Source organism: Spirochaetae bacterium HGW-Spirochaetae-1, from assembly GCA_002839375.1.
Lineage (GTDB): Bacteria > Spirochaetota > UBA4802 > UBA4802 > UBA5550 > PGXY01.
This window is the reverse complement of record PGXY01000003.1, coordinates 33,863-149,205: the sequence shown is the minus strand read 5'-3', so window position 1 is coordinate 149,205 and position 115,343 is coordinate 33,863. Positions and strand designations below refer to the sequence as shown.

General features: G+C 48.8%; 93 protein-coding genes and 1 tRNA gene (1 of these 94 cut by a window edge). 59 read left to right on the top strand and 35 right to left on the bottom strand.

What is annotated here, in order from left to right:
• Together CVV44_05305 and CVV44_05300 are read left to right on the top strand one after the other, a co-directional pair.
• On the top strand, positions 1-1,004 hold the final stretch of the coding sequence (locus tag CVV44_05305) for a hypothetical protein (protein PKL39639.1). The gene continues 2,833 nt to the left of window position 1, outside the view; 1,004 of the gene's 3,837 nt are visible here — the last part of the coding sequence; the start codon falls outside the window, past its left edge; the stop codon is at positions 1,002-1,004.
• 2 nt (positions 1,005-1,006) lie between these two features.
• Entirely contained in the window at positions 1,007-1,915 is a 909-nt protein-coding gene (locus CVV44_05300) for a peptidase M48 (protein ID PKL39638.1), read from the top strand.
• A gap of 69 nt (positions 1,916-1,984) precedes the next feature.
• On the opposite strand, the gene CVV44_05295 is transcribed toward CVV44_05300, so the two are convergent.
• From CVV44_05295 to CVV44_05285, 3 genes are all read right to left on the bottom strand, one after another.
• A complete protein-coding gene (locus tag CVV44_05295) occupies positions 1,985-2,941 on the bottom strand; it encodes a hypothetical protein (protein ID PKL39637.1) in 957 nt (318 codons plus the stop codon).
• Positions 2,938-3,426 (bottom strand): chemotaxis protein CheD, encoded by a 489-nt coding sequence (locus CVV44_05290; protein PKL39636.1) that lies wholly within the window; start codon positions 3,424-3,426, stop codon positions 2,938-2,940. The genes CVV44_05295 and CVV44_05290 overlap by 4 nt, the downstream gene beginning before the upstream one ends.
• Before the next feature lie 90 nt (positions 3,427-3,516).
• On the bottom strand, positions 3,517-4,203 hold the full coding sequence (locus CVV44_05285; protein PKL39635.1) for a hypothetical protein: 687 nt from the start codon (positions 4,201-4,203) through the stop codon (positions 3,517-3,519).
• A 273-nt stretch (positions 4,204-4,476) separates the two neighbouring features.
• Here CVV44_05285 and CVV44_05280 point away from each other — a divergent pair, with 273 nt between their 5' ends.
• Positions 4,477-5,505 (top strand): oxidoreductase, encoded by a 1,029-nt coding sequence (locus CVV44_05280; protein ID PKL39634.1) that lies wholly within the window; start codon positions 4,477-4,479, stop codon positions 5,503-5,505.
• Between the two features lie 4 nt (positions 5,506-5,509).
• On the opposite strand, the gene CVV44_05275 is transcribed toward CVV44_05280, so the two are convergent.
• Positions 5,510-6,085 carry a hypothetical protein gene (locus CVV44_05275; GenBank protein ID PKL39633.1) on the bottom strand — a complete coding sequence of 192 codons (576 nt, stop codon included), beginning with the start codon at positions 6,083-6,085 and terminating at the stop codon, positions 5,510-5,512.
• A gap of 204 nt (positions 6,086-6,289) precedes the next feature.
• On the opposite strand from CVV44_05275, the gene CVV44_05270 reads away from it, so the two are divergent.
• Complete coding sequence (locus CVV44_05270) at positions 6,290-7,183, top strand: hypothetical protein (GenBank protein ID PKL39632.1); 894 nt, start codon at positions 6,290-6,292, stop codon at positions 7,181-7,183.
• 195 nt (positions 7,184-7,378) lie between these two features.
• A complete protein-coding gene (locus CVV44_05265) occupies positions 7,379-8,551 on the top strand; it encodes a carnitine dehydratase (GenBank protein PKL39631.1) in 1,173 nt (390 codons plus the stop codon).
• Here the strand turns inward: CVV44_05265 and CVV44_05260 are convergent.
• Positions 8,546-8,788, bottom strand: coding sequence for a hypothetical protein (locus CVV44_05260; protein PKL39630.1), 243 nt, complete (start codon positions 8,786-8,788; stop codon positions 8,546-8,548). The two genes, CVV44_05265 and CVV44_05260, sit on opposite strands and share 6 nt — an antisense overlap.
• A gap of 319 nt (positions 8,789-9,107) precedes the next feature.
• The gene (locus tag CVV44_05255; protein PKL39629.1) at positions 9,108-13,022 is read right to left on the bottom strand and encodes a hypothetical protein; all 3,915 of its coding nucleotides are present in this window, start codon (positions 13,020-13,022) and stop codon (positions 9,108-9,110) included.
• Positions 13,023-13,490: 468 nt separating this feature from the next.
• Between CVV44_05255 and CVV44_05250 the strand changes: the two genes are divergently transcribed.
• From CVV44_05250 to CVV44_05195, 12 genes are all read left to right on the top strand, one after another.
• The gene (locus tag CVV44_05250; protein PKL39628.1) at positions 13,491-14,750 is read left to right on the top strand and encodes a hypothetical protein; all 1,260 of its coding nucleotides are present in this window, start codon (positions 13,491-13,493) and stop codon (positions 14,748-14,750) included.
• A gap of 483 nt (positions 14,751-15,233) precedes the next feature.
• Positions 15,234-15,728, top strand: a complete 495-nt coding sequence (locus CVV44_05245) for a hypothetical protein (protein ID PKL39627.1) — start codon at positions 15,234-15,236, stop codon at positions 15,726-15,728.
• Positions 15,725-17,194 (top strand): hypothetical protein, encoded by a 1,470-nt coding sequence (locus tag CVV44_05240; protein PKL39626.1) that lies wholly within the window; start codon positions 15,725-15,727, stop codon positions 17,192-17,194. Before CVV44_05245 ends, CVV44_05240 begins: the two co-directional genes overlap by 4 nt.
• Entirely contained in the window at positions 17,191-18,471 is a 1,281-nt protein-coding gene (locus CVV44_05235; protein PKL39625.1) for a (Fe-S)-binding protein, read from the top strand. The genes CVV44_05240 and CVV44_05235 overlap by 4 nt, the downstream gene beginning before the upstream one ends.
• 1 nt (position 18,472) lies before the next feature.
• Positions 18,473-20,122 (top strand): hypothetical protein, encoded by a 1,650-nt coding sequence (locus CVV44_05230; protein ID PKL39624.1) that lies wholly within the window; start codon positions 18,473-18,475, stop codon positions 20,120-20,122.
• Positions 20,010-21,125, top strand: coding sequence for an electron transfer flavoprotein subunit alpha (locus tag CVV44_05225; protein PKL39623.1), 1,116 nt, complete (start codon positions 20,010-20,012; stop codon positions 21,123-21,125). Before CVV44_05230 ends, CVV44_05225 begins: the two co-directional genes overlap by 113 nt.
• Positions 21,122-21,937, top strand: coding sequence for a hypothetical protein (locus tag CVV44_05220; GenBank protein PKL39622.1), 816 nt, complete (start codon positions 21,122-21,124; stop codon positions 21,935-21,937). Before CVV44_05225 ends, CVV44_05220 begins: the two co-directional genes overlap by 4 nt.
• An 84-nt stretch (positions 21,938-22,021) precedes the next feature.
• Positions 22,022-23,491, top strand: coding sequence for a hypothetical protein (locus CVV44_05215; GenBank protein ID PKL39621.1), 1,470 nt, complete (start codon positions 22,022-22,024; stop codon positions 23,489-23,491).
• A 16-nt stretch (positions 23,492-23,507) separates the two neighbouring features.
• The gene (locus tag CVV44_05210; protein ID PKL39620.1) at positions 23,508-23,789 is read left to right on the top strand and encodes a ferredoxin family protein; all 282 of its coding nucleotides are present in this window, start codon (positions 23,508-23,510) and stop codon (positions 23,787-23,789) included.
• A gap of 106 nt (positions 23,790-23,895) precedes the next feature.
• Positions 23,896-24,576, top strand: coding sequence for a hypothetical protein (locus CVV44_05205; protein ID PKL39619.1), 681 nt, complete (start codon positions 23,896-23,898; stop codon positions 24,574-24,576).
• A gap of 193 nt (positions 24,577-24,769) precedes the next feature.
• Positions 24,770-25,777, top strand: coding sequence for a hypothetical protein (locus CVV44_05200; protein PKL39618.1), 1,008 nt, complete (start codon positions 24,770-24,772; stop codon positions 25,775-25,777).
• A 174-nt stretch (positions 25,778-25,951) separates the two neighbouring features.
• Positions 25,952-26,791 carry a hypothetical protein gene (locus CVV44_05195; protein ID PKL39617.1) on the top strand — a complete coding sequence of 280 codons (840 nt, stop codon included), beginning with the start codon at positions 25,952-25,954 and terminating at the stop codon, positions 26,789-26,791.
• Positions 26,792-26,795: 4 nt separating this feature from the next.
• Here CVV44_05195 and CVV44_05190 read toward each other — a convergent pair whose 3' ends face one another.
• Complete coding sequence (locus CVV44_05190) at positions 26,796-27,842, bottom strand: two-component system response regulator (protein ID PKL39616.1); 1,047 nt, start codon at positions 27,840-27,842, stop codon at positions 26,796-26,798.
• A gap of 44 nt (positions 27,843-27,886) precedes the next feature.
• Here CVV44_05190 and CVV44_05185 point away from each other — a divergent pair, with 44 nt between their 5' ends.
• The 7 genes from CVV44_05185 (at position 27,887) to CVV44_05155 (ending at position 38,919) form a co-directional block, all read left to right on the top strand.
• Complete coding sequence (locus CVV44_05185; GenBank protein PKL39615.1) at positions 27,887-31,072, top strand: hypothetical protein; 3,186 nt, start codon at positions 27,887-27,889, stop codon at positions 31,070-31,072.
• A gap of 260 nt (positions 31,073-31,332) precedes the next feature.
• Entirely contained in the window at positions 31,333-32,505 is a 1,173-nt protein-coding gene (locus tag CVV44_05180; GenBank protein ID PKL39614.1) for a spermidine/putrescine ABC transporter ATP-binding protein, read from the top strand.
• Positions 32,506-32,508: 3 nt separating this feature from the next.
• Positions 32,509-33,387 (top strand): spermidine/putrescine ABC transporter permease, encoded by an 879-nt coding sequence (locus CVV44_05175; protein PKL39613.1) that lies wholly within the window; start codon positions 32,509-32,511, stop codon positions 33,385-33,387.
• A gap of 29 nt (positions 33,388-33,416) precedes the next feature.
• Complete coding sequence (locus CVV44_05170; protein ID PKL40123.1) at positions 33,417-34,151, top strand: spermidine/putrescine ABC transporter permease; 735 nt, start codon at positions 33,417-33,419, stop codon at positions 34,149-34,151.
• The gene (locus CVV44_05165) at positions 34,151-35,188 is read left to right on the top strand and encodes a spermidine/putrescine ABC transporter substrate-binding protein (protein ID PKL39612.1); all 1,038 of its coding nucleotides are present in this window, start codon (positions 34,151-34,153) and stop codon (positions 35,186-35,188) included. Before CVV44_05170 ends, CVV44_05165 begins: the two co-directional genes overlap by 1 nt.
• Before the next feature lie 181 nt (positions 35,189-35,369).
• Entirely contained in the window at positions 35,370-37,160 is a 1,791-nt protein-coding gene (locus CVV44_05160; GenBank protein PKL39611.1) for a hypothetical protein, read from the top strand.
• Positions 37,161-37,326: 166 nt separating this feature from the next.
• Positions 37,327-38,919, top strand: coding sequence for a hypothetical protein (locus tag CVV44_05155; protein PKL39610.1), 1,593 nt, complete (start codon positions 37,327-37,329; stop codon positions 38,917-38,919).
• A 15-nt stretch (positions 38,920-38,934) separates the two neighbouring features.
• On the opposite strand, the gene CVV44_05150 is transcribed toward CVV44_05155, so the two are convergent.
• A complete protein-coding gene (locus CVV44_05150) occupies positions 38,935-39,216 on the bottom strand; it encodes a hypothetical protein (protein ID PKL39609.1) in 282 nt (93 codons plus the stop codon).
• A 231-nt stretch (positions 39,217-39,447) separates the two neighbouring features.
• On the opposite strand from CVV44_05150, the gene CVV44_05145 reads away from it, so the two are divergent.
• The 5 genes from CVV44_05145 to CVV44_05125 are packed head-to-tail and all read left to right on the top strand — an operon-like array spanning position 39,448 to position 44,799.
• The gene (locus CVV44_05145) at positions 39,448-40,413 is read left to right on the top strand and encodes a hypothetical protein (GenBank protein ID PKL39608.1); all 966 of its coding nucleotides are present in this window, start codon (positions 39,448-39,450) and stop codon (positions 40,411-40,413) included.
• Positions 40,394-42,277, top strand: a complete 1,884-nt coding sequence (locus CVV44_05140; protein ID PKL39607.1) for a DUF885 domain-containing protein — start codon at positions 40,394-40,396, stop codon at positions 42,275-42,277. Before CVV44_05145 ends, CVV44_05140 begins: the two co-directional genes overlap by 20 nt.
• The gene (locus CVV44_05135) at positions 42,277-42,849 is read left to right on the top strand and encodes a flavodoxin family protein (protein PKL39606.1); all 573 of its coding nucleotides are present in this window, start codon (positions 42,277-42,279) and stop codon (positions 42,847-42,849) included. Before CVV44_05140 ends, CVV44_05135 begins: the two co-directional genes overlap by 1 nt.
• An 18-nt stretch (positions 42,850-42,867) precedes the next feature.
• The gene (locus CVV44_05130) at positions 42,868-43,488 is read left to right on the top strand and encodes a hypothetical protein (GenBank protein ID PKL39605.1); all 621 of its coding nucleotides are present in this window, start codon (positions 42,868-42,870) and stop codon (positions 43,486-43,488) included.
• Between the two features lie 33 nt (positions 43,489-43,521).
• Positions 43,522-44,799, top strand: coding sequence for a molybdopterin oxidoreductase (locus CVV44_05125; GenBank protein ID PKL39604.1), 1,278 nt, complete (start codon positions 43,522-43,524; stop codon positions 44,797-44,799).
• Between the two features lie 74 nt (positions 44,800-44,873).
• On the opposite strand, the gene CVV44_05120 is transcribed toward CVV44_05125, so the two are convergent.
• Positions 44,874-45,296 (bottom strand): hypothetical protein, encoded by a 423-nt coding sequence (locus CVV44_05120; GenBank protein PKL39603.1) that lies wholly within the window; start codon positions 45,294-45,296, stop codon positions 44,874-44,876.
• A gap of 425 nt (positions 45,297-45,721) precedes the next feature.
• Here CVV44_05120 and CVV44_05115 point away from each other — a divergent pair, with 425 nt between their 5' ends.
• Genes CVV44_05115 through CVV44_05105 form a run of 3 tightly spaced genes read left to right on the top strand, consistent with a single transcriptional unit; the run spans position 45,722 to position 48,513 of the window.
• Positions 45,722-47,194: an aspartate aminotransferase family protein gene (locus CVV44_05115; protein PKL40122.1), complete on the top strand. Its 1,473-nt coding sequence runs from the start codon at positions 45,722-45,724 to the stop codon at positions 47,192-47,194.
• A 14-nt stretch (positions 47,195-47,208) separates the two neighbouring features.
• Positions 47,209-47,853, top strand: coding sequence for a class II aldolase family protein (locus CVV44_05110; GenBank protein PKL39602.1), 645 nt, complete (start codon positions 47,209-47,211; stop codon positions 47,851-47,853).
• Positions 47,854-47,856: 3 nt separating this feature from the next.
• Positions 47,857-48,513, top strand: coding sequence for a hypothetical protein (locus CVV44_05105; protein ID PKL39601.1), 657 nt, complete (start codon positions 47,857-47,859; stop codon positions 48,511-48,513).
• A gap of 108 nt (positions 48,514-48,621) precedes the next feature.
• Here CVV44_05105 and CVV44_05100 read toward each other — a convergent pair whose 3' ends face one another.
• The 3 genes from CVV44_05100 to CVV44_05090 all read right to left on the bottom strand — a co-directional run bounded on the left by CVV44_05100 (position 48,622) and on the right by CVV44_05090 (position 52,516).
• The gene (locus CVV44_05100) at positions 48,622-49,308 is read right to left on the bottom strand and encodes a hypothetical protein (protein PKL39600.1); all 687 of its coding nucleotides are present in this window, start codon (positions 49,306-49,308) and stop codon (positions 48,622-48,624) included.
• 25 nt (positions 49,309-49,333) lie between these two features.
• The gene (locus tag CVV44_05095) at positions 49,334-50,329 is read right to left on the bottom strand and encodes a hypothetical protein (GenBank protein PKL39599.1); all 996 of its coding nucleotides are present in this window, start codon (positions 50,327-50,329) and stop codon (positions 49,334-49,336) included.
• 63 nt (positions 50,330-50,392) lie between these two features.
• Positions 50,393-52,516 (bottom strand): hypothetical protein, encoded by a 2,124-nt coding sequence (locus CVV44_05090; protein PKL39598.1) that lies wholly within the window; start codon positions 52,514-52,516, stop codon positions 50,393-50,395.
• A 129-nt stretch (positions 52,517-52,645) separates the two neighbouring features.
• Here CVV44_05090 and CVV44_05085 point away from each other — a divergent pair, with 129 nt between their 5' ends.
• The gene (locus tag CVV44_05085) at positions 52,646-54,313 is read left to right on the top strand and encodes a hypothetical protein (protein ID PKL39597.1); all 1,668 of its coding nucleotides are present in this window, start codon (positions 52,646-52,648) and stop codon (positions 54,311-54,313) included.
• Between the two features lie 39 nt (positions 54,314-54,352).
• Here CVV44_05085 and CVV44_05080 read toward each other — a convergent pair whose 3' ends face one another.
• The 3 genes from CVV44_05080 to CVV44_05070 all read right to left on the bottom strand — a co-directional run bounded on the left by CVV44_05080 (position 54,353) and on the right by CVV44_05070 (position 59,025).
• Complete coding sequence (locus tag CVV44_05080; GenBank protein PKL39596.1) at positions 54,353-56,437, bottom strand: hypothetical protein; 2,085 nt, start codon at positions 56,435-56,437, stop codon at positions 54,353-54,355.
• Positions 56,434-57,462, bottom strand: coding sequence for a hypothetical protein (locus CVV44_05075; GenBank protein PKL39595.1), 1,029 nt, complete (start codon positions 57,460-57,462; stop codon positions 56,434-56,436). Before CVV44_05075 ends, CVV44_05080 begins: the two co-directional genes overlap by 4 nt.
• Positions 57,463-57,672: 210 nt before the next feature.
• Complete coding sequence (locus tag CVV44_05070) at positions 57,673-59,025, bottom strand: hypothetical protein (protein ID PKL39594.1); 1,353 nt, start codon at positions 59,023-59,025, stop codon at positions 57,673-57,675.
• A gap of 292 nt (positions 59,026-59,317) precedes the next feature.
• Here CVV44_05070 and CVV44_05065 point away from each other — a divergent pair, with 292 nt between their 5' ends.
• Positions 59,318-59,644, top strand: a complete 327-nt coding sequence (locus tag CVV44_05065; GenBank protein PKL40121.1) for a hypothetical protein — start codon at positions 59,318-59,320, stop codon at positions 59,642-59,644.
• 98 nt (positions 59,645-59,742) lie between these two features.
• Here the strand turns inward: CVV44_05065 and CVV44_05060 are convergent, their stop codons facing one another.
• From CVV44_05060 to CVV44_05045, 4 genes are all read right to left on the bottom strand, one after another.
• Positions 59,743-61,449: an AMP-dependent synthetase gene (locus tag CVV44_05060; protein PKL39593.1), complete on the bottom strand. Its 1,707-nt coding sequence runs from the start codon at positions 61,447-61,449 to the stop codon at positions 59,743-59,745.
• A gap of 74 nt (positions 61,450-61,523) precedes the next feature.
• Positions 61,524-62,930, bottom strand: a complete 1,407-nt coding sequence (locus tag CVV44_05055) for a thiolase (GenBank protein ID PKL39592.1) — start codon at positions 62,928-62,930, stop codon at positions 61,524-61,526.
• Between the two features lie 189 nt (positions 62,931-63,119).
• Complete coding sequence (locus CVV44_05050; protein ID PKL39591.1) at positions 63,120-63,908, bottom strand: hypothetical protein; 789 nt, start codon at positions 63,906-63,908, stop codon at positions 63,120-63,122.
• The gene (locus CVV44_05045; protein PKL39590.1) at positions 63,889-64,749 is read right to left on the bottom strand and encodes a 2-hydroxyglutaryl-CoA dehydratase; all 861 of its coding nucleotides are present in this window, start codon (positions 64,747-64,749) and stop codon (positions 63,889-63,891) included. The genes CVV44_05050 and CVV44_05045 overlap by 20 nt, the downstream gene beginning before the upstream one ends.
• A 191-nt stretch (positions 64,750-64,940) precedes the next feature.
• Here CVV44_05045 and CVV44_05040 point away from each other — a divergent pair, with 191 nt between their 5' ends.
• The 9 genes from CVV44_05040 to CVV44_05000 all read left to right on the top strand — a co-directional run bounded on the left by CVV44_05040 (position 64,941) and on the right by CVV44_05000 (position 76,150).
• Positions 64,941-66,350: a hypothetical protein gene (locus tag CVV44_05040; GenBank protein ID PKL39589.1), complete on the top strand. Its 1,410-nt coding sequence runs from the start codon at positions 64,941-64,943 to the stop codon at positions 66,348-66,350.
• Positions 66,350-67,534: a 2-hydroxyacyl-CoA dehydratase gene (locus tag CVV44_05035; protein PKL40120.1), complete on the top strand. Its 1,185-nt coding sequence runs from the start codon at positions 66,350-66,352 to the stop codon at positions 67,532-67,534. The genes CVV44_05040 and CVV44_05035 overlap by 1 nt, the downstream gene beginning before the upstream one ends.
• 49 nt (positions 67,535-67,583) lie before the next feature.
• Positions 67,584-68,978 carry a hypothetical protein gene (locus CVV44_05030; protein ID PKL39588.1) on the top strand — a complete coding sequence of 465 codons (1,395 nt, stop codon included), beginning with the start codon at positions 67,584-67,586 and terminating at the stop codon, positions 68,976-68,978.
• Between the two features lie 15 nt (positions 68,979-68,993).
• A complete protein-coding gene (locus CVV44_05025; protein PKL39587.1) occupies positions 68,994-69,713 on the top strand; it encodes a nitroreductase in 720 nt (239 codons plus the stop codon).
• On the top strand, positions 69,667-70,065 hold the full coding sequence (locus tag CVV44_05020) for a hypothetical protein (GenBank protein ID PKL39586.1): 399 nt from the start codon (positions 69,667-69,669) through the stop codon (positions 70,063-70,065). The genes CVV44_05025 and CVV44_05020 overlap by 47 nt, the downstream gene beginning before the upstream one ends.
• Positions 70,066-70,228: 163 nt before the next feature.
• A complete protein-coding gene (locus CVV44_05015; protein ID PKL39585.1) occupies positions 70,229-71,386 on the top strand; it encodes a hypothetical protein in 1,158 nt (385 codons plus the stop codon).
• A gap of 262 nt (positions 71,387-71,648) precedes the next feature.
• Positions 71,649-74,114 carry a hypothetical protein gene (locus CVV44_05010; GenBank protein PKL39584.1) on the top strand — a complete coding sequence of 822 codons (2,466 nt, stop codon included), beginning with the start codon at positions 71,649-71,651 and terminating at the stop codon, positions 74,112-74,114.
• 22 nt (positions 74,115-74,136) lie between these two features.
• A complete protein-coding gene (locus tag CVV44_05005; protein ID PKL39583.1) occupies positions 74,137-75,228 on the top strand; it encodes a hypothetical protein in 1,092 nt (363 codons plus the stop codon).
• Positions 75,229-75,367: 139 nt separating this feature from the next.
• Positions 75,368-76,150: an oxidoreductase gene (locus CVV44_05000; GenBank protein PKL39582.1), complete on the top strand. Its 783-nt coding sequence runs from the start codon at positions 75,368-75,370 to the stop codon at positions 76,148-76,150.
• A gap of 41 nt (positions 76,151-76,191) precedes the next feature.
• Here CVV44_05000 and CVV44_04995 read toward each other — a convergent pair whose 3' ends face one another.
• Positions 76,192-77,865: a hypothetical protein gene (locus CVV44_04995; protein PKL39581.1), complete on the bottom strand. Its 1,674-nt coding sequence runs from the start codon at positions 77,863-77,865 to the stop codon at positions 76,192-76,194.
• A 214-nt stretch (positions 77,866-78,079) separates the two neighbouring features.
• On the opposite strand from CVV44_04995, the gene CVV44_04990 reads away from it, so the two are divergent.
• The 4 genes from CVV44_04990 (at position 78,080) to CVV44_04975 (ending at position 85,247) form a co-directional block, all read left to right on the top strand.
• Positions 78,080-78,877 carry a DUF72 domain-containing protein gene (locus tag CVV44_04990; GenBank protein PKL40119.1) on the top strand — a complete coding sequence of 266 codons (798 nt, stop codon included), beginning with the start codon at positions 78,080-78,082 and terminating at the stop codon, positions 78,875-78,877.
• A gap of 68 nt (positions 78,878-78,945) precedes the next feature.
• On the top strand, positions 78,946-80,124 hold the full coding sequence (locus tag CVV44_04985; protein ID PKL39580.1) for a hypothetical protein: 1,179 nt from the start codon (positions 78,946-78,948) through the stop codon (positions 80,122-80,124).
• Positions 80,114-83,044 carry a DNA polymerase III subunit alpha gene (locus CVV44_04980; protein PKL39579.1) on the top strand — a complete coding sequence of 977 codons (2,931 nt, stop codon included), beginning with the start codon at positions 80,114-80,116 and terminating at the stop codon, positions 83,042-83,044. Before CVV44_04985 ends, CVV44_04980 begins: the two co-directional genes overlap by 11 nt.
• Positions 83,045-83,444: 400 nt before the next feature.
• Complete coding sequence (locus CVV44_04975) at positions 83,445-85,247, top strand: phosphoenolpyruvate carboxykinase (GTP) (protein ID PKL39578.1); 1,803 nt, start codon at positions 83,445-83,447, stop codon at positions 85,245-85,247.
• 225 nt (positions 85,248-85,472) lie between these two features.
• Here CVV44_04975 and CVV44_04970 read toward each other — a convergent pair whose 3' ends face one another.
• Positions 85,473-86,198 carry a hypothetical protein gene (locus tag CVV44_04970; protein PKL39577.1) on the bottom strand — a complete coding sequence of 242 codons (726 nt, stop codon included), beginning with the start codon at positions 86,196-86,198 and terminating at the stop codon, positions 85,473-85,475.
• Between the two features lie 193 nt (positions 86,199-86,391).
• Here CVV44_04970 and CVV44_04965 point away from each other — a divergent pair, with 193 nt between their 5' ends.
• Positions 86,392-87,495 (top strand): hypothetical protein, encoded by a 1,104-nt coding sequence (locus tag CVV44_04965; protein PKL39576.1) that lies wholly within the window; start codon positions 86,392-86,394, stop codon positions 87,493-87,495.
• 42 nt (positions 87,496-87,537) lie between these two features.
• Here the strand turns inward: CVV44_04965 and CVV44_04960 are convergent, their stop codons facing one another.
• The 5 genes from CVV44_04960 to CVV44_04940 all read right to left on the bottom strand — a co-directional run bounded on the left by CVV44_04960 (position 87,538) and on the right by CVV44_04940 (position 91,100).
• A complete protein-coding gene (locus CVV44_04960; protein ID PKL39575.1) occupies positions 87,538-87,969 on the bottom strand; it encodes a hypothetical protein in 432 nt (143 codons plus the stop codon).
• Between the two features lie 20 nt (positions 87,970-87,989).
• Positions 87,990-88,700 carry an epoxyqueuosine reductase gene (locus CVV44_04955; protein PKL39574.1) on the bottom strand — a complete coding sequence of 237 codons (711 nt, stop codon included), beginning with the start codon at positions 88,698-88,700 and terminating at the stop codon, positions 87,990-87,992.
• 17 nt (positions 88,701-88,717) lie between these two features.
• On the bottom strand, positions 88,718-89,590 hold the full coding sequence (locus tag CVV44_04950) for a hypothetical protein (protein PKL39573.1): 873 nt from the start codon (positions 89,588-89,590) through the stop codon (positions 88,718-88,720).
• Between the two features lie 116 nt (positions 89,591-89,706).
• Complete coding sequence (locus CVV44_04945) at positions 89,707-90,399, bottom strand: aspartate racemase (protein PKL39572.1); 693 nt, start codon at positions 90,397-90,399, stop codon at positions 89,707-89,709.
• Between the two features lie 38 nt (positions 90,400-90,437).
• The gene (locus tag CVV44_04940; GenBank protein PKL39571.1) at positions 90,438-91,100 is read right to left on the bottom strand and encodes a hypothetical protein; all 663 of its coding nucleotides are present in this window, start codon (positions 91,098-91,100) and stop codon (positions 90,438-90,440) included.
• Between the two features lie 105 nt (positions 91,101-91,205).
• Here CVV44_04940 and CVV44_04935 point away from each other — a divergent pair, with 105 nt between their 5' ends.
• The 3 genes from CVV44_04935 (at position 91,206) to CVV44_04925 (ending at position 93,475) form a co-directional block, all read left to right on the top strand.
• On the top strand, positions 91,206-91,517 hold the full coding sequence (locus CVV44_04935; GenBank protein PKL39570.1) for a hypothetical protein: 312 nt from the start codon (positions 91,206-91,208) through the stop codon (positions 91,515-91,517).
• Between the two features lie 193 nt (positions 91,518-91,710).
• The gene (locus CVV44_04930) at positions 91,711-92,781 is read left to right on the top strand and encodes a hypothetical protein (protein ID PKL39569.1); all 1,071 of its coding nucleotides are present in this window, start codon (positions 91,711-91,713) and stop codon (positions 92,779-92,781) included.
• A gap of 151 nt (positions 92,782-92,932) precedes the next feature.
• A complete protein-coding gene (locus CVV44_04925) occupies positions 92,933-93,475 on the top strand; it encodes a cation-binding protein (GenBank protein PKL39568.1) in 543 nt (180 codons plus the stop codon).
• Positions 93,476-93,631: 156 nt separating this feature from the next.
• On the opposite strand, the gene CVV44_04920 is transcribed toward CVV44_04925, so the two are convergent.
• A tRNA-Asp gene (locus tag CVV44_04920) sits at positions 93,632-93,706 on the bottom strand.
• A gap of 11 nt (positions 93,707-93,717) precedes the next feature.
• Here CVV44_04920 and def point away from each other — a divergent pair.
• The 4 genes from def to CVV44_04900 all read left to right on the top strand — a co-directional run bounded on the left by def (position 93,718) and on the right by CVV44_04900 (position 98,253).
• Positions 93,718-94,410, top strand: a complete 693-nt coding sequence (def, locus tag CVV44_04915) for a peptide deformylase (protein PKL39567.1) — start codon at positions 93,718-93,720, stop codon at positions 94,408-94,410.
• Positions 94,410-95,348, top strand: a complete 939-nt coding sequence (locus tag CVV44_04910) for a methionyl-tRNA formyltransferase (GenBank protein PKL39566.1) — start codon at positions 94,410-94,412, stop codon at positions 95,346-95,348. Before def ends, CVV44_04910 begins: the two co-directional genes overlap by 1 nt.
• Before the next feature lie 90 nt (positions 95,349-95,438).
• The gene (locus CVV44_04905; protein PKL39565.1) at positions 95,439-95,786 is read left to right on the top strand and encodes an HNH endonuclease; all 348 of its coding nucleotides are present in this window, start codon (positions 95,439-95,441) and stop codon (positions 95,784-95,786) included.
• A 16-nt stretch (positions 95,787-95,802) separates the two neighbouring features.
• Positions 95,803-98,253 (top strand): hypothetical protein, encoded by a 2,451-nt coding sequence (locus CVV44_04900; protein PKL39564.1) that lies wholly within the window; start codon positions 95,803-95,805, stop codon positions 98,251-98,253.
• Positions 98,254-98,289: 36 nt separating this feature from the next.
• On the opposite strand, the gene CVV44_04895 is transcribed toward CVV44_04900, so the two are convergent.
• Both CVV44_04895 and CVV44_04890 read right to left on the bottom strand, forming a co-directional pair.
• Positions 98,290-99,315: a galactose-1-epimerase gene (locus CVV44_04895; GenBank protein ID PKL39563.1), complete on the bottom strand. Its 1,026-nt coding sequence runs from the start codon at positions 99,313-99,315 to the stop codon at positions 98,290-98,292.
• A 137-nt stretch (positions 99,316-99,452) separates the two neighbouring features.
• Positions 99,453-100,820, bottom strand: coding sequence for a hypothetical protein (locus CVV44_04890; protein ID PKL39562.1), 1,368 nt, complete (start codon positions 100,818-100,820; stop codon positions 99,453-99,455).
• A gap of 163 nt (positions 100,821-100,983) precedes the next feature.
• Here CVV44_04890 and CVV44_04885 point away from each other — a divergent pair, with 163 nt between their 5' ends.
• Positions 100,984-101,631 carry a hypothetical protein gene (locus CVV44_04885; protein ID PKL39561.1) on the top strand — a complete coding sequence of 216 codons (648 nt, stop codon included), beginning with the start codon at positions 100,984-100,986 and terminating at the stop codon, positions 101,629-101,631.
• Here the strand turns inward: CVV44_04885 and CVV44_04880 are convergent.
• Positions 101,621-102,667 (bottom strand): histidinol-phosphate transaminase, encoded by a 1,047-nt coding sequence (locus CVV44_04880; protein ID PKL39560.1) that lies wholly within the window; start codon positions 102,665-102,667, stop codon positions 101,621-101,623. The two genes, CVV44_04885 and CVV44_04880, sit on opposite strands and share 11 nt — an antisense overlap.
• Positions 102,668-102,916: 249 nt before the next feature.
• Positions 102,917-103,831: a dihydroorotate dehydrogenase gene (locus CVV44_04875; protein ID PKL40118.1), complete on the bottom strand. Its 915-nt coding sequence runs from the start codon at positions 103,829-103,831 to the stop codon at positions 102,917-102,919.
• Between the two features lie 163 nt (positions 103,832-103,994).
• Here CVV44_04875 and CVV44_04870 point away from each other — a divergent pair, with 163 nt between their 5' ends.
• Together CVV44_04870 and CVV44_04865 are read left to right on the top strand one after the other, a co-directional pair.
• Positions 103,995-104,690 (top strand): hypothetical protein, encoded by a 696-nt coding sequence (locus CVV44_04870; protein PKL39559.1) that lies wholly within the window; start codon positions 103,995-103,997, stop codon positions 104,688-104,690.
• A gap of 50 nt (positions 104,691-104,740) precedes the next feature.
• Positions 104,741-105,784: a hypothetical protein gene (locus tag CVV44_04865; protein PKL39558.1), complete on the top strand. Its 1,044-nt coding sequence runs from the start codon at positions 104,741-104,743 to the stop codon at positions 105,782-105,784.
• A 30-nt stretch (positions 105,785-105,814) separates the two neighbouring features.
• Here the strand turns inward: CVV44_04865 and CVV44_04860 are convergent, their stop codons facing one another.
• Positions 105,815-110,125: a hypothetical protein gene (locus tag CVV44_04860; protein ID PKL39557.1), complete on the bottom strand. Its 4,311-nt coding sequence runs from the start codon at positions 110,123-110,125 to the stop codon at positions 105,815-105,817.
• 819 nt (positions 110,126-110,944) lie between these two features.
• On the opposite strand from CVV44_04860, the gene CVV44_04855 reads away from it, so the two are divergent.
• Complete coding sequence (locus CVV44_04855) at positions 110,945-112,930, top strand: hypothetical protein (GenBank protein PKL39556.1); 1,986 nt, start codon at positions 110,945-110,947, stop codon at positions 112,928-112,930.
• A 262-nt stretch (positions 112,931-113,192) separates the two neighbouring features.
• Here CVV44_04855 and CVV44_04850 read toward each other — a convergent pair whose 3' ends face one another.
• From CVV44_04850 to CVV44_04840, 3 genes are all read right to left on the bottom strand, one after another.
• Positions 113,193-113,645 (bottom strand): HD family phosphohydrolase, encoded by a 453-nt coding sequence (locus CVV44_04850; protein ID PKL40117.1) that lies wholly within the window; start codon positions 113,643-113,645, stop codon positions 113,193-113,195.
• Between the two features lie 102 nt (positions 113,646-113,747).
• A complete protein-coding gene (locus CVV44_04845; protein PKL39555.1) occupies positions 113,748-114,482 on the bottom strand; it encodes a hypothetical protein in 735 nt (244 codons plus the stop codon).
• Positions 114,483-114,491: 9 nt separating this feature from the next.
• Positions 114,492-115,079: a hypothetical protein gene (locus CVV44_04840; protein ID PKL39554.1), complete on the bottom strand. Its 588-nt coding sequence runs from the start codon at positions 115,077-115,079 to the stop codon at positions 114,492-114,494.
• Positions 115,080-115,343: the final 264 nt, after the last annotated feature.

Genomic DNA, 115,343 nt, shown 5'->3' with positions numbered 1-115,343 from the left:
TCATTCCGGGCATACTGTGGCTCATATTTTCAGTTATGTTTCTTGAGCTTGCCCGGTGGATGGAAGCGAGGTACGGTGAGGCCCTCATGCAGGGTGATTATATCGACAACTGCCTTATCAATTCGGGATATGCATTCATTGCCGCCTTTCTCATAAGGCATTTTCTCGTTCACATTCAGTCTGAAATCCATGTGGGAGTCTTTCCGGTCAGATTGATGATTGAAATTTTCGCATTGGCGGTTTTCACCTATTGGGCCCTTACAAGGAAGCCGGAGCGGGAAAAGAATTATTTCGGATGGGATATTCTACATCCGCTTTTCTGGGAGCTTATCATACTATTTTCAATGACGGTACTTATCATGGAGATACCATCACGGTATCATCCTCTGTTATGGATATCGGCAGCCATAGTTCTGCTTCTATCGGGAAGGATATTCCAGGTGAAGGTTTCCCGCTTTCGTTTTTATTCTCTCATCTTTCACTGGATTGCCCTTTTTACCATAGCCTTTGTACTGGTATCACAGGCTGTTCCTTCAACGTATTTCCTGGACCAGGTATGGTTCTGGGGAAGCGCTGCCATTGCTCTCCAGTTTCTGTACATCATGCTTTTCCATCGTTTTGGCGAACTTGAATCCCTGGAGCTTCCCGTGGCAGTTGCTTTTATGAAGTCTCCCATATCACTGGTGTCGCGGCACAGGAACCTGATTATCTATTATCCTTTCTTTGTCAGCATTGCCCTTTTTATCCGGAAGTCCTTTGATGAAACGCTGCACACGCTGCTGTGGGTTGTGGAATCTTTTGCAATTTTTGTCGTGAGTGTTATTCTGAAGGAAAATCATTTCCGGTATCTTGCCATGGGAGTTCTCGCTCTCTGCCTGATCAGGCTTTTGATCTATGATCTTGCGAGATCGGGAACCGTGATTAAAGGCATTGTGTTTGTATGTGTAGGCCTGCTCATGCTGGCGATGAACATTATTTATAATAAATACAGGGACAGGTTCTGATTATGGGAAAAGGCAGGTGGATATTTTTCGTGTTGATCATCACCGCAGGTGCCGGGCTGGCTGCCCTGTTTTATCTGCATAAACCGCAACCGAAGCTGGATTCAACGCTCGCACCGGCATATATGCTTCTCGGTCATGCCACGCGGGGAATAAGCCGTGCGTTGACTGAAATAATAGCGGTCGATTCCCTGGATGAAAAGGAATATGGCGAGGCCATAAAGGCCCGGTGCGACGACCATAACGATTCAGGCGATAAAGATTATGTGTATGTGAACGCCGTCATGTCACAGATATCCCGGTTTGCCCGTAAACCATTTCCTTACCGCGTCTATATGCATGAAAGCTCGTCGCCAAATGCCTTCGCACTTCCAGGGGGTGTCATATTCGTTACCCGCGGGCTTATAAAAACACTGAAAAGTGAGGCAGAGCTCGCGGCAATTCTCTCACACGAGATGGGGCATATCGAGTTATCGCATTGTCTTGATGTCGTTCGTTTCCAGCTCCTCGCCGGGAAAACCGGCAATGAAACGCTTGGTAAAGTGGCCGATTTTGCCATGAACCTGCTTCTGCGTCATTCCTTCAGCAAGACGCAGGAGAATGATGCCGATAACTATGCGTTTGAACTTCTGATAAACAGCAAATATGATCCAGGGGCTGAAGGAAGGGCCTTCGCACGGTTTCTCCAGTACATGAAACAGAACGGGATGCGGGATGAAAGAGAGGCCAATATAATACGTGATTATTTCATGTCTCACCCGCCCATGGTCCTGCGCGAGGAAAAATTCAGCGAGAAGGCCGGGATATGGTGGAGAAAACACGATAAGGAAATTCGTTACGTGGGCACAAAAAATCTTAAAAAGAGGACCATAGAAGCGATTGACAGTGAGTATATCGGGCCGCCTCGGCTGTAATGTTGGAGGAGGGGTGCAGGGAGATAGGGCAAGAAAGGATTGTACCGGCGAAATGGTTCGCCCCTATTATTAATAGGGCGCAACATTTCTCAGCGTATACTCCATCTCCTTCCACTGTTCCTCGTAAATTTTCATATAAGCCAGGAGACTCACAATGATCACACGTTTTTTATTGCGGAAAGATACCACTATCATTTTATTTTCTTTTTTATCGCGGTCAAGAACCTCGCTTTCAAACCAGTAGCCGGCGGGAAGATATTTGATTCTTACGACGGTATGCTTCCTGGTCTCCAGTATCTTTTGAACAAAACGGTATCCTTCTTCCAGCGCCGGTGATCCTGTTTTAACGGCCATGACCTGTAGCGCGGCATCGTGCTCTGTAAGACCGGATACGTAGTAGGCGATCATGGTATCATACTGTCTTTTTTTATTAAATGACGAATACATGGGCAGGGTGATTTTTAACTGGGGGATATCTTCCTCGCGCCAGTCTTCGTCCTTTCCCGGTTTCGTCGTTGCGGGCAATTCGAGCTGGGCGTTGAAGCCCGATATGGCGGCGATATACCAGATGCCGTTATCGGTGCTTTTTTTAAATAGCAGGGTGCCCCGGGATTTTTCGTTTTTACGTGTATAGACAAGATCTGATATGGTGAGTATGGAACGATTGTCAAAAACCCTGTACATGCCCAGGGCGTTATTTTTTATACCGGTGTCAGCTTCGCAGTCATCAAAGGTGTATGCGCGGATATTGTCGAAGCGGATCTCCCCCCTTTCCCTGAGTGTTCCCATGAAATACAGGAATTTCGGCGATGACATCCATATCTGGCCGTCAAAGTTCATTTCCACAGGATCGATCATCTTCCTGATCTCATGGTACTTATTCTCATTGAAAGCCTGGAAGAAATGCAGTGTCATGGACTTTACCATTCGTTTGTCCTGGTATGTACAGGCGGACCACCGCGTTTCTTCAGCAGCGAAGAGTCCCGCTGACAGGACAATGATGGATAGGAAAAGAATATTTTTCATATAAACCATTTTCCTCTTTCCACGTTGGAGATCATGGTTCTGCCATCGGCGGTGAAGAGGGTGACGGTTCTGCTGATATCGCCCGCAGTATCCTCGCTCCTGATTTTTAGTCCCAGGGATCGGATCAGTTTTCTTGCCGTTTCAATATTCTTGCCGCCTATATCGAAAAAACGTTCATCCCTGATGACCCGGGCGCCTCCAATGAGTTTAACCTCCAGGCCCGACAGGTCCAGTGATCCCATTTTTTTTCGCATGGACGCTAATAGTTCAGGTATCCCCGTATCGGCGAAATATCCCGGTTTGATCCTGCTTTTCTCCTCGTTGATGTTGGAATCGGCCAGGGCAATATGGACCATGCCGCCTGTTTTGAATGCGGCATTGTAAAATACCACGGCAATACATGAACCCAGGGCATAGGTCTTGATGTTGACCCCGGGGTCATTTGAAACGCCCATGTCACCTATTCCCAGAACGAGATCAGGCATATATCCCCTCAGCAGTACAGGGTGTTGATGCCTCCCCTGTAATATTTATTTCTATCAAACTCATGTGGTTAGTTGTTCCTTGCATTATTTTTATATGCGGTTGTCGGCTTCACGGATTATTTTAGCTGCCAGATCCTGTACGTCTTTATCGTTCGGCAGGTTCTCCTTTAGCTGTTCCGCCAGGGGTATAATATTGGCAAGCGCTTCACGCTGCATGATGATAACTTTTTCCCAGTCTTTCTGTGTTTTGAAAAAGTGATCTATTTTCTGGTCCAGGGATTTGAGGATGGCATGTGTATCCTCGTCATCATTGATGCTGAGTCTTTCCATGAGTTTCAGGATTTCATTGTGGATGTTTTTATAGATATTGATAGCAGTCCCGGGGTTGAGGAAGGCCTTGTATCCCAGCAATCTCTTAATGCAGTCCAGAAGTTCATTCTGGGTGAAGGGTTTTATCAGGTAGTCAAAGGCCCCCAGTTTCATGGCCTCAATGGCCGTTTCAATGGAGGCAAAACCGGTCATCATTATAACTTCAGTGTTGGGCAGGTTTTTTTGAGCATACCTAAGAAGTTCCATGCCACCTTCATCGGTATTGTCGTATAGGCCCGGCATATTTTTATCGGTTATAATGATATCGTAATCGTTGCTTTTAAGTCTTTCAATGGCGGACTGGGCATGGTCCGCCAGGTGGATGGTATAATCAGTCTTTTTAAGGTATTTATCCACCTGTTTCAATGAAAGTTCGGAATCATCGACCACCAGAATTTTTGCTTTCATGGCATACCCCTTATAAGGATGATGGATTCATCACCCGTTTGAATCTTTGATAAAGCATAGGGGCAGGGAGTACATTAATCAAGCAAAATATCTCAATACAGGTTCTTTCTTCGTTGACCTTTTGCGGGTAATACCTATACATAGTATATGCATAAATTACGCTCCGATGTACAGTCATGGGGCACTGTGCAGAAATAATCAGAAAGCAATCAAAATAATATATAGAAATAATCCGACGGGAACCACAGCTGAAAAGCATCATGGGAGGTGATTATGGATAAAGAAACTTTTAAAGCAATGATTGTCAGGGAAAAATCCGACGGCACCTTTGAGCGGGAGATCGGCCGGGTAACGACGGACGATCTGCCTCCGGGAGACGTCCTGGTGCGCGTAGATTATTCATCGCTGAATTATAAGGACGCTCTTTCGTGCACGGGGAACCGGGGCGTGACGAGGAAATATCCCCATACTCCCGGCATCGACGCGGCCGGGATCGTGACGGAAAGCGGCAATGAAAGTTTCAAACCCGGTGACAAGGTCGTCGTTACGAGCTATGATCTGGGAATGAATACTTGGGGAGGCTTTTCTCAGTACATACGTGTTCCTGCGGGGTGGGTGGTTCCACTGCCGGGAGGGCTTACGCTGCGCGAGTCCATGGTGTATGGCACGGCCGGTTTTACCGCCGGACTTTCCGTATACCGTCTTATCGAGCACGGTAAAATTAGGCCCGGTGACGGGACGGTCCTTGTGACCGGGGCCATGGGAGGCGTGGGGAGCCATGCCGTGGCGATTCTCAGCCGTGCTGGATATCATGTAACGGCCGTGACCGGGATAATGAACGATCCGGGTAAGGAATTTGATCCGGATCAGGAATATCTGAAAAAACTTGGGGCCGCTGAAGTGCTTCCCAGGGAAAAAGTCGATGATACAACGGGTAAAGCAATGCTGCGGCCGCAATGGGCCGGTGTCATCGATACGGTGGGAGGAAATGTGCTTTCCACGGCCGTGAAGCAGACCGCGTACGGTGGGGCCGTTACCAGCTGCGGCAATGCCGGCGGCCAGGACCTGAGTCTCACCGTATTTCCCTTTATCCTGCGGGGAGTGGCCCTCCTGGGTATTGATTCGGCCGATTGTCCCAGGGAGCACCGGGTGGCCATATGGAAACGGCTGGCCGCTGAATGGAAGGATGCCGGTCTTGACAGCCGGGCATCGGACTGTTCCCTGGAGGAGCTCAGTGGTTTCGTGGATATAATTCTTCAGGGAAAGCTGAAAGGGCGGAAGGTCGTTAATCTTTCCCTGTAGCCGGTTAGTCAGCCTTTCTTATCCTTTCCAGTGATTCCTTCTTTTCCAGGGTGATTGCACTGAGCCGTTTTCTGTACTGGTCCAGAAGAAAGGCATGCTTTTCCCGGTCCTTTTCAGAAAGTGTATTGCCGTACCGGTCCAAGATAAACTCCAGCAGTTCCACCGTATCTGCCGTGATCTCTGACTGTTCATTGTAATACCGATGTACTTCATTTTCCGAGGCCCGATTCGATATAATTCTGCCATAAACCCGGTTCCGTCTTTCCCGATCCTCATTTTTCCTGGATTGCTCTTCAGAGTTCATTGCCGGCAGTGCCCTGTTGCGGGGGAATTCCCGGCGAAGAATATACGGATCGAGGCCATACATACCCTTCATGTCTTCTTCGTCTTTTACCTCGTCGTCATGAAAAGTATTTGCCCTTTCATATCCGGGCTTCGTGTCAGCAGAAATTATTATTTGGAAAAAACCTTTTTTTACGGAAGCGTCCGTATTCTGCCGGGGAATGAATATATAGAATAACACGGAGCATATAACAACGATGAGAAGTATGCCTGTCCTTATAGTACGACTCTTTTCCATAAAACACCTTTTCGAATAAAAATAATAATACATTTGTTGGGCAATTGTAATGAACCGGGAATAAAGTTGTCCATTAAAAAAAAAATACTTTTTTGAAACATGTATTGCTTTTTACATTATCCCGGTATAAAATAATTCCGGAGTCGGTTGCAATGGAAGTGAAGTCTCTTTGATGCTTTTAAATTTGGTTCTACCGGAGGTATTATGAAGCGAAAAGGAATTATACTATTTCTTTCGGCATTTCTTATGTGTGCGTCCATGTTGTATGCCCAGGATGATCCTGCCGCGGAAGGCGGTGGGAATGTCAATGTTCCGGGCTGGTATCTCAATACTAATTTTGGTTCATCAATTAATTATCTGGGCCTTGCGGTTAAAGGTGAAATTTATTACCGCATGCCGCTTATCAATGATTCCGGGATGCTCTGGAAATCGACAAAACTCGATCTTGGTGTCCAGGAATATCTGAGTCCCACCTACACAAGAACATCGGCCTTCGTGAAGATCGAACCCATCGCCTTTTTTGATCTTGCGGCCTATGCCGGTTATGATTATATGTATAAAATCGGCGACAGCGATCTCATCGCTACGGGTTTCATTCCCATGGCATCGCCATCTGCGGAATACGATTCCGATGCACGTAAACTTATTGAAGGTAAATCAAAGGGAGGTTTCCGGGGATCGGTTATCCCCACTCTGAAAATTGCACTGGGGCCCGTTGCCGCCCTCTATTCCTTTGAATTGGAATATCATGATTATAACTATAGTGGTTATTATTATGATCCCAGCACTTTCATAATCCACAAAGGAAGCGACATTCTTTACCGAAATGATGTAAAAGTCCTGTATAAACTGGGGCCCTATGGAACCATAGGAACATTCCGTGTGGGTGTTAACTGGAATGATTGCTGGATTGACAGTTCTGAGAAACACAGCATGAAACTGGCTGCCATGGCCCTGTACACACCGGCCTGGGCATCGCTGGATTCCACAACGCAGCCTTATTTTGTTCTCCTGGCGGGATCGCATCTCCAGGACAAATATAATGAAGGCAAACCCTACATTGCTCTCCTGGCTGGTGTAAATTTCAAACTTTTCTAAGGAAAAGGGGCGCAGGGAAAAGGATTTTTCAATACTTGAAAAATTACAAGACCGGGGTTTGCCCCGGTTTTTTTTGAATGTGGCTTGACGAAGAAGCAGTGATGATCTATGTACTATCAGTAAAATAATTGCAGTGCTTCCCGAAAAATCTTATAATCTCGGGAATCGTGCGGTAGAAGGATCGGGCAAGATACGATGAAAGCACCACTGGATACTCTTAAGATACTGGATTTTACGTACCTGCTGCCGGGCCCTTTCGGCTCCATGCTGCTGGCGGATCTGGGGGCGCAGATCATCAAGGTGGAAAATCTCCGGCAACCCGACCTCATGCGCTATGCTCCTCCCCTGGTTGACGGTGTGTCCGTTCTCTATGCCCATGTCAACCGGGGTAAAAAATCCCTGGCCCTTGACCTGAAACAGGAGGAGGCGCGCGGGATAGTGCTGAACCTGGTCAGGGAATACGATATCGTCATTGAGCAGTTCCGTCCCGGCGTCATGCAGCGCCTGGGCCTGGGATACGAAGATCTGAAAAAAGTAAATGATTCCATCATATATTGCTCGCTTACCGGGTATGGACAGACCGGCACTTACGCGGCTCGTGCCGGCCATGATATCAACTACCTGGCCCTCTCGGGCCTTGATTCCTTCTCGGGCCGAAGGGAATCGGGGCCGGGACTCTCGGGGATACAGATAGCCGATATAGCCGGAGGATCAAAGAATACGGCCATGGCCGTAATGGCTGCCGTAATCCGGAGAATGACCACGGGGAAGGGTGATCGCATCGACATATCCATTACCGACAGTGCCTTTTCCATGACGGTAATGAGCACGGCTCCCTTTCTTGAAGGGGGACCCGAGCCGGGACCGGAATCGGAGATGCTCAACGGCGGTCTGCTCTATGATTATTATCGGACTGCCGACGGCCGTTATCTCTCCGTTGGGCCCATCGAGGGAAAGTTTTTTGACGAGTTCTGTTCGGTCATAGGACACCCCGAACTGGCGGAAAGGGGAATCGGGAACCGTGAGGCAAAAGGGCTCATAGCCGGCATCATAGGCGGGGATGACCTGGAGCACTGGATTGCGAAGTTCGACGGCCGGGATGCCTGCGTGGAGCCGGTACGGCTTTTGTCTGAGGCTATTGTCTCGCCACCTATTGTCGAGCGTGATATGATTGTTTCCGTCAGGAATGAAAAAGGAAATACTTTGAGGCAGATGGGTAATCCCATCAAGTTCGGTTCCGGTCATTATTTCGGGCGTGCCGCCGGAACCTCTATGGGATATCATACGCGTGATATTCTGCGCGGCCTTGGATACAGCGAGATGGAGCTTGATACTATGCTGCAAAAAAACATTATCGGCGTTTCATAAATCGCCGGTCTGCAGTCGTTCCTCGATGGTATACACGTTGATGCGCTTGCCGTATCTTCCCAGCGCCATGAATTCCTTGTCGATCAGTTTTTTAATACAGTCGGGAATGTTCTGGTAGTTTCCCCAGATGTGTATTTCCTTTGTTATGAACTCTTCAAGCTCCACCCTCTTTTCCCTGTAGATGGCGTATTGCACCATGGATTCAGTGTTTTTATTTAGTACTGACTTTTTTATCATAGCAGACACCTGGATTAGAATATGCGGTCAATCCCACTGCACGCGGGATGACCAGTAAATACCGAGAAGAAAACATGTAATGCCGATCATTACCAGTGATATCGTCATGGTGTAACCTCCTGGTTTCCCCCTTTTGTTTATCGGCAGAAAGCCGTGAAATACCGCGATAAGGAGACATAAGCTGGAAAAAAAATTGATGGAAAAAACAAATTTTTTGAAAATACTATTTGTGCCCCATCCAGGGCATCTGGGGGTATTTTGATTTGAAAGGAAAAATCTGAAAATTTACTATTTGAGTGAGGTGCCCAAAAATAAAAGTTCAGTTTCTCTGAAAACCGTAGCGTTTATACAGCGCAGATAAATCCTCGGATGTCGGGGGATTCTTTACGATATCAGACAGATCATATAATAAATCGGACATATCCCGCCAGAGAAGGGCGTTTTCTCCATGAGTTATTTCGCAGGTTGAAAAATCATACAGGTCCTTAAATATCTGTTCACTGGAGTAGCTGGTATGCATACTCTTTACCGCGTAATGCAAAAGGCTCGAATCGTTTTCAAGGAGCAGGAGCATATTATCAATGAGGTTGACATAATTTTTGCCGCTGTCCGTGTCTCTTAATATCTCATGAATCACCGGTAGAAAAGATATCAATTTGTACATCGCATCGTAATCAGAATTTTCTCCGTGAAACTGCCATTCATTGCCGGTATATCGCCCGAACAATTTTCCTATTGTATACATAACGCCTTCAATCTCTGATTCGGATAATTGATTGCCCAGCACTGCTTCCATGATGTTGATAATGTTGGCGGTAATATCTTTTTCACCATTAAGAAACTCATGCAGCGTCTCAATTGATGAATCAAAATCTTCCCACCGCTGATCATCGGAAAATATTGGTCCATCATACTCCAGGATGTCATCAAGCAAGAGGTCTTCTTCCCGAGGCGTGAACATCCATGTATATGGAGTGGAGTCGATAAGGGAGAGGTTTTTCTCCGATATTTCACTTTTTGTGGTTCCAATCGATGTCATACATTGTTCAAGACCCAGGAATAAATTTTTCCGTGCGGCAGTCATCTGAGAATTTCCGCATTTCTGCAGGATGGAAATGATCCGGGACAGAAGGTTCGTTTCATCGGTGATAAGGGGGATCAATCCATCAGAACCCGAAGTAGTATTTCCCGAAAGGACGCTCAGTATGCTCCGAAGATTGTTATTGGGCAGAAAAAAATCCGCACTCGTTTTCTCTACTATATTGGGAGTGAAATAGGAGAAAACGCCAAGGCTTTCGTCCTCCACTCGCTGAATCCAGCGTTTGCCCCAATAGGCGTCATCTCCGGGAGAATGTTCCAGGTCTTCCATGTAGCGCAGATGAGGTTTTGTCAAAGGAAAGATTATTCCCTCCAGCAATTCCGATATGGGCAGTTTGTGTTTTTTAGAGTAATTGTAATTATAGCCCGATGCTGGTACATTGTATTGACTCATGTCACGAAGAGTTCCGGTTAACGCGACAATGATGGGGAGTAGCCTGTTTCTATTGTCCCATGTCGGGCTTGATAAATTGCCTATATCGGAAGAATCAGCTTCCACCATTTCTTCCTGAAGAAAGGCGAGACGAAGTACCGTCGGTATGCTGCAGGCAATTGCGCCAGGGAATGCGAATCCCTTTCCTATCAGATTATCAAACATTAAATCGGGGGTGAATATTCCGCCATACGGATTTTCCTGTGTGAGCAGGAGAATCAATCTGCCGTCGCCGGGTATATGCGATTCCATATAATCGGGGTTGTTTCCCGTGGGAATGTTGCCGATTCCGATATTTGAATTTGAATATTTAGCGATTGGAAAATCCGATTCATTGGAAAGCCAGTATGCGTTTTTCGGGCCTTTGCGGGAATTAACAAGACCCAAAAAGCCGTTTCCCTCGGTAAACATGAATCCTGCAATTTGTATTACTGACGACATATTGATATAGAGCGGAATGATGAAAGTCAATTTTTTGTCAAAACAGAGCCACTGGTAATTGCGGAATATTGCCTCTTCCTGGGATTTGCATTCCCTTATTGGATTATTCTGCTTTATTTTTTCTTCCAGAATAAAATTTGAAGCATTGCAGCTTGTTTGTCCTTTTAATATGAACTTGTTGCCGGATTTGACGAGACAGGATCCATCGGGATTAACCGGAGGTGCGGCATAATATGTTGTTCCCAACTGTTTATATTTGACCAGGTAGTAATCCGATTCAATCTTATCCCTGTATCTGTTTGAACGCTGGCCCGTATCATCGCTGATATCGTTACCCGATACGGGATAGTAATATTCCCATGTTTCCGCATTCGATGAGGGCTTGTATACATACGCGTATATTTCTTTATTCGGTTTGTAATATATTTTGACAGTACGTAATCCTTTACCGGGCCAGTTGAAAGAAGTTGTGCCTGTGCTGTCAGGCGCATGGTAAAACGGTCCTTCGCCATCCCAGCAGGCACGGGGAATTAATGAGAGAAGAAATTCGGCGGTATTTACCGCTCCGAGGCCGTCGGCAACTTTGGGGAAGTAGGTCCGGAAATCATTGTTTGAGATATTGTCTTTTGTTGAAATGGTCGTTGTGTTTGACGTCGGTGTTATGGATGTTTCGCCACCATTGGGAAGTCCGGCGTCTCCGGCGCAGAGTGATGGAACCAGAAGCGCTATCGGGTAATCGGCTCCCATGTAAAACTTATGCTGTGCCATTGCCGAATGCGAAAAGATTTTTGAACTTCTGGATATATTTTCCGCCTGGCCGATTCTATCGTCGAGCGCCATATCATATAAATTCAGACCCGGGCATAAAGCATTCGACGGCATATCCAGGGAGTAAATGATATCGTTGATCGTCAGTATGCCGTTTGTGGAAATACCGTGTCCATGATTGGAGTTTACAGAAGGCTCGCCATCACTGCTTTTGCGTGAAAGAAAACCGAACTTATATGCTGTTGAGATTGAATATAAAAAGTGGTCAAAATATGATAGCCTTGTTGTTCCGTAATCAGTTCTCCTTTTTCCCCATGCGTTATAGTCGATCATCCTGCGCAGTGAAGGTTCTAATTCGATTCGTGAATAATCAATCCCCGCCTGATTTAATTTATCAAGAGAACAGGTAAAGGCCTCGAGGGGAGATTGACCGGTTGCATTATAGGCAATGGAATAATCGGGAACTGCCGATGCCGTGTCGTCGGTGCGGATAAAGAGTTTGACCAATGAGGGAAACATTTCCCTGATCGTCTCTTTAAGCTCGGCGTTGACATACATGCCGCCACTGTCGCAGTAATAATCGCTTGTATTGTACCCATCTCCGTCCGCTGAAAAATAATATGCCAGATTATAAACGGTATTTTTAGCGACCTGGGTTATCACATCAGGCTTTATTAATGATTTAACATCTTCGCGAATTATATCATAAATAGTTTCCCGTAACGTTTGATCATTTGATGCGAGTCCATACAGACCGGTAAAAACTTTAATGGTGCCTTTGACTAAATTGCCCATATCGGTATTCGTATGATTAACCGGGTCAATTGATTTTCGGCTGGTTATAACGTTGCCTTCCGTATCAAGCCAGATGGGATAGTCATTGGTGATCAGGAATTTGCTCAGTTCTGTACTGAAATCTATGAAATCATTTTTGAAATCAGGATCGGATATATCCTCAATGAAATCTTCAATCGATTGTTCTATGTCGCCGGGGTTCTTCTCCCTGTTATATTTCAATACCTGTTCGATAATTTCCAATGCGTCATGACTAATATCGCTATTATCCAAAATTACATCTATGGCACGATAAAAATTCTTTTCGTGTTCGATGTCGCTGTTTGCGTAAAATCCCAGGTCGGAAGGATTGTTGTAATAGCAGATATCTTTTTCGATTATCATGCCGAGAATTTTTGCTATTTCTTCGGTAAAAGATACGGACTGATCGCTTAAGATGCTGCTGATATTAATACAGAACAAATCGAGTTCCGTTCCGTTCTGGATGAAATCGCCGAGCTTTTTATTGGCAGGGACGGAGTCTAAATTGTAAATGGCTTCATTTATGGCAGGGTAATTGTCAAATATATGCAAGAGATCATAAGGCGGGTCCGGATTGTTTTTCTGAAATGATCCGAGGTCGGTTCCGGAACATGAAAAGAAAATCAGACATAAAAATAGGATTGTGAAATATGAGATTTTGTAATAAAGAAACTTCATATCACTCCTCCTGCTATACTTTTCAAAACTTGAAAACACAAGTCCTATTTCAGTAACCGACCGGTCGGAAGCGTTATTAAAGTGTTAAAAATTTTTTGGAAAAATTACCCCTCTATGTGATTTACACTTTTTGTTAATTATGATTAGTTCAGGAACAAGAAGGCTTTAGAGTGCAATTCAATGAATATATAATATAAAATTGCCTGGAGAATTATCGGAATCTATGCTAGTTTATTGTACATGCCATCAGTAATAATGCAAGCATAATTCTCAACAAAGAGCATAAAATGTAAAAAAAATTGAAAAGACAGCCAATAAAAGTATATATAAGCACATAACGTATATAAAAATTAATAATAGGATCTTCGCAATATTGAACATTATGTCATTTAATTTCAATGCGGAAATATCCTCGTGCTATGCTTATTCGTTTGACACCGTACCCGTAATTCTATAATAATCGTTGAGATGAAAATGAAGAAAAAATCCTTGCAGGCACAGCCTCCAGCCCTGATGAAAGACGTACTGCTTGACGCGGCTGCTGCGGAATTTAATCAAAACGGATATTTCAATACGAGTGTTGACTCCATTACTAAAAGGGCCGGGGTAAGTCACGGTGCTTTCTATTTGTATTTTAAAAATAAGCAGAATATACTGGCCTATCTTATAGACCGGATTGCAGAAACACTCTCCTCGATTGTGCGTGATAAGAATGATGATGCGGGGTTTTTGAATCCGGAAGATTACCCGGCCTTTGAACGGGATATAAGGCTTATTGTTTCCGTTATGCTTGAATCATCGGGTTTGTTTAAAACCTTTGTTCAGGGGATGGTTCAGAATAAAGAGACATTTGACCTGTTTGCCGGAATATCATCGGATATCGGAAATATTTTTTCAGCAAGGATAAAGCAGAAACAGATTAAAGGAGTGGATTCCCGCATTGATGCCCTGATATTCTCCCAGATAATGTCGATATTGTTTTTTCTATCGATTTTTATTTTCTCACTCGGAATCATACGATGCGATCCTGATGTTCTCGCACGGCATATTTCCATTATACTCTATTCTGTTCTTAATTATGATGAGAAATTAACAAAAGTAAGGAAAAAGAAATCCGAAAACAGGAAAGCGGCTCTTTTAACGAAGAAGAAACTTCTCGATGTGGCGAAAGAAGAATTTTCGCAGCATGGTTATTTTGATACCAAAATACTGGATATTGCACAAAAGGCAGGTTATAGCAGGGGTACCTTCTATCAGCATTTTAACGATAAAGATGATTTAATCCAGGCCATCATGCTTGATATGTTTTATCAAAACCGGGATCAGACCAGTGTGATCGATCTCATGGTTTCTAGTCTGGATGCGACTTCCCTGGATGAATTGATCCGAATCAGTTCTATTGTGATAAACCTTTTTGATAAGTATTCATCTTTTAACTGGACCCTTCTGCAGGGCGCTTTTTACAGTGAAAAACTTGGCGGTTTTTACGGACAGATGTTTATTCAATTCAGCAAGCCCATCCAGGTTAAAATCAAGGAATTGCAGGATGACGGTGCCTGCCAGGAGCTGGATTCGTTGATTGCCGCGGAAATTATTATTACCACGATCAGTTATTCAATATTCATGTTTTTTGGTGGATTTATACATTGTTCCCGGGAAATTCTTGCCGAGAACCTTGGTATTTTCCTGCACAGTCTTCTTAACTATATGAATACACAGGAAAAATAAGCATTCTCTTTCTGCTGTGATTACTCCCCCGTCTTTTTAACATTTTTCCCTTCCTTGTCTTTTCCGGTGATTGATAATCAAGTTTTACCATCTTGTCTCTTTTGAGTGACGGTATGTATAATGAATAATTATGCTAAAATGACTTAAAAAGAGCAAAAATTGTATAAAAATAGAATAAATTCATTTTTTATGGGATAAATCCTTGACAATGTCGGCATAATGCGCTTATATAATAATTAATTACGATAATAAAATGACGGTATGTATAATTATTATCCGTGTTTATTGTTGCTGGATTCTTAAAAAGAACCCATTGACCCTGGCGATGAATACAATCCTGTAGATATATTTCTTGCGGTAATTATTTACTAAAAACTAAAGCGGTTCGTACGACATACGGCAGAAGACTCTGACATAATACTCATCCGGCCGGCATTGGATGATGTTGAGATGTCCTCTAATTTTAATATTAAGGATATGGTTATGGATCAGAATGCGTTGATAGTATGGAACTTTTTATTTCTCGCCTACAAAAACGGTTTACTGGAAAAAAATCTTCAGGTTCTCCAGGGCATACTGGACCCCCACATTGATTTAAGCCTCGTTCTGGGGTCGATGGAAGACAATCTCAGTGTGGCTGATCGCACGAACATAGATGTCGCTGTTCGGGACAAGGCCCTGCCGTTACTTCAGTTTTTTTCCGATGAAAATTTTATCCGTGGTGTCGGCCTTCTTTTAGATATCTTTCAGCCCGTCCTGGAGAAGTCCGTCAGGGAAGCCGGGTATGATCTCGGCAAGGTGATGGAAAAGGCAAACATTGCGATGCGATTTGCGTCCTCACTCAAGCCATTGACCGTATTTATGGCTCCGGTCATTATCGATTATGCCATTGCTCAAAAACCCTCCTGGACCACCCGACTTGTGCTTCGGCGGATGAAGAAAAAAATACTAAAAGCCAAGGGAGATATAATCTCATGATAACCCAGGATAATCTATTAACAACTATTGTCGGAGATAAAAACGTCATTGGCAATAATGATATCTGCGAAAGTTATTCCCGTGACAACGGCTTTTCTCTCGGCGAAAATCCATCACGCGTAGTGAAACCCCGGACAGCGGAACAGATCAGAGAAATAGTAAAGCTGGCCAACCGGGAGGGATTTCCCCTGGTGCCCGTTTCCTCCCGCGGGCCGCGTTTCCGGGGTGATACTGTGCCGGAACGAAAGGGGGCGGTCATTGTTGATATGAGCGATATGAAGTCCATCGTGCGAATCGACAGGAGAAGCAAGACGGCCCTTGTAGAGCCCGGGGTCACTTTCGATGAACTCATTGACGCGGCAGGGGCCAGCGGGCTTCGGGTCTCGGCGCCTCTTCTTCCGAGACAAACGAAGTCGGTGGTCGGGAGCCTCCTCGAACGGGAACCGACAACACTGCCGAAATATCACTGGGACATGCAGGATCCCCTCTGCTGCATTGAGGTAATATTCGGCTCGGGGGATCTCTTCCGGACCGGTTCAGCCGCAGGGCCGGGAAGTCTCGAGGCGCAATGGGCGTCGGGACAGGCCCAGAAAAGTCCCATGGGACCATCCCAGACCGACTGGGCAAAAATAATTCAAGGAGCTCAGGGAACTATGGGGATTGTTACCTGGGCCTCCATAAAACTGGAACTCATGCCGCGGGTTGAAAAAGCCTTTGTTATGAGCGCCTCCAATCTGAATGATCTCGTCGATATTACCTATGCTCTGACGGGGAAACGCTATGCCGATCATTGTTTTATTCTCAATAATGTAAATTTTTCTTCTATTGTGAATCATGCATCGGAAGGCGAGATTCCCCGATGGATATTGTTCTACACGATTTCTGGTTATGAACGTTTCCCCGAAGAACGGATTAGTTATATCGAAAAGGACATCGCCGATCTGGCTCTGAAAATGAATGTAAAGCCTTCAGCTAATACCGGCCCGGTGAACGCCGATGAGGTCCTTAAGCTTATTCGCCGGTCAAGCGCCGATCCATACTGGAAACTGAGGAAGACAGGTTCCTTTGAAGACATCATATTCCTCGGGACCCTGGACAAGTCTCCAGAATTTATCAATGAAATCAATCGTGAGATGAAAACACATGGAATCGACGGCGAAAAGCTTGGCGTGTATCTCCAGCCCGTACAACAGGGAAGGGTATGTCATTTTGAATTTTCTGTCATGTATGATGCCAGTGATAAAAATGAGTCCGAGAGAGTGCAGGCATTCTGTACAGGTGTTACGAAAAAGATCATGGAGATGGGTGGATTTTTCTCACGGCCCTACGGGAAGACCGCTCATATGGTTTACGATCGGTGCGCCGATACCGTGGCTGCTTTATTAAAGGTGAAGAGCATTCTTGATCCGAAAGGAGTCATGAATCCCGGTAAATTGTGTTTCAATAACAATCAAAAAACTAAATGACAGGTGTTATTATGAGTTTGCAGGAATTGAAAAGAGATATGGAAGGTTGTTCACGGTGTTCCAACTGTAAATGGGTTCCCCATCTGCAGATAAAGAGCTGGCGATTCGCAAAGGTCTGTCCTTCTGTCGACCGGTACAATTTTCATGCTTATTCCGGCGGCGGAAAAATGATCATGGCAAATTCGTTATTGGAGAATAGGACCGATATGACCGATGCGCTGTCGGAGATAGTATACCGCTGCCAGTTATGCGGTGCATGCCAGGTTTCCTGCCAGGCCTATCGTGATGATATTGATCTTTCCGATGTCCTTCTTGAGATGCGCTCTCACTGCGTTGAAGGAGGGTATGTGCAGGCGGAACATCTTGATATCATTGAAAGCATGAAGCGGGAAGACAACACCATGAATATGCTCAAGTCCGACAGGGGAAACTGGGCTGAGGGACTTGATATTCCCGATATCAATAAGCAGAAAGTGGATGTTCTGTTCCACGCCGGATGCAGGTATTCCTATGATGAAGATCTCCGGGACACCCTGCGGTTTTCCATCAGCCTTCTTCTGCAGAACGGGATTAAGGTGGGCATAGCGGGCCGTGATGAGTCATGCTGCGGCGGCAGGGCCTATGAAATTGGATACCAGGGGGAGATGAAAAATTACAGTGAGGATATGGCAAGCAGGGTGAAGGCCTCAGGAGCGAAAATACTGGTGACGCCATGTTCTGATTGTTATTATACGTTTAAATATCTCTATCCTAAAAATGGGAGAAAACTCGGGGTTGAGGTTCTCCATATAACGGAATATATAGATTCCCTGATAAAGAAAGGCGATATACGCCCCGGGAAGAAGGTTCCCATGAGGGTGACCTATCATGATCCCTGTCATCTTGGGCGTCGCGGAGAAATTTATAAAGAATGGCATGGTGATGATAAACTGATGCGGCCCGTGAAATATAAGCAAAGCGGTAAATATGGTATTTTCGACCCGCCCCGGGATATATTGAAATCGATACCGGGAGTGGACCTGGTAGAGATGGAACGTATCCGCGAGTACAGCTGGTGCTGCGGTTCGGGTGGCGGCGTCTATGAATTCGATCCCGATTTCGCGCGATGGACGGCCAACGACAGACTTGCGGAAGCCTTGGCAACAGGTGCGGAAGCCCTGGTGACGGCCTGTCCCTGGTGCGAGCGTCTTTTCAAAGACGCGGCCGCGGAAAGCAACAGTGATATTCTTGTTTATGACGTATGCGACCTTTTAGCTCAATCGTTAGGAGAGTTATGACATGCTGGAATGTAAAATAATTTCCGATCAGGCGTACCGTGAGATGGAAGAAGTCCTGGGGAAAGAGAATATTTCCCGGGAACCGGCCCTGCTGGATTCATACGCGTGGCAGCCGGCGATTAATCTTAACACCGAAGCCTGGATACCGAGACCCGCGGCAGTGGTGCTTCCAAAAACATCCGAAGAGGTTCAGCATATTGTCAGGACCTGCAATAAGCATGGAATAAAATTCAAGGCCCATTCAACGGGATGGGCTGCATGGGGCGGTCCCGGTGAAGAGGGAGTGGTGCAGATCGATCTGAGGCGGATGAACAGGATCATAGAGATCGATGAGAAGAATATGTTTGCAGTTATCGAGCCTTACGTCTGCTGCTCGCAGCTGCAGGCCGAAGCCATGAAGCGCGGTCTTAATTGCCATATTATCGGCGCCGGGCCCAACACGTCCCAGCTGGCCAGCGTCACGTCAGCCTGGGGATACGGCTGGACCGGTCTCTATACGGGGTTTGGCGGCAGGAATCCCCTGGGCGTCGAGTGGGTGCTTCCCGACGGAGAAATGTTGCATATCGGAACACCCGGATCTGGCGCGGGGTGGTTTTGTGGCGACGGGCCTGGACCGAGTCTGCGTGGTATCATGCGCGGATGGGGTGGAACAACCGGCGGTCTGGGCGTATTTACAAAGTGCGCGGTAAAACTTTACTCATGGCCCGATGGTCCGCGGGAGCCGCGTTTCAAAGGAGTACTCAGCGATATAATTCCGGAATTTGAATTGCCGAAAACGCACAAGGTCTTTTTTATATTTTCTCCCAGTTATGACGCATTTACGAATGTGGCATATGCTATCGGGGATTCCGAGATCGGCTACATTCACTGCAAGGGTTCCGTCGGGGCCTTGTTCGGATTGCTGGCACCCCGGGCCATGCGAATTCTTCTGGATACCCAGGGGCTGCGTTCCATCATGAAGACTTTTCAGTTCATGACACTTTTTGCCATCGCTGCCCAGAGCGAGGGGGAGGCCCAATACCAGGAAAAGGTGATCAAAGATATCGTCGGGGAAAACGACAGCATCATGATTGATACGAGTCATCTGCCATTTCACTCAAACTTCTGGTGGGGATTGCACCGGTCCATTTATCCAGCCATGGCATTCCGGCCCGGCGGCGCTTTTATCACCAGTATGGGAAGCAGCGAGATGTATGCGTGCTGCGTCAAACAGGCTAAAATAGGCGAGCGGATAAAAGAGAAATATATCGCCAACGGAACATTTATCGACGATATGGCCGATTGCACCTGGGGCGGCATATATGAAGGAACGAGCAACTGGGGCCACCTGGAAGAGATAGCCATGTTCGATCGCCGACAACCCCAAACGGAGAAGAATAGAATTGAATTTCTCTTTGCCACGACACACGCTACGATCAAGGAGACACTGGGATTCGGACTGTCGTCCATGGAGCATAAAATGTATAAATGGCTCGGCCCTATGATGAATGATTATCATCTCTGGCAGTCAAAGGTAAAGCAGGCCTTTGATCCCAACAATGTTTCAGACGGGTCGCACTACATTCCGCCTTTTGATGAGCTGCAAAAGGACATGGAGGATTACGTCCCGCCCGTCATGGAGGATGTCTTTGAGGGATTCAGTGAGAAATGAGGAGGCCGTCATGGACAGCAGGAATGATATCATTGTCTATGCCGAATATAATGAAAAAAAGGAAATTGACCGGCTGACCCTGGAGTGCCTCGGCGCAGGAAGAAGGCTCGCCGATGACTGGGGATGCGGTCTGGGAGCCGTTATAATCGGCGAAAATATGAGCGGCCCTGTCAATGAACTCATTAATTATTCCGTTGATCATGTTTACGTGGCCGATTCACCGGGTTTAAAGGAATTTCATCCCGAGCTGTATTGCGGTGTCATGGCAAGGCTCTGCCGGAAGATAGAACCGCGGGCCGTTCTTTTTGGCAATACATTGCCGGGGCTTGATCTCGCGCCGCGTGTTTCCTTCAGTCTCGATACCGGACTGGTGACGGATTGCGTCGCGATGTGGATTGAGGAGGGCCGTGTTGTTTTATCGAAACCGGTCTATAGCGGCAATGTTATTGCCGAGTACAATATCGAATCGAAACCGGCTGTTATAACCGTCAGAGCGAAGACGCAGGAAAAGGCACAGCGTTGCGATGCGTATAATGGAAAGATAATACCCATAGCGGAAATGATCGATGAAAAAGATGTAACTGTCCGGGTGATGGAGCGGGTACTGGAACTTGAGGAAGGCCCCCAGCTGGACGATGCGGATATCATTGTGGCCGGGGGACGCGGTATCGGAAGCAAGGAGGGGTTCGGCCTTCTTGCTGAACTGGCGAAGACCCTGGGAGCGGCCCTGGGAGCAAGCAGGCCGCCCTGCGACCTGGGATGGATCAATGCGAAGGCGCAGGTGGGGCAAACCGGAGAAATCGTCGGGCCCTCGGTTTATATCGCCGTGGGAATATCGGGATCCACACAGCACATCGTGGGTATGTATACCTCCCGAACCATTATCGCTATTAACAAAGACGCACAGGCCCCGATTTTCGATATAGCCGATTATGGTATCGTGGGGAATTACGAGGAGATCATCCCCTCGTTCAGTAACGCTCTCGTGGCAGAGTGTGTATGAGGATGGCGCTTATGAGGATAATTGTCTGCATTAAACAGGTTCCGGACCCGGAAGGTCCCCCGTCATCCTTTGTCGTCGATCCCATATTAAAGAGGGTCGAGCCCCGGGGCATACCGCCGGTGCTCAGTATTTTCGACGAAAATGCCCTTGAAGCGGCCCTGAGAATGAAAGATGAAATGAAAGGTGAGTGTACGGTTACCGTTCTTACCATGGGAAGAAAAATATCCGACGCGGTGATGTTGAAGTCATTGGCGGTTGGGGCAGATGAGCTTGTCAAAGTTGAAGACGAAGATCTGGATTCCGCGAATCTCGATAGCTTCCGCACGTCCGAGGCCCTCTCCTGTGCAATTAAGACAATAGGTCGTTATGACCTGATACTTGTGGGCCGACAGGCTGCGGATTGGAACGCCGGTCAGACCGGGATCGGTGTTGCAATGATGCTGGGAATACCCGTTATCACCATGGCCAGGAAAATTTCGAAACGGGACAATGAACTCTATGTGGAAAGGCTCATACCCGGGGGATACGAGGTTCTTAAATCACCGTTACCGGCTGTCGTAATGGTAAGCAATGAAATCGGCCAGCTGAGATATCCCACGGTCATACAGAGGAGGGAGGCGAAAAACAAACCGAACACCGCCCTCAATGCGGCAAAGATCAACTATAGCGTCAGTGGAGGCAATAAAGTTGTTATTAAAAAACTATACGCCCCTGATGTCAAAAAAAGAAATTGTACTATTATTGCCGGTACCACGTTCGAGGAAGCAGGGAAAAAACTTGCCGAGAGATTGAGAGCCGATAGTGTTTTATGAATAAATGATTGGGAAATAAACAGCATTCTTTGATCCTGTAAGGATGCACGCAACAGTTCAAAAAATTAGGTAGGGATAAAAACAATGGAAAAATTTGATGTTGCTATTGTAGGTGGGGGCCCGGGGGGATCATATGCCGCGAAAACAGCCGCGGAGAAAGGATTGAAAACGATATTTTTTGAAAGAGCGGAAGTACCCGGCAATAAGAATGCTTCAGGGTGCGGGCTGGGGCAGCGGTGGTGGAGAGATTTTCCCGAAATGATGGAGAAGATCACGCAGCTGCCGTCCTACCGTGAGATCAATCGCTGTTCCTTCATTATAACCGATGTTGACGATCGGCATATCACCACCATCCAGACGGGGAGAAATTCTCTCCCGGAGAAGAGGATCATGTACAAGGGACAGAATCGGGGATGGACTGGTGCCAGCATATACCGAAGTGATCTTGACAAACTGCTCGCCGATACGGCCTGTTCCGCCGGCGCCGAGCTGCGCACATCGACGCTCATAAAGGATCTTATCCAGGAGGACGGAAGGGTCAAGGGTGTGATAACCGACAGCGGGGAACGGATCAAGGCCGATGTGGTGATAGGGGCTGACGGCGCCCATTCGGCTGTCGCCATTAAATCGGGAATACGGAAACGGTGGAAGAAAAACGAGGTTACGCTGGTCCCGCAGATTGATTTTTCCTGTAATGAATCAAAAATGGATGATGTTATCGGCAACGCGGAATGGGTATGGTTTGGACCGTACTGCGGCGCGTACCAGGTAAACTTCAGGGATGGATTCCATCTTGGCGCGGGTCAGTGGCTCGATGTCTGGGACGGAAAGCCCGTAGATCTTTTGAAGCAGGTTATGAAAATACCCCTGTTTCAGTCCATGTGCCGATCTATCGACGCGAAGATACGCGAATTTCAGATACACCTGCTTCCATGGATGCCTGAACCTGGCAGCAAGACCTATGGAAACGGTGTACTGCTCATAGGCGATGCCGGAGGGTTCCCCTGTCCTCTCGAGGGGGAAGGAGTCTGGCATGCCTGCTGGACTGCACAGCTGGCCATCGAAACGGCTGCCAATGCCATAGGCAAAGGAGATGTTTCGGAAAAGTCGCTTTCGGTCTATGAAAAAATGTGGAAGGAGTCACCCGTAGGAAAGGAATTCGAGTATGGCCACGAGTACGTCAATTTCTGGCGCAACAGTGCGTTCAATCCCGAGTTTATGAAAAAGATTGTCGTTCTGCTTGGACAATTGCAGGCCTTTAACGGGCCGAGCCTGGTTTTTGACTGGAGCGACGATCACATGACCACCTTCAATGAGCACCTGGGATATTTACTCGATGTTCTCGCCGATCCGGAGATAAAAGAATTTGGAAGTAAGTACCTCGCTCCCATGGGAAGAGGAATAAGCAGGGAGAACATGGAAAAAATCGCCGATATGATTGTTCCCTCAATTGCATCAAAGATAAAGGTGCTGCCGCAGAGCCTCATCAAGAAAATATTTATGAAACAATACGGGAAAAATAAAGTGTCCCTTCAGGGCAGGCTTTCCAATTGATCAGGGAGGAAATACTATGGATGGTTTCGTAATACAGGATTATGTGCACAGGGCTAAAAACGTCGATACTGGGGAGTTTATAAAATTTAATGAAGAGAAATGCGATGGATGCGGTATGTGTAATTCAGTGTGCATGGCAAATCTCTGGGCTGTTCCGAAAAACAATAAAACCAGGTTGTCGCCAAAATATCGCGAACTTTGCCTGGAGTGTGCGGCATGTTATGCCGTATGCAATCATGATGCCATTGATTTCAACTATCCGAAGGGCGGCTCCGGTATCATTATTAAATACGGATGATACGGCCGGCAGTTTTCATGTATGTCCGATCGGCGGTGAACAGGAAATGTGTCGCGGTTTTATTTAAAAATGGTCTCCATTGTCGGGAGAAAGCTCATTAAAGTTCATGCAAGGGAGATCTTGCCACGGCGATAATTGTTTACAGAGTATAAGCAGCAGGTGGGGAGAGATGAATTTTAAAAGAAATCTGTTATTTCTATTATTGGCTGGATTATTTTTGCCTGTTTCACTTTCTCCCCATGCCGCATGGGAAGTGAAAAAAAATGAAAAGGGGATTAAGGTGGCAACCAGGAAAGCGGATGGCTATGCCGTTGAGGAGTTTAAGGCTGAAACGACTATTGATATCCCCCTGCCCGAAGCGGTAAAAATATTGAAGGATGTGCCTCGCTATAAGAAATGGATGTACAGATTGCTGAAGGCCGAAATAGTCAAAGAGCTTTCTCCCGATTCAAAAATTATTTATATGAAGATTGATCTGCCATGGCCTGCTGAAGACCGGGATATGTATATTCAAATGTCGGATAAAGTGGATCTGGAAAAAGGAATATACGAAAGTACTAATACCGGGATTGACGGCTATCCGAAAACAGACTGCATACGTATGACAAATGTAACATTCTCATGGATTCTTAAAAGTAGCGAGGCTGATAAAAACAAGACGCGGGTTATATATACGAGTAAAGGTGATCCTGCAGGTAAACTCCCCTCGTGGATTTGTAATCTGGGCAATGTTGAAAACCCTTATCAATGCCTGTATAATCTCAGGTTTAAATATAAGAAGAATTAATTTCATTTTATGCTCATTCCTTATTTTCCCGGATAATTAAAGCTTACATTTAAAATTAATTGCTATTATGCGACATAATACTATAAATTAATGCAAAAAAGCCCGCCTGTGCGGGCTTTTTTGCTTGACTTCATGGGCCATTTCATTACATTTGATTACAGATTGATAATGAAAAGAGAATGAGGTAATCATTATGAAATACAAAATAGTAACTTTAATGATCAGTGTGCTGACAATTTTTTATATTGGATGCTCCGGATCAGGAAAATCCCTTACTGTCGCTGACGCTGAAGAACAGGTTCTCAGCAGTGACACATCAGTGATTCCCTCTCTGGGAAGTATTGATGGTACAATAATCAGTGATATTCCCTTTGGAACAACACTGGATTCCTTTATAGAAGGCCTGAATGTTGCCGAAACTGCCCGGGTTGCCCTTCTTGAATCCGATGGCATTACCGAGGCCACGGACCTCCAGGACGGATACCAGCTTGTAGTGACTGCCGAGGACGGAACAACTGTCACCTATACCATTTCCGTTAATCCCGATCCGCGGCTTGTGGCATCGTGGAGTGATTTCGATCCCGAGTCGGGAGATTATGAGATTGTAGGTGCTACAGTGGTTGAAGGTATAACCGAAGGGAGTTCGGCACTGAAGTTTGACGGGGATCCATCGGTACTCAACTATGTGCTGGCTCCTGACAGTGATGCTCTGACCCTGCGCGACAAGGGGACTATTGAAGTGCTGATCAATGCTGAAAGTATTGTACCCTATGCCGGTATCGTTTCCAAGGGACAGAGCAAAACCTATTCCGACGAGGCCTATGGTATTCAGCTCTATAATTATGAAGGATCGGCTGCGCGCCTGTTGTTTTTCCTCTATAGCGATGACGGCAACTGGATAGGCGTACATGGTACATTTGATATCATACCCGGAACATGGTATCATATCATTGCAACCTGGAATGAAACGGAGATGAATCTCTATGTTAATGGCGAGATCGATGCGGCCGGTCAGAATACTACGGGCGGCGTACGTGATACGAGCGGCGGACTCACCATCGGTTCGCAGCTGGCCGAGAAGTACAACAGCACCTATGGCAGCTATGCCTGGGACGGGATAATAGACGGTGTGATCATTTTGAACGATTACATCGAAGAAGCGGAAGTGCTGGCAAGATATAATGCCGCTGTAAACCAGTAACAGACGGTTTCTCAAGGGCGGGATGAAATCCGCCCTTTCCGCCAATTATCGAAAGTCCCTCCGGGGACTTTTTTATTTCTTATCGTACGGAAAAGGCATGGGGAAAAGTAAGATAACACTGCATATGAAAAAAATTATTTGAAATAGTAACGAATGTAATATACTGTATGATACATGCACCCTGTGCAACGCCGGGTCACTATCATGCCGTTTATATATTTACGTCCCGGCCGGTTCATGCATGTGCTGCAGTATGGAGAGGCGATGAAAACAATCCTGGCCATTGACGATGATAAGACACAACTCGAGCTCATCAAGATGCAGCTCGTCAACATGGGCTATACGGCCTATACCGCTTCATCGGGAGCCATGGGAATTGAACTGGCCCAGACAGGTAATCCGGACCTTATCATCCTCGATATTTCCATGCCCGCCATGAATGGATTTGAGGTAATCAAAAAACTGAAAGACGATGAGATCACGGGAGAAATCCCCATCATCATGCTCACGGCCAAAAGGGATAAGGATGATGTCATCAGGGCCATGAGGTACAATGTCGTGGATTACATGCTGAAGCCATATAATGCGGCGACCCTGAAGAAAAAACTCGAGGTCGCCAGGGTGCAGATGAACCGAGCGGAAGAAAATACAAAGGAAAAGCGGCGCAGGGAAAACATGGTAATCCACCGCAGCGGCGGACAGACCGTCCTTGTACTGCGCGGGAGCCTGAAGGATGCCGCCATGAGGACCGAGACCGCCCGGTCGCTGGGATCCTCTTTCAGGAATATGATCAAAATGGATTATTTCATAGTGGATATCCGATCCCTTCCCGATTTCGATACTGCCGATGTACGGGTCCTGGAAACGCTGATTAAGGATTTCAATCATGATAAAACATTCGTCATCGCCGGTCAGTTTTATGGGGTCCTGGTGGGCGGGTGTGATTTCATCGTTACTGACCGGATTTTCCTTACTCCCGGGGACCTGGAGATTTTTATTGATAGCCTGCAATAATGAATCAGGGCTCTGAATCCCCGAAGCTGGTGAATATGTTCACGAAGGCGTCGATGTTTTTAATGAAATGATCCACCAGCATGGGATCGAAGTGAGTTGCCCTGCCGGTCTCAAAATATTCAATGACATGCTCGAGGCTCCAGGCGCTTTTGTAGGGGCGTTTTGTCATGAGGGCATCGAAGACGTCGCACATGGCGGTTATACGTCCCATGAGGGAAATATCAACACCCTTCAAACCGGCCGGATACCCGCTTCCGTCAAAGCGTTCATGGTGATGCAGGGAAATGACGGCTCCGCTGCGGAGATAGGAGCTGTCGGCCGACTTCAGTATGTTGTAACCGATGAGAGGGTGGGCCCGCATGAGGACCTGTTCTTCTTCCGACAGAGGGCCTTCCTTGCGGAGAATCGTGTCCGGTATGCCCACCTTCCCTATGTCGTGAAGGGGCGAGGCATTGAATATGACATCCCTGAATTCTTCCGTTTCACCGATTGAGACGGCCAGGATATTTGCGTAATGGGCAACCCGGGTGATATGGCTTCCCGTTTCCAGGTCATTGTAGTCGGCGACGCGGCCCAGGATTTCCAGGGTTTCGCGCTCGCGGCTTATTATTTTATCCGTCGCCTTCCTTACCTCTATCTTCAGGAGCATGGCCCTGTCCTTCAGAAGCATGTTCATCATGCGGAGATCCACCAGGTTGCTGACGCGCGCCCTGAATTCGGGCATGTTCAGGGGCTTGTTGAGAAACTCCGTGGCGCCGGCTTCGATGGCCCTGAGACGAAGGCTGTTGTCGGTATTCACGCTGGTGATCATGATGATGGGGGCCTCGGGATGCAGGTCCCGCATGTGGCGGATGAGGTCGATGCCGTTCATGCCGGGCATCTGGTAATCGATGAAGGCCAGGTCTATAGTATTCTCCTTCATGTACTGCAAAGATTCCAGGGGATCGGCGAAAGAGTGTATAGAAAGATCCATCTCTTTAGCCATGGCTTCAATGAGAAGGAGGTTGGATTCATCATCGTCCACTGATATGGTATGTATATGCTCGGTCATGACTGATCCCTTTATACTGCCTGTATTAAACGTATCATACTTTTATGAAAATGCAATACAATTGTTTCATCTGCGCATATATTTTTTTATTGATAATAGCGGGTTTCAGGCGTATAGTATATCATACAGAGTATGCAATTATGACGGAACAGGAACAGTATATCATACTACTGATAGGCCCAGTTGAAGACCGGGCGATATGGAAGCAGCTTCTGACGGGGAACCGGATCCGGTCCTTTATAATGAGGGAGGCCCATGATGCGGCCACGGCAATAGGATTATTTAAAGCTGGTGAAAGTGTATCGTGCATTATATCGCGTCCCGGACTTTACCCCGCTGTGGGAATCGACGATCCCGGCAGCTTCGATATCCCCCTCATCATGATCACGCGCCGGAGCGGCGATGCAACTTTAGAGCTGATTTCCATGGGAGCCGACGATATTCTTTACGACGACTGTCTTGACGAGGATGTTCTCGTGGAAGCGGTCATGAAGGCCTTGTTGCGTAAGACCCGCGGATACGGCACCAGTTGTGTCTCCGTCAGGGAGGATCTCACCGATCTTCAAAAGGTCACCGGCGAGCTTGTCCGGTCCGAGGAAAAGTTCCGGGCCATCTTTCAATCTATTGCCGACGGTGTGGCGCTCCTCGATCTCATCGGCGGGATCATCCAGGTTAACAGGGCCTTTCTCGATCTCCAGGCAGTCAGTGACGAGGATTCGCTTTATAACCATGCTGTGACTGATTTTATTTATGTTGATGACAGAGTCCTCTGGGAATCAACGCTTGCGCTTACATGGGAGTATGATCGGAGTCATGTATTTGAATACAGGAATATCACGGCCGATAACCGGATCATCGAAGTGGAAATGGAAGTGTCGCCCTTTATCCGCCGTGATGGAACTATTTCGGGATATGTGGCGGTGCTTGAGGACATCACGGAAAGAAAAAAAACGGAAAGTGAAATGCAAAAGAGCGAGGGCAGGAACAGGGCGCTCGTGGAAGCCGTACCCGACCTCATGTTCAGGCTCGATGATCGTGGTATGTACATAGACGACTATCTCAGGGACAAGATCAGAAAAGTATTTCCCGACAGTATCATGCCCGACATCATAAATGTTATCGGCAAGGCCTTTGCGACAAGAGAGATCCAGGTCTACGAATATCCCGTGTATCTCAGGGATGAGGTCCGTTATTATGAGGCGCGTATCATAATCAGCGGTCTTTCCGAGGTCCTGGTCATACTGCGTAATGTCACGGACCGGAAAACCGTTGAAGATGAAATGAAGAAGGCTCGGGACGAGGCTGAATCGGCCAACAGGGCGAAGAGCGAGTTCCTGGCTAATATGAGCCATGAAATCAGGACGCCCCTTCACAGCATACTGGGATTCATCGAGATACTGAAACAGACCGGCATGGACGTACTGCAGAAGGAATATCTGAATATTGTCAGTACCAGCGCCAGAAGCCTGTTGGGCATCATAAACGACATCCTGGATTTTTCAAAGATTGAAAGCAGAAAACTGGCAATCGACAGCGTTGCTTTCGATCCCAAGCGGGAATTTGAATCGGTGATAGATCTCTTCCATGTCAAGGCCGGAGAGAAGAAGATAGAACTTCTTCCCTTCATAGATCCGCTGCTTCCTGGCCTGGTCATGGGTGATCCTCTTCGAATAAAGCAGGTGCTCAGCAACCTGCTGAGTAATGCCGTCAAGTTCACGCCGGAACGGGGTATCATCATAATCACCGTTGAAAAAATCGGTGGGGATGCCGGCACCTGCCGGATTCTCTTCTCCGTGGCCGATACGGGCATTGGAATTCCCGACTACAAGAAAAAGCAGATATTCGAAGCCTTCCAGCAGCTTGATACGTCAATAACGCGGAAATACGGAGGTACGGGTCTTGGCCTTTCCATCAGCCTAAACCTCGTACGCCTCATGGGGAGCGATATTGATCTGGAGAGCGAGGCAGGGGAGGGAAGCACATTCAGATTCATCCTCAACCTGGAGGAGGCTGAATCGCCTGAGATGGGCGGGGCGATTCTGAAAGTAGGTGCGATAACGGCCAGGGCCGCTGTCTTTACTAATGAGACTACCGATTCTCTCCAGGAGGAACTGGTAATGCGTTATCTGCAATCCCTCCAGTGCCAGGTGACGGTGGTACTCGATTTCGAAGAGGAATATGAGCGCGATATAGATATACTTTTTTTCGTCTACTCGCCGAAAAAACGCGAGGCGCTCCGGTCGGTAATGATGAAAAAAAGCGGCATTCCCCTTGTCGTGGCCGCCCACGGTGATGAGCTTCCCGAGGTGCTGGATATTACCGGCAGGGACACCCATGTGATAACGCTGCCGGTGAATGGATCCAAGCTGTATAATGCCCTGGTAAATGTGCTGCATCCTGAATTGTTAAAAACGGTTTCGCTGGAACCCGATGGTGATGAAGGCCCCCGATCCTTCAGTGCACGGGTTCTCGTGGCCGAGGACAATGCCGTAAACAGGATGCTCATGAAGCTCATGCTGGGGCAGTACGGCATTGAAACCGTTATGGCCACAAATGGCCTGGAGGCCTTTGATCTTTTCCGGGAAAGCCGCTGTGACCTTATATTGATGGATGTCAATATGCCCGTATCGGACGGTATTGAAACAACGGAAATGATACTCAATTATGAGCGCGAGAAAAACCTGAAGCATACGCCTATTATCGCCCTGACTGCCAAGGCCATGAAGGGCGACCGGGAATACCTGCTTGCACGGGGTATGGACGATTATCTGCCCAAACCCCTGGAGGCCGCGGAACTGAGGAAAATGCTGTCACGGTACCTGGAACCCGTAGATTCCGTGACGGAGTCTTCCGGAACGACCGGTGAAAATGAAGCCGGCGTCAGACCCGGAGAGCCGGTGAATTATGATTTCAGGAAAGTGGCCGGCGAACTGGGAATTCCCATGCCGGCGCTGAAGACGCTGCTGGAGAATTTTATTAAAAATGCCGGCGAGTGCATAATAGCCCTGGAGAATTCCGTGGAGCGGGGGGATTTTGAAGGCATGTGCGGGAATGCTCATCGCCTGAAAGGAACCGCGGCAAATCTTCGTATCGAAGGTCTGGCTGCGCTCATGCTTGACATGGAGACAAGTGCCGGGAGCGAAGAGGAGAGGAACTATGATGACCTTCTGTGCGACATTAAAAAAGAGTACGAGAGGGTGACCGCATTCCTGAGGGCAAAAACCCGGTGAGAGCGGAACATATTTTTTTTAGAGGAGGTGCATCGGCAGAGCGGGAATTTGAACACTACTAGTCTGTATAGGCCTTCCCGTTTTCTCGATGATACCCCGGAAATAGTATGTTTTTTTTATGGGAAAAAACATTTTTGACTTGTCGTGCGCATCTGTTACAGTTAGTTGTTCTGTCTCTACCGTGCTGCCGTCAGGGGGCGTGCCGTATGCAGGTTCTCTGAATGTAACCGTTTATTTATACCTGCTTCTGAGGGACGCCCATGAACGAATTCCTGATCTTTGAGGGGATCTCAAAAAGTTTTGGAGACTTGAAGGTGCTGGATAATGTATCGCTCTCCATCGGAAAGGGGGAGATATTTTCCATCCTGGGTCCCAGCGGCTGCGGTAAAACAACGCTCCTGCGCATCTGTGCCGGATTTGAAACCCCCGATAGCGGCCGTGTCATCCTCAACGGAAAGGAAATCACCGATCAGGGTTCCAACAAGCGCCAGGTCAATACGGTATTTCAGAACTACGCCCTGTTCCCCCACATGACGGTCCGTGAAAATATATCATTCGGGCTCCAGATGGCAAAAGTCGCTAAAAACCAGATATCCCGTGAAGTGGACAAGTTTCTCGATCTTATCCAGATGACCGACCAGGCCGATAAAAAGGCCACGAAACTGAGCGGCGGTCAGATGCAGAGGGTGGCAATAGCCCGGGCTCTCATCAACAAGCCGCAGGTGCTGCTGCTTGATGAACCCCTGGCGGCCCTGGACCTTAAGCTGCGTCAGCGCATGCTCGTCGAGTTGGACTGGATTCATGACGAAGTGGGCATCACTTTTCTCTATGTGACGCATGACCAGGGCGAGGCCATGAGTATCAGCGATCACATCGCCATAATGAATATGGGTAAAATTGAACAGCACGGCACCCCTGCCGCCGTGTATGAAGCTCCCTCCAATAGTTTCGTGGCGGCCTTTATCGGCGATACGAATTTTTTTGAAACCGAGATCACCAAGAATGACGGCTCCTACAGCTATCTCCACATCGAGGAATTTACCGATATCATGGTCTACAATGACAAGAACTTTCACGAGGGAAGCAAGGTTTATCTCAGCATCCGCCCGGAAAAATTCAACATAACGCTGGACAAGCCCGAGGAGCACCGGCGTATCAACATGATCAGGGGCGTTGTCGAGGATATCATCTACCTGGGAACCCACACAACGTACTGGGTCAGGGCCAATGAGTACCTCATACAGATACGGAAGTCCCATGACCGTTTCCTTCTCGACCAGAAAATCATAGAACACGGCAATGACGTGTGGATATCATGGCATGCCGACAACTGTTACATGCTGGACAGGTATAACGTCAAGGATGAATCGCTGCTGACGCTTCCCGATGCTGACGCCATGGAAAGCGAATCTTCGGCCCCCGGTGAAGAATAGGAGATGAAGGAACGCATAAACAAACGTTTCGCGGAACTGCTGCTCACAATGCCCGCCATGGTGTGGCTCGTCATTTTCTTTGTTATTCCCACCATCGTCATATTCATTATCGCCTTCAAGGCAGGGGATAGTTTCGGCGGTATAGGCCGGGAGTGGACGTTGCGGAATTTTTCCGAGCTGGCAAATCCCTCATATCCCGTCATCATGTGGAGAACCATATGGCTGAGCCTCCTGACCACGGTCATCTGCCTGGTCCTTGCCGTTCCATCGGCATATTATCTGGCCAGGGCGGAAAAGAAATGGCGTGATATCCTTCTGCTGCTCATCATCGTCCCCTTCTGGAGCAATTTTCTCATCCGTATTTTCGCCTGGAAGGTTGTCCTGCATCCCGAAGGCCTGCTTAAACAGGTTCTTGTTTTTTTTCATCTCGCATCAGAAAATACTTTTCTTCTTTACCGCAGCGAGGCGGTGCTTCTGGTCCTGGTGTACACCTATCTCCCTTTCGCACTTCTCCCTATTTATGCGGCCGCGGAAAAATTTAACTTTTCCCTCATGGAAGCGGCCTATGACCTGGGCGCCGGAAGAATACAGGCTTTTATCCGCGTCTATCTTCCCGGCATTAAGCAGGGACTTATAACGGCAATAATGGTGGTCCTTATCCCGGCACTGGGGAGTTATGTCATTCCCGATATCGTTGGAGGTCCCGGCGGCGAAATGATAGGGAACAAGATCGCCCAGAGGACCTTTGTGGACAGGAACCTTCCCCAGGCCAGCGTTATCTCCACGCTTCTCATACTCATCGTCATGGTGCCACTCATAATACGCCTGGCAACCCGGGGCAGGAAGAACGATGAGGCCGATACGAGGGGAGGATTCATGTGAACAGGTCCAGAACTCCCTTCTACATAGTCATGGGTATCATCGTGTTTCTTTATGTTCCCCTGTTGATCGTTATAATTAATTCCTTCAATATGTCGCGCTTCGGCGGCGAATGGGGCGGATTCACTCTCAAGTGGTACGGCAAGCTTTTCAATGACAGGGACGTATGGCATGCCCTGAGCAACTCCCTCATCGTGGCCCTTTCTACAACATTCACCTCCATGGTCCTGGGTACTGTGGCCGCCATTGCCCTGTACCGCTTCAGGACTTTTCTGCAGTCGGTGAATAACGTATTCATCTACATGCCCCTTGTTGTTCCCGACATACTTATCGGCATAAGTCTCCTGCTCTTTTTTGTCGCGCTGAAGGTGCATCTGGGACTGTTCACCATATATCTCGCCCATGTGACCTTCTGCATCAGCTACGTTGCCATGGTGGTCATGGGCCGCCTCCAGGATTTCAACTACTCCGTGATGGAGGCCGCCATGGACCTGGGTGCGTCGTGGTTTACCGCCGTGCGCAGGATTATGATACCCATACTGGCGCCGGGTATCTTCGCCGGGGGCCTTTTAGCATTCACCCTTTCAATCGATGATTTCGTTATCACCTTTTTTGTTACCGGTCCGGGAGCGGCCACGCTCCCGCTTTACATATACAGCATGATGAAACACGGGTCTCCCATGGTGATAAACGCGTTGACGGGAATATTTTTAACGTTCACCTTTATAATTATTATTATCAGTAAAAAACTTCTGGAGGAGAAATAATGATGAAAAGAATCGTACTGTGTCTGCTGGCTGCACTGGTTGTTTTCGCGGGAACATCCTGCGGGAAAAAGGAAACGGAACTGCATGTATACAACTGGGCCGATTACGTGAATCCCGAAGTGATTACGCAGTTTGAAAAGGCGAACAATTGCCGTGTTATCATGGATTTTTTTGATTCCAACGAGGCTCTCTATGCAAAGGTTAAGGCCGGTGCCGTGGGCTATGATCTGTACATCTGCTCAAGTTATATGATAAACGTGATGCATCAACAGAACATGCTGAAATCCCTGGACCACGGGAAAATCGACAACCTGAGAAATGTGGATAAAGAATATCTCAAACTCGCCCTTGACAAAGACATGCAATACAGCGTCCCTTACATGATGAGCTTTGCCGGTATCGCGTATAACAAAGATAAAGTTAAAAACTTCAAGGCATCATGGTCCATGTTTGAAAGGGAGGACCTTAAGGGACGCATGACGCTTCTCAATGATGTACGGGAAACCGTGGGAGCCGCTCTGAAATACAATGGGTTCAGTTATAACACTCACAGCGAAACAGAACTGGCAAAAGCCGGGGATACGGTTATCAAGTGGAAGAAAAATATCGCCAAGTTTGAAGTGGACGAGGCAAAGCGCGGTCTTGATGCCGGGGAATTTTATCTTATCCATACCTATAATGGCGATGCCCTGCAGCTCATGGACCAGAACAAGAAACTGGCCTTTGCCGTTCCCGAGGAAGGCACCTCGCTGAGCTGTGATGACATGGTGATCCCGGAAACCGCCCAGAATATCAAACTTGCCTACGCCTTCATTAACTTCATGCTGGACCCGGCTGTGAGTGCGAAAAACATGGAGTACATAAACTACCTGGCACCCAATACGGCAGCACAGAAGCTCATGCCTGAAGATTTTCTGAAGAATCCGGCGGTAAACCTTCCCGCATCCATTGTAAAAAAATCCGATGTACTGAAGGATATGGGAGCGGAGAATGTTAAATACAGTAAAGTATGGGATGAAATAAAGATGGCTCAGTAATATACTATCAGCGGTAAAGAATAAACATTGAATGGCTCTGACACGCCTGTGTGGACAGAGCCGTTTTATTTATCAGGAAAAAATAAATTCCGGCTGGCCGGAAAAATGATTGCTAATGATGTAATTTCAGCCTATGATGACAGGAATATAAGGCATTGAAAAATCTTTTTCGGGAGGGTTTATGAAAAGATTTATTGAATGTACCGCTCTTATTCCTCTTTTTTTCATCATTGCTGTTATTATATTTCCCCGGTGCGACAATTCAACGGAAAACCCGGAACAGTCCTGTAATACCGGTGACCGGATTACCATGGGTTCCGGTTCTGTAGATACCGATGCTGACCTGGTGAAGCAGACCATGTACGGGGCAGTGCAGGGCTTTACCGATGTGGAGAATACCCTGGCATGGCTTGGCATTCCCTACGCGGAAACGCCCGCGGGCACTCTCCGCTGGAAGGCTCCCAGGCCGCCGCGCTCCTGGGAAGGCGTGCGTGAAGCCCGTGAATTCTGCGCCATGTGTCCCCAGGTGGGAAGCCTTCTGGGCTTCATGCTCGATGCCGACATATTCGGCGTTCCCATGGGCAGCGAGGATTGTCTGTCGCTTAATATATGGCGTCCCGCTGGAAGCCAGGACGGGCTTCCTGTGCTGGTGTGGATACATGGAGGCGGCAATACCACGGGGAATGCGGCTATCAGTATTTATAACGGGGCACATTTCGCTGCGAGGACCGGCACCGTGGTGGTGAGTATCAACTACCGCCTGGGGCTCATGGGATGGTTCCGGCACCCCTGCCTGGAAACCGGAGATCCCCTCGATGATTCGGGCAACTATGGAACTCTTGACATCATCATGGCATTGAAGTGGGTCCGGGATAATATCACGGCCTTCGGCGGTGATCCCGGAAATGTTACTATAGCCGGCGAGTCGGCCGGCGGTGCCAATGTCTATTCCATGCTGATTTCACCCAAGGCCGCGGGACTCTTCCACAGGGCCATATCGCAGAGCGGTTTTATCTCGACCAATACAGTTGCTTCGGGAGAGAGCGCCTCCGATGCTCTTATCGTGAGCCTGCTGGTGAAGGACGGGCTTGCCGAAACCCGTGAGGCGGCGGAGGCACTCATGGCGGAAAAGGGCAATGTCTGGCTGGCCGCCTACCTGCGGGCCAAAAGTCCTGGGGATCTTTACGGGATGCTGGCAGTCGGACCCGGGGGCCTTACCACGGGAGGTCCCGGGCAGATTTATGAGGACGGCGTGGTCATACCGAAAGGTGCCCTGGCCAGGCTGAAGTCGGGCCGGTATAACCGTGTTCCCTTTATTGCGGGCTGCAACCGCGAAGAGATGAAGATATTTTTGCCCCTGCTCATATCAAGGCTGACGGACCGGGAACTGGCAGAGCTCATTGCAACGATGGATCCCGATGATCCGGGATTGGAAGCCAGTGACATACTGTATCCCGCGCTGCTGCCCGTGTATGAGCCCCTGTCCCTGGCGGGGAGCGGGCTCTTCAGTATCATGGGCGTTGAGGTACCGGCCTTTGCCATGTCCCTGTACCAGGATGATGTGTATGCATACCGGTTTGACTGGGATAACGAGACAGGACCCATCGATTTTGTCATCGGTGCGTGTCACGGTCTGGAGATCAGTTTTCTTTTCGGCGTCTTTGACACGTCTCCAACAAGCCTTTTCCGTTTCGCCTGGAGCAGTAATACGGAGGCTGAACGGGAGTCCCTGTCCCGGACCATGATGGAGTACTGGTCGCAGTTTATGCGCAACGGCGATCCCAACAGCGGGGACCTGCCCCTGTGGGAACCTGTATCACTGCTGGAGGGAAAATATAAGAAAATGATTCTTGACGGGGATATTTCCCTGACGGAAACCGCTGCCGAAGATGCCGGTGAACTTGATGAGGTACATGTCTATGAGGATCTGTACCGTACGGTATTCACCATGATGGGAGTGTCGTATCAATAAGAGTCCACAGGTCATTTCCTGATTATCGGGAAAATGGTTTGATGTTTATCTTCATTTCTGATAGTTCTGATGAGAAACGGTTCCCTTGTCGCACCTGATGCGTCAGGGGATTTTCTCCGGGCGGCTGCCCATGGGGATAAGGAAGATTTTCTAAAGGAAGGGCTCCATGAACATAGTATCGCTGCCCGTGGCCTGCATGACGGCCGTATCATTCTATGTTGGATTATACTACTCCCTGTTCTATCTGCGGAGACAAACCGGGCGTGAAGACCTGTTCTTCGCCCTGACCTGCTTTTCAACGGCCCTGTATGATATCTTCTGTTTCATGCTCTACAATGCCGGCTCCGTGGAAGAGGGAATTGTATGGCAACGCCTGCAGTTCGCCAGCATTGCCCTTATGAGTATCTCCATAATATGGTTTATACGATATTATGCCAAGTATGAGAAAAAGCCCCTTTTTATTTTCTCGACGGTATGGTTCGGTGTTCTTTTCATCTTGGGACTCGTGGTTCGCAATGACCTGACCCTGTCGGCGGAAAACAGCATCAAGCGCTATGTGAAGCTGGGAAGCCTGACAAGCGTGACCTACTACGAGGCCAATCCTGGCCTCATTTATGTAGTGGAATATGCTTCTCTCCTGCTCGGTTTCGTATTTATCATTTATGTCATTGTCAGGCATTATGCCGGCGGGTTTCGTCGCCATGCCACGCCTCTTCTCGTGGCCATGGGACTTTTTTTCGCCGCAGCGGTTAACGACATCCTGGTGGGCATGGCACTTTATCCCTTCGTGTACCTGATCGAGTATGCTTTCATGCTTATTGTCCTGTCCATGGCCTATGTACTTCAGGGTGAATTCCTGGACCTGTATCACGAGGTTTCGGAACTCAACAGGGACCTGGAGAATAAAGTGAAGGCTCGCACCGAGGAACTGGAGAGCGCCATGGAAGAGCTGGAGTCAGTGAATGATCAGCTTATACATACGAATAAAAATATGGAAGAGGCGCAGCGCATAGCGAAAATAGACATGGACATGGCGGTCAATGTTCAGACCAGCATGCTTCCGCAGACGCCGCCGCTGCTTCCCGACTGGGATATAGCCCTGGCCTTTCTTCCCATGTCGGGAATATCGGGCGACTTTTATGACTTCTATATTAAGAATAATGTGCTCCACGGCCTGTCACTCTTCGATGTTTCGGGACACGGCATCGCTTCGGGCCTTATCACACTCCTTTCGAAATCCATACTGGTGCGGAATTTCTCCGCCTTCGAAGATGAAAAACTCGGAGCGCTCCTGGAAAAAGTAAATGCGGAGATAGAGGATGAGTTGGAAAATGTGGATAATTATCTCTGCGGCATCGTCCTCCGGTTTAGCGGGGGAACGGTGGAGTACGTCAATGCCGGGCATCCCGATCTCTTTGTCAGGCAGGAATCGTCGGGCAAGGTTGTGCGCGTTCGGCCCAATGACGGAGCCCTGCGGGGCATGCCCGTGGGAATAAAAGGATCAAAGCCAGTATATGATTCCATACGTTTCAACGTGAATCGGGGCGATATTCTGCTCCTCTTCACCGACGGCCTGCTGGAAGGTCTGAATGCCGATGGACAGGAGTTCGGCATGGACGGGATAAAAAATTCATTGAAGAACACGGCGGGCAATACGGCGCGGGAGATACTTGATGATATTATGCGCGATTTCAACAGGCATATACGGAACAGCGGCGCCGGAGATGACATCGCTGTCATGGTTCTCAGGAAAAAGTAATCCCTGCCCGCCTGATTACAGGCAGAGAATCTCATCGTCGGTGAGATCTTCAACGCGTACCGGGTCAATGCCCTTGATGCGCGCCACCAGTTCCCTGTTGGGCATCTCCGGCAGGGTCTGAACCATGCGGTATTTGTGATCCTGGAGCCAGACAAAAAACTTCCAAGCGTAGCAGCCCCCGCAGAGCTCTTTTTTCCGGTCCATGTAGGCATTGTCTTTCAGACCCTCCAGGGCCTTATGGTGTGCGCAGTTGATATCGATACAGAACATCCCCGATTGATAATCCTTTCTGCTCATAAAACTACCCCTTTTGTGTTGCAGTTGTCCTTATTACTGAACATTATTCAAGCTTTGTCCGGTAAATAATACTGCTTTTTTTTATGGCCTCATTATACGTCGGTACAGAAAAATTTCAAACATAATATTACCGGAGTGAATAATATTCATTGTAATAAACCATGATTATGATTGTGTCTTTATAGCGGAAATGAAGCAATCAATCCGTATTTGTTTTGACATACCGGCTGCATGTCATTAGGATACGATCGGCGTTTCGTGAAGATGCCGGGGCGCGGCTGGATTCATGGAGCCGATGACGGAAAATATAACCATATGCGGACGGGGATGATGGAAAAAGAAACGAAAGGAAAGACGCTGCTCGGCATTACGGGCTCATACAGGAAAAAGGGCAACAGTGAACTGGTGATCAGGGCCATGGCGCGGAGCCTGGGACGCGAGGACGATCTCGAACTCATCCGCCTTGCTTCACTGGACATACGTCCCTGCAAGGGATGCTATGCGTGCCTCCTTCCAGGCGTGTCCTGCAATATAAAAGATGATATGGAGTGGCTACTGGAACAGATGGCCCGGGCAGGGGCCCTCATTTTCGCCGTCCCCGATTATGTCCTGGGCCCCGTGGGAATTTTGAAGATGGCCGCTGACCGGGCGCTCCAGGCCGGACGCTATCACGCCGTCTTTAAAAAAATACCCGTTGTTGCGGCCCTGACGTTGGGGAGGGAGGACTACCGCGGCTATGCCGATACGGCCCTCATATCACAGGTGAGCGCCCTGGGTTTCAGGGTCTTGGGCCTGGGAATATTTCACGGAACACACCCCGGCGAGGCAGTCCTGGGTGACGGGTTTGCCGACAGGATCGAAGGGCTCGCGCGTCCTCTTGCCGACGGAATTGTAATGCCTCCGCAGCCGGGAAGATGTCCCCGGTGTCATTCGGACCTCTTTCGCGTCAGAAACGGGAAACTGGAGTGTGCCCTGTGCAAGGCCGAGGGAACCCTGGAGGGAGAGGATATTTCTTTCTCCCGGTTTCCCCGCGAGTTTTCACCCGAGGGCCTGATGGAACATATGAAGTGGCTCCTCATGAAAAAACAGGAATTTGCCGGCATGCGTGACAGGCTGCGAGCTGTGCAGGATGAATACGGTCCGGGACGCTGGCTGATGCCGGAGCGGGACTCGGTCGATGCGGATGCGGGCCGATGAAAAAGAAACGGATTTCATATGGGAGGTTCCTGTGAAAAAATATTTTATTGGCATGGCTCTGATCATAATTCTGGCTGTCGGCATATGGACGTATAAACTCTTTCTGGGCAGGCCCTGCAGTTTCAATCATGCCGTGGAGAGAATTACGCTGCAGAGTCTCATGGGGGACCCGGAGATGCTCACCTATCTGGGTTTTATCGACAACACCCTTCTGGATTTTCACAGCGGGAAACTCACCGATTCATCGCCTGCCCATGAAAGAGAGAGCCGTGAAATGGCGAAGAAGGGACTCGTGCTTTTACAGGGATATGACCGGTCCGGCCTGTCCCGTCAGGAACAGCTCACCGATGATATTTTCAGCCGGTACCTGCGGGATCAGGTTGAATCGGAAAGATTCCCTTACCACCTGAACAATGTCAACTGCCCGACACCCTATCCCGTCAATCAGCTTTTCGGCGTCCAGAGCGAGGTGCCGGCCTTTCTTGAATCCATGCACCGTATAACCGGAAAGAAGAGTGCCGACCGCTACATACAGCGTCTCCGGGCTTTCCGTGTTAAATTCGACCAGGTCCTGGAATCCCTGCGTATGCGTGAAGCGATGAAAGCCATACCGCCGCGTTTCGTCGTCACTAAAGTGATAAACCAGATGGAAAGTTTCATTGCCGCGCCGCCGTCGGAAAATATACTGTATACCTCCTTTGCTGCAAAGATTGATGCATGCAGGACCATTGACAGGGAAGAAAGGGAGAAATTAAAAAAGCAGGCCCTGCAGGATATATCTTCAACGGTATACCCGGCATACGGAAAACTCATCGCCTACATGAAGGATCTGAAGATGAAGACCGGAACCGATGACGGTGTCTGGAAGCTGCCCGATGGGGACGCTTACTACGCCTGGATTCTTCGCTGGCACATAACAACTGATATGACCCCTGAATCGGTCCACGAACTGGGCCTGGCCGAAGTGAAGCGCATAGAATCGGAAATGAGAGAAATACTTCAATCGCAGGGATATACCGGGGCTCCCGTGTCTGTGTTTATGAACAGACTCGCAAAAGAGAAAAGGTTTTTGTACCCCGATACAGCTCCGGGGAAAGAACAGGTTCTCCGGGACTACGAGGCCATTGTGCGCGAGATGGAGGCGGGAGTGAAAAGCTTTATTGCCACGGGTACGGACCGGAAGGTCGAGGTAAAACGGCTCCCCGTTTTCAAGGAGGCCACTTCGCCGACGGCATATTACAATCCGCCTTCCATGGACGGCGGCAGGCCCGGGATATTTTATGTTAACCTGAGAAATACCGGGGACCAGGTCAGGTTCGGCATGCGTACCCTGGCCTATCATGAAGCGGTCCCGGGCCATCATACGCAGCTGGCTATCGCCATGGACTTAAAGGGTGTGCCCATGTTCAGGAAGGTGTATCCCTTTACCGCCTATGTTGAGGGCTGGGCCCTCTATGCCGAAAGGCTCGCGTGGGAGCAGGGATATCAGGATGATCCTTTCAGCAACCTGGGCCGGCTCCAGGCCGAAATGTTCCGGGCCGTGAGACTCGTTGTTGATACGGGCATACACCGGAAAAAGTGGACCAGGGAGAGGGCCATAGCCTACATGCTGGAAAAAACCGGCATGTCCGTCACGGATGTAACGGCCGAGATCGAACGGTATATTGTCATGCCGGGACAGGCCTGTGCATATAAAATCGGTATGATTAAACTGCTGGAATACCGGGAAAGAATGAAAAGGGAGCTGGGAAGCCGTTTCGATATCAGGAAGTTTCATGATCTTATCCTCCTGAACGGGAGCATGCCACTGGACATCCTGGATCGTGTAATTTCCGGTTATATCGAAAAAGAAAAGGGGTTGTGATGAAAGTAGTTGCTTTTAACGGAAGTCCGCGTGCCGAAGGGAACACGAATATTCTCATCAATATTGTATTTGATGAGCTGAAGAAAGAAGGAATCGAATGTGAAACGGTCCACATAGGCCGAAGACTTATCAGGGGCTGTGCGGCCTGTTATAAATGTTTTGAGAAAAAGGACGGCCATTGCATATTCAATGATGATATAATCAACGAATGCATTGATAAAATGCGTGATGCCCAGGGGATCATTTTGGGATCACCCACCTATTTTTCCAATGTCACCACGGAGATGAAGGCCCTCATCGACCGGGCAGGCATGGTGGGCCGCGCCAATACCGATCTGTACCGGCGGAAGGTCGGGGCGTCCGTTGTGGCCGTCCGGCGGAGCGGGGCAAATCACGTGTTCAGTTCCCTTAATTATTTTTTTCTTATCGCCGAAATGATCATTCCCGGCTCGAATTACTGGAACAGCGGTGTTGGCAGGAATATCGGCGACGTCGAACAGGACGAGGAGGGGGTACAGGTGATGAGAACCCTGGGTCAGAATATGGCATGGCTGATGGAAAAGTTATATTAAGCGAATCAAAGGTTTTTAATGGATACCAGAGAACGTATAATCAAGACTTCGCTTGCTCTTTTTAACGAGCATGGATCACTGAATATAACGACGAACCATATAGCAAAGGAACTGTCAATCAGTCCCGGTAACCTCTATTACCACTTCAGAAATAAGGAGGAGATCATCCGTTTCATCTTTGACCGGTGGGTACTTTCCTTTGACCGATTATGGCAGAGAGAATCCTCCATTCCCGAACTGTCCGATCTCGTTGAGATAGTGGATAAATCGTGTCTTCTTTTTTATGATTACCGGTTTTTTTATCTGGACCTGCCCGCTCTTCTTTCCCGCGATAAGGTTCTCCGGGAGCGGTATGTGAAGAATAAAAATATCAGGTTCAGGGATGTGGCAAAAATAATTGATTTTATGAACAATGCCGGCCTTCTGGAACGGCCCCTGTCGGGCGTTGAAAGGGACGCCTTCATCAATGTGTTCTGGACCGGAACCGAGTTTCTCATCTCTTCCATGTACATCCACGGGGAAAAGATCACCGCCGGAAATATCCGCATCCGTCTTCTGCAGTTTCGTTTTCTTTTAAAGCCATATGTCAAGCCCGCTGTATGGACCGCCATAATGCAGCTTCTGGCAATTTCTGATTAAAATGAATTGACAAATAGAGTATATACTCTAGACATGTATTTGTGTAGAGTAATTACTCTAATAGTTGAAATTGTGAGGTTAGCCATGGAGAGAGTGACCGTGAAGGGATTGATTGGGAGGATCAATTCATATAATCTGAAGACGAGAGTAGTCATATATGCCGCACTGATTATTGAAGCCGGATTCGTCATTTCGGCAATTCAGGTTTTACTGGGTGGGCTCGGCTGCACAGGGATGAGCAATCATATGCCCTGGGCTTTGTGGATTGTGGGCGATCTGGGTCTCATTGCCCTGGGAGGAGGTGCATTTTTTACCGGTTTCATGTTTTACATTCTGCATATCGATGAATTAAAGCCCCTGGTGAATTCGGCCGTGCTAATTGGTCTCCTTTGTTATGTTTTTACGCCGGTTTTTATTATTTTCGATGTGGGCCAGCCTGTTCGGTCGTGGTTTCTCTATATCTATCCTAATTGGGGGAGAGGACTGATGCCTGTTTCCATGATGACCGAGGTGGCTTTCTGCGTCCTCATGTACCTGTGTATACTCTGCGTGGAATTTACACCGGTTGTTCTGAAAAACCGGATGCTGGCAAAATACCGGTTTCTGCGGGAGGCGGGACACTATCTCCATAAGATGATGTGGATAATGGCGGCAACGGGAACCTTTCTTTCCTTTTTCCACCAGGGATCCCTGGGAGGGCTTTTCGGCGTACTCTATGCGCGCCCGGCATGGTACGGACCCCATCTTTTTTTTCTGTCTATCATCGGGGCCATGGCGGCAGGATCATCTTTTACTGTTTTTGTCACACGCTTCTATGAAATAAAAGTCGGCAGGGAATCCATTCCGCGAGCCGCCTACGGGAAGCTTGCGGGAATATCAGGCAATGTCTTTTTAATATTTTTAATTTTGAGAATTGTGGATATCTGTATTCTGGCTTTCTATTATGTTCCGCTTGCAGATAGAAGCTTCCCGGAACTCTGGAGTGGTATCAATGGCATGTATCTGCTCGTGGTGGAGCTTGTTCTTCTGGCTGTTTCTGTCGTACTATTAAATGGTTTTAAAAAGAGGGATGTCTGCATGCTGGCAGGCGCCGCTTCAGGAGTGACGGCAATGATCATCAATAAACTGGTGCTTACCATAAGAGGATGCGCGGTTCCCTGCTTTCCCTGGCGCAGGTTTAATACATATATTCCTTCGGCGCAGGAAGTGTTTGTAACAGCGGGGATTTTTGTAAGCATGGTTTTTCTCTATATCCTTGCGGTAAAATATCTACCGGTTTTTCCCGAGAGAGATTTGAACGGGCCTCATTAAACGAATATATTAATCGGGGTGGATTCAGGCAACCGGCCCTTTTATTTTAATAATGAATGAAAGGGTTGCGGATATCAATCCTCTTCCGTCAGCCTGCGGTCCATGTCGCGGCGATCAATACTGCGGCGTTCATTGCTTCGTCGGTCGTGTTGTTTCCGCTCACAGAGGTTCATCGCCAGGCTGATGATGCTGGCTGTACTACGGCGATCGGAATATCGGCGCTGCTCCCCTCTCCTTTCAAGGCGGCGTCGGTCCTTTCCCTCCCGCCCGGTGATGTCGGCGGAAAAAGACCTTCCCCTGTTTTCAACACGCCGATCCGTGTCGCGCCGGTCATGAAGGCGCCGCTCCATCAGGCGGCGGTCGTTCGGGGAACGCTCTCTGAAGCTTCCTCTTCCGGCAATTCCCAGGTCTATACTCCTTCTACTCCGTGCTCTGCGCTCAGAATACCTTCGTTCTACCTGCCTTCTGGGATTGTTTCGCCGGTTGATAATTGTCATAATTGGAGTTCCGTGATATACATGGACGTTCTCAATAAAAGCATATATTATCAGGATAGCTACGATGGTAAAATATTTCAATAGACAGGCTGAATAAAAGAGGTAAAATATGACAGTAGGGATACTGCTTTTCCCGGAGTAAATTGTTTACAGATGGGGAATATCCCTGAAAATTGTTGCAACCTGGTTTGATTTCATGGTATCCAATTTATGATTAATCAGGTTGTGATAAGACAAGGGGCATTTTTATTGATACATACTATGTCAGGAAGAGCGGAATAACCGCACCCGTCGTCCATGAAACGGATATGACGGATAGGGGTAGTCACGGCACTTCATCATACTGTTAAAGTCCGGAAGACCGCCGATGAAAGGATTAGGAGGAACCAATGAAACAAACAAAGGGAAAAACAAAGAAAGAAACAATGCAAACCACGGGTTTTGCCATAAGTGAATACCCTGATACAAAAGAGGTTTACCGGCAGCTCTATAAACTGATCAGCAGTCCCATACGGACGCTGAAAAAGGAAACCCTGGAGTCCTATGAGCAGTGGTTTTACCGGGAATGTAAGAAGTCTAAAGCCATGATCGACGAGGCCGTGAAATATATCCCCGGGGGGGTGCAGCATAATCTGGCCTTCAACCACCCCTTTCCCCTTGTTTTTACAAAGGCAGATGGAGGATATCTCTACGACCTGGACGGGCATAAATACATCGATTTTCTCCAGGCAGGGGGACCTACGGTCCTGGGAAGCAACCCGAAAGTTGTCCGTGACAAGGTCATGGAGCTTCTGAAAACATGCGGTCCCGTTACCGGTCTTTTTCATGAGTACGAATACCTGCTGGCGAAAAAAGTAGCCGAACTCATGCCCGGTGTGGATATGCTCCGCATGCTGGGCAGCGGTACCGAGGCTGACATGGCCGCTATCCGCGTGGCCCGTTTGGCAACAAAGAAGAAATATATCATTAAGATGGGTGGTGCTTATCACGGCTGGAGCGATCAGCTGGCCTACGGCATCCGTTTACCGGGGACCATGCACCTGGAAGCCCACGGTGTTCCCCGAAACTGTTTCAAGTATACGCAGGAATTTTATCCCAATGACATCAAATCCCTCGAGCGGCGGCTGTGGCTGAACAAATTCCGTGGAGGCACGGCTGCCGTCATCATGGAACCCATCGGTCCTGAAAGCGGTACACGCCCACTCGATAAGGATTTCAACCAGCAGGTGCGCCAGCTTTGTGATAAATATGGGGCACTCCTCATTTTCGATGAAGTCGTCACGGCTTTCCGTATTGGTCTCAGCGGGGCACAGGGCTATTTCGGTGTGACACCGGACCTCACGGTTCTCGGCAAGGTCCTGGCTGGCGGCTATCCATCGGCTGGAGGACTCGCCGGCAAGAAAGAATACATGAAATTCCTTTCGGCCGGAATCGCCGGAGGCAAACAGAAGAAGGCCCTTGTGGGAGGAACCATGGCGGCCAATCCGCTCAGTTCGGCTGCGGGGTATTTCACCATCTGTGAAATGGAAAAGCAGAATGCAGCTGAAAAAGCAGGAAGGGCCGGGGACAGGCTGACCAGGGGGCTCCAGAGCCTCATCAATAAATACAATCTTCCCTTCGTGGCCTTCAATCAGGGATCCATCTGCCATCTGGAAACCGTAGGAACCATGCTCCTCGATGTGAACTGGAAAAAACCATGGACTATTTCCGCCACCATTAAGGGAGCCAAGGAGCGGAAAGTGATTATGGAACATATGGGCTGCGCCTATATGGCCGAGGGCGTGGTTACTCTGGCGGGGAGCCGTCTCTATACCAATGCCACGCAGAGTGATGCGGTCATCGATGACGCCCTGAAACGTTTCGAGCGCGTATTTAAAAATATCGAGGGCGTGAAATAACAGGGAGAGCGATCATGGATATACAACAGGCGAAAAAAACCGTGTGTGAAGCGGGCATTAAGCTTTTGAAGGAAGGACTCGTGGCCAGGACCTGGGGCAATATCAGCGTGCGGGTCGATGATGACAGTTTTGTCATAACCCCCAGCGGAAGGACCTATGAGGACCTCACGCCCGATGATATTGTTTTAGTGAAAATCGCTGATCTCAGCTATGACAGCCACATTAAGCCTTCATCGGAAAAGGGTCTCCATGCCGAGGTGTATAAACTGGACAGGGGTATCGGCGCTGTTGTTCATACGCACCAGATGAATGCCTCCACGGTGGCTGCGGCCCGGAAGGAGGTCCCGGCCATTGATGATGAGATGGCGCGCCTGGTCGGTTCTTCCGTCAGGGTGGCCCCCTATGCCCTGCCGGGAACGGGGAAACTTGCCCGGGGTACGGCAGCCGCGCTGCAGGGACGCAAGGCAGCTCTCATGGCAAACCACGGTGCCGTTTGCGCCGGGGCCGACATGAACGAGGCCTTCATGGTCTCAAAAAAACTTGAAGAGATGTGCGCGGCCTACATCGAGAAGCAGTACATGAAGGAAGCCGGAGAAAGCGGCGCCTTTGATGTGAAGCGCATGCATGAATATTATCTGAAAAAATATGCGAAGAGGTAATCCATGAATCTGGAAGAAACCAAAAAGCAGGTATGCCGGTGGATGGAAAAACTCGCCGAAGAGGGAGTTATCCAGGGAACCGGCTGCGTTATAAGCTGCCGATTCAGCGATTGTATGATCATCACACCGGAAAACGCCGACCCCGGTAAATGCCGCCCCGATGACATGGTTGCCGTGAGTCTCGAGGATTTCTCCTGGGGAGGCAAAACAAAGCCGTCGCCGGAGTATATTCTACATGCCGCTGTTTATCTGAAAAAGAAAAAAATGAATGCCCTGGTGCATGCGACGCAGCTTAACATAATGACGGCTTCAAAGGCGGGGCACGAGGTGCGGCCCATGCTCGATGACATGGCCCAGATAGTGGGCGCATCGGCTAAGGTGGCCGCATTCACTGTAACACCGGGTAAGAAAGAAATCCGGTCCGTCCTCAAGGGACTGCGCCGCCGCAGCGGCGTGCTCCTGGCAGATCACGGGGCCCTCTGCGGCGGCAGCAACTTCGATGAAGCCCATGCCGTGGCCCAGGTTATGGAAAAGGGATGCAAGTGTTTTATCGAATCGGCCTTTCTTGGCGGAGGTGTTATTATCAACGCCGTTGAAAGAAACCTTATGCGGTTCGTCTATGTTCTGAAATATTCAAAGGCTGCGGAAACGAATAAGTAAAGGCATTTTTTGAATTTAACGGTTTTGCGGCATGTAGCGAACGGTATTATGGTTAGTAGTGAACGGTTTCAAACCGTTCACTACTAACCGTGTCTGCACACCATGTTGTCATGCCAGAATCACCTTTTCAATCATCAGATAGAAGAAAGAGGCCGCTCCCAGGTACAGGAGCATGACGGCAAAGGCCGCCGGTATGATGGACCATCTGTTTTTTCCCTCCACGACCCTGTACATGAAATAGCCGAAGAGTCCCAGGAGCATTTCCGGAATGAGTATGTAAATAGCCGTGTGGCTCACCAGGGTGACATTTTTCGGGTACCACGATCCCAGTATCCACATGGTCTGCTCCGATCCGCCGAAGATGATGAGGGCCGCCAGGGCTGCTGTCAGGTATGATGCAGCATTGCCTTTACGGTTTTTTATTCTTTCAGCGGAATAGATCACCAAGAACATGGGAATGGTCCATAGGAAGGGCATGTATCCCGAGACCGTACCGATTTTAAAGAGCCCGTCCTCGGGAAATGCGAGAATATCCAGGGCCGCCGAAAGGAACCAGTCGGGGAAAACCTGGAACAGGCTCACGCAGAAGGAAAAGAGCCACGGCAGAAACCATTCTGTATGTCCCAGGCGCTTTGCCGCCAGGGGGAGGCTCAGGTTGTATAAAATTGTGAGTATCAGGAGCCGGGGCCCGACATTCAGATTAAAGGGTGCGGCGAGAATCATGATACTGAAAAGGGTGAATGTCAGGTGAAAAATCAGGGCATCCCGTTCGCCCTTTGTAAAAGTTAGTGTCATGCTTTGATTTCCTCCCTGGAAATTTTTAATACACCGCGCATACTGCAAAGGTGTCTGAGTCGGTAAAATGTGTGGTGATGGCATTTTTTTCGATATCAAAGATATACAGGCCGTTGTAGCCCGTATCTGCACTGTTTGCCGCGATAACCAGCCTGTTCCTGCCCAGGGGGGGCATGGTGAAGGACCCGCTCGTTCCCAGGGAGATAACCGTTATTATCGTATCAACGGCCGAAATCTGTCTTAATTCAAAGGCGCCGCCGGTATTGACGATTAAATAAATACCGCCCGCTTCGGTTACGGCTATGCTTGAAACACTGTTGCCGGACACAAAGGTCGGATTGAGAGAAGTGGCCACTCCGTTTTTAACGACGAATACGTTTTCAAGAGTGGTTATGGTGTTGCACAGATAAAAAGTATCCCCGTAACGGAATCCGGTCGTGAAAGATCCGGGCATGGTCGGGTAGGTATTGCTTGAAACAAGCGTGGAGCCGCTTTCGTATAGCCTGTAGATGTCGAGCGAGGTAGGAGCGTTGTTTACACAGAAATATGCTTCTTGTCCCTGACCCTGAAATATGTTCGTGATGGGAGAGCCCGCACCGGAAAAAGTATGTGCCAATGTCCAGGTGCCTGTGTCCATGTCGAATGTCATAAAGTCGGAATTGTCCGGTAATATGAAATTATCATTAAGACCAATCGGTGCTTCTAAGGGGGAGCCGGTCCACGAAGTCAGGCTGGAAAAACCGTCCTGGCTTACATAGGTGGTTGAGGCGTCCCATGCCATTATCTGACTGCGGCCGTTGACCGAAATGCCGCTCGGGGTGAAGGCTAAGGTTTGCTCAAAGGCGTAATGGCTCTCCTCGCTTGCTATATGGATGGTGAGGATGCCGCCGTCGGAGGAGAAGGCATAGACCAGGGGCACGCCTTTTGTTGCGTAGTCGTAGAATCCGGCACAGCCTGTAATTAAAAAAGCGCAGACCAGATAAACTATGCTGAATAAATTCCGCGCTCTTTTAAAAGGCATATATGCATCTCCCTGCTTTCTGACTCTGTGCTTGCCTCAAGGTACTGTCAATTTCGATTTCCGTCAACCGAAAAAGACACGGGCGTCCACAATGGAAAGGCCCTTTCCCGCGGGATGCACTATAACGGGGTTCAGATCCAGCTCGTGGATATCGCTCCGTGTATGGATGAGCCACGAGACGCGGCAGATGAGATCCGTCAGGGCATCCACATCCAGGGCGGGCCTGCCGCGTACACCCTTCAGGAGGGGCGCCATCTTCAGCTGGTTAAGCATCTCCCGCACCTCTAATTCCGTTACGGGAGCAATGCGGATGGCCCGGTCCTTCAGCACCTCGATAAATATGCCGCCGAATCCCGCCACCACAATGGGGCCGAACACGGGGTCCCGGCTGGCGCCCACAAAAAATTCCTCGCCCTTTGGCGCCATCTCCTGGACAAGAAATCCGTCCATGGCAGGGCTGCCTGGAAGTTTCGAAATGGAGGTTGTCATGTCCTTCACGGCCTTTTCAAGTTCTGCCGTCGAATTAATATCAAGCTGTACACCGCCCACGTCGCTTTTGTGTGAGGCGTCGCGCGAGAGGAGCTTTGCTGCAACGGGCCAGGTCAGGCTGCAGCCCCGTGCATCCTTTTCGTTTTGTATGACGCATTGCTTTACCGGTTCAATGCCGACGGCCCGGCATATCTCCAGGGCCTCGTTGGTAAGGGGAATCCGTTTCTCATGCAGACACAGTGACTTGATGGAATCGATCTGATTGTTTTTCACGGGATATTCCACTGGTTTGCCCCTGCCGTTCCGGTCCCTGAGGCGCGTGTAGTAGTAATACGAGCCCCAGAGTGACGTGGTGGCCTGCAGGGGTGTGGTGAAAGTGGGGAATGGATGATTTTTCTGGATGTCGAGAATTTCATCGGCATCGGAGATGAGGGTAACGGCCACGGGTTTCCCGTACTTCGCCGTCAGTTCCTGCACGCCGTTGAGAAAGGTGCGGGACATTTCGGCCTCGTAGCTTGACTGGTACACATGGTTGAATATAATACCGTCGACGTTGTCCAGTTTAAGGGTTTCCTCGAGAATCTTTATGAATATGGTGTAATCGAATATCTCGCCGAGATCCAGCGGGTTCTGGTGGGCGATGATATTTGTATCATATAACGTTTTTATTTTTTCAAGGTATTCGCCGGGAAAAGGGACGAGTTCGAAGCCGTACTTGTAGCAGGCATCCACGGTGATGACGGCATGGCCCCCTGACCGTGAAAGGACTGCGACACGTTTCCCTTTCATGAGGGGCAGGAGCAGAGTTTTTGCAGCGACGATAAGCTCTGATTCGTCCTTGACGCGTATAACGGCTGCCTGGTGCAGGGCCGATCCTACTACATCGTCAGCGGCCGAGAGGGCAGCGGTGTGTGATTGGGCGATGCCGGCACTCATGGCGGAGCGGTTGGACTTCTGCACCACGATGGGCTTTTCCGAGGTCATGGCCAGGTCGAAGAATTCACGGCCGCGGCTGAAACCCTCCAGGTACATGAAAATGGATTTTGTCTGCGGGTCCTGCATGAGGTAATCCAGGTAATCAACCTCGTCCAGGTCGAGCTTGTTTCCCGTGGCCACGAACTTGTTGAAGAAGACGTGATTCTCTATGGCTATGCGGAGATAGGTGTCTCCGACGCCGCCGCTCTGGGAGATGATGGATATGGGACCCGGATATATCATGCCCGATCCCTTGAAAATGGCAAAGGGCATGGCCAGGTGGTTTTCTATATTGATGGTCCCGATGCAGTTGGGCCCGATGATACGGATTCCGTAGCGGCGGGCTGCTTCCAGGACCTCCTGCTCAAGGCTGTGATCGCCGCGGGAATACTCACTGAAGCCTCCCGACTCGATGACAACATGTTTTATTCCCTTTTCACCGCACTGGGTCATGATGGCCGGTATGGTTTTGGCCGGGGTTATGATGATGGCCGCGTCGGGTATTTCAGGTATTTTCGACAGGTCATTATAAACCGGTACGCCGCTTACCTCTCCTTCATCCCTGCCGATGCCGTAAAGGCGTCCCGTATACCCGATGTTCTTATTGTTCATGACTATAATTTTACCCAGGTTGATGCGTTTCAGTGAAACACCTATAACGACAAGGCTTTCGGGATAGAAAAATTTGTGGAGATAATGCGGTGAGCCCGTTTGTGTGTTCATGGTATACTCACTCCCTGATGTTTATATATTTTCTTCAGTTTTTCATGAAAAAGGACCCCTGTCAATTAAATATTGACAGGTGGAAAAGCGCGCATTGAGAAATAACAATGATTGACAGGTTAGGAATGTATGCTAGATTTAAACAAATCCCATCGATGGAGTACTCATGTGAAGGGAACAGTGACATATCGAAATTATTACCTCCTGGGCGCGGTATCTTTTTTGATGCTCGTTCTCATGACTGCCTGCACAACCGAACATGATACAGGCATAAATGCGCTTAATCTGTCGGGATTATGGAAGATAATCATAACCGATTCACCGGAGTATGCCAGTCCGGATTTTGATGATAGCCGTTTCCCCGGCCAGGTTATACCGGGCGACTGGGGACGGACCATTGAAAAAAATGATGATTTGACCTCAACCATATGGCTGAGGAAAAAAGTTATCATCGGCAGTGAATGGCAGGGCAGGTTGCTTTCCCTGGTCATGGGCAGGATCGGTATAGCCGACGAGGCCTGGTTCAATGGCCAGCAAATAGGCGGCACCGGTGTTATTCCCGGGAAAGGCCTGGCCTATCACATGTCTTGGCAGAATCCCCGTGTGTATCATATTCCTTCATCCCTTATCCGGTACGGCGGGAATAACGTGGTGGCACTGAGAATATATTCCCATGTGCTGAACGGGATAAGCGGTTCCGTTGAACTTGCCGATGTTTCGTCAGACTATTTTTCTTATTACCTGAAGGCCTTCGGTCCCATGATTACCAATTTTGTATCTCTCTTTTTCAACATGCTTTTTTTTCTTGGTCTTCTCATACTGTATATGACCAGGAGGGAAAAAAGAGAATATCTTTATTTTTCTATTATTGTACTTTTAACCCTTCTCTGCAATCTTCTCACTCTTGAATCGCCTTTTTCCCTGGACGGCCTGGTCAGGTACAAGCTGTTCCTGTCCCTCTATGTCCTTGCTAACTTTTTTGTTTTTCTGGGCGTCGGTGAGTTTCTCAATTCGTGTAACAGGTATACCGTAACGATTTATTCCCTGCTGCTGGCGGTTGTAGAGGGACTGATCGCTTTTTCACCATCTACGGTAGTCCTGATCCGCTATGGCGGGTTTGCGGCCATTGTATTGATCAACATCTTCATATTCTCCTCGGCCTTTCTGTTCTTTAATTCGGCGAGAAAGGATCCCCGGGGCTACTGGTACTTTCTTTTCATAGCGATTCCCGTTCCAATCTCTGTTATGCGCAATTCCTGGTATCTAATATCATTCCGGTTCAACGAGCTTCCCCTGGTCATATTCATGCACGTGCCCCTGGTATTTACTCTTTTCAGCGTGTATTACATCTATGAATTCGAAAGGACGCGCAGGGAAAAGGATAATCTTTATTCGGCGCTGCTGAAGAAATCACAGCGTTTTCAGCGTATGATCAACGCCATGCAGAAAACCGACAGCAAACCTGAACCGCGTGACGTGATAAACGAGGTCATAGAATATCTCGACGACCATTACCGCGAAAGATATGACCGGAAGGAACTCTCGAAGAAGTTCGGCCTCAACGAGGACTACATGGGGCAGGTGTTCCGGAAGGTGGCGGGGACCAATATATCAAGCTATATCAATACCAGGAGAATCGAGGCGGCAAAGGACCTCCTCGCCGATACGGAGGCGAAGATAATTGACATCGCCTACCATGTGGGATTTGACAACCTGACTCACTTCCACCGCCAGTTCAAACGCCAGACGAACCTGACGCCCAGCGAGTACCGGGCGGTGATGAAGGAAGATGCATAATACCAGGTAGAGAATGATAGGTGGGGATACGATGTCCGGTCAATATTCTTCATGGGAAATTGTTTCTGCACTGTCATCGGTAAAAAAGCGCATAACTTCCCGCTTTAAGTCATTCATGCTGTATGGTTTTCTCAGATAAGCGTCGCACATACCTTTTATTTTATCCTCCTCAAGCGTCATGGCTGACGCTGTAACGGCAATGAGGGGAATCGATTTCAGGTTGTCATCATTCTTGATAATTTCCGCTGTTTTGTATCCATCCAGTCTGGGCATTTTCATGTCCAGAAGAATGAGGTCGGGATGGTGCCGGCGCGCCAGGTCTATCGTTTTATAACCGTCCTCCGCTTCAAGAAATGTAAAATTATAGGGATTAAGGAATTCCATTATGATTTCACGATTGATTTCAATATCATCGGCAATGAGAATTAATTTTTTTGACAGTATCCTATACTCAGGGTCGGTGCGGGCCGGTTTTTCATTCTGCACTGCGTCAACGGGAGCTGCTATTTCAACATTTTTTAACTCAATGGTGAATGTACTTCCTTTTCCTTCTTCGCTGGAAACCGTGATAGTTCCTCCCATCATTTCAATCAGCTTTTTTGAAATGGCAAGGCCCAGGCCTGCACCTCCCTGCTCCTTTGTCCGCTCAGTTCGGTGCTGTTCGAAGGACTCGAATATTTTTTTCAGCATATTTTCGGGTATTCCCGTACCCGTATCTTCAACGGAAATTGAAAGTCCGCATCTTTTTTCAACGGTCTCATCCGATGGCCGGCATAGGACTGTAAGTTTTATGTATCCCGACTCGGTGAATTTCAAAGCATTGCCCACGATATTGATCAGCACCTGGCGCAGGCGGATATTATCCAGCATGAGTGTGACAGGCGTATCGGGTGAAATTGTTCCTATAAACTGCAGTCCCGTGCCCTCAATTATTCCGCTGAAGAGCAGTTCTATTTCACCGATCAGGGATCTGATGTCGACTGCTTTAGGGAGGATTACAAGTTTTCCCGCTTCTACTTTTGAAAGATCGAGAATGTCATTTATGAGGTTGAGAAGCATGAGCCCGTTTGAATTAATGGACTCAAGGTGGCGGAGTGAATTGGCGTTTTCTTCATTATTTTTCAGAATTTCCGTGAGTCCAAGTATTGCGTTCATGGGTGTGCGTATTTCATGGGACATGTTGGCAAGAAATTCACTCTTTGCCTTGTTGGCGGTTTCCGCTCTGTCTCTGGCAGCAGCCAGATCCTGGTTGGCCTCATAGAGTTCCGATGTTCTTTTCATGACCACATCCTCCAGGTGATCGCGGTATTCCTTTAATTCTTCTTCTGTTTTTCGCCGTGTTCGTATTTCTTCCTGGAGGCTGTTAAAGGAGTCCTTTAACCGGTTGCTCATTCGATTAAAGGACTTTGCAAGTTCGCTGAGCTCATCATCGCCTATCAGAAGTGATTCCCCTTCGGTTATCACGATCGGGTCTCCCAGTTTTTCTTCCTGCATAGAATCTGTCCAGTTCATCAGGTGTTTCAGGGGATTTACGATCCCCTTTATAGTCATCAGGGAATTAAAAATTATAGTAATTATAACAATCAGTGAAACGATGATTATCGCCCTGTTGATGCCGGCCTGTATATTTTTTATAGTCATGTCAGTCTCTTTTTTCATTCGGAATACCGTCATGAGAATAGCCTGTGAATTTACCTGCATCTGATCCGAGAGCATGGTAATGGCGATATTTATTTTTTTTATTTCGAGCGGTTTTTCGTTTTTAGTTAAAAGCTTATCCCTCAAAGAATATTCGGAGATAAGCCTCTGAAAATATCCATGAAGGAGATTCATTTCATTGTTTATGGGGCTTAATGCAAATAATTCCCTGTTTTGCTCCAGTGTTTTATTTATGTTGTTATACACTATCTGCCATTGCTTGAGCGTTCTTTCATTATTATGCATCATGTAATCGTTGGTCAAAAGAATCAGGTTGGCTGATTCTTGAACCAGATTATTAGCAACTATGGATTTCTCCAGTTCTCTGTTCATGTTGTGAGAGGAATGGATGAGGAATATAAAAAAAGCGGAGATGAAAAGCAATGATAGTCCCGCGCTGATATTCAGCCGTGTGCTGATTTTCATTTTGCCTCCCTGAAAATAGTAACTGCCTCCGGTTTAACTTTCACAAGAGCGTCGTAATATATGAAATCCAGATAATTCGGTATCTGCTTATTGCTGTTTTCAATTTCCCACCGTGCTTCATTCTCCATTGTAATAATGAGGAGTTGATCGAGGGATATTTTAAAGCTGATGTCATTCCAGAAAATATCTATAGCATCCACATTCATGTCCAGAATCCGTCCCGCTGTTTCCTGTGCCTCGCGCCTGTTACTGTTAATAAATTGAATGGATCTCTCCAGAGCCCGGATCAATTTTTGGAGAATCTCGGGGTGTGTATTGATAAAATCGTTCATGGCCGCCAGGTTTATGGCAACGCGGTAAACCTTCGATGTGGGAATCTGAATTCCTATTCCGTGCAGCTTGGTGAGCGCTTGGTTCGCGTAAGGCTCCCATGTGGAAATAGCGTCAACGCGCCCCTTTGTCAGCGCCTCAATCATTTCCTGGGTGCTGGAATTGATGACCGTGACTTCATGAGGCAGGATTTTATGATACCCCAGTAGTGAATCGATAAGGATTTGCGAAATAGTTCCCCGGGTGAGGGCTATTTTTTTTCCTTTTAGATCTGAAGCTGTGGTTATTCCCCGGTCTTTCCGTGCGATTATCTTGATGCCTTCATAGGTAGTTGTATAGGTCACGAATATGGAATAATCATGTCGTTTAAAGCTGTTAAGGACCACCGGCGTCGTGGCCGGTGTGGAGATATCCGCCTCGCCTGCCAGCATGGCGTCAAAAGCCTGCTTGCCGCTTCTGTACCGGCCCGTGATGATCACGTTGAGCCCTTCATCCCTGAAAAAGCCTTTTTCATAGGCGATCAGGACGGGAGTGGTTATAACACCATAGGCCATGGCCAAACGCACAGTTTCATTGCTGCCTGTTCCATCACTCTCATGGTATTTAGCCGGAGAATAGTGCCATAACAACAGTACTGCCGTACACAGTAAGAGTATCGTTAGTAAAACCAGAATTATTTTTGTCATTTTTTTCATGCACTTGCCTGGATATGATATGGCTTGTTTACGGGCACCTCTAATAATGAGGTTCCCTTATTATATATGCGAAACGAGTCCAGGTAAAAGCATTTTTTGTGTATATTCAGGCTTTTTCTTATAACAGATAGAGCTCCGGCGTCCGGCAATCGCCGGACGCCGGAGCATACATTGGAAAGGCTCGGGAAGGTGAGTCTGTTGCTGCACTTCCTATCGGTTGCTCGATTTGAGTATCTCCACGATATAGGCGCGACCATAAAGAGAGAAGGGCTCCAGCATGTTTCCCATCATTGATTCGAGTTTTTTCACCGATGCGTCGCCCTTTTCTTTTGCGATTATATCCAGTAAAACATACTGCTCCCGGCTCGTTCCCAGTTCGAACTTCGGGTCCGAGACAAGGCGTTCCGGCATGTTGTCCTCAATAGCCTCATCCAGGTTCGCTGAAATGGCACTTGCCTTTGCTGCGATTATATTTCGGGGTACGGAATCATTATAGGCAGGAATGGGGCGATCGCCTCCCAGGATCTGAAACTGATAGTAGGCACTGTTATTCTCCCTGTAGGCCTTCTCAAGGATCAGACGTTCGAATTTTTCCATGGCGGTGTGGCGGTTTGAGACGATCTGGATCATTTTGTTTTTCGGGCCGTGAATTCCCATCATGTCAAGGAGATTGATGAAGATCATCCGCGTTGTTCCCACGCCGGGAAGAGCCTGGGCATGATAGGGCTGGGCCAGGTCCGTCAGGTAGTGAAGGCCCCAGCCCGTGAATCGCCATCCCCAGTAATCATGGCCGGTACGGAAGGCCAGCTCCGCCAGGGATTTGTAGAGATGAATACGGTATTCGGGATAGCTCTGTTTTAGAAACGGGGCGGCCTTGAATACAACTGATGATTCATGATAGAAGCCCATGTGAAAGGGGGCCTGGCTGCCGTATTCCAGGTTCGGGTTGCCGAAGGGCTGGACACCGAACCCGTATCGCCGTCCATATTCCGTTTTATTGTCGGTATAGAGTCCTACGTCGAGGCCCAGGTCTGGCTCATCGTTAGCCGATACCAGGACCTGCAGGGGAGTCACCGCTTCGCCCTCGCGGAGCGATACAAGGGTGACGCCTTTGAGCCATTCATTATCCTGAAATACGCTGACTGCTTCGGGCGCCAGGAGGGGTCTTCCGCCGGTGTTTTCGCCGGGTAAAAGTTCCAGGTACAGGCGCAGTTTTGCCAAGGGATTTATCCTGATCGCTTCAGTGAAGCGTCTTATGATGTCATCCCGGTTTCCTGTTTTTCTGAAGACAAGAGCCTCCGGAACGGGCGCATAATGGGCCATGTTTTTCCGCGCCCAGGCCTCTTCCTTCTCCAACGCAGCTTGCAGGTCTCCTTCCACGGCAGCGAGGAAACTTTCCAGGCTTTCAGCTTTTACCGCAGGCCGATTCGTCACTTCCTTCATGGAAGAGAACACGGGATATGAAATGAGGGTATGTAGGTCCCAGGCCCGGAGAAGTGAAAAAGGAATTATTATAAGTAAAAATACTATCAGGGTGATTGGAAGTTTTATTTTATTGCGCATATAGACTCCTCTCTAGTTCAAAATTCTACCATGCTATTCATGGCTTTTTGTGCCAAATTTCATTGTCAGGGCATGGGGCCGATTTCATTATGCCAGATTAAATCTGAATATAATAAAAATCAAGCTTTTGCGGAATTTCTGTCTGAATAATATCCAGGAGACAATACTCTCATTATATCGATAACAAAAATATTTTAACTTCAGGTATACCGCGTTCGTATCATTAATATAGCCATAATTCTTGACAAAAGGAGTAAATTTTCTTATGATTAACAAAGGTGGGGAAGAGAAGATGACGTTAAAAGAAGATGACCTGTTCCGGATCGGCGCATATGTGCAGCAGAACCTGCCTGATTGGCTTGCGAACATGAATTATACTAAGACCTTCTATGAGCGGGATATGGAGATACGGGAACGCCTGGTGCGTGTTGAAGAGGAACTGAAGAACCAGCGGGATCTTATGAAACAGGGATTTGAACTGATGGATAAGCGTTTTGAACAGGTAGATAAGCGTTTTGAATCTTTCGAAAAGCGTTTCACCAGGATAACAGCTCTAATAACCGTGGGTTTCACCATGGTTACCGTGCTTATTACCGTATTTAAATTCCTCAATCCCTGACATCTTTTGCTGACGTCAGTCGAGATTGTTCATCACAGTAAAAAAGCGGGTGTCCATGAGGACTCCCGCCGGTTTTTTGATTTTTGTGTTATAGCCCCTTACCGGAATGCATTCTGTTGAGAATCATAGGTGCCGGGAACTATGCCCATGGACTCGATCTCCTTCTTCTTAATCCTGAAGGTTTCGGTTTTAGCGAATTCATCAACAATCTTCACATAGCGCGGCACGGCAAATTTCGGCAGGTTATCCTTTATAAATTCAAGGATATCTCTCTCGGAAATCTTTTGGCCCTCAACGAGAGTTATGCTGGCCATAATGTCATCCTCGGCCAGTTCCGACGGCACGGCATAAACTGCAGCTTCCATGACATGGGGATGTTTTTGCAGGGCCTGCTCTACTTCAAAGGCTGAAACATTTTCTCCTTTTATGCGCATAGACTCCGTATTTCTGCCTACGAAATAGAGGTAGCCCTTTTCATCCTTTTTCATTATGTCGCCGGTAAAAATCCATTCGCTGTCTGATTTTTCACTGCTGGCCTTCTCGTTCTTGTAATATTCAACGGAGCTGCCTTTACCGGTGTTTTTAGGGGCGGCAAAGACCAGTTCACCCTCGGCTCCCAGGGGGACATCATTCATTCCGCTGTCCACAAGCCTGTGAATTACTTTCATGGGCGGTTTGCCGATGGAACCCACGGGTGCTGTCCCCAGGTTCAGGATTATCTTGCCGCCGCCATCCACTGCACCGTAGGCTTCATAGATGGTGAGGCCGAAGCGTTTCTCAAACTGTTCCCATAGGTTTGCAGGACATGCCGCAGATATGATGAAGCGGACATTGTTTTTTCTATCAAGGGGGGTTTCCGGCTGTTTCATGAGCATGGGAATCATGGCCCCGATTGTGTTGAAAGATGTAATTTTATATTTACGGATATCATCCCAGAAACGGCTGGCGGAAAATTTCCGTGACAGGACCACGGTGGAACCGGCACACATGGCACAGGTCGTGGTGACGAAGAGCGCGTTGCCATGGAAGAGTTTCATGGCGGTATAGAGAATATCCTTTTTCCTGAAGAGCATGTATGCCACCAGGGACAGGCTTTTGACTGGTGTTTTTTTATAGCGGTATACGACACCCTTGGGCAGACCCGTTGTTCCCGATGTATAGGTGATGAAGCAGATGTCTTCTTTGTTGTATCCGGTTTCCGGGTTAACCGATGACATGCCGTAGGCTTCCTGGAGTGAATAATATTTGCCAGAAGTCTCTTGAATATTATGAGATGTTTTATTGACGATGATGGTTTTTATGTTCTCAAACCTGTCTATTATTTTTAACAATAGGTCAAGATATATGTCGTCTATTACCAGGTACTGAGCGTCGCAGTGGTTCAGGATATACAACAGGCTGTCGCCCTTGAGTGATGTGTTCACGGGGACTGAATACATGCCGATTTTCTGAAGTCCAATGAAGACATCGAGGAAACGTGGTGAATTTTCCATGAACAGGGCTACGCCCTTTCCCTTTTCCCCTTTCAGCGAGAGGAAAAAATTGGCCATGCGATTGGCGTTTTTATCCATATCTTCATAGCTGTATGTCTCTTTTTCGAAAATGAGGAATGTCTTTTCTCCATATTTGCGGGCCTGCTCTTCTATCAGTTCACCCCAGGACATTTCCTCCTGAAGTTCCATTTTTTTAATGCCCCTGATGTTGGCCCTGAGAGTTCCTCTCCTGAATTCTTTTATGAGGAAGATGGTGATGGAACGCATCATGTTTTTCATCATCCTGATTTTACCGATTGTCAATCTGTTCATTGGTTACTCCCCTATTATCCTGTTCTCTACTTTTTTCTGATTGATTTGATAGAACGCTCCTGAGAGGGTGCCTGTTATTTTTTTGATTTGCCGGAAGGCGCTTCAAGTATATGTATGCACATGGCAGCCTCTTCAACACCCAGGGCACCTCCGCCATTTTCAGCGATGCCGAGTCGTGCTTTATTTACCTGGCGCTGTCCCGCCTTTCCGCGGAGCTGTGTCACGATTTCATGAACCTGCCCCAGACCGGAAGCACCGATGGGATGACCCCGGGACTCAAGGCCACCGCTGGTGTTGACGGGTATGCGTCCGCCAAGTTTAGTTGCACCGCTCAAAGCCAGATGCCCGCCTTCGCCCCTTTTGCAGAATCCCAGGTTTTCGGTCTGGTGCAGTTCACCGTAGGCCGTGGCATCATGCACCTCGGCCACGTTCATGTCTTTGGGGTCGGTACCTGAAATATCGTAGGCCCGTCGGGCCAGACGTTCGCCTATGTTGGGCTCATCCTCCAGGCGTGCCCTGCCGGAACCCATAACCGAGGCGCGTATTTTTACAGCCTGGCTCATGAGGCCCAGGCGTCGCACGGTTTTTTCGTCACAGAGAATGGCTGAGGAGGCCCCGTCGCCAATGGGGGCGCACATGGATCGGGTGAGGGGCCAGGTTACCAGCCTGTCACGCAGTACATCCTCGAAGGCCACATCGAACTGGTACTGAGCATTGGGATTCATAGTGGAATGAAAATGATTTTTTGAGGCAATGAAGGCCAGCTGCTCTATGGTTGTGCCGTATTTCCTCATGTGCTTCCGTGCTTCATGCCCGTACACATCCATGAAGGGCGAATGGTCGCCTGAACCCAGTTTTCGTAATTCCTTCAGCACATCATAACCCATGCTTTCGCCGATCCTGACGGCCACCACAAGATTATCGCGGATGTCTTTATATTTGTCCCGGAGGGATTTTGTCTTTTTACCGCCGCTTTTTACCGGCATGGGATATTTGACGCGGTGGTTCTTCATATCTGTCCTATCCTGTTCGGTCAGACTGTACTTGGTAAAATCCTGCATGATGCTGATAAGGTTGCCCACATCCATTCCCGTGAGAAACCCGGAGAACACAAGGGCCTGATTTTTATCATAAATTTTCTCAGCGCCCAGGGCCATGGTGATATCATGCACCCCGCCTGCAACAGCCATCCAGGCATGATGCAGGGCCGTGGAGCCGCCGGCGCAGGCGTTCTCCACATTTGTCATGGGAATGGTGTCGATGCCCATAGGCCGGAGAGCCACCTGGGCCCGGATGCAGGTCTGTCGTCGGTATTCCCCCCAGGCTGAATTGGCGAACCACAGCGCCTGAATATCCTGCTTGTTAAGACCGGCCTCTTTGAGGCAGGGCGTTACGGTCATTTCTGATAGTTCCGGGATGGTCTTTTCCAGGTACCGTCCGAAACGGATGGTGTGCGATGCGATGATATAAACATCTCTCATATTAAATCTCCCCATGGAATTCATTTTGTGTTGTACATACTTACAGAATAAGCATATACATTTATATTCTTCCTGTCTTGTACCATGTGAAGACGGGAATGATGGAACTTCATAAAGTGTTATGTTGGCAAATTCTGGTAAATATCATAGCGGTCGATATATTTTACCGCCTTTCCATGGCGGGGGTTGTCAATGCCGCCGGTTGAGCTCAATCCCCTGGGCCAGCAGCGCCGCTCCGTAGGAGGGCAGCACCTGGGGATCAATAGGGCAGTCGATGATTTCATGATCCAGGCGCTTTATGAGTTCGTCCCTGAAGTGACGTACTTTTGCCAGTCCTCCCGTGATGGCCACGGGACCTTCAGCTGACGCTCCCTGTACCAGTGTCACTGTTTTTGCTGCGATGGAGTTGATCACCCCGGCGATGATGTCTCCCCCATGGCGGCCCATGTTGATCTGGGTGATGATATCACTCTCGGCGAAAACCGCGCAGGTGCTCGTGGATACATAGGGATTCATGGAATCTGCGGCGAATCGTGAAATGTCGCTGAAAGGAATATCGATGGATTCCGCGATCATCTCCAGGAACCGTCCACTGCCGGCGGCGCATTTTTCGTTCTCATAGCTTTGTTCCAGAAAACCGCTTTCATCTATGGTGACAACCTTGATGAAGAGGCCCCCGGCATCGATTACGGTCTTTATTCTCCTGTCCTGAAGCCAGGCTCCCCGGGCGATGCAGGCCGAATCCTTGAGGGTATAAATAGCCTTTTTTACCAGATGCCCGCCGTATCCCGTAGCAATTATTTTTTTTATATTTCTTTTTTTGATGCCGGCGGCGGCAAGAGCCCTGTCAAAAGCGCCGACTGAGGTTTTTTTGAATGTACCCCTCATCTCCACGACGGCGGAACCGATGAGCACGGTGCCGTCTACAATGGATATCTTCAGGAAACGTGTCCCTACATCAATTCCTGCCGTTATCATGGATGTTCATGGCCTCCTTGTTGTCTTTCTTGTCTGTCAGTGCCCGCATGGCGAATATCGCAGCTCCCAGGGCGCCCATGAGTTGCGGATCAATGGAGAGGGATTTAAGCCTGATATCCATGAGTTTTTCGATTTGCCTGAGGACCCCCTGGTTTTTCGAAACACCGCCGGTTACACAGACCTGCGGTGTGATGACAAGGGATTTTGCCAGGCTCACGGCGCGCCGGGCAACGGCATCGGAAAGACCGCCGGCGATATCCCTGAGCTTTTTTCTTCTATATAATGCGTCGATTACTTCCAGTTCCATGAAGATACTGCACTTGTTGCTGATCATGAGGGGTCTGCGGGATTTTGCCGACAGGGGACCCAACTTTTCCAGAGGCACGCCGATGGTTCTGGCCAGCATTTCCAGGGAACGGCCCGTGCCGGCAGCACACTTATCGTTCATGATAAAATCCGTGACCATGCCGCGGTCGTCGATGTTGATGGCCTTGCAGTCCTGCCCGCCAATATCTATTATGGTGCGGATTGATGGTTCCGCCCAGTGGGCTCCCATGCCGTGACAGGAAATTTCGCTCATGTTCATGCCGGCAAAGGGAATTTCCAGCCTCCCGTACCCGGTGCTGCAGCAGAAATCAATATCCTCCATTCGCAGGCCCTGCGAAGAGAGAACCTCATGCATTACCGCGTCGGCCGACTGGCGTGCCGTGGGTTTGACCCGTATGATGGAAGATGCCAGCACTGTATTGCCGCGCAGGAGCACGGCCTTGGCCGTGAGGGACCCCACATCGCAACCGGCGGTGATACATGAATCATTGCCTGTTTCATTATTGATGCCCATGACTTTTTTGTCTATCCTCTTAATTCTGTCACATGATAGTGCATGAAATAGTAAAATTTGTCAAGGATTGATCACGGCACTATTTGAATATTGTAAATTATTACTTCATAAAGTACACGACAGCTTTAATGTAATGTGTATAATGTGTATCATAAGTATTGTCGCCTTTTATCAATTTCCGGGAGAGGGATATGGCTGCTGAAAACAGGGTGAAAAAACTGAAGCCTCTTAAAATGCTGAAACTGACCAGGATGCTTCTGTATCTCGTTTATTTTTTCTCCAAGGTGCCGCGTCTGGCAACAGTCCTGCTTTTCGTCCTGCGCCCTCTCTATGTGCCCTTGAGGGAAAACTTCCTTAACCGGAAACTGCGGTACGGACTGCTTACCGTGGGCGCCGGTCTTCTCTCGCCCGATGTTTTCAAGGCCTATGGGTATGGAGCAAAGGCCGTTATTGAAAATATAAACGACGTCATAAGGAGCGTGAAAAAGGGCAAGCCCGTGATATGGGTTGAGTGGATATTGAATCCCGAGATGCTTGAGGCCTTTGATGTGACCTCCTTTAACTCGGCGCTGCTCAATGTTTTTGGCAATGTGTACGGGGCCGCCGGCCCCTGGTCCCTTATTGAAGAGGCCGAGAGCTACGGTGTACCCGTGGAATACTGCTCGGCCATGAAACTCGATATGGGGGCTTATGTCCTGGGCCAGATCCCGAAACCGGCCATGACCATTGCCGGTTCCCATCCCTGCGACACCAATGTTTCTATCACCCAGTCTTTCGAATATCTGCTCGAGGTTCCTTCCTTTATTTTTGATGTGCCATACTGGCGTGATGAATATTCCTATGAATACTTTGAGAAGCAGGTATGGAAGCAGATAGAGTTCCTGGAAAAGCACCTGGACCGGAAGATAGACTGGGAAAAACTCACGGACATGCTGAACCGGCTGAATAAGTTCAATTATTATCTCTCGGAGATATGCGAGATGAACCGCGCCATTCCCTGTCCGGGTACGCATATCAACCTCCTCTTTGCCTGGGTCGTGCGTGAAATTAATGTCCGTTCCCCCTACGCACTGAAAATGGCCGAGGCCATGCACAAGGCCATTCACAGTAATTATATAAAAGGGAAGGGCGTTGTAAAGAAGGAGAAAATACGGATATTGCTCTGGTTTCCTCCCATTGCCTTTTTTACCTATCTCTTCAAATGGATGGAAGAAGAATACGGCGCCGTTGTGGTTGCCGATTTCATCGGCAATGTGTCAACTGTCGATATTGATACTTCATCAAAGGAAAGCATGATACGGGATTTTGCCAAGACACAGATGCACCTGGCCATGGGCCGGCAGTGCCATGGTCCCGTTGAGTTCATTACCGATGAAATGGAGGCGGCCATAGAGGCCTATAATGTGGACTGTATGATATTCACGGGTCACCAGGGATGCAAGCACGGATGGGCCGCGGTGAAGATCATTCAGGACATATGCCGTGAAAGAAAACTTCCCACGCTGTACCTGAGCATCGATATAATGGATCAACGGCATCTTGACGAAGCGGGAGTGCGCAACTCGGTTACGGAATTCTTCAGGAGTCACGGGTGGATATGATGGACATCTTTGAAAAAGTGAAGGAACTGGCCGCAAAGGATTACAACGAATTCCTTGATTCCGCAAAAAGGGAAGGAAAAAAGATAATCGGGTATTTCTGCTCCTACGTTCCTGAAGAAATTATACATGCTGCCGGATTCATCCCGTACCGCATGAGGGCCGTTGCCGGATCGGGTACGGCCAAGGGGGATATCTATTTTTCAGCCCTGAATTGCACTTTTGTGCGCAACTGCTTCAATAAAGTCATGGAGGGGGATTTCCATTTTCTCGACGGCATTGTATTTATGAACGGCTGTGATCATACGCGCAGGCTCTACGACAACTGGAGGCATGCCGATGTGGCGCCTGATTTCAGATATATGTTTGTCGCACCGCACCTGGTGAATGACCTGGCCATGGATCAGTTTACTGCTGAAATACATAAGTTTAAAGGCGCTGTTGAGAAACATTTCAGTGTAACTATCGAGGATGGGAATATCGCCGAATCCATACGGCTGTATAACAGAAAACGGAAACTTCTTGCCGATATTTATGAACTGCGAAAAGCGAAGAATGTTCCCGTAAAGGGAAGCGAAATTCTGGCACTGATGCTCTGCATAACGGCCATGCCTGTGGAGGACGCTATCGCGATGCTGGAGTCCTTCATTCAGGGTTGTCAGGAACGTGTTGTCTCCCGGCCCGATGATCTCCGCATATTTTTTTCATCGGGATGCATTGAAGAGATCGGGCACATGGAACTAATCGAGGACTGCGGCGCCGTTATTGTTGCCGATAATATTTGCCTTGGCAGCAGGCATTTCAATCTTGCCGTCGATGAATCAGGGGAACCTGTTCGGGCCCTGGCGGTGCGCTATCTATCGCATCTCTCGTGTCCCCGCATGATGAATGATTTTCGTAAGCGTCTTGCTTATATTGAGGATATTAAAAAAGAGTATGCCATTGACGCTATCATCGCCGAGAAACTGAAATTTTGCGATCTGTGGGGAGGGGAACTTTTTATTTATCGGAAGGACGCGGTGAAGAAAAATTTCCCCATCCTTGCCCTGGAGCGGGAGCTCTACGGCGGCGGGCAGGGACAGATACGGACCCGGGTCCAGGCCTTCTTTGAACAGGTGCGTAATAAAAAAGCCACGAGTGATGATCTTGTCCGGACTTCAGGGGACAATTACAAGGTATATCTGTAGCATGTATCAGATTCGATGAATGAAACTATTAAAATCCGAGAGGCATTAAATGAATCAGAAACAGTATGAATACATCGTAATAGGAACGGGGCCCGGCGGAGCGCCCGTGGCACTGGAGCTTGCCAGGGCCGGCAAGAAAGTGCTCATGCTGGAACGGGGGGCGTACCATAAACATTTTATCGGCTTCCCCCTGGGTATGCGTCTATCGGAAAGGTTTTTTATGTTCAACCGGTCCAAAGAAGGTGTCGTAATGGAACGGGGACTCACTGTGGGCGGTTCGTCCATGATATACCAGGGTAACGTTTTCGATCCCACGGAAAAATTTATAAAAAAGATGGGTATCGATTTCAGGACCGAGACCGATGAAATCAAAAAGGAAATCGGTGTTAAAACGCTTCCCCCGGAATTTTACAACCGTAATGGAAATACGGGTTTTCAAAGAATGATGAAGGCCGCTGAAGATATGGGTGCCCACTTCGAGGAACAGGAAAAATTTGTCGACCCCGAGAAGTGCAAACTGGGATGCGACTGGTGCATGCTGGGCTGTCCCCGGGACGCAAAGTGGACCACGAGGCGCTATGTGGATAAGGCCGTTGAGGAATATGGCGCTGAACTGCGGGTCTCTTCCCCGGTTCACCGGCTTGTTTTCGATGATACCGGGAAAAAGGTCCTGGGCGTGGAAATGAAAACCGGTGAAAAGATATTCGGCGATACCATTATTCTCGCTGCCGGCGGTATCGGAAGTCCGGGGATACTGCTGCGATCGGGCGTTAACTATGCAGGTAAGCGTTTTTTCATGGACCCCATGACCATACTCTTCGCCCTGAGCAAAGACCCCAAAGGCGGGCAATGGGGAGAACAAACTTTTTCACACGCCATTGAAACTTTTGCCGACAGCGACGGTTTTATGATAGGAAACAATGGTGCTTGGGGAACCTGGTGCGTCATGAACATGATCCGCCCCAAGGTCATGCGGGAAAACTGGTACAAGCTGCCCTGGGTTAAGCGGGGCATGGGCCTCTTCGTAAAACTGGCTGAGGACGACAAGGGAGAGATATACCCCAATGAGAGGACCAGTAAACCCATGACACCAAGCGATGAAAAACGCATGCAGAAGGGCGTTGATGTGGCCAGGGAAATCCTGATCCGCGCCAGGGCGAAGGAGAACAGTATCTCGGAACTCCGCTGGGCCGGCGGGCATCCCGGCGGGACCATTGAAATCGGCAAGTATGTACAGAGGGATTTCAGGAGTGAATTCGAAAACCTGTATGTATGCGACGCCAGTGTTTTTCCCGTTTCTCCCGGAGCCCCGCCCAGTCTCAGCATCATGGGCATGTCGCGGCTCCTGTCCAAGTTTTTGCTGGGAAAGGTGCAGCCCGAAGATCGGTTTGTCCGGGACAGCAATTTTAAAAAGAAAGGATTGCTGAAGCCCCTGAAAAAATGAGCGAGGTGTTTCTATATGAAAAATATTCGGGAAGGAAACGTGGAAAAACTTAAAAAAAATTATACGGAAACCGAGGAAGTGATCCTGAACCGGCGCAGCGTTCGCCTCTATAAAAAAGAACAGGTTCCGGAATTCATGATCAAACGCCTTCTCGAGGCGGCACGATTCGCTCCTTCGGCGGGCAATGCCCAGCCATGGAAGTTCATAGTGATCCGGGACCAGGAAGTGATCCGGGAGATGACGGAAACGGTGTCATGGTATCTTAGAATATTCAGGGCCATGATCGATTACCGCAGACCGGGATTCTACTGGCTGCGCCCCCTGACCAAGCTGATCATTCGTTTCAACCGTTTCGAGCTGCATCCCGTGCCTTTCGGTGCCGTTGATCTTATCGCCCGTGAAAGGCTGGGACTTTTCCACGGCGCCCCCACGGTGATCCTCGTATTCAAGGATGTACGCGGCGTGGGTAATCCTGACCTGGACTGCGGCATTGCCGGCCAGAATATCGTCCTCGCGGCCCACAGCATGGGGCTGGGAACCTGCTGGATAAGCTTTTCAAAACCGGCATTCAAGTACAGCCCCACGTGGAAGAGAAGACTGGGAATATCATATCCCTATAAATTTGTCACCAGTATCGCCGTTGGATGGCCCCGGGGTAACCCTGACGGGATGGTGCCCCGTGAGACCCATGCCGTGGACTGGTATGAGGATGGAAAAAAACAGGTTGTATATTAAGGAGACAGTTATGGCAAAAATGGGATTCTTCGAAAAAATATTCATGCCCGATTATAAAAACCTGAAACAGATATCGTGGGGAACAATCACTATCGATGAAAATAAATGCACGGGCTGCGGCATCTGCGCCGAGGCCTGCCCGGCCGATTCCATCTATATTGCAGATAAAAAAGCTCATATGCGACCCCGTGACGGCGTGCTGGGCAAGGATCCTGGCCTGGGCCAGTGCATCGCCTGCGGCGACTGCCGGGCCATATGCCACAAAGGAGCCATCGAACTCACGGGGACCTATTCCTGGAGCCGCTTTTTTAAAACTATCGACCGTGGGGATATGCATCCGCCGCGTCTTTAATAAGGATATGTCTTGACAAAAATTGTTTTTTGGTGTATCCTTTCCTGCTCTGAGCCTCCCTGATTATCCCATGATACGGAATCGGGACTCAGTATGTCCGCTCATACAGTGTGCATATATGCCTGCCCCGCGCGGGACAGATGTCGCAATCGGATGAACTGTCGTGTCGGAAATTATTACCATTATGATTATTGTTGCCATATCCCAGGGAATATTTCTGGGTATGGTCCTCCTGTTCAGAAAGAAGAACATTCTTTCAAATAAAATACTGGCCATGCTTTTCTTTGCCATTTCTCTGGGCATGTCCATGAATTATTTCAAGATTATGGGTAATCATACGGTTTTTTATTATCTGGTATATGTGAATATCTCTTTTTATCTTCTCTATGGGCCGCTCATGTATCTGTATACGCTGTCCATCACCGGCAGTATGGGAAAGCAGATATCCCGCTATGTGCCTCATTTTTTGCCCTTCACGGTTTTTATTTTATACATGATTATCCGCCATCGGATCATTGAATGGGATGGCACCATGGATTTGAGTCCTTTTCAGGACAATACAACGCTCTTCTCATATTCCAACGTGGTTAAACTGTTTCTTGTCTTAATACTGGTGTACATTTATCGTTCAATCTATATTGTGCGACAGTATAAGCAGCGGTTGAAATATTATTTCTCCGATGTGGAGAAAATCAGGCTAATCTGGCTGTCCTTTTTCCTTGCTGGTGCCTCAGTATTCGTGGTTTTATTGATTATCCTGCTGCTCCGGATTAAAGATCTCCGGGTCAATTATGTAAATAGCGGTCATGTCCTGGTTATATTAATCGTCTATCTGGCAACCATATATATATCCACCTTTTTAACCATCCGGTATCCCGAAATATTCTCCCGAAGTGAAAACAGCGATCTGCCGGAAGCGGGGGACAGAGCCCCCAAATATGAAAAATTAAGACTTGATGATGATATCCGGTTACAGTATATGGAAGAACTGATGCAATACATGAAAGTACATAAACCCTATCTCAGGGACTCACTGACCCTGCGGGAACTGGCCGACCTGGTGAAAATTCCCCATCATCATCTTTCCATTATCATAAATACGGGACTGAATCAGAATTTTTACATGTTCATTAATACCTACAGGGTCGATGAGGCCCGGAAGATGCTTGTCGATCCACAATACCGCGATGTTAATATACTCAATATCGCCTTCAATTCAGGTTTCAATTCAAAAACTACCTTTAATACAGTGTTCAAACAGGTGACTGGAATGACCCCCACAGAATTCCGGAAAGACAAACTTGTCGATGGAAAATCATAAAACACTCTTCACTGCCGTCCTTTCCCTTCATGTAATGAACTAAAACAGGTATAAAATTAAAAAAATGACAATTTTTTTAGTTCGGGTTTGCAAGGTCGAACGACATGGGGACTAATAATGTCATATATATGACATATTCCTTAAAAGGGAATATTTTTTTACGTATACATAAAACCGTCCAGACGGTTAAAAAATGTTTGATTTTTTTTGCCAGTGCAGTTTTATAATACTACAATTTCATTATGGGTTGTGAGGAGGGAATATGGTCAAAGGTTTGAAAGTGACAGTTTTGTTGATGCTGTTTATGGCTCTTGTCAGTCTCGGCTGTTCTGGCGACGGGGTTGAATTGAGCAGTAGTGATATTAATAATGAATACAATTTGATAAGTGATGATTCCTGCGAGGGCTGTTCAGGGCAGCTTGATAGTACAGCGGCGCGGCAGATAAGTGAAGCACTGACGGAAGCGGGTGCCGAAGATGCGCGTATCGCACTGAATGTACGGGTCACGGTGCCCATGAGCGAGAATCCCAAGAGCAGCGGGGACTGTGATCTCTGGGCCACCATTATACGCCCTGCCGGTGACAAAAAACTTCCCACTATCCTTATCGCTGCACCTTATCGCCGGGAACTCTGTGTGTTAACCGGTATCGGTCTGGTGTCACGGGGATATAATGTCATGGCCGTGGATATCCGGGGAACCGGGACTTCATCGGGTGAATGGGCTTCTTTTGACCTGGTGGAGCAGTATGACATCAGGTATGTCGTGGACAGATATATACCGGCCAGAACATGGTCTGACGGAACTGTGGGCATGTTCGGCATGTCCTACCTGGCCATCATACAGGTTCTCACGGCCGGCCTTGTGGACCTGGATCCTAAAACGGGAGAGCCGAAACACCTGAAGGCCATTTTTCCCATTGTGCCCATGTCCGACGCGTATCGCGACATCGTGGCCCACGGCGGGAACCTGGATCTGGCCTTCATTCCCATGTGGCTCGGCATGGTGGATATGCTCGCTATCCTTCCGCCCACAATTCTTCTGGGTGTAAACGGAGAACTCACACCGGCAATCATAGATGAGGCCGCTGACGTGTGGTTGGAGCACTGGAACTATGTTCCCGAAACAGTGGGAATGATCATGGACATAGACCATATGAAGGACGGCTATTTCTATGACGCCAAATCACCCATGATCTACTGGCCGCAGAAACCCGTGGGCGGATGGGGTTTTCCCGAGGGGGACAATTATACCATCTCAAGCAAGCTGCCGGTTTTCACCGTGGGCGGATGGTTTGATATTTTCACGCGGGGCACGCTGAATAATTACCAGTATGGATTTTCAAAACATGCCACTTCCGACAAGAAAATGCTTATCGGTGAATACTATCACATGTCCGGATCAGCAGCCATGGGCATCAATTCCACTTTCAGCGGCGCCCTTCCGGGACGCTGGTTTGACTGGAAGATCAAGGGTAAAGATGACCCGTTCATGGAAGAGTTTCCTGTCATACTCTATGTAATGGGAGAGAACAAATGGCGCGCCGAGAAATCCTGGCCCCTGCCGGCAAGCCGCGTGTCAACAAAGGCTTTATATCTCACAAAATTTGCCCCGTCGGCCATTTCCGGCGACTGGTACACCGAAGATGAAGACGGCGAGTTCGCCGACAACAATTTCAGTCTGAGTACGGCTAAGAATGTCGCGGGAGACAATCCCGTTCTTGTGCATAAACCCATAGTATTTGATCCTAACATGAACCTGAATGGAGCCAACTCCCGGTCTGCCGTGCGCTGGGGTGCCGGTGCCAATGCCATGGTTTCGGACATGTACAAGTTCTACCTGAATAACAACATTGACGAAAAGCAGTGGTACGACGACGAGCGCACCGATGAGAAGAAGTGCCTCACCTTTACCACGGAGCCTCTCTCCGGGGACATGGAGATAGTGGGTCCCGTGACGCTGAAATTCTGGGCTAAGACTGAATTCGGCACTGAGCTTGAGCAGGCCGGTGTGGAATTTACGGCGGCAGTACTCAAAAAGAAGTTCGGTGTTGAAAGCAATCTTCTCATAGATGTCATGAAGAGCAGGGATGTGCAGTGGGTATCGGAACTAACCGATGTATTCCCCGACGGCCATGCCCGTAATGTGAGTTCCGGCTGGCTCGCGGCATCACACCGTCAGTATGATCCCACGGGACTCGTTGGAACATATGTCGATGAAAATGGGGAAGAAACGGCGCAACACGCACTGGATCCCGATTATGTTCCCTTTGATCCATTCTATGACAGGCCTGATAAGAATCCGTTACTCATCAATGAAGGAGATCTGTATCAGTACTGCATCGAGTTGTGGCCCACCTGTAACGTTTTCAAAAAGGGACATCGCGTGCGTGTCAGCATTTCAGCATCGGATTTTCCCCACCTTCTGCCCTTCATGCAGCCATCGACGAATACCATCGTCATAGATGACAAACATGAGGCCCGGATCGATTTTTCAACGGCAAATAAAAATGACGAGAACGATACATGGGAATGGGTCGGAGAGACAAAGGATATGGACAAGTATCTCATGTCCGGCGGTTCCATCGGCTGCGGCACATCGGCTGATGCCGCTGTTTACGGCAGGTCGGGCCGGAACATGCCGGCGGAGATGGTAAGCTTTGCCGTGTTCATGCTGTTTCCCCTGGGACTCATAATGCTGACCAGAAAACTGAGAAGAAGAGCGTGTTAATAGTTCGGGAGGATTATATACAATGATTAGGATAAGATATTTTTTGATACTTATATCAGTGCTTGTTCTTTTCAGCGCCTGTGACATGAGCACCTCGTCGGGTGACGCGCTGTCGGCATCGGACAGAACAGGCCAGGTCAGTGATACTACGGACAGCGGCACTGATATGGGGCCTGAATTTCCCATCAAAATGGGTAATGCCGAAAACATTTTATTTACCGATACGGGAAGGATTTTCATGACCGGTGCCAATGTGGCGGAAATCACAAAGGATGGGGCAGTCATGCTCATGCCGTCGGAATACTCTTCGATGTATGCCGGGCTTGCCCAGGTAGGGCCATGGCTCTATGTCATCTGCGGAAAAAATTATGAGACGATGCCTCCACTGGACCTGGCTGAACTTCTCCAGGCGAAGAACATCCTGGATAAACTGGTTTTTCTGACAGACGCCATGATGGACAAGGTACTTCTCCGGGCGGACCTCAGGGCCGGAGGACCCGACAAACTGGTCTTTGAGGAAATTCATCATTTTGATGGAATGATGCTTCCCAATGGCATGGCGGCCGACTCTCAGGGGAACCTCTATGTGGCCGACGAGACCTTTCTGCCGCAGGGGAAAATTGTGAAGGTGACGGTTTCCAGCGATGCCATTCCCGTGACAACCCAGGAGACCTGGGCGTCGGCCGGGGATGGGGTGAATTCCCCCAACGGCATGTGCATCCGCGATGATGTGCTGTACTTCACCGATTTCAATATTAATTCAAGCAAGCCGGCCCAGGTGAAAAAAGTGGCCATCAACAGTGACGGTTCGGCCGGTACTGTGGAAACAGTATATTCAGCTATGGGACTTTTCGATGACCTGGACGCAGTCATCTACAATGGCAGGCCAACCCTGGCCGTGGCGAGTTTTTTCGCGGGATCGGTCCTTATCATCGATGAGGAAAACGGCACTGTAGCAAAAGCGGGCGGCGGAAAACTGCAGAGCCCATCTTCGGCCCATTTTGGCAATGGCGGCTGGATAGCTGAAGATGAACTCATCGTCACGGAAGTGGGAATGCTCTATGAGCCTTACTCCAATTTTGGTAATCAGGTTAATGTGATTACCGTTCCATGAGACGATGAGCATTCTTTTATTGCGACAATAACAGAGACATCGTCATATATCAGAAAATGGGGGCACCTCGCCCCCATTTTTTTGTTGCCAGGTCCAGGCTATTTTGTATGATAAAGGGAAATGCATAGTGAGGGTAATTATGGAATATAGTAATAAGGTGATACTGATTACCGGTGCTTCATCGGGAATCGGACGCGGAACGGCACTCGCCCTGGCAAAATTTAACAATCGCATAATTATCACCGCCCGACGTGAAAACCTTCTCCGGGAGACCGCGGCGTTGATAGAAGCTGCGGGAAGTCAATGCCTTTATTTTGCCGGAGACGCAACATCGCCGGAACATGCTGAAAAGGTGATTTCGGAAATTGTCAAACTATACGGTATCATTGATATCGCCATACTCAACATCGGTATCGGTCCCCCGTCAAACACGCTTACCACCCCTGTGAAAACAATAAAATTTTGTTTAGAAGCCAATTACTATACTATGCTGAATTTTTACGGCCCTCTCATGGAACAGATGAAAAAGCAAAAAACCCGATGCATGATTGCCCACATGAATTCCCAGGCCACATGGTTCGGTATTCCCATGCAGGGAGACTACACCGCGGCAAAGGCGGCGGCACGGATATTTCTTGAAACCGCGAGAATGGAACTGAAGCATTTCGGGTACCGGCACATTATTGTACAGACCATCCATCCCGGATTTGTCGATACCGAGGCAGTGCGCAATGATGGCATACCAGCTCCTAATGAAATCAGTGAAGAAAAAGCGGCAGAATATGTGCTGAAGGGCCTGAGGAAGGAAATGCGTGAAAATATTTTCCCCCCGGGAACCAAGTGGGCTGCCAAGCTGGGAAAGATAGTTCCCCATTCTTTTCTTACAAAGATACTGCTTTCGCAGACGCCAAAAGAATACTGATACGTGCGCCGTTACTTTGTTTTAAAAGCGCCGGGTTTTCTTTACCGCTCATAGGCCCCGATGTCTACACCGTTGCCAGAAGGTCTGGCTGATTCTTCGATGTCATATAGCGGGGCCATATCGGGCGAGCCTGTATCGATAAGTGATGCGGCATCTGCCGCAAGGCTGAAAATGAAGCCCCCGGCATTCTCAAAAAGATTGAAGTTTCGTTCCAGGATATAGTTGTGATCCTCCGAGGCTCCCGTGGTAATGATGATATTCTCGGTGATATTATTGCGCACCAGGCAGTCGGCGCTCGGTCTGCCGTCCTTGTGCGGGTTGATCAGTATCCAGGTATCGCGGTCGGAATAGGGATTGATCACGGTGTTGTTCATCACGCGGCAGTTGAGGGCGCCGTAGAGCGATATGCCGTGCCAGTGGTCTACCACCACCACATTGTTCTCGATTATCCAGTCTATGTAGAATCCATCGAAGCAGCCAATTCCCTGCAGGCTCCCCTGCAGGGGCTGTGCCGGATCGTCACGATTGATGATGATATTTCCCCGCAGGACCACGCGCTCCCAGGGAGGGGCGCCGTTCACCGAAAATGACTGGAAACCGTCGTCGTGGTTCAGGTTTACCGCGTAGCAGTTTTTTACCGTGTTGTATTCAAAGACCAGATCGTGGCCGTTGCCGCGCATGCCGTCGCCGGCGAAATTTATCACCCGGTTGCCCCTGACGAGGTTCCGTTTTCCATCAATGGAAATGGCGAAGTTGCAGTTTCTCAGCGTGTTGTTCAGGAACCGCGATTCCTCGCCGGTGCAGCCGATACCGTTGCACGACAGGGTGTCCCACTGTTCGGCCGACCAGGAGGACGCGTCGTTTATGGAATATATATCGCAATTTTCCACGATGATATGGTCCGTGGGCCCGTGCCAGTTACCCGAGGCGACACTAACCAGGGTTGATCGTTCATAGACCGGTGCGGCCTCCTGTGTGATGGTGACGCCGTTGAGGCGCCACCGTGAGGCGGCGAGAAAGGTGACCCGGGAAACCGTCGGTGTGTGACCCGCCTGGGCCTTTATGGTGATGAAGCGTTCGTTGCAGGCGCTGCGAAGATATATTTCGCCGTGATAGCCGCTGCGGAGAATGAGGGTGTCGCCTCCCTGGATATGAGCGCCGCCATTGACGGTGATCATATCAGCCCCCTCTTCATAGGGGGTTGCATAGGCCTTCATTTCGATGAAACCGGCCTCGATCACCTCCTGGAGTGTATGCCATGGGCTGCCCGATGAACCGCTGTTGCTCATGCTTCCCGAAGCAGGATCGATATAGAAGGTGTTCCCTGCCGGATAGGCGGCGGCCGTTACGGTGACGGTGCGCAGGAGTTCCGCTGTTCCGTCCGAGGCTATGACGTAGTATTCATGCGCACTTTCCGTCGCTAGTCCCGTGTCGGTATAAAAATGTGATGCCGTGGAGGCAATGAGGACATTGTCGCGATATACCTGGAAGACCCTTGTATCGGGTTCCTCCACGGGCATGGTCCAGGACAGGTTTATCTCCGATGACGATATGCCTTCGGCCAAAAGGGACGTATCGAAGGGGGGCGGGGAGCCGAAGGGATACTGCCAAAGCCGGTAATTGCAGGAGGACAGAAGCAGGGAAACGGCTAAGGCCAATGAAAGAGTGATGGCCGGGATGAGAGGTAATTTTTTTCCGCTGGTCATGGGTCCCATGCTCCCGTGAAAATATTTTTGAGACAGGTATCACCGCCGTTTTTGCCGGTCCGTGCGCTGAAAAGGCGGTATGGGATAAATCCTATGAAAATACTGAATTGTCAATAAAGAGTCAAGGGAAGCCGCTTTTTTTCTTGACTACGCAACATATGTATAGTATGTTGTCATTATAACGGAATGAAGAACAGAGTGAAAGGGAATCACGGAAATGTCCATGGCGGAAGTGCGGATAGGAACATCGGGTTACGATTACCTCGACTGGCGGGGCACCTTTTATCCCGCCCATGTGGGCAGGGATGAATTTCTTTCTTATTACAGCGGGCATTTTTCCACGCTGGAGCTGAATTTCAGCTATTACCGCATGCCCGAAAAAAAACAGCTCGCCGCCATACTGCGCCGCAGCGAAGGCCGCGTGGATTTTTCCATAAAGGCCCATGAGTCCCTCACACACCGTGTCGATGCCCATTCATGGAGGGATGCTGTGAAGCAGTACCGCGGCGCCCTGGATCCCCTCCTGGAGGATGAAAAACTGGCGGCGGTGCTCCTGCAGTTTCCCTTCAGCTTTCACTATTCGCCCGATAACCGCCGGTATCTGAATGCCCTGCTGGAGGAGATGCGCGAGCTTCCCCTGGCCGTGGAATTCCGGAACACGGAATGGGTGAGCAAAAGGGTCATCACCGCCCTGCAGGAACGCCGTGTCGCCTTCTGTTCCGTGGATACGCCGCGCCTCCGGGGCCTTCCGCCTCCCGTGGATATTGTTACCTCGGACCTTGCCTATATCCGTTTTCACGGGAGAAACGAAAAGAACTGGTGGGGGTCCGACGCGGCGGCCCGCTTCGATTATCTCTACAACGACGAGGAGCTGTCGGCCTGGATTGACCGTATCATGGTCATGATGAACGGTGCCCGGCAGGTCCGTGTCTACTTCAACAATCACCGGCGGGGCCAGGCCCCGGCCAATGCGCAGATGCTCTCGTCCCTCCTGGCGCGACAGGGTATTGCCGTGCGGTAGGACTACCGGGTCATCGCGGCGTGACAGGTGCTGCCGCATCCGCTTTGCGGCGAAAAGGAAAGGATACCATGGAACGCCAGATACTACACCTCAATATTGCCAATTTTATGGCCTCGATCGAAGAGCTGTGCAGCCCCTCCCTGCGGGGGGAGCCCTTCATCATCGCACCACCCGGCGAGGGACGCACCGTGGTTTTCGATGTCTCCGAAAAGGCCTTCCGGGAGGGAATCCGCCGGGGCATGCCCGTGGACCTGGTGCGGCGGCGCATGGGCCATATTCCTGTCATCGCACCGCGCTATGACCGCTGCGCCCGCGCCGAAAGAGAGCTCTTCGCCCTGACCTCGCGCTACTCGCCCCTGGTGGAACAGGTTTCCGGGGGGCATCTCTTTGCCGATATAACGGGGATGCGCCGCCTCTTCGGCAATTCCGTGGACCTGGCGGCCCGCATCAAGCGTGAGATATGGCAGCGCATGGGCGTGCAGCCCGTTACGGGACTGGCCGTGAACCGCCTGGTTTCCAAGGTAGCCACGCGTGTGGTCAAGCCCGACGGTTTCGTCTACGTGCTTCCCGGCGACGAGCGGAGCTTCATGGGCCGCCAGGATATCGGTCTTCTTCCGGGCATCGGGAAAAAGCTGGGTGAGCGCATGGATATCCTGGGAGTCAGGGAGATCGGGGACCTGGCCGATCTTTCCGACGGGAACATAACGGCCGCCCTGGGCGGAAGGGGTATCAAGCTCCGCGACTCGGCCCGGGGTATCGATTTTACGCCCGTTGCCGGGGCGTCATCCCATGGCGGCCGCATCAGGGTCGAAAGGATACTGGATCGCGATGTCATGGACACGGGGGAGATGACGGCGTGTCTTTTTTCCCTGGCCGAGGAGGCGGGGATGCGGCTCAGGCAGAACAACATGGCGGCCCGGTCCGTGGAGATAGGCCTGATGTACACCGACGGGAAGAATGAAGGTGCCGCGGTGCGACTGCCCCGCCACACCTTTACGGACCGCGAGATATTCGACGCGGCCCGGTCCCTGCTCCTGAAATCCCTGCGGCGGCGCGTACGGATCAGAAAGCTTTCCCTGTCCCTTGCGGGGCTCCTGGCGGGATGTATCCAGCTCGATCTTTTTGTTCCTCCCGAAGCGGCCCGGGCCGAGGCCCTGCAGAAGGCCGTGGATGCCGTCCGGGGCAGGTTCGGGGAAAAATCCCTGCGTGTGGGCATTACCATGATGGAGGACCGTGATGCGCGGTGAATTTGTTCATCTCCAGGTTCGTTCCTGTCATTCCCTGCTCTACGGGACGCGGACTATCGGCGAGCTTGTGGCCCGGGCCGCCGACCTGGGGTACGATGCCATGGCGCTTACGGATATCAATAATCTCTACGGTGTTCATGATTTCCTTGAGGCGTGTCGGGACCGGGGCATACGGCCCATTGTCGGCGCCGAGGTCCGGAAGAACGACGAAAGGGCCCTGGTGCTGGTAAAAAACAAAATGGGATTTTCAGCATTGACCAGTCTCATTTCATCGGTAATGACGGGGGAGGATAGGGGCCTGGCGCCGCTGCTCACGGCCGCCTCGGCGGGAAATATTCTTCTCACCGATTCTCCCGGGCTCCTGGAGGAACTGGCGGGACATGTTGAAGAACTCTACGCCATGGTGACTCCCTTTTCGCGGAAGATACTGACCGCCTCGGTCAGGTTCCGGGTTCCCCCGGCTGCCGTTGGTGAAGTGACTCTGTTGGAGAAGGAAGACTATGATGTTCACCGGGTACTGCGGGCCATAGCGGCCAGGGACACCGTGGATAACCTGCGCGGAGTGGACTGCGCTCCCGCCGATTCCCTGTTTTTTTCGCCCGACGAGGCCCGGCATATCTTTTCCGATTGTCCCGAAGCCATGGCCAATACGGTATCAATAGCCGGGAGATGCCGGTTTGCGCGCATCTTCGAGGGATTCATATTTCCCGTCTACGGCGGAGACAGGGACAGTGCCGCATCACTGCTCCGCTCGCGGACCCTGGAAGGGGCCGAGGTCCGGTACGGCGAGCTTTCCGAATCGGTCATGGAGCGCATCGATTATGAACTTTCAATAATAGTTGAAAAGGGCTTCGCATCGTACTTTCTCATTGTGGCCGATATTGTGAAAAAAACATCACGGACCTGCGGCCGGGGAAGCGCCGCCGCCAGTATCGTGTCGTACTGTCTGGACATAACCAACGTGGACCCAATCAGGCATAATCTCTATTTTGAGCGTTTTCTTAATCCCGAGCGTCTGGATCCGCCCGATATCGATGTTGATTTCGCCTGGGATGAGCGCGACGCCATTATCAACGACGTGATGAACGAATTTGGCAGCGACCGGTGCGCTATGGTATCGACCCATATCCATTTCCGCGAGGCCTCGGCCCTGCGCGATGTGGCCCGGGCTCACGGTCTTCCCGATGACGAGATAACGGCCTTCGAGCGGCAGCTGTTCAGGGAAAGGCAGGCCGGCATGGGAACGCATGTTGATCCGCTGTGGCGGCGTATACTTGACACGGCCTTCCGGATCAGGGGGTTTCCGCGTCATCTCAGTGTTCACGTGGGAGGTCTGGTCATGACGCCGGAGCTTATCAGGGATTATGTTCCCGTGGAGCGGGCCGCGAAAAACGTTCCGGTCATAACCTGGGACAAGGACGGGGCCGAGGCAGCGGGCCTGGTGAAGATCGATCTCCTGGGAAACCGTTCCCTGGCCGTCATCAGGGACGCCCTGGCCAACCTGGAGGAGAACGGCATGCACGTCGATGAGCGGACCTGGGATCCCGTGAGCGATGAAAAAACCATGGATATGCTCGCCCGGGGCGACACCATGGGCGTTTTTTACGTGGAGTCGCCGGCTATGCGGCAGCTCCAGAAGAAGACAGGGAAGGGGGATTTCGGTCACCTTGTTATTCATTCCTCCATAATACGGCCTGCGGCAAATCGCTTCATTACGGAATACGTGGAGCGTCTCGGGGGAAAGCCATGGAAATCACTGCATCCGCGCCTCGATCATATACTGGCGGAAACCTACGGCATCATGTGCTACCAGGAGGATGTGTCAAAAGTGGCAGTGGCCCTGGCCGGTTTCACCCCCGCCGAGGGCGACGGCCTGAGAAAAATCCTGACGAAAAGAAACCGTGAGGTGAAGCTGAAGGAATACCGGGAACGGTTTTATGACGGGGCCTCGCGGAACGGCGTAGATGATGATGCCTGCGCAGCCATATGGGCCATGATAGAGTCCTTTGACGGTTATTCCTTCTGTAAACCACATTCGGCGTCTTACGCCATGGTGTCGTTCCAGTCGGCCTGGCTCAAGGCTCATTATCCCGCCGAATTCATGGCCGCCGTCATATCCAACGGGGGCGGCTACTATACTCTGCCGGGCTATATCAGCGAGGCCCGCCGCCTTGGCATGACAATCGATCCCCTTGATGTCAATGAAAGCGGTTACCGCTTCCGGGGGAAGGGAAAAAGAATGCGGGTCGGCTTTATGGCGGCAGCGGGACTGAGACTTGCCACGATAAAGGCCCTGGTGGAGGAACGCCGACGCGGTGGTCCCTTCAGGAGCCTGGGAGACCTGGACCGGCGTGTCCATATCACATCTGCCGATTACGAGATACTGGTTGCCTCCGGCGCCCTTGACAGTGTGTCCCCGGGTCTGGGGAGGGCCGCGCAGCTGTGGCATATCCTGATAAACCGGGGTGAGGGCGCCGGAGAGGCGGGTGCCTCGCTTTTCGACAGCCCTGTCCAGGAGCTCCCCAGGGTGAGGGAAAAGCCGCTTCAGGAACGGCTGCGGCAGGAATACCGGGTCATGGGCTTCCTCTGCGATCGTCACCCGCTTTTCTTCTGGCAGGAGAAGACAGCCTCGTATCGGAAAATTCCTGCCCATGATATCCCGCGGCATATCGGGGAAATCATTACCGTGACGGGATGGCCCGTGACGAGAAAGGCAATCCTTACTTCGTCGGGGAATCCCATGGAGTTCGTCAGCTTCGAGGACGAAACGGCCATGTATGAAACGGTTTTTTTCCCTGAAGCCTACCGCCGTTTTTCCCATCAACTGGAAGAAGATGTACCCTGGATCATTCGGGGCCGTGTTGAAGAGGACCACGGCGCCGTCAATATCAACGTGCGGGAAATACGGAAAGTTGTGTAGGGCCATTGGTGTGATAAAACGGATTTTTGATGAATTATTCTCATCTGAGCAGTCTGAATAATAATGACAATTTTTTCCTGCATCGATAAAATGACGGTTGCCTTTTTTCATCCCTTAGCCTATTTTGGCAAACAGTGTGTAACCCAAGATCCTGAAGGGATACATCGCTTCCTTCGGCAGATCTTTTCATAGCCCGGACAGTTCAATGAGATCCGCTTCAGATTTGCCCTGTTCGTCAGAAACAGCCTGAAATATTAAATCCGGAAAATTGCAAAAGGATGGGGCTCCACAGGGTTCTTTATGGAAGTCTGGGCCTTTTGCGGGCTGCACACGGGGTAAAAATGACCTGATCGATAGTCGAAAGAAACAGCAGCATAATATTATATAGAGGAGAGCAACCATGGTTAAAAATCAAAAGCTTTTAAAATGGGTCGAGGAAATGGCCGCCATGACGACACCGGACGAAATCTGCTGGTGTGATGGATCACAGGAAGAATACGACCGCCTTTTCAGGGAAATGGTGGCCGAGGGGCTTGCCGTTGAACTTAATAAAGAAAAACTTCCTAACTGCCATCTTTTCAGGTCCGATGTTTCCGATGTGGCGCGTGTTGAAAACAGGACTTATATTGCGGCAAAAACAAAGGACGCCGCCGGTCCGAGCAACAACTGGGTCGATCCCGAAGAGCTGAAGAAAACCATGAGGGGCCTCTATAAAGGCTGTATGAAGGGAAGGACCATGTATGTCATACCCTTCAGCATGGGCCCTGTTGGCTCACCCATATCAAAAATAGGTATCGAAATTACCGATTCGCCTTATGTCGTCACCAACATGCATACCATGACCCGCGTAGGGACAAAGGTGCTTGATGTTCTTGGAGAAAACGGCGAATTCATCCCCTGCATGCACTCCGTGGGAAAACCTCTGGCTGATGGTGAGAAAGACAATGGCCAGTGGCCCTGCGCACCTCTGGATAAAAAATATATATCACATTTTCCCGAAGAGAGGACCATCTGGTCCTACGGCTCGGGATACGGCGGAAACGCCCTCCTGGGAAAAAAATGTTTGGCCCTGCGGATCGCTTCGGCCATGGCCCGCGACGAGGGATGGCTTGCGGAACACATGCTCATTCTGGGCATCACCAACCCGAAGGGCGAGAAAAAATACATCGCCGGCGCTTTCCCCTCGGCCTGCGGAAAGACCAACCTGGCCATGCTGATTCCCACTATCCCGGGATGGAAAGTTGAAACGGTGGGTGATGATATTGCCTGGATGAAATTCGGGAAAGACGGACGACTCTATGCCATTAACCCTGAAGCCGGATTTTTCGGTGTCGCTCCTGGAACATCCCTGCAGTCCAATCCCAGCGCCATGAAATCCATTGACCGGAATACTATCTATACCAATGTTGCCCTCACGGAGGACGGAGATGTTTGGTGGGAAGGCATCGGTTACGACGCCCCGGGAAAACTTATCGACTGGACCGGCAATGAGTGGGAGGCGGGAAAATCAGAAAAACCGGCAGCCCATCCCAACTCGCGCTTCACGGCCCCGGCAAAACAGTGCCCGGTTATCGACGATTCATGGGAAGACCCGGCGGGTGTGCCCATCAGCGCCTTCCTCTTTGGCGGCAGGCGTCCCAGCACTGTGCCCCTGGTGCACCAGTCCTTTGACTGGAACCACGGCGTATTCCTGGGATCGATCGTGGGTTCCGAGGTGACAGCCGCGGCCCTGGATCTCAAGGCCGGTACGGTCCGCCGTGACCCCTTTGCCATGCTTCCTTTCTGCGGCTATCATATGGGAGATTATTTTAAACACTGGATCAAAATAGGGAAAAATTCCACCGAGGATAAGCTGCCCAAAATATTCTACGTCAACTGGTTCCGTAAAACTTCCGACGGGAAATGGCTGTGGCCGGGATACGGCGAGAACAGCCGTGTCCTTGAGTGGGTATTTGAACGCTGTGCCGGTACGGGCAAGGCCATAAAGACTGAAATTGGCTACATGCCCCCCGTGGATGCCATTGACAGGACCGGTCTTGCCGATGTGAGCGACGCCGATATGAAGGAGCTTCTCACCGTAGACAAAGAAGGCTGGCTCAGGGAAGTGGCGCTTATCAGGGAGCATTATGCCAGCTTCGGCGACAGGCTTCCCGGGGAGCTGAAAATCGAGCTCGATGCACTGGAAAAGAGATTGAAAGGATAATTGAAATATTATACGGACGGATTTCGTACGGGCGGGTTTCAAACCCGCCCTACCGCCCAACATCCTCTTCCCATAAAAATAACACCTATACAACTTTCAGCAACCTTCCTGCCTGCCATTGTACATAAATCGACAACATGCTTGCAATGATTATAATCCGAGGATGATTATGAAGACAACAATAGTGTCTGAGCGGATGTAGCTGCGGGAACCCGTTGATTGTTTTTATTTTTCCAGGTACCGGGCCAGCAGGGGACGCAGCGCGCTCAGGCCCTGGGAACTGTCATATCGCCGGTGCAGGTGTTCCAGGAGTTTGTCCACGGTTTCGCCGGGGTCTATTATGCAGGTCGCTTCCTCGCCGGAATGAATGCGTTCCGGTTCACAGAAGACCGCATCCCTGACGTTGATATAAATGCGGCATGCCAGGGGTCTTACGGGATAAATGCGGCAGCTGCCCGTGCTGTCCAGCATCGGGCAGGGGATGCCGAGCTGATAGAAACAGGCCAGGGTGAGGTCCAGGGGGTCCATATCTTCTGAAACATTGCCATCGTTGTCCGTCACCGGTTTTCCATCAATCAGCCCCGATATTTTTTCATAAGCGGCCATGGAATCATGGAGGATGCGGAGGATGGCATCGATTTCACCGGGAATATTCTCCCGGATATACTCCGCTGCAATGGCTGCTTCAAAAGAGTACACTTCTTCGGCCCAGTGCCGGCAGCACCGGGAACACCCCGCGGAACAGACGGACTTTTGTCCTGAAAGGATAAGAACTTCCTCCTGGAAAAAATCGTACAAAGAAAGAAATTTATTGTACAGGGCCTGGAAATTTTCTTCGTGGGGAGACGGGAAATCCCCCTGCACCAGTTTTTTCAGGAGAGTCTCCATCTCCGCCAGGAGCGATTCGGGGGATATATTGTAAGAATGGTAATGGGAATCCTGTGATTTCATTGTTTGTCGTGTATCCTTCTTCCTGTTTATTATTACAAGACCCGCCCATACCATATATGTCAATAAAAATAGGATGTCTCTTGGAATAGGTTTTTTTATTGCAAAATTTACCGGTTACTTCTCATATACATTTCGAAATTGCTTCGACTATTATTGCCGTTGCAGGAGTGTTATTGTTTGAACAGGTACATCAATGTTTAAAAAAGCTGCCATATATTTTACCGAAGGGATGCCGCCCCGGAGTTCTTTTGTCCCGGGGATCAGGGGTATGGGGCAATATCTCAACAGGGTTTTCACGGACATGCCTCCGGGCCTGATTAGGATCATGAAGATACAGCCTATCTTTGCCCTCACCTCAGCGGCGCTGTGCATACTTCTTTTCAGAAGGGGATTTGAATATGTCCCCGTGGTTTTTGTCCTGGTACTGGTGTCTTTCTTTTTCATCATCCTCAGGGTTTACCGGCAGTGGGAATCTGCAGGGGTGCGGGGCCGCATGGCCGATGCGCTGCTTCTGTTCATTCTCAATGACATGCTACTCTTTGTTGTTCCTTTCTACCTTGAGTCCATGACGATCCGGTCAGTCAATGTACTGTACATCATAATCCTGGCGTGCCTGGTTCTCATCATCAACTGGTATTACATATATGACAAGTGGATCAGCAAGTCTCCGCTGCGCACATCGGTTTTATATGCCCTCGTATTTTTCTCCGTGCTCAATGTGGTTCTTCCCGTGGTTTTTGCCATGAGAAGTTTCTGGAACGTGGTAATCTCGGGAATCATAGCACTGCTGTTCATGTTCATCTTTATATATCCCCACATGCATATTCATAAAAATAAAAAAAACAGCCGCCTGGTTACTGCCGGCATTGTTCTGGTTTTAGCTGCTCTTACCGCGGGCAGAAGTATCATCCCGCCTGTGCCGCTGAGGCTCATGAGTACAACGGCAGCCACGGGAGTCGCCGATAATAATCCCCTGGAGCCCTTCAGGGTTCTCGAATACGATTCTCCCAGGGAGATATACTTCTTCACATCGGTCTTCGCTCCCCGGGGGCTCCGCGATGATATCAGCCACGTGTGGTACCGAAATGAGAAGAAACTCTTTTCCGTCACCCTGAAAGATATACGCGGGGGCCGGCGCCGGGGCTTCAGGACCTGGTCACGGCACCTGGCCCTGGAAGGGGCCGGTGTCTATACCGTGGAAGTATGGAACGGGGGAGGGCAGTTCCTGGGAAAGGGTTCTTTCGTTCTTGAACAGCCCCCGGCCGGAGAGACGGGCGAGCGGGAAAAAGCGATATAGGATATCATTTCTTTGCTATAACCCGGAATGATATCTACAGGATCACGGTGTGAAGATATCCACGGGTCTGACTCCCTTGAGGTTTTCCGGCATGTTTCTCCATTTTTTCCAGGCTTTTTTACCGAAGACCCGTACGGACATCATCATGAGACCGGCCCTGACCCTGCCCACACCGTCGGACCGCAGTGCCCCGGAAAAGAGAGAATCAACTTTTTTCCTGCTACACTGCCATACCTCGAACCACCGGTACCCACAGTCATGGAGGAGGCCTGCCCGGGCAGACTGGTGCCAGGGGGGCGCCAGGGACCGGAGCCACCATGGCACCGAAGCAAGGTCGCACCGGAATTCGGCGGGAATGGTGTAGATGGTTCCATGGGCATCGCGGTAGCGGAGATCCCTGTTGAGAATGACAATCTTCTTCGACGGGTCATCGCTGCGGATATCAAGGGGATCAAGAAAACCGTTCGTCGCCATATCCGGGCCCTCCTGTCAGGCTATATTTTATTTTTTATCCCCACGGGGCAGACCGAAACACAGATTCCGCAGAGACTGATTTCTTTATCGATGTTTTTCCTGGACACGTAACGGCAATGCTCCCGGCATTTGAAGGCGTCAAAAAATACATCGCGGTCCAGGGTTGTGTTCCATGGTGCACCCGTTGCGGCGCCTGACGGGCATGCTTTCACGCAGAGATCGCAGGCCCCGCAGCGGCTTTCAGAAACGGGCTCACGGTCCGGTGAAACATCCGCGTCGATGAGGATCGAGGCCAGCCGTATCCTCGGTCCGTATTTCTCCGAGATAAAAAGATCGGTTTTTCCTATCCAGCCGAGACCGGCACGGGTGCCCGTCATTTTATGCGAAAAGTCAGTCCTTAGTGTCCCTGAAGAATCCCCGTTGAGTTCCCCGTCGCTTTTTGTGGGGTGCATTCCCCTGGCATGAATTCCCAGGGCCTGAAGTTCACCTTCAATGACGGTGATTTTCCCCGTGAGCTCATCGTTGATGTCATTATATAGATTGAAGTATTTAAGGGTGGGACCTTTTGTGATGTCGTTAATGATCTCATTGTCGAGCTTTCTCAGAATAGCGATGCCGCAACGGAAGGAGGATAATTCAGGCACCAGCAGTCCCTTCAGGTCGGCGAACCCGTATTCATAGTACTTTTTATCCAGGTGAGCTGTCAGTATTTTTTCAATATTTTTTTGCATGGTAAACCGGTCCGTGATTACTGTTTCTTTTTGAGAGATTCTATCTTTGCCATGGCTTCCTTCCTGGCATCGGGATTGGTGGAGTGCAGCAGCTTCTCGTAGTAGATCACGGCCTGGGGCAGGTCTTTCATCATTTCAAAGCAGTAAGCGATATTGTAAATGATGATTTCATCTTTCGGGTCGATGGCCTCGCCCATTTTAAAATATTTCAGGGCCGCCGTCATATCGTTATCATGCATATGGAACGAGGCAATATTGTTGTACCACCAGATGGTCCGGGGATAGAGCTTTATCATCTCCAGGGAAATATCCCGCGCGTACTGAAAGGGCAGGATGTCGCTCAGGCTCATGTAGACGTTGATCCTGTTCTGGATCTCGTTCTGGAACTTCTCGTCGAAATCGATAACGACGGCACCGTCGGACCAGAGCCATAAATCGTGATAGACCGGGACGAGCCCGATCATGATGAGGATATGATTCTTCTGTTTTTCATAGTCTTCAATTTCACCGAGCATGCTGATTATCCCCATGTGCATGTCGAGCCGGGCCGGGTAGAGTTTCAGTCCCTCATTGAGATAGTGAATGCCCGTCATGACATCGGCCTTTTTGAAGCTGATTTTTTCCTGGAATGCTTCCGGAGAATCGGGATCATTTCCGTAAACCGTGACGGTCTCACTGTTCCGGTAGATGTGGTAGTTGAAGAAAGCGATAAAGAGTTCGGGATCAGCGGAGTTTGCCTTTTCCCATTCCCGGAGATGAACGGCCAGTTTGTCGAAATCCCTGCTTTCGATGAGCTTCAGGTAGGTTGCCTTGAATGAATTGCCATGCGAAGTTCCGTGCGTGAATACCAGCGACACGGCCATGCACACCAGGATTATTGTTCCTTTCATACAGTGCCCCTCCCCGGGCTTTGGATGCACTATTGCAGGAATCTGATGTTCATACAAGAACTATTTTGACGGCGGTGCTTTTTTCCCGGGAAAAGGCCGTGAGAATCGATTAAATACTAGAGGAGCATGAAATCAACAATGCTCTGCACGTGTTCCTCTACGGTGTTGAAGAAGGGAATGTCATCGTCGCCCTGTTTAAGCAAGAGGGGAAGCTCGGTGCAGCCCAGGATGATCCCCTCGATATTTTTCCTGCGTTTCATGCCGCCAATTATTTCCAGGAAGGCCTTCCGGGTCTCGTCGGTAACGATGCCCAGCTCCAGTTCGCTGAAGATTTTCCAGTGGATGAATTCCCTTTTGGCGGCATCGGGCACCACCAGGATTATCCCCGCGTCGGCGAAGGGGCCGGTGTAGAAATCCTTTTCCATGGTGAAACGGGTACCCAGGAGACCGGCGCGCCCCAGGCCTGCCTTTCTTACGGCGTCGCAGGTCGCACCGACGATGCTCAGGAGAGGAATGGGGGAACGGGAGGCAACTTCACGGAAAACGTAATGGGGTGTGTTGGAGGCCATGAAGGCAAAATCGGCCCCGGAAGCGGCCAGGGACCGTGCCGCCCCGGAAAGGAGGTTTATCACCTCTTCGGTCCTGTCCCCGGCGATGAGATCCAGCATGCGTGTCATGTCAATGCTGTATACAAGGATCTCCGGGTAGTCGGTGCCGCCGGTGCGTTCCCGGTATGTGCCGATAATGGAACGGTAGTAGTCAATTGTCGATTCGGGGCCTATACCGCCGATCATGCCGGGTCTCTTCATGCCGTCTCCTTCCCCGCGAGAATTTACCTAAAATATTTTCAGTCCCACACAAAAAGGAATTTGATCCCCTTATACAGACCCCAGAAAACCCAGCCCAGGGGACCGGGCCTTACTTTTTTTTGCAGGTAAATGGTGATGGTGGAGAACTGAGCCAGGTGCGAAAGGCGCGTTATCTTACCCTTCAGGGAATCGATCTCCTCGTTCAGGCGCTCCAGTTCCTTTTCCACTTTCAGTGTGGCTTCCACATTTTCGGCTTTTTTAAGCAGTTCAAGATAGCGGTCCCGGGCCTTAAGTTTATTGTCGAGCCTGATCTGGGCGTCGCGGAACTCTTCCGTGATATCCTCGCTGTAAAAGCGTTTCTCGATGATGGTTCCCAGCTTTGCGATATCCTCAATGCCTTCCTTGAATTTTTCCGCGTCGATGCGGATGACGATTTTCCTGTTTCCCGACGACAGGACATAGCCGTTATACTTTTTAGATAGATTGATGATTTCGGCGGAAAGGGACTCGGTATTGTCGGTTTCGATGGTGATATCGGCATTGAGAACAATGATCCGTTTTTCGGGCGGGAATTCCTGGAGGCCCGATTTTCCCGTCATGGACATCTTGTATGAGCCGGTGTCCATGGATGTATTGCGCTGCGCACTGGAGGCGCAGCCCGCCAGGACCAGGAATAAGAGAAGCGCCGTGTATTTTTTCATGATAGTGTCCTCCCGTCATTGACATGTCCCGTTTCGGGATGAGACAGGTATTTTCATGGCCCGAGACCTTTAAGTCAAGGACTTTTAAGGGGCTTGCCATTGCGCATGGCGGGCGGGTTGTGGCAGGATTCTCTGCCGGGTGGGATGTCCCGCGGGTCCGGGACAGGCCCTTTGCCCCTTTTTTGTCACGCCACAAAAAAGAGGCGAAAAAAGGCGGTCGCCGGCCGCGACGGGCTAAGAGATTTTCTGGATCAGGTAACTCATTCTGTGCGTCCTGCGGAGGCCATCCTTGGCCGTCCTCGGCCGCTCTCGGACATCCTTGTCCTTCGCGGCACTTCCCACGTCGTGTGGGTCGGCCGCAGCCAAAGCGTTCGGGCATCCGTGCCCTCTCTTTCTATAGTGAAGTTAATTGCATGAATCTTTTTGAACATTTCTTTTTACCTGATGCTGTACTATAGTGGTTGACTTTCGGGAGATTTATTCCAGTAATAATTCTCAATGAATTTGGGAAGATTTTCGTGGGCATCGGGGAATGAGGATTTTCTATTCAGGAAATATTGCGGATTCTTTTAGTTAGGCGCAAATACTTTGAATTTCACTGAGGCATAAATTGAATAATTACTTTAATCAAAAAGAAGTTTTATATCATTACACTAGTGAAAAAATTGGAATACTTTATATACTTCAACCTGGTGAATTACGATTTGGCCAGTTAAGCAATACTAATGATCCCAGAGAAGCATTACCACATATACCTGATTTGCAAAGAAATTATCCATTTGGCAAATGTATTCTGAAAGGATACGGTTATGTAGATGAAAAGATTTTACCTTTAGCAGAGGAAAGAATTGATTATAAAATACTAACAAACAAATTTAATGTTGTATGTTTCTGCCAAGATAAAAATGTCATAAATTCAATATTCGATTATGGATATGCTAAACCTCGTATGTGGGCTCAGTATGCTGAAAGTCACGCAGGTTGTTGCATCGTTTTTGATAAAACACAAATTGATTTAAAATTTAATGAATTGAGATATAATATTAAATATTCTGGCAATTTAGAATATAATTTGGATGAAGAAAATAGTAATCATGGAATTACATTTAATGATTTTTCAAAAGAAATTTGTGCTAATGCACTTGATGACTACGAAACAAAATGTCTGAAGGAGATTTTTTTTAAAAAATCAATTGATTGGCAGGAAGAAAATGAATATCGATATTTAATTGTTAATAATAAAAACGAATATGAAAATGTATATCTTGATGTAAGCGATTGTATCTTAGGCATTATTATAAGCTATAATTTTAATAATGATTACATCTCTAAATTACACGAATACTGTATGAAAAAAGATTTATTCTTCTATCAAATAAATTGGATTAATGGAATACCAAGAATGATAGATGTAAATGTAAAATATTTAAAAACTAAAATTGAAGGATTATGGGATAAAATAAAAATAAAATTATTGAGTGAAAGTATTGAGGATTCTAAAATATCTATTAAATTTCAAAAATTATCCAATTATGATAAAAAACTAGATGATGAAGTTGGGTCACTTCTAGTAAATAAAATACATATTTTTCATGCAGAGAATATTAATTATATTGAATTTAAGGTATTTCTAGAGAAACTAAAATCTTTTAGTAATAAAATAAAATGTAATTGTACCTGATAACGGGCAAACGACATTGCCCGCAACTGTGGCAAATACTTGTTGGTCATTTAAAATTTTATATTGTGCTAAACTCAACGTGCGTAAGATAACGTTATCTGCACACTAGCTTTTTTCCCAAAAACCCAATCCGCAAATCCAGGAGGCTGCCATGAAACCACGAGGACCGTTGATGATTGAACACCGGCTTATTGAAAAGATGCTGGACCTCGTAAACAGAGAATTGGATGTTATAGAAAAAGAGCGAAAAGTAAATACAGTTTTCATTGATACCGTTGTTGATTTTATCAGGACCTATGCGGACCGGACGCATCATGGTAAAGAAGAAGATATTCTGTTTAAAGAACTGGAAATGAAAAAACTGAACAGCGATGACACAAGGATAATGAGGGAGCTGGTTGATGAGCATATGATCGCGAGAAATGCCGTAGAAGATCTGGTGGCGGCAAACAATAAATACATCGGGGGGAACGAGAAAAGTATCGATGTAATAATTGAAAAGCTGACGTTCCTGATAAATTTTTATCCCAGGCATATCATCAAAGAAGACAGGGTGTTTTTTCCCAATACGGAGAGATATTTTACCGACAGCGAACTGAATGCCATGCTCATAGATTTCAAGGAATTTGACAGAAAAATGATTCATGAGAAGTATAATAATCTGTATGAATCCTTGCTGAAGAAATACAGCTGAAGAATTCCGGTCCTCTCAAAATATAGACCGGTGCCATTATCGGCGCCTGGAACTGATGATTTTTCAGTTAAAAACGGCGGGGATTTTCCCGTATGCCGGAAGAAAATATCTATAAAAAAAAGGCCGTCCTGAACTTGTCCGGACGGCCTTTTAATTCGGGGTTGACGAGACTCGAACTCGCGACACCCTGCGTGACAGGCAGGTACTCTAACCAAACTGAGCTACAACCCCATTTTTAAAACGTGAGATACATAAAACAATATAGCGGATATCTGTCAAGAAAAAAGCATAAAATTAAATCATTTTCTTTTTTTGCAAAGATCCTGACAGGGAAGGACTTTTTTTTAGTAAAAACCTGTTGCTGTTTTTATATGAAGTTTATACCTTGGAATATAGATAAAAGCATAGGGAGAAGGCAGATAATTATTATGACACCAAGTCTTGTATTTTTCGGGAACGAAACACTGAAGTCCATAGCTGAAGAAATCATCAATATAGACCAGGATGTGATAAGTCTTATTGAATCCATGTATAAAATAATGTACAGGGCCAAGGGTATCGGTCTTGCGGCCCCGCAGGTCGATGTGAGTAAGCGGCTGATCATTCTTGATATCGAGGATAGCGGCGGCCCTTCGCTGACGCTCATCAATCCCGTGATTAAAGAGTCATCGGACATGACAGAACCCTACGAAGAGGGATGCCTTTCCGTACCGGGAGTCAACGCCGATATAATCCGTCCCTCGGAAGTCCTGGTGACGGGCATTACCCCCGAAGGCAAGGAGACTGAAATCGAGGCCAGTGGACTTCTGGCCCGGGTCCTTCAGCATGAGATCGACCATCTCAATGGAATATTGTTCATCGACTACCTCGAATCTTATGAGCGCAATGAGCTTCGTCCCCATCTAAAAAAATTAAAAAAACTGAACGCGATGTAATGAAAATAGGATTTTTTGGCACGCCTGATATTGCCCTCTACTGCCTCGAGGAACTTTTCAAGGTCCATGAGATATGCTTCGTGGTAACCCAGCCCGACAAAAAAACGGGAAGAAACCAGCATATGCAGATATGCCCGGCCAAGCATGAAGCCCAGTGTCATGATATCCCCGTGTTGCAGCCCGAATCACTGAACGATCCCGCTTTTTTCGATCAGCTGAATAAATATGATGCGCAGATATATGTGGTGGTCGCCTACGGGAAACTCATTCCCCGGGCCGTATTTGATTACCCGCCACTGAAAACGATTAATCTCCACCCGTCGCTTTTACCGGCCTATCGGGGCGCCGCTCCCTTGCAATGGGTCCTGATCAACGGTGAGCGTGAAACGGGCGTATCAGTGCAGCTCATAAACGAACGTATGGATGCCGGCGATATTATCCGCCAGGAAAAGGTCGCTATAACCGATGATATGACGGCGGCCGACCTATCCGATGCGGTTCTGCCCCTGGGGGTGCGCCTTCTCAATGAATCAATAGAACTCCTGGCCTCGGGGAAGGCCGTATCGGTTCAGCAGAAGGACGACGAGGCCACCTATTGCGGCAAGATTACCCGTGAAACGGCCCGTATTGACTGGACGCGGTCTGCCGTTGATATACACAACCTGGTGCGGGGACTCAATCCCAAGCCCGTTGCATGGACCACGTTCCGCTCCCGGGAGTTAAAGGTATGGAAAACATCGCTTTCCCATGGTGTGCCTGATACGGCTCTTTCTCTCCGTCCCGGAGAAATGGCCGTTTATGGGAAAAAACGCCTCATGGCCGGAACAGGGAAGGGGATCCTTGAACTGGTCGCCATTCAGCCTGAAACAAAAAAAACCATGGACGGCCTTTCCTTCATAAATGGGTATCGTCCTGCCGATACTGATTGTATGGGATGAGGCATGCCTCTTCCCTGCAGTACGCTTAATCTCAATAATTATTGACAAAATGTTTATTTATTCTACAATACCTCTGGAGATCCGCCCATAATGGCTTACAGGGACAGAAAGCGCGATAAAAGAAGGCCCCGGGAAAACGGCCTTTTCGCCCAAGGCGGTGACGGCGAATCGGCATATATCTCCCGGGAGAAACAAAAGGCGCGGGATTTGCGCCAGACGGCCTGGTGGAAGAAGAAAACGGCTCCCGGCATATGCCATTACTGCGGGCGGCACTTCGCTCCTTCAGACCTTACCATGGATCATAAAATACCGCTCGCCAGGGGCGGCACGTCAGATAAAATAAACCTTGTGCCGGCCTGCAAGGAATGCAATAATAAGAAAAAGCACCTGCTTCCCCTGGAATGGGAAGAATACATGGATACGATCAAAAACTCTTAAGGAGTGAAGGGAATCAATGGCTGACGAAAGACAGGAATTATTAAAAAGCGGAGAAACCCTTTTTGTGCAGGGTGAGACTCCCATGGAGATACTCTCACTTAACAGCGGAAGCCTTGAGGTCCTTTCGGCATCAGCTGAATTTAACGGACTCGACCCCAGTATCATTCTCTCAAAAAGCAGGAGGATATCGGTCGTCAGGGGAAAAACCGTTATTGCCGGTTTCAGCAGTCTCATGAAGGGCCCCTACCTGAAATCCGTACGGGCACTGGAAGATTCATATATCTCACGGTATCCCCTGGGTCCCAATGGCTTCAGGGATTTAATTGTAACCGACCTGTCCATGGCTGCCAATATCCTGCGCCAACTCTTCAACCGTGTTAATGTCACCGTCAGTGAAGCCGGTAAGTTCGCCAAGCTCTATCAGAATATATGCATGATCGGCGACAACCTCGCAATAGTATACAAAGTACTGTCGGGAAGCGGCGCACCTGCAGCCCTTGATTCAAAGGCCGAGATGCTGGTCAAAAATTATTCCTCCAGCGCGGCTCAGATGCCCCAGCAGTTCAGCGCCAAGTTTCTCATAACGGATAACAGCCGCTATCTCAGCAGGCGCTATGAGGTTCCGGGAGAATCCCTGGATTCCATGATGAAGAAGGACTCCACGGTGCTGGTGAAAAAGCTGCTGCAGATGGAAGGCCCGGTCTTCGGTGCCGTTATAAAATCAGATTTTTCAATCGCCGAGAGCATTTTCGAAATATTATCCGATCTTTATATGCGTTCCCTCGACAGGATCGAATCCATGCACGACCAGATGGATCGCGAAATGCAAAGCCTTTTCGGCGGTGAGGAAAGCCTGTCCACGTATCTGGTACAGGGCAGCGGCTTCGAGGTGTGGCGGAACAGCGGAAGGCTCAGTGATGATTTTGTCAAGAACCTGCTGTCTCTCCTGGTGAAGATCAATGCCATCTATGAAGACGTGGCTGGGAAAAAACTCACGGCGGTGTATCCCGGGATCAGGTTTATTCATCAATATTACACAAACCGTGTACCGGGCGATGCCGGGACTGTACAACAGCCGGAAAAACAAGTGTCCCCGGTCAGGAATATCGATATCGGCAACCTGAAGAATTCCCTGAACCAGATATTCGAGTTCTCCCTTGTGGACAAGGAGTTTCAGAATCGTTTCCTCAAAATGCTCAACGATTTCAAGACCTCAAAAAATCCCTTCAGCACGGAATCGGACGGCCGTAAAATGCGTCGTTTTCTCAGCAGGGCATACTGGGATCTCTACAAGCAGGTCTTTATGCGGAGCGTTTCTGAATCGGTAATACCCCTGCCGGTCCGGCTCATGCTGAATTTCGGGTACCTTGATGAAGCCCTGCTTGAGCCTGAACAGATTCTGGATTTAAAGGAACTTGTGGAACTGCGTGAAAAAAGCACTGACTACAGTATCATGCGGGAACCGGAGTTCCTGTCTCTCATCTATAATGGAGAGGAAACTCCCAGTATTACCGAGATGGGACTCACCTATGAGAGCCATCTCATGGAAGAGGAAAAGCATAAGAGCAAGAAGAAGCGTGAGGAAGAAGACATGGTTGATAGTAATATCAAGATGACCATGTACGAGATAGATCAGAGGCTGGCCAGCACCGCGGCGGTCTGTTCGGGATCCACTGCTACGGCATTGCCTATCCTGACATCGCACATTGTCAGGGGAAGCCTCAAGGCCATTTTCTCCACGAAGAGGATTGTGGAGTCGGCCCTCAATGAAGTGAGGGAGACGGATTTTTCCCTGTTCTATCGTGAAACGGTCCTGAAAATAGGGGATGCCCGGGAGATCATCAAGGAAGAAATTCTTCCCCATATAGTAATACTGCCCATTGTCGGGACGAGAACCCTTTTGTGGCAGGAACTGGCAGGAACTAATAAACGTTCCCGGGGACGCATCGTGGTGCCGATATTTTTTATGGGTGACATGGCGCGTAATATGGCACATACCCTCGCCTGTTTCCGGTGGGAACTGAACAAGACCATGAAGGGAGCCATGTGGGGCGATCCCATCGAGGGAGGACTTACGGGGGAATATTTCGATTATATCAATACCTATAAAAAGAATTCAAAACTTTCGGCGGAAGCGAAAGAGAAGATAAAGGAAAAATTCCGTAGCCTCAGAACGGACCGCGATCGTTTTGCCGATGATTATGTGACGTGGGTCATGTATGAAAAGGACGGCATAATGAAACTCAATTCAGCCGTCAGGGAAATGTTTTTCAAGCACGTTCCCTTTAAAAAGGATATACGGGACAGGCTGGAGAATATGCCTGCATTTTCACAGTATGCCACCCGTTATAAGAATGTCAATTTAAAGACCGTGCAGGCATATGAGCGCCGCTTCAAAAAGTACCAGGATGAGCAGAACAGCTATCCCAGGGAAATTCAGAATTATATGGACTTCATGATTATGTGACGGGGCTGGTTCAGAGACCGGGATATATTTATTCCGCTAAGGTTTCACGGAAAAGCAATAGACTGTCGCATGACTGTATTCCTCGCCGGGCAGCAATATGGACGAGGGAAATTCGGGCCTGTTCGGGGAGTCGGGAAAGTATTGCGTTTCAAGACAGAAGCCGGCATGCTTATTGTAAATGGTTCCTTTCTTTCCCGTGATGCTTCCATCGAGGAAATTGCCCGTATAAAACTGCAGGCCCGGCATTGTGGTATATAATTCCATGCAGCGGCCGCTCACCGGTTCAACAACCTCGGCTGCGAATTGCATTTTCCGGTCCCACGAGTTAAGAACATAGTTGTGGTCGTATCCGCCTTTTACGCCGTTCAGATCTTTCCCGATCGCCTTTAAAACAGTAAAATCCATGGCCGTACCCCTGACGGGGATTAGATGTCCCGTGGGAATCAGGCTTTCATCGGTCGCAGTGTATGCATCGGCATTGATCAATATCTTGTGAAAAAGAACCGTATCCCGGCCGGCGGTTAAATTGAAGTAGCTGTGATTGGTGAGATTGACCGGCGTGGCAGCGTCGGTTGTAGCGCAATAGTGCAGGGAGAGCCTGTTGTCTTCCGTGAGTTCATAGGTGACATTCACTTCAAGGTTTCCCGGGTATCCCTCTTCGCCGTTAAGGCTTTGGCAGGATAGCTGCAGCAAATGTTCATCATGGCGCTCCACGGTCCATGTTTTCCTGTCGAATCCGCGCAGACCCCCGTGAAGATGATTAATGCCGTTGTCGTTGGCGGCAAGGCGGTATATCTTTCCGCCGAGTGTAAAGGAGGCGCCGCCAATCCGGTTGGCATGGCGTCCAACCATGGCGCCGAAGTAGGGATGCACGCCGTAATACTCCTCCACCGCATCAAAACCGAGCACGATATCTTCGATGACACCGTGACGGTCCGGTACCGAGAGGGATGTAATTGTTCCGCCGTAATTGGTGATTGCAACGGACATATTGTTTTTGTTGGACAGGGTGCAGAGATACACATCCTCTCCGTGAGGACATTTACCGCGGTATTCTTTCATTGTGTTTTCAATTATCCTCTAGGCTCACATGCTGATTCAGGCTCTGAAACCGGCCCCGGGCGGATATGCTCAATCCTTGCATTTATTGATACTCGCCCCTCCCTCGGGGGCATATGCTCTGTCATATTGGAAAAGAATCAATACAGGGTATATTTCTTTCTTTTTTTGAGGAATTTCTTTTGTCGTTTCTTTATGGAAGCCTGGAATTCCCCGAAGCTCTTTCCTTCGTTTATGGATGTTCTGAAGGTATCGGTTCCGGCCAGGGTGTCTACACTGTACCAGACCTTGTGTTTTTCCCATTTCGCATAACGATAATTTTTCAGGATATACTGAATTATCCTGTAGGAAACTTCCGTGGGGCTGAAGACACCGCCGGTGTAAAGGATGTGGGCGCCGCCGCATTTTTGTCCTCGATATTTGCTGAATGTGGGCTCAAAGTAAATGGGCCTGAATCGGAAATTTTTAAGGCCCAGGCCGTTAAGGTCACGGCAGAATGTAGCCGCGTCTATCCAGGGGGCGCCGATATACTGGAATGGCTTGGTGGTCCCCCTGCCAAGGGAAATGTTTATTCCTTCCATGAGAACCATGCCTGAGTAGATTATGGCCGATTCATACGTGGGCAGATTGGGCGAGGGCGGTATCCAGGGAAGGCCCGTATTATGATAAAACATACGGCGGTCATAGCCCTGCATGGGAATGACACGGAGCTTGATTTTCTTTCCCGTTTCGCCGCGGTAATAGAGGGCCGCTTCTCCCATGGTCATGTTGTATATAAAGGGGGCCGGGAAGGAACTGACGAAACGGGTGAAAAATTTATTGTCGAGCATGGCCCCGTCAATGCCCAGGTAGCCTATGGGATCGGGGCGGTCCAGTACAATGAGTTCCTTGTCCGTATCGTGCAGGTCGTCCATGACGAACTTCAGGTCCGAAACATAGGTGTAGCAGCGCATGCCCATATCCTGGATATCAAAGATGACTATATCGGCCTTTCCGGCCAGGAAACGGACCTGACCCTGTTCCAGTTTATGCATGTTGTAGATGACGGCGCCGTGCGTATCGTCGCCGTTATACAGCCTTTTATCATACTCGTTTTCGTATCCGTAAATGCCGTGTTCCGGGGCCATGACCATATAGATGATGATACCCTTTTCCCGGAGGAGGTTTATATTTGACTGCAGGTCGCGGTTTACCCCGGAATGATTGGTGATGAGGAGACAGTTTTTTCCCTTGTATTTTTTCGCATGCTTTTTTAGAAATACCTCCAGTCCCGTCTTCACATATGAAGGAGTAACGGGGAGGTAGTAGTCGGCTTTTGAGGCGCAGGATAAACAGGATAAAATAGAAATAATTGCCGGGAATATAAGTATTCGTATCAATGTTCCGTGTTTTTGAATTATTTTACTTTTCATGTTACTTATTTTCGGTCTATTTTCCATATTAGTTAAATCCCGGGAATCGGGAGGGCTCTGACCCCGGTCCCCGGCGAAGACACTCATTATGCTCATTTATCGATTGTCACCACCCCCTTGAGGGGGTTTAAACCGAAGCTCTGACCCCCCGGAAACCAAGTCTTATATCTCAGGGGTAATTTCGTGCTTTAATTTATACCGATTTTATACGATAATTATATTGAAAAGTGTTATCATGCAAACGAGGTATGTAATCGCCATGAACTCCAGAATTGTCAAATTTTTTATCATCATAATCATTCTGTTTCTTTCCACCTGTGGTTCCCGTTCAGTCAAGGATCCTGACAGGCAGAGAGAGGTGAGGGAAAAGGCCATTCTCAATCAATACTCTCAGGAAAAGAATGAAAAGTATGCCGATCTGCTTGTTGACATTCAGCGTTATACCACCAATGGAGCGGCATTTCAGGACCGTTATCATAAATATCTCATTGGCATCGCCGGCGATATCACGGAAAACAAGGGCATGACCATCGGCAAGGGGAGTATCGGTTTCTATTTTGACAAGAAGTCATCAGATCGTGACCGGCTTTACCTGGGACTGGACATTCTGGCCGGGGATATTTCAAATAAACAGTATGACAGGGTCGCCCTGGCCCTCATTCATGAGTACATGGAATCCATTATGGAAACCATGAACTCGTGCAAGACCATCTTCGGTGAAAAAGAAGTCGTGGGAATGGTCATCGGTTTTAAATGGAAGGGCGTCGATTCCGATGAGCAGGTGAATATCTGGATACAGAAAGAGGACGTGCTGAAATACGAAATCAATCAGCTCACCTTTGATGAACTGGTTCAGCGCAGCACCGTTACCAACACCTCGGGGAAAATTATCCGGTTCACACAATAGTCTCCAGGGCCTTGCACAGGGCCTTTATCTCCATCATGGTGCCCACCGATATGCGGATATATTCGGACAGGACATCTCCTTTGAAGTGGCGCACGAGTATCTTTTGTTCCTTCAGGGCCTCGTATATCTCCGTGGCCGAAACACCGGGATGTTTTGTAAAGATGAAATTGGCTCTGGAAGGAATCGAGGTGAATCCCAGCCCTTCGAGGCGCTCTTCCAGGTACTCCTTGTTGTTTCTCATCATCTCTATGTTGTAATTGAATGCTTTGGTGTCTTTAAGTGCCGCGCCCGCGCCCGCAAGGGCAAGCATATCCACGTTATACGAATCCTTTATCTTCACCAGCCCCCGTATAATGTCGGCATTGGCCAGGGCCATGCCCACGCGGAGTCCTGCCAGGGAGTAGGATTTTGAAAAGGAGCGGGTGACAATGAGGTTGTCGTATTTTTGTATAAGCGCGAGCGAAGATCCGCCGTAGAAATCGATGTATGCCTCATCAACGACCAGCAGTCCTTTGAACCTGGAACAGAAACGGTCGATCTCCTCGACGGAACAATAGGTCGCCGTGGGATTATTGGGATTGGCGATGATCACCAGGTCATAGGCTTTTTTCAGAAAGAGATTCAGGTCGTAGGAGAAATCCTTTTTGAGGGGCACCGTTTCAAAGGCGATACCGTTTCCCTGGGCAAGAGTGTTATACAGAGAGTAGGAAGGATAGGGGAACGCAGCGGTCCCGTTTTTTTCGATGAAGCCTCTGAAAATGAGCGTGAAAATTTCATCAGACCCGTTTCCTATGAAGACATTGTCGGCGCTGATGCCGTTCTCCGCAGCAAAGAGTCCCCTTACCGTATTGCCCGTGGGATTGGGATAACGGCGCAGATTGTCATTGACGGCGTTCCTTATGGCCTCCAGGACTGATTTTGAAGGAGGGAAAGGATTTTCATTGGTGTTGAGTTTTATGTACTGATCGAGATTTTCCGGCTGCTCGCCGGGAACGTACTCGTCCATTTTTTGCAGTGTGCTGTTCCAGTATTTCATGTGTTTCTCCGGAAAAGAATAATTTTTTAAAATATAATATTGTATAATATACTTAAAGAAGCATAGAGGCCGACCCCGGCGAATAAATCTGCTAATATATATCAATATGCAGTCGCCACCCCCACAAGGGGTTTAATAATTGGCTGTTTTTTATAAATATCAATAAAAAGTTTTAATTCTAAGCCCCCTCCGGGGGCGGCGACGACCGGTTTATTCCCAAATAATTAATTTATACGCCGGGGGCGAAAATCAACGGTGCGCCTTTCCGATGATCGCCGCAATATCGGTGATTTTCTCATTCTGCATATATGATTCAAGCTCATCAATGAGTCTCACCGAGATGTCGGGATCCACCATGTTCATGGTGCCCACGGAAATCGCAGCGGCCCCGGCCATCATGAATTCCAGCATGTCTTCCAGTGAGGCGATGCCTCCCAGGCCGATGACCGGTATGTTCACCTTCTCGCATATCTGGTACACTGTCCTCACAGCCAGGGGGCGTATGGCCGGTCCGCTAAGGCCGGCTACCTTGTTGTTGAAGTGAGGTTTGCCTGTTTTTATGTCGATTTTCATTCCCAGGTAGGTGTTCACTGCCGAAAGGGCGTCAACGCCCACTTCCTGAGCCCGCAGGGCGAACTGGGTGATGTCTGTCACGTTCGGGGAAAGCTTCACGATGAGGACGCATTGCGTGGCTTTCCTCACTTTTTCCAGGAGACGAGTGAAGACCTCCAGGTTCGTACCGAAGGCGATACCGCCCTCCTTAACATTCGGGCACGATACGTTAAGCTCCACGGCATGTATGCCCCCCGTGACCGAAAGGATGCGGCACAGTTCCACGTTTTCATCCTCGGAATGACCCGCCACATTGGGGATGGCCTCGGCATTATTTTTTAACAAAAAAGGGAGCTTTTTATCGAGAAAGGCATCGAGTCCCACATTTTCCAGTCCGATTGAGTTGAGCAGTCCCGATGGAGTTTCCAGGACCCTGTTGCCCCGGTTTCCGATACGGGGTTTCAGGCTCAGGCCCTTGGTGAAGATGGCACCGAGGCGGGATATATCCATGAAACGGGAAAGTTCCTCGCCGTAGCCTGCTGTTCCCGAAGCAACGGTTACGGGGTTTTTGAGGACAAGACTGCCGATTTTAACTGCCGTATTCACCTTCATTTCCTTGTCAATCATGAGTAACCCGGGGTGAAATTATTTTCTTAGCCGGGAAAAGGCGGTAAAGGCCACAGAATATCCTTTTAATAGAAGGGTAAATGGCGCGTCAAGGATTAAAAGTGCTTTTTTTATTGACAGTTATGCGGAGTAATTCACACATATTATTATGCAAAAAAAGGGCACAACATATCTCGCCTTTGATATCGACGGCACCATCTATGATTCAGCTGATATCGTGGTGGACGCCTTCCGAAACGGCATAATTGATGCCGCCCGCAGGCTGGGGCGCGATGACATGCGTATACCCGACCACCGGGAAATTATGGCCCTGGTAGGCCTGCCGGCCCACGAGATATATATCCGGTTTTTCCCCCAGCTCGGGGAAGATGAACTCATGCTGGTGAATGATGCGTGCAACAGCAGTTTCGTGACCATTATAAGCAGGGGGGGAGGGAGGCTCATCGACGGATGTTATGAGGTTCTCGAGGGATTCTGGAAGGAGTCATATAAAATACTTACGGCATCCAACGGCAGGCGCGAGTATATTGAGGCCATCCTGCATACTCATTCTATTCTGAAGTTTTTTTCTTCACCCCTCCTCTACATTAACAATGATATTCCCGATAAGAGCGATATCGTGTCCCTCTACCGAAAGAGGGTAGAAGCCAATGATCTCATCATCATGATAGGTGACCGCGAATCGGACCGCATGGCCGCGAAAAAGAATGATGTTCCCTTTGTAGGCTGCGCCTTCGGTCATGCCGGTGAGAGGGAGATAGCCGGAGAACGCTGGATAGTGCACGGCTTTCGGGATATCCCCGGAGTTGTGCAGGAAATTGAACGGGAATTCTGGATTAAATAATAGTACGGTACGGTCGCGACCGTACCGTACGTGATATATATTCTATATAAATGTGCCGGATCATGAATACAGTTATTAAAACATACCGCCATACTGCACTGATGTACCTTATCATTCTGACAACCATGAATACGGCGTGCCGTGAGAGCATGCATCAGGTGAGCCGGCCGCAGCTGGGCACTATCATCAATCTCACGATAATCGCCGATGATACAACCGCGGCCCGCGCCTCGTCGGCCGCCTTTGATGAGATAGAACGTATCGAGAAACTCATGAGCCCCGTGAGCCGTGAAGGCGACGTGTGGCGGATCAATGCATCGGCCCAGTTTTCTCCCGTCACGGTTTCCGCCGATACCTTTCTGGTCTTTGATGCGGCCCAGGGAGTATCGCGGGAAAGCGGCGGCGCCTTCGATGTCAGCTTCGCTTCCCTGGCACAGCTGTGGAATTATAAAAGCGAACATTTCATTCCGCCACGGGAGGGCGCTGTCAGAAGCATGATGCCTCTTGTGGATTACCGTAATATTATCCTTGATGCCTCAAAGCGGACAATCTTTTTTCGCCGGAGGGGCATGAAGATCGGACTCGGCGGCATTGCCAAGGGCTATGCCGTGCGTCGCGCCATGGAAATTTTAAAGGAAAAGGGCGTGAGGAATGCCATCGTCGAGGAGGGCGGTGATCTTCTGGTTATGGGGAGTAAATACGGAAAACCCTGGGTTACGGGCCTTCGCCATCCCCGTGAGCCGGAACTGCTTATGGCTATTGCCATGCCGGACGGGGAGTCCGTGGCCACGAGCGGTGACTATGAACGCTTCGCCGAGTATAAGGGAAAACGGTATCATCACATTATTGATCCACGGACCGGTTACCCGGCGGAGACATTAGCCTCGGTTTCGGTTCTGTGCAATGACCCCATGCTGGCCGACGTCTGGGCCACGGCCCTGTTTGTTATGGGTCGTGACGCGGCGCTGAAAGTGCTGGAAAAGAAAAAGGATATTTCGGTAATACTCGTGGATAAAGATATGAGTGTTGCTGCTTCCCGGCGGTTAAAAGAGAATATCACCCTTTTTGTGAAGGGTGATATATGTTGGATATGACTATGCTTTTGTAAAAATGTTTGTTTTGTATTAAGGCCTGTTCAGAGTATAGTAGTAGATATCAGCTTGAGCATTGCGGTAATCCAGCCACAGATACAGGGCGCCATAGGGGGTGCCTCCATCGTTGAAATAGAGTGGGCGTATCCACGCTTCGTCATTGTCATCGGTGCTTAGGGCATTGAGGAACAGGCCGGTATAGTCTCCGGAAACCGTATCATTGTCTTGTTCCGGCGTAAGTGTTGTATCGAAGGTCTGAGTGAAGGCAGTCAGGCCCATGTTGGTGTAATAACGGTCGTCGATCCAGGACACTATCGCACCGCCGTTTTCATCGCCGGTTATGGAAAGTGAGAGTATGTAATAAACAGGAGTATAAGGGTCACCGGTGCCCACTTCGATAGTGTAACTGTTTGAAACAGTGCCTGATCCGGCAACCAGTTTTGTCATCACAATATCGTTGCTGCCGTCGACATAGGTGATGATAGCATCCCCCGAAGGACATACAGTCAATACTGTGTCACTTCCTGCAAGAGTTACCGCGCCGCCCCAGGCGGAAGCCGTTGGAACAGATAACCGATCAACTCCCCAATTGCCGCCATTCTGATAGAGAAGATAAATGCCGTTATTATTATCGCTTATTACATCAAGAATAGTTCCGGCTATCGAGTATGTGCCGCTCAGATTATTCCCTGCTCCATCAATTGTCCGGACATAGATTGTTCCGGCATTTTGATATGCAATGAAACTGCTTCCCAGTCCATCGCTGATTATATGAGGATTTGTTCCGGCTGCGGCTATGGTAAGTTCGTCATTTGTATTGTCTCCGTCGTTGTCCTGGTCAAAGAGTGAACCATCCCTAAGATTTACCAGTGTTGCGTAGATGCCCCCTCCTGTTTGATAGGCAAAGAGTACCCGTGGCTGGGCGATGTAATAGCTGTCGCCGCTGTTCATGATAGCACTGTTCAGGATCAGCTGCGTACCAGTATTTATCGTTACTACTACAGCGTCATCACCTGTAGTAGTATTATGCACAATGTCTCCCGGTGTTACCGGGGCGTTGGCCGAAGTGAAGGCTGCGCTGGTGTCGGTGAGGGTCGCTCCAGTGCCGGTATTAACGCCCGTTTCAATTACGGGAATGTCGCTTCTAATTATGATGTAATCTTCCCCGGTATCGAAGATGTCCTTGTTAAGTTCGACTTCATTGTCGATGCTGGAATCAGTAGCCGCAACAGCATAACGGTTGTCCGTCAGATTGTATATGATGTCTCCTTTTTTGACTTCATCGGTTGCAGTGGCAAAAGTTCCGTTGGTATCGATGAGGGTGTTCAGGGCATCGCCGGTGGATGTTCCTATCTGGGTAATATTGACATATTCAGCCGGATCGATGAAGCGAAGGAGATAATAGGAATCTCCGTCGTTCATAATATTGTCATCCATACCTATGGCTCTGGCCCGCATAGTAAATCCGATACTGTCCACCAGGCTCACCGCGGTGGAGCCAGCCGTAACATTGACCGCCACGTCATTATCCTGGACAGGTATGGCCGTGAAGTTGGCATCATCATCATAGAGAGGGTTGGTGGGCTCTGCATCTGCGGTACCACTGACCAGGGTGTTATAAATAGTGAATGTTGAAAGATTTGCGTTAATATCGCTGTCAACGGTAATCTCGTAGTAGCTGGTAAACATGGTTGCCCCAAAGTGGGTGTCGCAATATCTGCCGGTATGTATCTGGTAATTTTGTCCGCTGGCCGTGAAGAATCCCGTAGTAGCAGCGTCAATTTCTGTTTCCGAAGCGATGGAGTCAATAAACGCATAGGATGTGAGACTAATGTTTTCAATAATATCTCCCGAAGCAACTGTTCCGTCAGTAATAAATGTTGCTGCTGCATCATAGAGCCGGCTTGTTGGGAAAGCCCCTGTATTGCCGGAGCTTATTGCTGCGGCGCTGGTTTGATAGATGAAATAGGTATTATTGGTTCCTCCTATGCTTGACTCCATTATTGCGGCCGTAAGAGTAAGCTGGGTTTCATTGTCAACCGTATCAACATAAGCATAATCATCATCATTTGCCAGGGTGTTACCGTTACTGTCACGTACAAGATCACCTACTCCGACCCCACCGCCAGTAATGGCAGGTGTACCACTCTGGAAATCCGTCCCGTCATCAACCTGACTTTCCTCAAACCAGCTGTTATTGGAAATGCCGCTTCTGATCTCAGGATATATTGTGTAGGGTTGTCCCGTTGCGGTGAATATCTGATCGGAAAGTTCAAGTTCAGTGGCGGAAACAACAGCTGTAACCGTAGCATAATCGGTGAGGTCCGTTCGTATAACAAGATCACCCGCGGCAACACCATCTGTTATAAAATCCGCCAGTGCGTCCTTCAGGAGCGTTGGGTTGAAAGCGTCATTGCTGTTGCCGGTATATTCAGTGGTGTTGGCGGTTGCGAAGTCAATTTCCGTAACAGCGCTGATTATCCTGTAAATAGATGTGCCGTCATAAAGGATATCACCGGCGTCCACCTGCCATGTCCCCTTGTCAGGATTGTATCCATGGGCTGTATATACATTAACTTCCACAGGGAGTCCGGCTGTCGGATTTGCATCGTCACGGTATAATGTGGCGGGATTGCCCATATTGTTGATAAGGTGGTCAATGGCGCTGACTAATGGATCAGTAGTGCTGATGTCTCCGATGGCGTAATTGTTTGTTGCGCTTATGATCGATGAAGACTGGCCGCTGACATGACGGAAGTTTGTCGATGGGGTTGCAGTTACGATGCCATGGGTGCCTGTGTTTATCAGTAAATCGCTGGCGGTGATGCCGGTCATTAAATCCGAATCGAAATCATAAAAGGGATTTGCCGGAATATCCATCTCAATATCGCCCGAAGTGAGGGGTGTAATGAAATCTCCATCGGCGTTGTTGTTGCCCAGCCCTCCCCATACCACGGCCATACTCACATTTGTTCCGGTTCCGATGCTGTTGCCCGCCGAGGCGGCTGAGTTACCCCATGCGGTGGCGCCGCCATGCCATATATCGGCGTATTCTATAGTCCCGGCGTTGTCAGAGACCATTTTAGCGCGGATATTATTGGATGCGTCATTCATTGCCACAATCATCGAACCGAAACCGTCACGAATTGCCGTAACGGCCGTGGATGAGCCATTACTGTCGATGACCTCGCCGTCAAGCCCCCATGGGATTGAAGCGTCCGTATCGAAGAAGAAAGCATAGGCATCCAGACCGTTGAGCCAAACAGCATACGACGAACCGTTCGGGGTGCCGCCGTTATCCGTGTTCTGTACAAGGGTAATGCCGCTTTTATTGTTTCCGGTGGTACTCACGGGATCAGATGTATCCGCAGCGCCAAAATCCGTTATAAAAGTGCCTATATAAGTATCGGAAGCTGCTGCTGCGTTTTCAGAATAGACCTGGTAATAGTGTTTTTTCCCCGACGCAAGGCCGGTGAGCGTTACGGCGTGCACGGTGAAGGATTCGGTGCCTGTGGCCCCTTCATCTTCGCTGTTGACATACCCGGTATCCTCTGCATAATTGACCCGTGCGTCCGTGTCCAGTACCGGGGCATTAGTAGTCCATCTGATTATGGCGCTGTTTTCTGTGACATTGGTCACGCGGACGGAAGTTGGATATATCTCAAAGGGGTCAAAGGTCGTCGGTGCCGCTTCAATATCAAAATCCCATGTAACGAGAGTTATGGGTGCCAGAAACGTATCGGTAATGCCTGCGGTGAGTTCAACAGTAATTGTTTCTCCATAGACGGGAGATCCCGATATCGGCAGCTCCCATACAAGACCATCCAGGTTGACATCGGTTGCAACAGCTATACCTTCAAGAGCGCCGCTGGTGCTGCCCGTTATGGTATAATTACCGGAAACGTTCATAACCTCTTTTGAAAAGGCAACATATATTCTGTCTTCGTTTATGCTCACCGTGCTTCCCGGCGCAGGGTACTGTGATCCAGTAATGATGTAGGGATCTTCTGAAGGCTGGCCTGTTGTGGTGGCTGCCACAGTGAAATTGAAAACGGTTGTTGTAGCCGTGGTGGCCATACGGAGATTTTTGCTGCCGTCGAAATTAGTTATACCGGTGCTGAGTGTCACAGTGACGGTCTCGCTATTGGCGAAATTAACAGTAGGGTCAAGGGAATAGACGCTGGAATTCCCGCTGATTCCGGTGAAGACATGAGCTCCCGATGTTGAGCCGTCAATAGTCAGTCTTCCCGTGAGAGTCGTGCTGTCCACAACATCAGAGAAGGAAAGGACAATATTTGCATCATTGCGGGAATTAATTGATGGAAACACCAGTGAAGCGGTCATCTCCGTTGATCCCGGCGGTGTGCTGGGTGTAGTTGTGATAATGTCGTTTACATCTATAGTGGGAGCAATATCCCCACACGATGCTCCAAGCATAATGGATATACAAAAGATTGAACTATATAAAAATTTAACCGATTTAAATATCATGTAAAAAAGCCTCTTATTTTATTCATCACTGTAACAGTATTTTACTTGCTAAATAGCCGTATATTATATATTTTATACAAAGAATCACTCTAAAAGAGCATATCTATTCATGTTAATAGTAATAAAATACTAAAAAAATAGCAACAATATAAAGCGATAATAATGACAAAATTGACCGAAAACCGCCTTCTTGTGCTTGTTTTCTTCTTCACTGCCTTAATTCTGATACCTCAGAGTGGAGTCAAAGGTGCAATAACCGCCATCTCTCTCACGCCGGCAAATCCTACGACTCTTTCAGATGGTCGGGGATATTATCTTGCCGGTAAGACTTATAATTTCAGTGTACAGGTAATTGATCCAGCGGCATCTCCCACTGACTGGTCGGCTGTCAGTGATGTGCGGGTTACGATCAACAATGCAACGAATTTAGTGGCGGCAGTAAGCCTTTCTGGCATATGGCCGGCAGTCCCGACAGTCGCCATTACTTCGCAGACAGGGCCTATAACTCTTTCCACTGTAAACGTTACGGGAACACCACAGAATTTTACGGCAACCCTGGGAATAACCATTTTATGGTCAACAGCTGAGTCTGGTTGGGCAGCTAATCGTTCAGTGGAAGCATCGGCAACTGTTACATCAACGGACACTGACACTCAGAGCGTATCATATGGAGTGGTATCCAGCATCCGCATACTCAATTTCGCACTGAATGATGAAGCTGCCGATGGTTATGTGAATCGTTATCACGGGCCCTTCCAGGTGACCGGTGATGAGATTGTGTATGATATTCCCGGAGCAACTACGGCTGATGCCGTAGCATCCCGTGCCGATTCCGGCGCCGGTGAGATCACCGGTACTACCCTTATTGTCGCACCGGGAGCCGGTAATTATTCTGTGGGCGTCGATGCTGATGAAACTGATGGGCAGACTGTAAATGTGGCAGACTCGGCCTTTAATGTGGCCGGTGTTCCCAATGCTGCAGCAGCGTATACAGTGGTCCTCCGAGCTGCCATGACCACAACAGGCGGGCCCGTGGATACGGCTAATAATCTTTCGATTTACTGCAATGAAATTGAGGTGACGGATATTATTTTCTTTAACGGCGGCGGAGTTGATAATGACCCGGCCAATTATTATCGAAGCCTGCTGGTAAGCGGAACCCAGGTACGCGTCAATGCCAGGCTGCTCGCCGGCGGCGGCGCCATGATAGGCAATACAACAATTGAACTGCGTGACTCCACTCAAAATGTTATAACTATTGTTACCATCCCGAATGGTGCAAATTTCGGGATAGCGGCGCTCAATACAACGGGAATTACCGTAGCAGCCGATGTTACTGATACACATAATCATGAAATTTACAATACCTATGATGGAGCCTTTGGAAGCGCACTCACTTACGGTCAGCACAGGAATAATGCCACATATATCACACAACCTGTCACACACCGAATACACTGGGAAAACGGCGACCCGCCGGGTTTAGCTTCGCCTCCCTTTGACGGGAATGCCCCTGTGGCTAACGGCGCTCTTTTTACTTCATCAACGGCATCGTCCATACGGATAGAATGGAATCCTGTTGATGCTGTTCCTCCAGCGGCGGATGGAGATTTTAACACATACCGGCTGTATTTCCGTGTATATGATATCACCGACACTTCGCCATGGTCCATGATCGACCGCTATACAGCGGCTGTATATAACGCCGGCGGGACCTATGATCTTAGTGACGCCACGACTTCCTTTGCAGACATTACGGGTCTCAGCGCACTTACAACCTATGAATTCATTGTTTCTGCCGCTGATGTCTATGGCAATGAAGTGGCGGTAGCCAACAGACCGAGAAGCGATGGCACGACTATTCTGCATGCACAGACAGCGGCCTCTTCCGTGACAATTACTCTTTCCGATGGTATTACCAGATATACAGATACTTTATTTTCCGATAACGATGGAAGCTCAAAACCAGTTAGACAAAATGCCATACATATTATTGCTTCAATTGAGGGAGATACCTTGCCGACATCCGTTAATGTAATCGCCGCGGGAGATGGATTAAATCAGGGAGTCGAATCTGATGATAATATTTTAAATCTCGTGGATAATGTTACGAGATTTAGTTTTTCCATGAATAAATACGCGCCTAATCAATGGGATGTTTTTATACCGACCACTCATTCATTATTGACCGCTAATACGGGAGTGCGGTTTATATTGGAGATAAATACAACTACGGGGACCAGCTATGTAGATCATAATTCTGAGCTTGATCTTGTAGGTGCAGCCACTCCATGGGATGACAATGAATGGCGTTTCTGGGTCAACACCACCCAGCCCACCTTTCAGCCCTGGCCAACGCGTATCCTGAACAATGTCATAACCAAATCCAATCCTGTAGCCTATCCGGCGTATTATCTCTCGCACGACGCCTATGTGACCATCAAGGTCTATGATATCAAGGGCCGCCCGGTAACGACCTTGCTTGATGGTGCTTTCCGTAAAGGCGGCCAGAACATCAAGGACCAGGGATGGCGCGGCACCAACAAGGCACAGAAGCGTCTCGGTCCCGGCCTGTATTACATACACATTCAGGCCAAGCGTGATGATAACGGTAAAATAATCCTGAACAAAATGGAAAAAGTCGTCATTGCCCGGTGAGCTTGCACTGAAAAATGTAAAAAGTTTCATGGCTGCCATTGTTTCGAAGAGGTATTAAACTGTCTCTGTTTCCATTTTTCGGCAAGGTACTACTGAGGCGGGTCAGAGTATCATTTTTTTAACCCCTTCAAAAGAGTGGCTAGTATTGATAGATAAAAGTACAAAATGAGTATATTCGACGGGGGCTGGGGTCTTAGCCTCACAGAATAAGTGGTTTCCAGGCAGGCTCTGACCCCCTGCTGCAAAAGAATGGCATACTTCGTCACAATTCGGAACACAATTCATGTTTTTCGTTCTTCATTCTCCCCAGATAGTCCTCCCAAGTGACGGCCTTGTCAGCAATGGAAACTATCATTGATTCACGATATCGTGGCGGTATAGGGGTCAGAGGCCACATGTGTCGTTTTATCGCGTCCTTTTCAATGTTGCTCAGAGTAAAATATTTTTGTGCATTACGTAGGGCGATGTAGGGGTGTTTAAACCCGTGAAGACCCGGGCTGTCAATGTGCCAGTCATAGAGGTAAAAATCATGGAGCAGTGCGGCACGAGTAGTGGCGATTTCATCGGCTCTGCCCCCTCGGGCCATTTCAAAGGCCTTAATTGCTACACTGAGACTATGTTCCAGGCATGAAATGGATCCATGATGACGAAAGGATTCCAGAGAAATAAAGAGCTCATGTTCCAGTATTTCTTTAATTTCCGGGATTTTATGCATTTTGTTGAGTATTTCCCGCCGTCTAATTTTTGACCTCATAGATTTTGTTTTTAAGACCATACTATGCTCCGATCCCTCTATCATTATAGCGAGTTTCCACTATCATCTATATCTGCGTTGGTCGAATCTGTCCCGTATTTCGTCAATCTGGCGTCGTGTTTTACGAACGAAGAGGCCGATATCCTGCATATTTACCGCATACAGCTTCACCAATTGACGTTTGGCTCCCAGTAAAGGAGCATGCATTAAAGAGATCCCTACAATCTCATGGATGAATGTATCAAATCGCTCCGACAAGAGATCAAGGAGTTGTCTGTTTACAGTAATTGCTCTGACCCTGAGATCCGATGAATGGAAGACATCAATAGTCAATAATGCCAGGAACGTCATATTTACCATTCTCATAACATCAACTTGCATTAGATTGACAATAGTTGATGAAAGTGGGTAGAGCATGAACTCAAAAACAAAAGAAGCAGCGACCCATGCCAGGGAAAAGGATAGGCAAATATGGCCTCTGAAGTTAAGTAAGTTTTTTCTGTAGTCCCAACAACGTCGTCTGAATACGAGCAGCAATACTTCTCCGGTTACATATTCCAGTACGGTGGTAGCAGTGAAATAGATGATTGCACGTATATACAGGGGCTGGTCCTTGATAAAACTATAGGTGAGAATAATGACAATAGATGCTACCCCATAAAGAGGTACATAGGGACCTTTATTGAAACCGGGATTGATGAAGCGCCGGTTTATTATGGAGCGATACAGGACTTCAAGCAACCACCCTGCAATGGAAAACAGAATAAAATTAAATATCAGTGTGTCAACGGTAATCATGTTCCTTCTCTACTTTTTGTAATTTGTGTTTTTAGTTTTTATAGCAGGAAAAATCCGTTTTATAAGATAATCTAGATCTTGTTCGATGTGCTCCCTCGTGATAGAGTCAAATTTTTCTTTTATTGTTTCTTCAATACCGCGTAGTGTATAAAAAAGAGTATCGATAATATGACCTTTATCCCGCTCGGAAATTCGTGATAAATCCTTGTCTATAATTTTACTTATAAGCTGTTGAAGTTTTCTGTCAAGGTCCTGGCTTAACTGTTTAAGGCTGATTTCATTGATGCGAAGCAGACCATCTGAAAGAAAAGGATTGTTTATAAGAATATTAATTCGCTCTGTTAGGATAACCTTCAGGCGACTCAGGGGGTCTTTTATTGATTGCAGGGAATATTCTATGCCTTTTTCAAATTCTTTTATTTTTTCCTTTAAAAGCTCATTCAGAATACCTTCCTTGCTGCCAAAATTATTATAAATGGTACCCTTGGCAACATGGGCGAGAGATGCAATATCATCCACGGCTGTTTTTTTTATGCCAAAACGATTAAAGAGTTTTTCTGCTGATTCCAGGATTTTCTGCCTTTTTTCTTTGTTCATGATATTTTCAACTTTGACATATTGAACTATTATAGTATAATAGTTCAATTGTTGAGTATTTGTTACAAATAAATTTATTTTTTAATTTAAGCGGAGAAAGTATACTTTTTCAATGGGGCACTGTCCCTCTTATCGTTGGCATAAATAATAACTGTATAATATTAGGGGGCAGAGCCTCTTTCTATAAAAAAATGCTCTGACCCCTTTCTTTTAAACAAATTATATTCAATCCCCACACTGCTCCTTCGTTTTATTAATAAACGA

Coding starts and splice junctions, on each gene's coding strand:
- CVV44_05300 (PKL39638.1), top strand. CDS start 1,007: ATGGGAAAAGGCAGGTGGATATTTTTCGTGTTGATCATCACCGCAGGT.
- CVV44_05295 (PKL39637.1), bottom strand. CDS start 2,941: ATGAAAAATATTCTTTTCCTATCCATCATTGTCCTGTCAGCGGGACTC.
- CVV44_05290 (PKL39636.1), bottom strand. CDS start 3,426: ATGCCTGATCTCGTTCTGGGAATAGGTGACATGGGCGTTTCAAATGAC.
- CVV44_05285 (PKL39635.1), bottom strand. CDS start 4,203: ATGAAAGCAAAAATTCTGGTGGTCGATGATTCCGAACTTTCATTGAAA.
- CVV44_05280 (PKL39634.1), top strand. CDS start 4,477: ATGGATAAAGAAACTTTTAAAGCAATGATTGTCAGGGAAAAATCCGAC.
- CVV44_05275 (PKL39633.1), bottom strand. CDS start 6,085: ATGGAAAAGAGTCGTACTATAAGGACAGGCATACTTCTCATCGTTGTT.
- CVV44_05270 (PKL39632.1), top strand. CDS start 6,290: ATGAAGCGAAAAGGAATTATACTATTTCTTTCGGCATTTCTTATGTGT.
- CVV44_05265 (PKL39631.1), top strand. CDS start 7,379: ATGAAAGCACCACTGGATACTCTTAAGATACTGGATTTTACGTACCTG.
- CVV44_05260 (PKL39630.1), bottom strand. CDS start 8,788: ATGATAAAAAAGTCAGTACTAAATAAAAACACTGAATCCATGGTGCAA.
- CVV44_05255 (PKL39629.1), bottom strand. CDS start 13,022: ATGAAGTTTCTTTATTACAAAATCTCATATTTCACAATCCTATTTTTA.
- CVV44_05250 (PKL39628.1), top strand. CDS start 13,491: ATGAAAATGAAGAAAAAATCCTTGCAGGCACAGCCTCCAGCCCTGATG.
- CVV44_05245 (PKL39627.1), top strand. CDS start 15,234: ATGGATCAGAATGCGTTGATAGTATGGAACTTTTTATTTCTCGCCTAC.
- CVV44_05240 (PKL39626.1), top strand. CDS start 15,725: ATGATAACCCAGGATAATCTATTAACAACTATTGTCGGAGATAAAAAC.
- CVV44_05235 (PKL39625.1), top strand. CDS start 17,191: ATGACAGGTGTTATTATGAGTTTGCAGGAATTGAAAAGAGATATGGAA.
- CVV44_05230 (PKL39624.1), top strand. CDS start 18,473: ATGCTGGAATGTAAAATAATTTCCGATCAGGCGTACCGTGAGATGGAA.
- CVV44_05225 (PKL39623.1), top strand. CDS start 20,010: ATGTTTCAGACGGGTCGCACTACATTCCGCCTTTTGATGAGCTGCAAA.
- CVV44_05220 (PKL39622.1), top strand. CDS start 21,122: ATGAGGATGGCGCTTATGAGGATAATTGTCTGCATTAAACAGGTTCCG.
- CVV44_05215 (PKL39621.1), top strand. CDS start 22,022: ATGGAAAAATTTGATGTTGCTATTGTAGGTGGGGGCCCGGGGGGATCA.
- CVV44_05210 (PKL39620.1), top strand. CDS start 23,508: ATGGATGGTTTCGTAATACAGGATTATGTGCACAGGGCTAAAAACGTC.
- CVV44_05205 (PKL39619.1), top strand. CDS start 23,896: ATGCAAGGGAGATCTTGCCACGGCGATAATTGTTTACAGAGTATAAGC.
- CVV44_05200 (PKL39618.1), top strand. CDS start 24,770: ATGAAATACAAAATAGTAACTTTAATGATCAGTGTGCTGACAATTTTT.
- CVV44_05195 (PKL39617.1), top strand. CDS start 25,952: ATGCACCCTGTGCAACGCCGGGTCACTATCATGCCGTTTATATATTTA.
- CVV44_05190 (PKL39616.1), bottom strand. CDS start 27,842: ATGACCGAGCATATACATACCATATCAGTGGACGATGATGAATCCAAC.
- CVV44_05185 (PKL39615.1), top strand. CDS start 27,887: ATGAAAATGCAATACAATTGTTTCATCTGCGCATATATTTTTTTATTG.
- CVV44_05180 (PKL39614.1), top strand. CDS start 31,333: ATGAACGAATTCCTGATCTTTGAGGGGATCTCAAAAAGTTTTGGAGAC.
- CVV44_05175 (PKL39613.1), top strand. CDS start 32,509: ATGAAGGAACGCATAAACAAACGTTTCGCGGAACTGCTGCTCACAATG.
- CVV44_05170 (PKL40123.1), top strand. CDS start 33,417: ATGGGTATCATCGTGTTTCTTTATGTTCCCCTGTTGATCGTTATAATT.
- CVV44_05165 (PKL39612.1), top strand. CDS start 34,151: ATGATGAAAAGAATCGTACTGTGTCTGCTGGCTGCACTGGTTGTTTTC.
- CVV44_05160 (PKL39611.1), top strand. CDS start 35,370: ATGAAAAGATTTATTGAATGTACCGCTCTTATTCCTCTTTTTTTCATC.
- CVV44_05155 (PKL39610.1), top strand. CDS start 37,327: ATGAACATAGTATCGCTGCCCGTGGCCTGCATGACGGCCGTATCATTC.
- CVV44_05150 (PKL39609.1), bottom strand. CDS start 39,216: ATGAGCAGAAAGGATTATCAATCGGGGATGTTCTGTATCGATATCAAC.
- CVV44_05145 (PKL39608.1), top strand. CDS start 39,448: ATGTCATTAGGATACGATCGGCGTTTCGTGAAGATGCCGGGGCGCGGC.
- CVV44_05140 (PKL39607.1), top strand. CDS start 40,394: ATGCGGATGCGGGCCGATGAAAAAGAAACGGATTTCATATGGGAGGTT.
- CVV44_05135 (PKL39606.1), top strand. CDS start 42,277: ATGAAAGTAGTTGCTTTTAACGGAAGTCCGCGTGCCGAAGGGAACACG.
- CVV44_05130 (PKL39605.1), top strand. CDS start 42,868: ATGGATACCAGAGAACGTATAATCAAGACTTCGCTTGCTCTTTTTAAC.
- CVV44_05125 (PKL39604.1), top strand. CDS start 43,522: ATGTATTTGTGTAGAGTAATTACTCTAATAGTTGAAATTGTGAGGTTA.
- CVV44_05120 (PKL39603.1), bottom strand. CDS start 45,296: ATGACAATTATCAACCGGCGAAACAATCCCAGAAGGCAGGTAGAACGA.
- CVV44_05115 (PKL40122.1), top strand. CDS start 45,722: ATGCAAACCACGGGTTTTGCCATAAGTGAATACCCTGATACAAAAGAG.
- CVV44_05110 (PKL39602.1), top strand. CDS start 47,209: ATGGATATACAACAGGCGAAAAAAACCGTGTGTGAAGCGGGCATTAAG.
- CVV44_05105 (PKL39601.1), top strand. CDS start 47,857: ATGAATCTGGAAGAAACCAAAAAGCAGGTATGCCGGTGGATGGAAAAA.
- CVV44_05100 (PKL39600.1), bottom strand. CDS start 49,308: ATGACACTAACTTTTACAAAGGGCGAACGGGATGCCCTGATTTTTCAC.
- CVV44_05095 (PKL39599.1), bottom strand. CDS start 50,329: ATGCCTTTTAAAAGAGCGCGGAATTTATTCAGCATAGTTTATCTGGTC.
- CVV44_05090 (PKL39598.1), bottom strand. CDS start 52,516: ATGAACACACAAACGGGCTCACCGCATTATCTCCACAAATTTTTCTAT.
- CVV44_05085 (PKL39597.1), top strand. CDS start 52,646: ATGCTAGATTTAAACAAATCCCATCGATGGAGTACTCATGTGAAGGGA.
- CVV44_05080 (PKL39596.1), bottom strand. CDS start 56,437: ATGAAAATCAGCACACGGCTGAATATCAGCGCGGGACTATCATTGCTT.
- CVV44_05075 (PKL39595.1), bottom strand. CDS start 57,462: ATGAAAAAAATGACAAAAATAATTCTGGTTTTACTAACGATACTCTTA.
- CVV44_05070 (PKL39594.1), bottom strand. CDS start 59,025: ATGCGCAATAAAATAAAACTTCCAATCACCCTGATAGTATTTTTACTT.
- CVV44_05065 (PKL40121.1), top strand. CDS start 59,318: ATGACGTTAAAAGAAGATGACCTGTTCCGGATCGGCGCATATGTGCAG.
- CVV44_05060 (PKL39593.1), bottom strand. CDS start 61,449: ATGAACAGATTGACAATCGGTAAAATCAGGATGATGAAAAACATGATG.
- CVV44_05055 (PKL39592.1), bottom strand. CDS start 62,930: ATGAGAGATGTTTATATCATCGCATCGCACACCATCCGTTTCGGACGG.
- CVV44_05050 (PKL39591.1), bottom strand. CDS start 63,908: ATGATAACGGCAGGAATTGATGTAGGGACACGTTTCCTGAAGATATCC.
- CVV44_05045 (PKL39590.1), bottom strand. CDS start 64,749: ATGGGCATCAATAATGAAACAGGCAATGATTCATGTATCACCGCCGGT.
- CVV44_05040 (PKL39589.1), top strand. CDS start 64,941: ATGGCTGCTGAAAACAGGGTGAAAAAACTGAAGCCTCTTAAAATGCTG.
- CVV44_05035 (PKL40120.1), top strand. CDS start 66,350: ATGGACATCTTTGAAAAAGTGAAGGAACTGGCCGCAAAGGATTACAAC.
- CVV44_05030 (PKL39588.1), top strand. CDS start 67,584: ATGAATCAGAAACAGTATGAATACATCGTAATAGGAACGGGGCCCGGC.
- CVV44_05025 (PKL39587.1), top strand. CDS start 68,994: ATGAAAAATATTCGGGAAGGAAACGTGGAAAAACTTAAAAAAAATTAT.
- CVV44_05020 (PKL39586.1), top strand. CDS start 69,667: ATGCCGTGGACTGGTATGAGGATGGAAAAAAACAGGTTGTATATTAAG.
- CVV44_05010 (PKL39584.1), top strand. CDS start 71,649: ATGGTCAAAGGTTTGAAAGTGACAGTTTTGTTGATGCTGTTTATGGCT.
- CVV44_05005 (PKL39583.1), top strand. CDS start 74,137: ATGATTAGGATAAGATATTTTTTGATACTTATATCAGTGCTTGTTCTT.
- CVV44_05000 (PKL39582.1), top strand. CDS start 75,368: ATGGAATATAGTAATAAGGTGATACTGATTACCGGTGCTTCATCGGGA.
- CVV44_04995 (PKL39581.1), bottom strand. CDS start 77,865: ATGGGACCCATGACCAGCGGAAAAAAATTACCTCTCATCCCGGCCATC.
- CVV44_04990 (PKL40119.1), top strand. CDS start 78,080: ATGGCGGAAGTGCGGATAGGAACATCGGGTTACGATTACCTCGACTGG.
- CVV44_04985 (PKL39580.1), top strand. CDS start 78,946: ATGGAACGCCAGATACTACACCTCAATATTGCCAATTTTATGGCCTCG.
- CVV44_04980 (PKL39579.1), top strand. CDS start 80,114: ATGCGCGGTGAATTTGTTCATCTCCAGGTTCGTTCCTGTCATTCCCTG.
- CVV44_04975 (PKL39578.1), top strand. CDS start 83,445: ATGGTTAAAAATCAAAAGCTTTTAAAATGGGTCGAGGAAATGGCCGCC.
- CVV44_04970 (PKL39577.1), bottom strand. CDS start 86,198: ATGAAATCACAGGATTCCCATTACCATTCTTACAATATATCCCCCGAA.
- CVV44_04965 (PKL39576.1), top strand. CDS start 86,392: ATGTTTAAAAAAGCTGCCATATATTTTACCGAAGGGATGCCGCCCCGG.
- CVV44_04960 (PKL39575.1), bottom strand. CDS start 87,969: ATGGCGACGAACGGTTTTCTTGATCCCCTTGATATCCGCAGCGATGAC.
- CVV44_04955 (PKL39574.1), bottom strand. CDS start 88,700: ATGCAAAAAAATATTGAAAAAATACTGACAGCTCACCTGGATAAAAAG.
- CVV44_04950 (PKL39573.1), bottom strand. CDS start 89,590: ATGAAAGGAACAATAATCCTGGTGTGCATGGCCGTGTCGCTGGTATTC.
- CVV44_04945 (PKL39572.1), bottom strand. CDS start 90,399: ATGAAGAGACCCGGCATGATCGGCGGTATAGGCCCCGAATCGACAATT.
- CVV44_04940 (PKL39571.1), bottom strand. CDS start 91,100: ATGAAAAAATACACGGCGCTTCTCTTATTCCTGGTCCTGGCGGGCTGC.
- CVV44_04935 (PKL39570.1), top strand. CDS start 91,206: ATGGCGGGCGGGTTGTGGCAGGATTCTCTGCCGGGTGGGATGTCCCGC.
- CVV44_04925 (PKL39568.1), top strand. CDS start 92,933: ATGAAACCACGAGGACCGTTGATGATTGAACACCGGCTTATTGAAAAG.
- CVV44_04910 (PKL39566.1), top strand. CDS start 94,410: ATGAAAATAGGATTTTTTGGCACGCCTGATATTGCCCTCTACTGCCTC.
- CVV44_04905 (PKL39565.1), top strand. CDS start 95,439: ATGGCTTACAGGGACAGAAAGCGCGATAAAAGAAGGCCCCGGGAAAAC.
- CVV44_04900 (PKL39564.1), top strand. CDS start 95,803: ATGGCTGACGAAAGACAGGAATTATTAAAAAGCGGAGAAACCCTTTTT.
- CVV44_04895 (PKL39563.1), bottom strand. CDS start 99,315: ATGAAAGAATACCGCGGTAAATGTCCTCACGGAGAGGATGTGTATCTC.
- CVV44_04890 (PKL39562.1), bottom strand. CDS start 100,820: ATGAGCATAATGAGTGTCTTCGCCGGGGACCGGGGTCAGAGCCCTCCC.
- CVV44_04885 (PKL39561.1), top strand. CDS start 100,984: ATGAACTCCAGAATTGTCAAATTTTTTATCATCATAATCATTCTGTTT.
- CVV44_04880 (PKL39560.1), bottom strand. CDS start 102,667: ATGAAATACTGGAACAGCACACTGCAAAAAATGGACGAGTACGTTCCC.
- CVV44_04875 (PKL40118.1), bottom strand. CDS start 103,831: ATGAAGGTGAATACGGCAGTTAAAATCGGCAGTCTTGTCCTCAAAAAC.
- CVV44_04870 (PKL39559.1), top strand. CDS start 103,995: ATGCAAAAAAAGGGCACAACATATCTCGCCTTTGATATCGACGGCACC.
- CVV44_04865 (PKL39558.1), top strand. CDS start 104,741: ATGTGCCGGATCATGAATACAGTTATTAAAACATACCGCCATACTGCA.
- CVV44_04860 (PKL39557.1), bottom strand. CDS start 110,125: ATGACCGCTTCACTGGTGTTTCCATCAATTAATTCCCGCAATGATGCA.
- CVV44_04850 (PKL40117.1), bottom strand. CDS start 113,645: ATGCATAAAATCCCGGAAATTAAAGAAATACTGGAACATGAGCTCTTT.
- CVV44_04845 (PKL39555.1), bottom strand. CDS start 114,482: ATGATTACCGTTGACACACTGATATTTAATTTTATTCTGTTTTCCATT.
- CVV44_04840 (PKL39554.1), bottom strand. CDS start 115,079: ATGAACAAAGAAAAAAGGCAGAAAATCCTGGAATCAGCAGAAAAACTC.